This window comes from Morganella sp. GD04133, assembly GCF_029835375.1.
Classification (GTDB): domain Bacteria; phylum Pseudomonadota; class Gammaproteobacteria; order Enterobacterales; family Enterobacteriaceae; genus Morganella; species Morganella morganii_B.
The window spans coordinates 1-112,141 of record NZ_JAODZS010000014.1 but is presented as its reverse complement, the minus strand read 5'-3'; the positions used below and the strand labels follow the sequence as shown (position 1 = coordinate 112,141).

General features: G+C 51.7%; 111 protein-coding genes, 3 tRNA genes and 1 riboswitch. Of the genes, 41 read left to right on the top strand and 73 right to left on the bottom strand.

What is annotated here, in order from left to right; genetic code table 11:
• Positions 1 to 23: 23 nt before the first annotated feature.
• The 6 genes from N7387_RS08885 to apbC all read right to left on the bottom strand — a co-directional run bounded on the left by N7387_RS08885 (position 24) and on the right by apbC (position 6,557).
• Positions 24 to 302 (bottom strand): riboflavin synthase, encoded by a 279-nt coding sequence (locus tag N7387_RS08885; protein ID WP_262864310.1) that lies wholly within the window; start codon positions 300 to 302, stop codon positions 24 to 26.
• A 69-nt stretch (positions 303 to 371) separates the two neighbouring features.
• Positions 372 to 1,760, bottom strand: coding sequence for an anaerobic C4-dicarboxylate transporter DcuC (dcuC, locus tag N7387_RS08880; RefSeq protein ID WP_274369337.1), 1,389 nt, complete (start codon positions 1,758 to 1,760; stop codon positions 372 to 374).
• A 197-nt stretch (positions 1,761 to 1,957) separates the two neighbouring features.
• Positions 1,958 to 3,820 (bottom strand): outer membrane assembly protein AsmA, encoded by a 1,863-nt coding sequence (gene asmA / locus N7387_RS08875; protein ID WP_279798252.1) that lies wholly within the window; start codon positions 3,818 to 3,820, stop codon positions 1,958 to 1,960.
• A gap of 59 nt (positions 3,821 to 3,879) precedes the next feature.
• On the bottom strand, positions 3,880 to 4,461 hold the full coding sequence (gene dcd, locus N7387_RS08870) for a dCTP deaminase (RefSeq protein WP_279798250.1): 582 nt from the start codon (positions 4,459 to 4,461) through the stop codon (positions 3,880 to 3,882).
• Positions 4,462 to 4,529: 68 nt separating this feature from the next.
• A complete protein-coding gene (gene udk, locus N7387_RS08865; protein WP_025153374.1) occupies positions 4,530 to 5,174 on the bottom strand; it encodes a uridine kinase in 645 nt (214 codons plus the stop codon).
• A gap of 270 nt (positions 5,175 to 5,444) precedes the next feature.
• Complete coding sequence (gene apbC, locus N7387_RS08860) at positions 5,445 to 6,557, bottom strand: iron-sulfur cluster carrier protein ApbC (protein WP_262861024.1); 1,113 nt, start codon at positions 6,555 to 6,557, stop codon at positions 5,445 to 5,447.
• A 256-nt stretch (positions 6,558 to 6,813) separates the two neighbouring features.
• On the opposite strand from apbC, the gene metG reads away from it, so the two are divergent.
• From metG to sanA, 6 genes are all read left to right on the top strand, one after another.
• A complete protein-coding gene (metG, locus tag N7387_RS08855) occupies positions 6,814 to 8,847 on the top strand; it encodes a methionine--tRNA ligase (protein ID WP_279798247.1) in 2,034 nt (677 codons plus the stop codon).
• 124 nt (positions 8,848 to 8,971) lie between these two features.
• Positions 8,972 to 9,424: a CidA/LrgA family protein gene (locus N7387_RS08850; RefSeq protein WP_025153380.1), complete on the top strand. Its 453-nt coding sequence runs from the start codon at positions 8,972 to 8,974 to the stop codon at positions 9,422 to 9,424.
• On the top strand, positions 9,418 to 10,113 hold the full coding sequence (locus tag N7387_RS08845; RefSeq protein WP_025153381.1) for a CidB/LrgB family autolysis modulator: 696 nt from the start codon (positions 9,418 to 9,420) through the stop codon (positions 10,111 to 10,113). Before N7387_RS08850 ends, N7387_RS08845 begins: the two co-directional genes overlap by 7 nt.
• A gap of 131 nt (positions 10,114 to 10,244) precedes the next feature.
• Entirely contained in the window at positions 10,245 to 11,129 is an 885-nt protein-coding gene (gene cdd / locus N7387_RS08840; RefSeq protein ID WP_262882373.1) for a cytidine deaminase, read from the top strand.
• Between the two features lie 196 nt (positions 11,130 to 11,325).
• The gene (locus N7387_RS08835; protein WP_279798241.1) at positions 11,326 to 13,023 is read left to right on the top strand and encodes an NAD-dependent malic enzyme; all 1,698 of its coding nucleotides are present in this window, start codon (positions 11,326 to 11,328) and stop codon (positions 13,021 to 13,023) included.
• 135 nt (positions 13,024 to 13,158) lie between these two features.
• Positions 13,159 to 13,941, top strand: a complete 783-nt coding sequence (sanA, locus tag N7387_RS08830; RefSeq protein WP_080694355.1) for an outer membrane permeability protein SanA — start codon at positions 13,159 to 13,161, stop codon at positions 13,939 to 13,941.
• 7 nt (positions 13,942 to 13,948) lie between these two features.
• On the opposite strand, the gene yeiB is transcribed toward sanA, so the two are convergent.
• The 6 genes from yeiB to N7387_RS08800 all read right to left on the bottom strand — a co-directional run bounded on the left by yeiB (position 13,949) and on the right by N7387_RS08800 (position 18,353).
• A complete protein-coding gene (gene yeiB / locus N7387_RS08825; protein WP_279798239.1) occupies positions 13,949 to 15,100 on the bottom strand; it encodes a DUF418 domain-containing protein YeiB in 1,152 nt (383 codons plus the stop codon).
• A 2-nt stretch (positions 15,101 to 15,102) separates the two neighbouring features.
• Entirely contained in the window at positions 15,103 to 15,762 is a 660-nt protein-coding gene (gene folE / locus N7387_RS08820) for a GTP cyclohydrolase I FolE (protein ID WP_004235735.1), read from the bottom strand.
• A gap of 225 nt (positions 15,763 to 15,987) precedes the next feature.
• A complete protein-coding gene (locus N7387_RS08815) occupies positions 15,988 to 16,176 on the bottom strand; it encodes a hypothetical protein (RefSeq protein WP_072871081.1) in 189 nt (62 codons plus the stop codon).
• A 97-nt stretch (positions 16,177 to 16,273) separates the two neighbouring features.
• The gene (locus N7387_RS08810) at positions 16,274 to 16,564 is read right to left on the bottom strand and encodes a hypothetical protein (protein ID WP_139294251.1); all 291 of its coding nucleotides are present in this window, start codon (positions 16,562 to 16,564) and stop codon (positions 16,274 to 16,276) included.
• Positions 16,565 to 16,988: 424 nt separating this feature from the next.
• The gene (locus tag N7387_RS08805) at positions 16,989 to 18,149 is read right to left on the bottom strand and encodes a YbfB/YjiJ family MFS transporter (protein WP_279798237.1); all 1,161 of its coding nucleotides are present in this window, start codon (positions 18,147 to 18,149) and stop codon (positions 16,989 to 16,991) included.
• A 78-nt stretch (positions 18,150 to 18,227) separates the two neighbouring features.
• The gene (locus N7387_RS08800; RefSeq protein ID WP_262882370.1) at positions 18,228 to 18,353 is read right to left on the bottom strand and encodes a hypothetical protein; all 126 of its coding nucleotides are present in this window, start codon (positions 18,351 to 18,353) and stop codon (positions 18,228 to 18,230) included.
• On the opposite strand from N7387_RS08800, the gene moeA reads away from it, so the two are divergent.
• Entirely contained in the window at positions 18,352 to 19,602 is a 1,251-nt protein-coding gene (gene moeA / locus N7387_RS08795) for a molybdopterin molybdotransferase MoeA (protein ID WP_279798236.1), read from the top strand. The genes N7387_RS08800 and moeA overlap by 2 nt on opposite strands.
• Positions 19,602 to 20,375: a molybdopterin-synthase adenylyltransferase MoeB gene (moeB, locus tag N7387_RS08790; RefSeq protein WP_279798235.1), complete on the top strand. Its 774-nt coding sequence runs from the start codon at positions 19,602 to 19,604 to the stop codon at positions 20,373 to 20,375. The genes moeA and moeB overlap by 1 nt, the downstream gene beginning before the upstream one ends.
• On the opposite strand, the gene codA is transcribed toward moeB, so the two are convergent.
• Positions 20,332 to 21,636 carry a cytosine/isoguanine deaminase gene (codA, locus tag N7387_RS08785; protein ID WP_279798234.1) on the bottom strand — a complete coding sequence of 435 codons (1,305 nt, stop codon included), beginning with the start codon at positions 21,634 to 21,636 and terminating at the stop codon, positions 20,332 to 20,334. The two genes, moeB and codA, sit on opposite strands and share 44 nt — an antisense overlap.
• Complete coding sequence (gene codB, locus N7387_RS08780; RefSeq protein ID WP_004241678.1) at positions 21,629 to 22,876, bottom strand: cytosine permease; 1,248 nt, start codon at positions 22,874 to 22,876, stop codon at positions 21,629 to 21,631. The genes codA and codB overlap by 8 nt, the downstream gene beginning before the upstream one ends.
• Positions 22,877 to 23,568: 692 nt before the next feature.
• Here codB and N7387_RS08775 point away from each other — a divergent pair.
• Together N7387_RS08775 and N7387_RS08770 are read left to right on the top strand one after the other, a co-directional pair.
• Complete coding sequence (locus tag N7387_RS08775; RefSeq protein WP_279798232.1) at positions 23,569 to 24,921, top strand: APC family permease; 1,353 nt, start codon at positions 23,569 to 23,571, stop codon at positions 24,919 to 24,921.
• A 27-nt stretch (positions 24,922 to 24,948) separates the two neighbouring features.
• The gene (locus N7387_RS08770; protein WP_279798231.1) at positions 24,949 to 26,670 is read left to right on the top strand and encodes an amidohydrolase; all 1,722 of its coding nucleotides are present in this window, start codon (positions 24,949 to 24,951) and stop codon (positions 26,668 to 26,670) included.
• Positions 26,671 to 26,726: 56 nt separating this feature from the next.
• Here the strand turns inward: N7387_RS08770 and N7387_RS08765 are convergent, their stop codons facing one another.
• Entirely contained in the window at positions 26,727 to 27,188 is a 462-nt protein-coding gene (locus N7387_RS08765) for a GNAT family N-acetyltransferase (protein WP_279798229.1), read from the bottom strand.
• Positions 27,189 to 27,200: 12 nt separating this feature from the next.
• Positions 27,201 to 27,776: a TIGR00730 family Rossman fold protein gene (locus N7387_RS08760; protein WP_072871103.1), complete on the bottom strand. Its 576-nt coding sequence runs from the start codon at positions 27,774 to 27,776 to the stop codon at positions 27,201 to 27,203.
• A gap of 248 nt (positions 27,777 to 28,024) precedes the next feature.
• Here N7387_RS08760 and rhtA point away from each other — a divergent pair, with 248 nt between their 5' ends.
• The 3 genes from rhtA (at position 28,025) to N7387_RS08745 (ending at position 30,623) form a co-directional block, all read left to right on the top strand.
• Positions 28,025 to 28,924 (top strand): threonine/homoserine exporter RhtA, encoded by a 900-nt coding sequence (gene rhtA / locus N7387_RS08755; protein ID WP_279798228.1) that lies wholly within the window; start codon positions 28,025 to 28,027, stop codon positions 28,922 to 28,924.
• A 157-nt stretch (positions 28,925 to 29,081) separates the two neighbouring features.
• Positions 29,082 to 29,585, top strand: a complete 504-nt coding sequence (dps, locus tag N7387_RS08750; protein ID WP_262860831.1) for a DNA starvation/stationary phase protection protein Dps — start codon at positions 29,082 to 29,084, stop codon at positions 29,583 to 29,585.
• Between the two features lie 333 nt (positions 29,586 to 29,918).
• Complete coding sequence (locus tag N7387_RS08745; RefSeq protein WP_279798224.1) at positions 29,919 to 30,623, top strand: fimbria/pilus periplasmic chaperone; 705 nt, start codon at positions 29,919 to 29,921, stop codon at positions 30,621 to 30,623.
• Positions 30,624 to 30,639: 16 nt separating this feature from the next.
• Here the strand turns inward: N7387_RS08745 and dinG are convergent, their stop codons facing one another.
• Positions 30,640 to 32,748 carry an ATP-dependent DNA helicase DinG gene (gene dinG, locus N7387_RS08740; RefSeq protein WP_279798223.1) on the bottom strand — a complete coding sequence of 703 codons (2,109 nt, stop codon included), beginning with the start codon at positions 32,746 to 32,748 and terminating at the stop codon, positions 30,640 to 30,642.
• 187 nt (positions 32,749 to 32,935) lie between these two features.
• On the opposite strand from dinG, the gene N7387_RS08735 reads away from it, so the two are divergent.
• Positions 32,936 to 33,085, top strand: coding sequence for a hypothetical protein (locus N7387_RS08735; RefSeq protein ID WP_004235712.1), 150 nt, complete (start codon positions 32,936 to 32,938; stop codon positions 33,083 to 33,085).
• 32 nt (positions 33,086 to 33,117) lie between these two features.
• Complete coding sequence (gene sseA / locus N7387_RS08730) at positions 33,118 to 33,957, top strand: 3-mercaptopyruvate sulfurtransferase (RefSeq protein WP_279798220.1); 840 nt, start codon at positions 33,118 to 33,120, stop codon at positions 33,955 to 33,957.
• Between the two features lie 56 nt (positions 33,958 to 34,013).
• Here the strand turns inward: sseA and N7387_RS08725 are convergent, their stop codons facing one another.
• The 3 genes from N7387_RS08725 to rhlE all read right to left on the bottom strand — a co-directional run bounded on the left by N7387_RS08725 (position 34,014) and on the right by rhlE (position 36,650).
• Positions 34,014 to 34,262 carry a GlsB/YeaQ/YmgE family stress response membrane protein gene (locus tag N7387_RS08725; protein ID WP_045138128.1) on the bottom strand — a complete coding sequence of 83 codons (249 nt, stop codon included), beginning with the start codon at positions 34,260 to 34,262 and terminating at the stop codon, positions 34,014 to 34,016.
• Between the two features lie 84 nt (positions 34,263 to 34,346).
• Positions 34,347 to 35,291 carry a tRNA dihydrouridine(16) synthase DusC gene (gene dusC / locus N7387_RS08720; protein WP_279798218.1) on the bottom strand — a complete coding sequence of 315 codons (945 nt, stop codon included), beginning with the start codon at positions 35,289 to 35,291 and terminating at the stop codon, positions 34,347 to 34,349.
• Positions 35,292 to 35,303: 12 nt separating this feature from the next.
• Positions 35,304 to 36,650: an ATP-dependent RNA helicase RhlE gene (rhlE, locus tag N7387_RS08715; RefSeq protein ID WP_025153404.1), complete on the bottom strand. Its 1,347-nt coding sequence runs from the start codon at positions 36,648 to 36,650 to the stop codon at positions 35,304 to 35,306.
• Between the two features lie 214 nt (positions 36,651 to 36,864).
• Between rhlE and cecR the strand changes: the two genes are divergently transcribed.
• The 8 genes from cecR to N7387_RS08675 all read left to right on the top strand — a co-directional run bounded on the left by cecR (position 36,865) and on the right by N7387_RS08675 (position 45,672).
• On the top strand, positions 36,865 to 37,551 hold the full coding sequence (gene cecR / locus N7387_RS08710; protein WP_279798217.1) for a transcriptional regulator CecR: 687 nt from the start codon (positions 36,865 to 36,867) through the stop codon (positions 37,549 to 37,551).
• Positions 37,552 to 37,589: 38 nt separating this feature from the next.
• Positions 37,590 to 38,588, top strand: coding sequence for a secretion protein HlyD (gene hlyD / locus N7387_RS08705; protein WP_279798216.1), 999 nt, complete (start codon positions 37,590 to 37,592; stop codon positions 38,586 to 38,588).
• Positions 38,589 to 38,597: 9 nt separating this feature from the next.
• Positions 38,598 to 40,343, top strand: coding sequence for an ATP-binding cassette domain-containing protein (locus N7387_RS08700; RefSeq protein ID WP_279798215.1), 1,746 nt, complete (start codon positions 38,598 to 38,600; stop codon positions 40,341 to 40,343).
• Positions 40,340 to 41,476, top strand: a complete 1,137-nt coding sequence (locus N7387_RS08695; protein WP_279798214.1) for an ABC transporter permease — start codon at positions 40,340 to 40,342, stop codon at positions 41,474 to 41,476. The genes N7387_RS08700 and N7387_RS08695 overlap by 4 nt, the downstream gene beginning before the upstream one ends.
• Before the next feature lie 10 nt (positions 41,477 to 41,486).
• Positions 41,487 to 42,584 (top strand): ABC transporter permease, encoded by a 1,098-nt coding sequence (locus N7387_RS08690; protein WP_279798213.1) that lies wholly within the window; start codon positions 41,487 to 41,489, stop codon positions 42,582 to 42,584.
• A 233-nt stretch (positions 42,585 to 42,817) separates the two neighbouring features.
• Positions 42,818 to 43,978 carry a hypothetical protein gene (locus tag N7387_RS08685; protein ID WP_279798212.1) on the top strand — a complete coding sequence of 387 codons (1,161 nt, stop codon included), beginning with the start codon at positions 42,818 to 42,820 and terminating at the stop codon, positions 43,976 to 43,978.
• The gene (locus N7387_RS08680; RefSeq protein WP_279798211.1) at positions 43,944 to 44,711 is read left to right on the top strand and encodes a hypothetical protein; all 768 of its coding nucleotides are present in this window, start codon (positions 43,944 to 43,946) and stop codon (positions 44,709 to 44,711) included. Before N7387_RS08685 ends, N7387_RS08680 begins: the two co-directional genes overlap by 35 nt.
• Positions 44,712 to 44,796: 85 nt before the next feature.
• Complete coding sequence (locus N7387_RS08675) at positions 44,797 to 45,672, top strand: aminoglycoside phosphotransferase family protein (protein WP_279798210.1); 876 nt, start codon at positions 44,797 to 44,799, stop codon at positions 45,670 to 45,672.
• Between the two features lie 57 nt (positions 45,673 to 45,729).
• Here N7387_RS08675 and N7387_RS08670 read toward each other — a convergent pair whose 3' ends face one another.
• The 6 genes from N7387_RS08670 to N7387_RS08645 all read right to left on the bottom strand — a co-directional run bounded on the left by N7387_RS08670 (position 45,730) and on the right by N7387_RS08645 (position 49,811).
• A complete protein-coding gene (locus N7387_RS08670) occupies positions 45,730 to 46,440 on the bottom strand; it encodes a Bax inhibitor-1/YccA family protein (RefSeq protein ID WP_262860820.1) in 711 nt (236 codons plus the stop codon).
• Positions 46,441 to 46,640: 200 nt separating this feature from the next.
• The gene (moaE, locus tag N7387_RS08665; RefSeq protein ID WP_234597932.1) at positions 46,641 to 47,096 is read right to left on the bottom strand and encodes a molybdopterin synthase catalytic subunit MoaE; all 456 of its coding nucleotides are present in this window, start codon (positions 47,094 to 47,096) and stop codon (positions 46,641 to 46,643) included.
• Positions 47,097 to 47,099: 3 nt separating this feature from the next.
• Positions 47,100 to 47,345 (bottom strand): molybdopterin synthase sulfur carrier subunit, encoded by a 246-nt coding sequence (gene moaD / locus N7387_RS08660; protein WP_046893745.1) that lies wholly within the window; start codon positions 47,343 to 47,345, stop codon positions 47,100 to 47,102.
• Complete coding sequence (moaC, locus tag N7387_RS08655) at positions 47,342 to 47,821, bottom strand: cyclic pyranopterin monophosphate synthase MoaC (protein ID WP_279798207.1); 480 nt, start codon at positions 47,819 to 47,821, stop codon at positions 47,342 to 47,344. Before moaC ends, moaD begins: the two co-directional genes overlap by 4 nt.
• 25 nt (positions 47,822 to 47,846) lie before the next feature.
• Complete coding sequence (gene moaA / locus N7387_RS08650) at positions 47,847 to 48,830, bottom strand: GTP 3',8-cyclase MoaA (protein ID WP_279798206.1); 984 nt, start codon at positions 48,828 to 48,830, stop codon at positions 47,847 to 47,849.
• Positions 48,818 to 48,967: riboswitch (molybdenum cofactor riboswitch) on the bottom strand. (Overlaps the previous gene by 13 nt.)
• 301 nt (positions 48,968 to 49,268) lie before the next feature.
• A complete protein-coding gene (locus N7387_RS08645; protein ID WP_279798205.1) occupies positions 49,269 to 49,811 on the bottom strand; it encodes a GNAT family N-acetyltransferase in 543 nt (180 codons plus the stop codon).
• A 256-nt stretch (positions 49,812 to 50,067) separates the two neighbouring features.
• On the opposite strand from N7387_RS08645, the gene yvcK reads away from it, so the two are divergent.
• Positions 50,068 to 50,976: a uridine diphosphate-N-acetylglucosamine-binding protein YvcK gene (gene yvcK / locus N7387_RS08640; RefSeq protein ID WP_025153417.1), complete on the top strand. Its 909-nt coding sequence runs from the start codon at positions 50,068 to 50,070 to the stop codon at positions 50,974 to 50,976.
• A gap of 5 nt (positions 50,977 to 50,981) precedes the next feature.
• On the opposite strand, the gene uvrB is transcribed toward yvcK, so the two are convergent.
• Positions 50,982 to 52,994, bottom strand: coding sequence for an excinuclease ABC subunit UvrB (gene uvrB / locus N7387_RS08635; RefSeq protein WP_279798202.1), 2,013 nt, complete (start codon positions 52,992 to 52,994; stop codon positions 50,982 to 50,984).
• A gap of 27 nt (positions 52,995 to 53,021) precedes the next feature.
• Between uvrB and N7387_RS08630 the strand changes: the two genes are divergently transcribed.
• On the top strand, positions 53,022 to 53,174 hold the full coding sequence (locus tag N7387_RS08630; RefSeq protein ID WP_153641938.1) for a hypothetical protein: 153 nt from the start codon (positions 53,022 to 53,024) through the stop codon (positions 53,172 to 53,174).
• A 349-nt stretch (positions 53,175 to 53,523) separates the two neighbouring features.
• Here the strand turns inward: N7387_RS08630 and bioD are convergent, their stop codons facing one another.
• Genes bioD through bioB form a run of 4 tightly spaced genes read right to left on the bottom strand, consistent with a single transcriptional unit; the run spans position 53,524 to position 57,172 of the window.
• Positions 53,524 to 54,207 (bottom strand): dethiobiotin synthase, encoded by a 684-nt coding sequence (bioD, locus tag N7387_RS08625; RefSeq protein WP_279798199.1) that lies wholly within the window; start codon positions 54,205 to 54,207, stop codon positions 53,524 to 53,526.
• Positions 54,194 to 54,988, bottom strand: a complete 795-nt coding sequence (bioC, locus tag N7387_RS08620) for a malonyl-ACP O-methyltransferase BioC (RefSeq protein WP_279798198.1) — start codon at positions 54,986 to 54,988, stop codon at positions 54,194 to 54,196. The genes bioD and bioC overlap by 14 nt, the downstream gene beginning before the upstream one ends.
• Complete coding sequence (gene bioF, locus N7387_RS08615) at positions 54,954 to 56,126, bottom strand: 8-amino-7-oxononanoate synthase (protein WP_279798257.1); 1,173 nt, start codon at positions 56,124 to 56,126, stop codon at positions 54,954 to 54,956. Before bioF ends, bioC begins: the two co-directional genes overlap by 35 nt.
• An 8-nt stretch (positions 56,127 to 56,134) precedes the next feature.
• Positions 56,135 to 57,172, bottom strand: a complete 1,038-nt coding sequence (gene bioB, locus N7387_RS08610; protein WP_279798197.1) for a biotin synthase BioB — start codon at positions 57,170 to 57,172, stop codon at positions 56,135 to 56,137.
• Positions 57,173 to 57,258: 86 nt separating this feature from the next.
• Between bioB and bioA the strand changes: the two genes are divergently transcribed.
• A complete protein-coding gene (gene bioA / locus N7387_RS08605) occupies positions 57,259 to 58,563 on the top strand; it encodes an adenosylmethionine--8-amino-7-oxononanoate transaminase (RefSeq protein ID WP_279798196.1) in 1,305 nt (434 codons plus the stop codon).
• 178 nt (positions 58,564 to 58,741) lie between these two features.
• On the opposite strand, the gene pgl is transcribed toward bioA, so the two are convergent.
• Positions 58,742 to 59,731, bottom strand: a complete 990-nt coding sequence (gene pgl / locus N7387_RS08600; protein WP_279798195.1) for a 6-phosphogluconolactonase — start codon at positions 59,729 to 59,731, stop codon at positions 58,742 to 58,744.
• 222 nt (positions 59,732 to 59,953) lie between these two features.
• Here pgl and N7387_RS08595 point away from each other — a divergent pair, with 222 nt between their 5' ends.
• Positions 59,954 to 60,775 (top strand): pyridoxal phosphatase, encoded by an 822-nt coding sequence (locus N7387_RS08595; protein WP_279798194.1) that lies wholly within the window; start codon positions 59,954 to 59,956, stop codon positions 60,773 to 60,775.
• An 86-nt stretch (positions 60,776 to 60,861) separates the two neighbouring features.
• Here the strand turns inward: N7387_RS08595 and N7387_RS08590 are convergent, their stop codons facing one another.
• From N7387_RS08590 to N7387_RS08565, 6 genes are all read right to left on the bottom strand, one after another.
• Positions 60,862 to 61,218 carry a hypothetical protein gene (locus tag N7387_RS08590; RefSeq protein ID WP_108655106.1) on the bottom strand — a complete coding sequence of 119 codons (357 nt, stop codon included), beginning with the start codon at positions 61,216 to 61,218 and terminating at the stop codon, positions 60,862 to 60,864.
• Positions 61,219 to 61,416: 198 nt separating this feature from the next.
• The gene (modC, locus tag N7387_RS08585; protein ID WP_279798193.1) at positions 61,417 to 62,484 is read right to left on the bottom strand and encodes a molybdenum ABC transporter ATP-binding protein ModC; all 1,068 of its coding nucleotides are present in this window, start codon (positions 62,482 to 62,484) and stop codon (positions 61,417 to 61,419) included.
• On the bottom strand, positions 62,478 to 63,173 hold the full coding sequence (modB, locus tag N7387_RS08580; protein ID WP_025153428.1) for a molybdate ABC transporter permease subunit: 696 nt from the start codon (positions 63,171 to 63,173) through the stop codon (positions 62,478 to 62,480). Before modB ends, modC begins: the two co-directional genes overlap by 7 nt.
• Positions 63,174 to 63,196: 23 nt before the next feature.
• Positions 63,197 to 63,967, bottom strand: a complete 771-nt coding sequence (gene modA, locus N7387_RS08575; protein WP_262860809.1) for a molybdate ABC transporter substrate-binding protein — start codon at positions 63,965 to 63,967, stop codon at positions 63,197 to 63,199.
• 196 nt (positions 63,968 to 64,163) lie between these two features.
• Positions 64,164 to 64,304 carry an AcrZ family multidrug efflux pump-associated protein gene (locus N7387_RS08570; RefSeq protein ID WP_025153430.1) on the bottom strand — a complete coding sequence of 47 codons (141 nt, stop codon included), beginning with the start codon at positions 64,302 to 64,304 and terminating at the stop codon, positions 64,164 to 64,166.
• 114 nt (positions 64,305 to 64,418) lie between these two features.
• Positions 64,419 to 65,003 (bottom strand): hypothetical protein, encoded by a 585-nt coding sequence (locus tag N7387_RS08565; protein WP_279798191.1) that lies wholly within the window; start codon positions 65,001 to 65,003, stop codon positions 64,419 to 64,421.
• 200 nt (positions 65,004 to 65,203) lie between these two features.
• Here N7387_RS08565 and modE point away from each other — a divergent pair, with 200 nt between their 5' ends.
• The gene (gene modE, locus N7387_RS08560; protein ID WP_279798190.1) at positions 65,204 to 65,989 is read left to right on the top strand and encodes a molybdenum-dependent transcriptional regulator; all 786 of its coding nucleotides are present in this window, start codon (positions 65,204 to 65,206) and stop codon (positions 65,987 to 65,989) included.
• Positions 65,990 to 66,040: 51 nt separating this feature from the next.
• Here the strand turns inward: modE and N7387_RS08555 are convergent, their stop codons facing one another.
• Together N7387_RS08555 and N7387_RS08550 are read right to left on the bottom strand one after the other, a co-directional pair.
• Positions 66,041 to 67,990: a bifunctional 2',3'-cyclic-nucleotide 2'-phosphodiesterase/3'-nucleotidase gene (locus N7387_RS08555; protein ID WP_279798189.1), complete on the bottom strand. Its 1,950-nt coding sequence runs from the start codon at positions 67,988 to 67,990 to the stop codon at positions 66,041 to 66,043.
• A gap of 18 nt (positions 67,991 to 68,008) precedes the next feature.
• Positions 68,009 to 69,937, bottom strand: coding sequence for a WG repeat-containing protein (locus tag N7387_RS08550; RefSeq protein ID WP_279798188.1), 1,929 nt, complete (start codon positions 69,935 to 69,937; stop codon positions 68,009 to 68,011).
• A gap of 206 nt (positions 69,938 to 70,143) precedes the next feature.
• On the opposite strand from N7387_RS08550, the gene modF reads away from it, so the two are divergent.
• From modF to gpmA, 3 genes are all read left to right on the top strand, one after another.
• The gene (gene modF, locus N7387_RS08545; protein ID WP_279798187.1) at positions 70,144 to 71,595 is read left to right on the top strand and encodes a molybdate ABC transporter ATP-binding protein ModF; all 1,452 of its coding nucleotides are present in this window, start codon (positions 70,144 to 70,146) and stop codon (positions 71,593 to 71,595) included.
• Positions 71,596 to 71,781: 186 nt separating this feature from the next.
• Entirely contained in the window at positions 71,782 to 72,600 is an 819-nt protein-coding gene (locus N7387_RS08540; RefSeq protein WP_279798186.1) for a CPBP family intramembrane metalloprotease, read from the top strand.
• A gap of 238 nt (positions 72,601 to 72,838) precedes the next feature.
• Positions 72,839 to 73,591 (top strand): 2,3-diphosphoglycerate-dependent phosphoglycerate mutase, encoded by a 753-nt coding sequence (gpmA, locus tag N7387_RS08535; protein ID WP_004235668.1) that lies wholly within the window; start codon positions 72,839 to 72,841, stop codon positions 73,589 to 73,591.
• Between the two features lie 74 nt (positions 73,592 to 73,665).
• Here gpmA and aroG read toward each other — a convergent pair whose 3' ends face one another.
• The 3 genes from aroG to pnuC form a co-directional block, all read right to left on the bottom strand.
• Positions 73,666 to 74,718, bottom strand: a complete 1,053-nt coding sequence (gene aroG / locus N7387_RS08530) for a 3-deoxy-7-phosphoheptulonate synthase AroG (protein WP_262861689.1) — start codon at positions 74,716 to 74,718, stop codon at positions 73,666 to 73,668.
• 198 nt (positions 74,719 to 74,916) lie between these two features.
• On the bottom strand, positions 74,917 to 75,846 hold the full coding sequence (locus N7387_RS08525; protein ID WP_279798185.1) for a DUF808 domain-containing protein: 930 nt from the start codon (positions 75,844 to 75,846) through the stop codon (positions 74,917 to 74,919).
• Positions 75,847 to 75,934: 88 nt separating this feature from the next.
• Positions 75,935 to 76,636, bottom strand: a complete 702-nt coding sequence (pnuC, locus tag N7387_RS08520; protein ID WP_279798184.1) for a nicotinamide riboside transporter PnuC — start codon at positions 76,634 to 76,636, stop codon at positions 75,935 to 75,937.
• A 225-nt stretch (positions 76,637 to 76,861) separates the two neighbouring features.
• Between pnuC and N7387_RS08515 the strand changes: the two genes are divergently transcribed.
• Positions 76,862 to 77,740 (top strand): aminoglycoside 6-adenylyltransferase, encoded by an 879-nt coding sequence (locus tag N7387_RS08515; protein WP_279798183.1) that lies wholly within the window; start codon positions 76,862 to 76,864, stop codon positions 77,738 to 77,740.
• Positions 77,741 to 77,806: 66 nt separating this feature from the next.
• On the opposite strand, the gene N7387_RS08510 is transcribed toward N7387_RS08515, so the two are convergent.
• From N7387_RS08510 to ybgC, 10 genes are all read right to left on the bottom strand, one after another.
• A tRNA-Lys gene (locus N7387_RS08510) sits at positions 77,807 to 77,882 on the bottom strand.
• Positions 77,883 to 77,911: 29 nt separating this feature from the next.
• Positions 77,912 to 77,987 (bottom strand) — tRNA-Lys (locus N7387_RS08505).
• Positions 77,988 to 78,012: 25 nt separating this feature from the next.
• Positions 78,013 to 78,088 (bottom strand) — tRNA-Lys (locus N7387_RS08500).
• A 164-nt stretch (positions 78,089 to 78,252) separates the two neighbouring features.
• Positions 78,253 to 79,032, bottom strand: a complete 780-nt coding sequence (cpoB, locus tag N7387_RS08495; protein WP_025153441.1) for a cell division protein CpoB — start codon at positions 79,030 to 79,032, stop codon at positions 78,253 to 78,255.
• A 9-nt stretch (positions 79,033 to 79,041) separates the two neighbouring features.
• Positions 79,042 to 79,536, bottom strand: a complete 495-nt coding sequence (gene pal, locus N7387_RS08490) for a peptidoglycan-associated lipoprotein Pal (protein ID WP_025153442.1) — start codon at positions 79,534 to 79,536, stop codon at positions 79,042 to 79,044.
• Between the two features lie 43 nt (positions 79,537 to 79,579).
• Positions 79,580 to 80,872 carry a Tol-Pal system beta propeller repeat protein TolB gene (tolB, locus tag N7387_RS08485; protein WP_025153443.1) on the bottom strand — a complete coding sequence of 431 codons (1,293 nt, stop codon included), beginning with the start codon at positions 80,870 to 80,872 and terminating at the stop codon, positions 79,580 to 79,582.
• A 127-nt stretch (positions 80,873 to 80,999) separates the two neighbouring features.
• Entirely contained in the window at positions 81,000 to 82,085 is a 1,086-nt protein-coding gene (gene tolA / locus N7387_RS08480; protein WP_262861085.1) for a cell envelope integrity protein TolA, read from the bottom strand.
• 46 nt (positions 82,086 to 82,131) lie between these two features.
• Positions 82,132 to 82,557, bottom strand: coding sequence for a colicin uptake protein TolR (gene tolR / locus N7387_RS08475; RefSeq protein ID WP_025153445.1), 426 nt, complete (start codon positions 82,555 to 82,557; stop codon positions 82,132 to 82,134).
• Positions 82,558 to 82,571: 14 nt separating this feature from the next.
• Entirely contained in the window at positions 82,572 to 83,258 is a 687-nt protein-coding gene (gene tolQ, locus N7387_RS08470; protein WP_004241620.1) for a Tol-Pal system protein TolQ, read from the bottom strand.
• Complete coding sequence (ybgC, locus tag N7387_RS08465) at positions 83,255 to 83,647, bottom strand: tol-pal system-associated acyl-CoA thioesterase (RefSeq protein ID WP_045138323.1); 393 nt, start codon at positions 83,645 to 83,647, stop codon at positions 83,255 to 83,257. The genes tolQ and ybgC overlap by 4 nt, the downstream gene beginning before the upstream one ends.
• 165 nt (positions 83,648 to 83,812) lie before the next feature.
• On the opposite strand from ybgC, the gene N7387_RS08460 reads away from it, so the two are divergent.
• Positions 83,813 to 83,971, top strand: coding sequence for a hypothetical protein (locus N7387_RS08460; RefSeq protein ID WP_262861084.1), 159 nt, complete (start codon positions 83,813 to 83,815; stop codon positions 83,969 to 83,971).
• A 114-nt stretch (positions 83,972 to 84,085) separates the two neighbouring features.
• Here the strand turns inward: N7387_RS08460 and N7387_RS08455 are convergent, their stop codons facing one another.
• Complete coding sequence (locus N7387_RS08455) at positions 84,086 to 84,496, bottom strand: hypothetical protein (RefSeq protein WP_279798182.1); 411 nt, start codon at positions 84,494 to 84,496, stop codon at positions 84,086 to 84,088.
• Positions 84,489 to 85,862 carry an MFS transporter gene (locus N7387_RS08450; protein ID WP_279798181.1) on the bottom strand — a complete coding sequence of 458 codons (1,374 nt, stop codon included), beginning with the start codon at positions 85,860 to 85,862 and terminating at the stop codon, positions 84,489 to 84,491. Before N7387_RS08450 ends, N7387_RS08455 begins: the two co-directional genes overlap by 8 nt.
• Before the next feature lie 91 nt (positions 85,863 to 85,953).
• On the opposite strand from N7387_RS08450, the gene N7387_RS08445 reads away from it, so the two are divergent.
• Positions 85,954 to 86,847 carry a LysR family transcriptional regulator gene (locus tag N7387_RS08445; protein WP_279798180.1) on the top strand — a complete coding sequence of 298 codons (894 nt, stop codon included), beginning with the start codon at positions 85,954 to 85,956 and terminating at the stop codon, positions 86,845 to 86,847.
• Positions 86,848 to 86,914: 67 nt separating this feature from the next.
• Here N7387_RS08445 and ybgE read toward each other — a convergent pair whose 3' ends face one another.
• From ybgE to sdhC, 12 genes are all read right to left on the bottom strand, one after another.
• Positions 86,915 to 87,199 (bottom strand): cyd operon protein YbgE, encoded by a 285-nt coding sequence (gene ybgE / locus N7387_RS08440; protein WP_262861080.1) that lies wholly within the window; start codon positions 87,197 to 87,199, stop codon positions 86,915 to 86,917.
• Positions 87,200 to 87,204: 5 nt separating this feature from the next.
• Positions 87,205 to 87,312 carry a cytochrome bd-I oxidase subunit CydX gene (gene cydX / locus N7387_RS08435; RefSeq protein WP_262861079.1) on the bottom strand — a complete coding sequence of 36 codons (108 nt, stop codon included), beginning with the start codon at positions 87,310 to 87,312 and terminating at the stop codon, positions 87,205 to 87,207.
• A gap of 13 nt (positions 87,313 to 87,325) precedes the next feature.
• Positions 87,326 to 88,468, bottom strand: a complete 1,143-nt coding sequence (gene cydB, locus N7387_RS08430) for a cytochrome d ubiquinol oxidase subunit II (RefSeq protein ID WP_025153451.1) — start codon at positions 88,466 to 88,468, stop codon at positions 87,326 to 87,328.
• A gap of 14 nt (positions 88,469 to 88,482) precedes the next feature.
• Complete coding sequence (gene cydA, locus N7387_RS08425; protein ID WP_279798178.1) at positions 88,483 to 90,045, bottom strand: cytochrome ubiquinol oxidase subunit I; 1,563 nt, start codon at positions 90,043 to 90,045, stop codon at positions 88,483 to 88,485.
• Between the two features lie 802 nt (positions 90,046 to 90,847).
• Positions 90,848 to 91,720 (bottom strand): succinate--CoA ligase subunit alpha, encoded by an 873-nt coding sequence (sucD, locus tag N7387_RS08420; RefSeq protein WP_004235649.1) that lies wholly within the window; start codon positions 91,718 to 91,720, stop codon positions 90,848 to 90,850.
• Positions 91,720 to 92,886, bottom strand: a complete 1,167-nt coding sequence (gene sucC / locus N7387_RS08415; RefSeq protein ID WP_004235648.1) for an ADP-forming succinate--CoA ligase subunit beta — start codon at positions 92,884 to 92,886, stop codon at positions 91,720 to 91,722. Before sucC ends, sucD begins: the two co-directional genes overlap by 1 nt.
• Positions 92,887 to 93,034: 148 nt before the next feature.
• Entirely contained in the window at positions 93,035 to 94,246 is a 1,212-nt protein-coding gene (gene odhB / locus N7387_RS08410) for a 2-oxoglutarate dehydrogenase complex dihydrolipoyllysine-residue succinyltransferase (RefSeq protein ID WP_279798176.1), read from the bottom strand.
• Between the two features lie 14 nt (positions 94,247 to 94,260).
• Positions 94,261 to 97,065 (bottom strand): 2-oxoglutarate dehydrogenase E1 component, encoded by a 2,805-nt coding sequence (gene sucA, locus N7387_RS08405; RefSeq protein ID WP_025153454.1) that lies wholly within the window; start codon positions 97,063 to 97,065, stop codon positions 94,261 to 94,263.
• Positions 97,066 to 97,527: 462 nt separating this feature from the next.
• A complete protein-coding gene (locus tag N7387_RS08400) occupies positions 97,528 to 98,244 on the bottom strand; it encodes a succinate dehydrogenase iron-sulfur subunit (protein WP_004235644.1) in 717 nt (238 codons plus the stop codon).
• Positions 98,245 to 98,278: 34 nt separating this feature from the next.
• Positions 98,279 to 100,045 carry a succinate dehydrogenase flavoprotein subunit gene (sdhA, locus tag N7387_RS08395; protein WP_025153455.1) on the bottom strand — a complete coding sequence of 589 codons (1,767 nt, stop codon included), beginning with the start codon at positions 100,043 to 100,045 and terminating at the stop codon, positions 98,279 to 98,281.
• Entirely contained in the window at positions 100,046 to 100,405 is a 360-nt protein-coding gene (gene sdhD / locus N7387_RS08390) for a succinate dehydrogenase, hydrophobic membrane anchor protein (RefSeq protein WP_262861076.1), read from the bottom strand.
• Positions 100,399 to 100,788, bottom strand: a complete 390-nt coding sequence (gene sdhC / locus N7387_RS08385; RefSeq protein WP_015422545.1) for a succinate dehydrogenase cytochrome b556 subunit — start codon at positions 100,786 to 100,788, stop codon at positions 100,399 to 100,401. The genes sdhD and sdhC overlap by 7 nt, the downstream gene beginning before the upstream one ends.
• Before the next feature lie 588 nt (positions 100,789 to 101,376).
• On the opposite strand from sdhC, the gene N7387_RS08380 reads away from it, so the two are divergent.
• Complete coding sequence (locus N7387_RS08380; RefSeq protein ID WP_025153458.1) at positions 101,377 to 102,672, top strand: citrate synthase; 1,296 nt, start codon at positions 101,377 to 101,379, stop codon at positions 102,670 to 102,672.
• A gap of 69 nt (positions 102,673 to 102,741) precedes the next feature.
• Here N7387_RS08380 and N7387_RS08375 read toward each other — a convergent pair whose 3' ends face one another.
• The gene (locus N7387_RS08375) at positions 102,742 to 103,506 is read right to left on the bottom strand and encodes a helix-turn-helix transcriptional regulator (protein WP_279798172.1); all 765 of its coding nucleotides are present in this window, start codon (positions 103,504 to 103,506) and stop codon (positions 102,742 to 102,744) included.
• A 104-nt stretch (positions 103,507 to 103,610) separates the two neighbouring features.
• Here N7387_RS08375 and N7387_RS08370 point away from each other — a divergent pair, with 104 nt between their 5' ends.
• Complete coding sequence (locus N7387_RS08370) at positions 103,611 to 104,747, top strand: multidrug effflux MFS transporter (RefSeq protein ID WP_279798171.1); 1,137 nt, start codon at positions 103,611 to 103,613, stop codon at positions 104,745 to 104,747.
• A gap of 48 nt (positions 104,748 to 104,795) precedes the next feature.
• Here the strand turns inward: N7387_RS08370 and N7387_RS08365 are convergent, their stop codons facing one another.
• Both N7387_RS08365 and N7387_RS08360 read right to left on the bottom strand, forming a co-directional pair.
• On the bottom strand, positions 104,796 to 105,539 hold the full coding sequence (locus tag N7387_RS08365; RefSeq protein ID WP_279798169.1) for a type 2 GTP cyclohydrolase I: 744 nt from the start codon (positions 105,537 to 105,539) through the stop codon (positions 104,796 to 104,798).
• A 127-nt stretch (positions 105,540 to 105,666) separates the two neighbouring features.
• Positions 105,667 to 105,879 (bottom strand): YbfA family protein, encoded by a 213-nt coding sequence (locus tag N7387_RS08360; RefSeq protein WP_024474161.1) that lies wholly within the window; start codon positions 105,877 to 105,879, stop codon positions 105,667 to 105,669.
• Between the two features lie 274 nt (positions 105,880 to 106,153).
• Here N7387_RS08360 and N7387_RS08355 point away from each other — a divergent pair, with 274 nt between their 5' ends.
• On the top strand, positions 106,154 to 106,582 hold the full coding sequence (locus N7387_RS08355) for an EamA family transporter (RefSeq protein ID WP_279798168.1): 429 nt from the start codon (positions 106,154 to 106,156) through the stop codon (positions 106,580 to 106,582).
• Between the two features lie 60 nt (positions 106,583 to 106,642).
• Here the strand turns inward: N7387_RS08355 and pgm are convergent, their stop codons facing one another.
• Together pgm and seqA are read right to left on the bottom strand one after the other, a co-directional pair.
• Positions 106,643 to 108,283 carry a phosphoglucomutase (alpha-D-glucose-1,6-bisphosphate-dependent) gene (gene pgm / locus N7387_RS08350; protein WP_262861071.1) on the bottom strand — a complete coding sequence of 547 codons (1,641 nt, stop codon included), beginning with the start codon at positions 108,281 to 108,283 and terminating at the stop codon, positions 106,643 to 106,645.
• Between the two features lie 47 nt (positions 108,284 to 108,330).
• Positions 108,331 to 108,885 (bottom strand): replication initiation negative regulator SeqA, encoded by a 555-nt coding sequence (gene seqA, locus N7387_RS08345; protein WP_279798167.1) that lies wholly within the window; start codon positions 108,883 to 108,885, stop codon positions 108,331 to 108,333.
• A gap of 258 nt (positions 108,886 to 109,143) precedes the next feature.
• Here seqA and N7387_RS08340 point away from each other — a divergent pair, with 258 nt between their 5' ends.
• Positions 109,144 to 109,923, top strand: coding sequence for an alpha/beta fold hydrolase (locus N7387_RS08340; protein WP_279798166.1), 780 nt, complete (start codon positions 109,144 to 109,146; stop codon positions 109,921 to 109,923).
• 29 nt (positions 109,924 to 109,952) lie between these two features.
• Here the strand turns inward: N7387_RS08340 and N7387_RS08335 are convergent, their stop codons facing one another.
• Positions 109,953 to 110,207: a hypothetical protein gene (locus N7387_RS08335; RefSeq protein WP_279798165.1), complete on the bottom strand. Its 255-nt coding sequence runs from the start codon at positions 110,205 to 110,207 to the stop codon at positions 109,953 to 109,955.
• A 298-nt stretch (positions 110,208 to 110,505) separates the two neighbouring features.
• Between N7387_RS08335 and ybfE the strand changes: the two genes are divergently transcribed.
• From ybfE to fur, 3 genes are all read left to right on the top strand, one after another.
• Positions 110,506 to 110,799, top strand: coding sequence for a LexA regulated protein (ybfE, locus tag N7387_RS08330; RefSeq protein WP_004235627.1), 294 nt, complete (start codon positions 110,506 to 110,508; stop codon positions 110,797 to 110,799).
• Between the two features lie 146 nt (positions 110,800 to 110,945).
• Positions 110,946 to 111,476 (top strand): flavodoxin FldA, encoded by a 531-nt coding sequence (gene fldA, locus N7387_RS08325; protein ID WP_004235625.1) that lies wholly within the window; start codon positions 110,946 to 110,948, stop codon positions 111,474 to 111,476.
• Between the two features lie 178 nt (positions 111,477 to 111,654).
• Entirely contained in the window at positions 111,655 to 112,104 is a 450-nt protein-coding gene (gene fur, locus N7387_RS08320) for a ferric iron uptake transcriptional regulator (RefSeq protein WP_127377165.1), read from the top strand.
• Positions 112,105 to 112,141 lie beyond the last annotated feature (37 nt).

Genomic DNA, 112,141 nt, shown 5'->3' with positions numbered 1-112,141 from the left:
GAATACGGGGTTTTTTTATATCATCAGACCGCCACCCTTTCGATATTCACTTTATCACCCACTGCCAGCCGCCCGAGTGCGGTTTTCAGCAATGTATCGGTGAAAAGATAAAAACCGACATGGCTGTTATCAATCGCTGCGACAGTCAGGCAGCAGCCGTTATACGACACGGAATCACCAATCGCCAGCCCCGCTAATAATGCCTCCGGGAACTGCACAATATGAATCAGATGATCATTGTTTTCTTCAATTTTTAAAATCAGTGCCGTGCCCTGCACCACACCGGTAAAAATCTTATCCAAAGCCAACCTCACACTTTCCGTATTGATACAAAAAAGCCGCAGCGGATAACCGGTGCGGCTCATGTCATTTTACAGTGTTACCGGCACCAGGAACTCCGTGGCGACAATCACCACCAGCAGGCCGACAAGCACCGGAACCGATGTCCGTTTCACCACTTCAAACGGTGAAATTTTCGCCATACCGGCAACCGCCACCACCACACCGGAAACCGGTGACATGGTACGGCCGAGGTTGGATGCCTGTAACATCGGGATCACCAGGTACGCCGGGTTGATACCCATCTGCTGTGCCAGGCGCGGGATCAGCTCCACGAACGCATAGAATGGCGCATTACCGGAACCGGTGGTCATCGCCGCCAGCATAGTAATAATCACCAGAGCAATCATCATCACGATCGCACCTGAACCAAAAGACTGCGCCAGGCTGATCAGACCGGAGATAAAGCCGACGGTGCTCAGACCCTGAGCAAACACACCAGCCGCAACCAGCAGCATCACCACGGTGGCAAAGGCATCCGCCATACCACGGTAGCAGACATCCAGCCCGGCATAGACTTTTTTGCCGTCAAAGCCACGGAGGAATTCAATGATGGCAGACAGAATAATACAGCCGACAATAATCGTGATGATGTGTAATTCAGGCAGCACGATATGGCTCAGGAAACCGATGCTGAACGGCTTACCATCAAACAGCAGTACGCCGATGATCGGCATAAACGGCAGAATGGCATAGAATTTCGGCGCATTAGTGGTGATCTCTTTGACGTCCAGGATCTCCGATTTGATATCTTCTTTGCGATCGAGGAAACGCTGCCAGAAATAATGGGCAATCGCCATAGATACAATCGCCACGATAGAAATCGGCAGAGTCAGGCTGAACGCAAACTCTTTCAGCGGGATCTGAGAGGCTTCAGCCGCAATCACCACGTCACCGGAGGTCGGTGCCAGGATAATCGCTGCCGGAGAGGCACAGATAGCCGCCGCCGCACCACGGCTGATCCCTACGTTCACCATGACCGGGAACAGGGTTGCCATCAGTAACACACCAAGACCGGTGGCGGAGGAAACCGCCAGAGACATCAGACAGGCAATAAAGTAGGCCACAATCATCAGCAGGTACGGGGAGTTCACGACCTGTAACGGTTTGGAGACCATTTTGATGACCACGTCGTTGGCACCGATGTGAGTCATATAAGCCGCAAAGCCGCACAGTACCATGATCATCATACCGAGGTCGCCGCCGCGGTTCATCAGCAGGTACTTCACATACTCAATAATGTTTGTCGGTCCCCAGCCGGTGGAGGTGGCAGCGGACGGCAGGATGTTTTTCCCCATGATGACACTGATGATCAGAAGCAGTAAGCCCCCGACCATCAGCACCCCTGTGGCTGAATACCCTTTAATAATATAGCGCCCGACGCCGACAGCGACGACAGCACCAATAAGAAGATCTAACATTTCTGCTCCTGTCTGGTATTTTTATTTATAAAAATGATTAATGCACTCTGCCGAAAACCGGGAACAGATTAAATGATATACGTCAATGAACCAGGGTTATTACCCGTATCATTTAAGTATTCCGGCCTCCGGCATTAAAAAAGCAGTGACAATATAAATTATCGTCACTGCTCTGTTTGTATAAATCGTCCGCGAATTTATAACCGGTTAAGCAAGGATTCCACAGCGTTGAGGTCACCCCCGGTTTTTTCGTTCAGCAACTCTCCGGCTGCCTGTTTTACCCGCTGCTGTATCTGATTACGCAACAGGGTTTCCACTTCGAACTTATACTGAATATTATCCCAGTTGCCGAACAGCACCACCGGAATACGGATGGATTGCAACCAGGTCACCAGATCGTTGGTTTTCCCCCAGCCTTTTAAGATCTGAACCCCCAGGTTCACATCCAGATTCTGTTTTACCAGATTGGTCCGCCCGCTGCCGGTAATATTAAAGGCGTCGGATACCGCCAGAATTTTACTGATTTTCACTTCACTGTTATTCAGGGTACCGATAACTTCCAGTTTCTTCGCCTCGGTCATGGCATCCATCGATTGCGGCTGCGCCACTTTATCTGTCACCTGGGAAAGCGACTGCTGAATAAGATACGGAATATTCAGGCCGAGCAGCTTAACATCGGTGATAGTCAACGCCACATCACCACGCCAGTTATTTAATATCGCGTCCTGGTCATAACCGGTGCCGCGCAGATCGCCGTCAAAACTCAGGCGTCCGGTGAATTTTTCCGGCATTTTAAACGCCGCCAGCAAGGGTTTGACATCAATATTCTGCAACAGCGGTTTGATGCGCAACTGTGCCGGCACTTTTTCGGAATAAATCGTCATCGGCAGAGAGAAACGACCGCCGAACACGTTGCCGGTCATTTTTGATATTTCGGTGATTCTGCCCCGGTTTTCGGCTTTCACCGTCAGCTGACCGATTTCCATTCCCTGATAAATCAGGGAATCCACATTCAGTGCCAGGGTGGCATTAAAGTGGTTCATAAAGGTCAGATCATATTTATCCGCATTACTGCCGGTGGTGACCACAGCCGGTTTGGTGGCAACCGGGGGGGTCTCCCCGTTTTCTGAATGCACCGCGCGCTCATAACCGAGCAGGTTATCCAGATTCAGTTTTGAGGAGGCCAGCTGAATATCATAACGCGGGGTTTCACCGAGTGCTGCTTCCACTGTACCGCTGAGCTGACTTTCATTCGCGCTCAGTTTCAGGTTTTCCAGGATCAGGGACTGCGGTGCCTGACCGACCGCTTCATGCCAGGTATAGGTGGTTGTGCCGTTACCGTTGATACCGTTGGCATACAGACCGGCACCGGACAGGCGGTAATTCAGGCGGTTAATGTTACCGCTGATCTGCACCGGGTACTGGGAGAGATCAATATCCGAGCTCAGACTGAAAGAGAGTTCCTGCTGATTACGCAGAATATTACTGTTCAGCGCTATCACATAGCGTTCAGGGGTATTGCGCTCAAGGGAGAAGTTAATGTCGCGCATATTAATCTGCGAACCGTCTTCTGTCTGCCAGACCAGCAGACTATTGGCAATGCGGATGCGATCGACATCAAACGACCATTTGTTTTCCTGTTCGACCGGTACCGGCCGGGCTTTCTGGTTACCCGGTGCAACAGGGGCACTTTTCTTCTCTTTTGATTCGGTTTCAGGCAGGATTTTCAGCAGTGCGCCGTCAAGCATCACTTCACGGACCGATAACTGATGGGATAACAGCGGCCAAAGCTCGACATCAAGGCGCATATTCTCAGCGGTCACCACCGGTTCGGCGGCATCGGGGGCTGTCAGGGACATCTTACCGGTGATGATGCTCAGTTTCGGCCAGACATGCCAGCGCATATCATCTTTCATCACCAGTTCGTAACCGGTGTCTTCCTTCACCTTGTTAACGATATAATCGCGGAAATCATTCGGGTTCACCAGCAGGATTAAGGCCGCGAGGCCCGCCGCTATCACGACAAGCAGAATAATCAGCGTGGTGAAAAATCGTTTCATAATCCCTGTTCCTTACCCATTCTCTGTTGAACCCGCTGACGGACAGTGCTGTCCGCCGTTTAATCTTCGCTGATACGGCTGCCCACCGCTCCCTGCTGATTTTTGTATTTTGCATCACTGCGGCGGTTATACGGCCGGTCAGCAGAGCCGGATAACGGCTCAAAACTCAGGGCACCGATCACCATTCCCGGCCGCAGTGCCAAGGGTAACTTACCTGAGTTATAAAATTCCAGTACGATTTGCCCGTGCCAGCCGGGATCGATCCGGTGCGCAGTCACATGAACCATCAGCCCGAGGCGTGCCAGTGATGAACGCCCGTCCAGCCAGCCCACCAGGTTATCCGGCAGTGTGACCGATTCCAGGGTCACCGCCAGCGCCAGTTCTCCCGGATGCAGATAGAACACGTCATCTTCGCTCAGGGTGATTTCATCACTCATGACATTTTCCAGCGCCGCATTGACTTCTTCTTTCGGGCCGCTGAGATCAATATACGCTGCCGTATGGCCCCGGAAAACCCGGAACTGATGCCCGAGGCGGACATCCGCCGTCGCCCCGTTAATCCGCTCAATCGGCGGACGCGGGGAAATGGTCAGTCTGCCGTCATCAAGCCACTGAATAATGTCACGGTCACAAAGTCGCATGGTATCATCCTTATAAAACTCAGCGTTTATCACCGGCGGATAAACGCAGGTTAATTATTGTCGGCGGTTTACTCGCAGAACTGACTGATTTTGGCTTTCAGAATATCAATCGCCACACGGTTCTTACCGCCCCGCGGCACTATGATATCAGCATATTGTTTTGTTGGTTCAATAAATTGCAGGTACATCGGACGAACGGTTTTATTGTACTGTGCAATCACCGAATCCAGTGTGCGTCCGCGCTCATTCACATCACGGCGGATACGGCGCATCAGGCAGATATCCAGCGGGGTATCGACGAAAATAGAGAAGTCCATCTGCTCGCGCAGACGCTTGTCGGTCAGCAGCAGAATTCCTTCAAGAATAATCACCCGTTTCGGGCTGAACAGAACAGATTCCGGCTTGCGGGTATGTTCTGCATAATCATACTGCGGTAACTGAATAGACTTACCTGATTTCAGTGCTTTCAGATGCTGTAACAGCAGTTCGTGATCCATCGAGCCGGGATGGTCATAGTTGACCTTGATGCGCTCTTCCATCGGCACATCGCTCTGATCTTTGTAGTAGCAGTCTTCCGGAATCACACCGATATTGTGATCACCCACCTGAGCACGTAATTCGTGATAAAGCGTATTGGCAATCAGACTTTTTCCTGACGCGGATGCGCCGGTGATGCCGATGATAGTGCACTGCTGCTGTGCTGTGTCAGCCATAATTGAAATAACCTGGTTTGAAAATAGGAGAGAAAAAAACCGAAACGGTCTGCTGCGGCCTCTTTTAGTGCTTATCCGGCCGTGAGTAACAAAACGTGTCCGCCCGGCGCTGAATTATAGGGAGTAACGGCGTGAGATTCCAGCAGAATCGGGCATTCCGCCTCATTATTTCAGGGTAACCGCGCTTACGGCATCCTGAAAAAAGACCCGTACATCACTGCACAGGTCTTTTTGACTTTCCGGATACGCCGGAGCAGAAATAAATCCCGCTTATACCGCGCGGAAAGCGATCTCTGTCGGGATCTTATCCCCTTCCCAGAACATTTCGGCTGTCACATTCACCGCGATCTCACGGTAGATATCCGCAAATTCGCCATCCGGGTCACGCATCACGGTCGGCTGACCGCGATCGAGATCTTCACGCAGCGAAATATGCAGCGGCACCTGTCCCAGCAGTTTGGTGTGATAGCGCTCCGCCAGTTTTTCCGCCCCGCCGGTGCCGAAAATCGGCTCGACATGACCGCAGTTACTGCAGATGTGCGCACTCATGTTCTCCACAATCCCCAGAACCGGCACGTTCACTTTCTTGAACATGACGATACCTTTCATGGCATCCACCAGCGCAATATCCTGCGGTGTGGTTACCACCACCGCACCGGTGACAGGGATGTTCTGTGAGAGAGTCAGCTGAATATCACCGGTACCCGGCGGCATATCGATCACCAGATAGTCCAGATCCGGCCACAGGGTATCCTGTAACATCTGCATCAGGGCTTTGCTGGCCATCGGGCCGCGCCAGACCATGGCGTTATCATCGGTAACCAGATAACCGATAGAGTTGGAGGCCAGACCGTAAGCCATAATCGGGGCCATATGCTGCCCGTCCGGTGAGGTCGGACGCTCTTTGGTGGTGCCCAGCATGTTCGGGATGGACGGGCCGTAAATATCCGCATCGAGGATACCGACTTTCGCCCCTTCCGCCGCCAGTGCCAGCGCGAGGTTAACCGCCGTGCTGGATTTACCCACACCGCCTTTGCCGGAGCTGACCGCCAGAATATTGCGGACACCGTTAATACCCGGCAGATCATTGGCCCGGCGCAGTGTGGCGATATCATGGCGCAGTTTCCAGTCCACCGCCGCCGCACCGGTTACTTTGCGTAATTCTTTGGTTTTTGCTTCAATCAGTGCTTCAAACGGGCGCTTCCAGACAAACGGCATCACCAGCTCAACATGCAGCACATCATCCAGCATTGCGCAGTGATTCAGCGCTTTGATGGCAATCAGGTTGCGTTTGAGTGTCGGATGCTCAAATGTCGCCAGTACCTGCGCGACCTGGTCGTTCAGCAATTCAGGGTTCATCTCCCCGGGGGATTTCACATTCATCCCGGCTCCTTAAATTTATCGTTTTTATTGCCTGTAACTATCGGCTTCAATGATAGCAGAAGCCGACTGATTAATTTAGTCATTCCGCGCAAACCCGCACAAAACAAATCCCCTGCAATCAGCAGGGTTATCGCCGGATATTCACGGCAGAAAAAAGTCCGGAAAACCACACACAAAGCCGGATTACTGCTGGCAGGGGGGGACGGGATCGGTTAACATCAAAGACCCTTTATTATTTGAGGAAGTGAAATACTCTATGTCTCAGATCGCTAATAAAATTTTGGTAACCTGTGCGTTACCATATGCAAACGGTTCAATCCATCTCGGTCATATGCTGGAACATATCCAGGCTGATATTTGGGTCCGTTTTCAGCGAATGCGCGGCAAAGAGGTTCACTTCATCTGCGCCGACGATGCTCACGGCACCCCGATTATGCTCAAGGCACAGCAGCAGGGGATCTCCCCTGAAGAGATGATCGCCAACATGAGCGTTGAGCATCAGAAAGATTTTGCCGATTTCGCCATCAGCTTTGATAACTACCACTCCACGCACAGCGAGGAGAACCGGGTGTTATCCGAAAACATCTATCTGGCGCTGAAAAAGAACGGCCATATTGAAACCCGGACCATTTCCCAGTTGTACGATCCGGAAAAAGGCATGTTCCTGCCGGACCGCTTTGTGAAAGGCACCTGCCCGAAATGTAAAGCAGAAGACCAGTACGGCGACAACTGCGAAGTATGCAGCGCGACCTACAGCCCGACCGAGCTGATTAACCCGCGCTCCGTGGTCTCCGGTGCCACACCGGTGCTACGCGAAAGTGAACACTATTTCTTTGATCTGCCTGCTTTTGCGGACATGTTACAGGCATGGACCCGCAGCGGTGCGCTCCAGGAGCAGGTTGCCAACAAAATGCAGGAGTGGTTTGATTCCGGCCTGCAGCAGTGGGATATCAGCCGTGATGCGCCGTATTTCGGGTTTGAAATCCCGGGCGCACCGGGTAAATACTTCTATGTCTGGCTGGATGCGCCTATCGGCTACATGGGCTCATTTAAAAACCTGTGTGATAAACGCGGTAATCTCGATTTTAACGAGTTCTGGAAGAAAGATTCTGACGCGGATCTGTACCACTTTATCGGTAAAGATATTGTGTACTTCCACAGCCTGTTCTGGCCTGCCATGCTGGAAGGCAGCGGTTACCGCAAGCCGACCAATCTGTTTGTCCACGGCTATGTGACCGTTAACGGCGCGAAGATGTCCAAATCACGCGGCACCTTTATCCAGGCCCGCACCTATCTGAATCACCTGAATGCGGACAGCCTGCGTTATTACTACGCGGCGAAACTCTCTTCACGTATTGATGATATCGACCTCAACCTGGAAGACTTCGTTCAGCGTGTTAACAGTGACATCGTTAACAAAGTGGTCAACCTGGCCTCCCGTACCGCCGGGTTTATCAAAAAACGCTTTAACGGCCGCCTGAGCGCAACCCTAGCTGAACCTGAGTTATATCAGCAGTTTGTTGATGCTGAAAAGACCATCAGCGAAGAGTATACCGGCCGTGAATTCGGCAAAGCTATCCGCGAAATCATGGCGCTGGCCGATGTTGCCAACCGTTATATTGATGAGAAAGCACCGTGGGTGGTGGCGAAACAGGAAGGTAAAGATGATGAGCTGCACGCCATCTGCACTGTGGGTATCAACCTGTTCCGCGCGCTGATGACCTACCTGAAACCGGTGATGCCGGAACTGGCGGCCCGCAGTGAAGCGTTCCTGAACCAGGAACTGACACTGGACGGTATTGCCAAACCGCTGCTGGATCATCAGATCGCAGATTTCAAAGCGCTGTTCAGCCGTATTGAAATGGCGAAAGTGGAAGAGATGATTGAAGCTTCCAAAGAGGATATCAAAGCGATGTCCGCCAAACCGGTCAGCGGCCCGCTGGCAGATGACCCGATTGCGGATACCATCAGCTTTGATGATTTTGCCAAAGTGGATATGCGTATCGCACAGATAGTGTCTGCAGATTTCGTTGACGGCTCTGACAAACTGCTGAAACTGGTATTGGATCTCGGCGGCGAAACCCGTCAGGTCTTCTCCGGTATCCGTCAGGCGTATCCGGACCCGAAAGCGCTGGAAGGCCGTCTGACAGTGATGGTTGCCAACCTGGCACCGCGCAAAATGCGGTTCGGGATCTCTGAAGGTATGGTCATGGCCGCAGGTCCCGGCGGAAAAGATATTTTCCTGCTCAGCCCGGATTCCGGTGCACAGCCTGGCCAGCAGGTGAAGTAAGTTCTTCTCTGTACAATAAACTGAAAAAAACCTGCGCTCCGGTGCAGGTTTTTTTATGTGATCTATGGCACAAATAAAAAGTTAATTGTATGATGAATGAGTTCATCCAAGAAGGAACATTATCATGAAACCAAAACAGATAGCGGAAACCGGCTGGCGCTATCTACGGGCATTTCTGATCCTGTATCTGTGCCTGTTTGCCGGCAATATTATCGCGGTGTTACTGCCATTTTCCGTCCCGGGCAGCATTGTTGGCATGCTGCTGCTTTTTGTGCTGCTCGCACTGCAGATTATTCCGGCGCACTGGGTCCAGCCCGGCTGCACCTTATTAATGAAAAACATGACCATGTTATTTCTGCCGATCGGTATCGGTGTGATGAACTATTACGATACCCTCAGCGCCCAGCTGCTGCCAATCCTGGTCGCCTGTGTCGTCAGTACCTTTATCGCCATGTGTACCGTGGCCCTGAGTTCTGAATTTATTCACCGCCGCCATGTTCCGGTTCCAGAACAACAGGAAGCCGATGCCGTTGCCGCCGCAGAACACACTGAACAACAAGAGAAACGCAAATGTTAACGCATATCTGGTGGTCGCTCCCGCTTACCATCGGCGTCTATTTTCTCGCCAGAGCTATCTATATCAAATTTAAGCTGCCGGTATTAAACCCGCTGCTGATATCCATCGTGATTATCATTCCGTTGCTGGTATTCACCGGAACCTCATACAACCACTATTTTGAGGGCAGCCGCATCCTCAACGATCTGCTGCAACCTGCCGTGGTGGCGCTGGCATTCCCGCTGTATGAACAGCTGCATCAGATCCGCGCACAGTGGAAATCCATTATCACCATCTGCTTTGCCGGGAGTGTGATTGCGATGGTTACCGGCACTGCTGTTGCCTTTATGATGGGCGCAACACCTGAAATCGCGGCCTCTATCCTGCCTAAATCGGTGACCACTCCGATTGCTATCGCGGTGTCCAACTCCATCGGCGGTGTGGCGGCAATCAGCGCTGTGTGTGTGATTTTCGTCGGGATCCTCGGCGCGATTTTCGGTCATACCCTGTTCAGACGCCTGCGGGTCACCACCAAAGCCTCACGCGGCCTGGCAATGGGTACAGCCTCACACGCCCTCGGCACCGCCCGCTGCGCGGAAGAGGATTATGTGGAAGGGGCTTACAGCTCACTGGCATTAATGACCTGCGGGATTATTACGTCTCTGATGGCACCGTTTATCTTCCCGGTGCTGCTGACGCTATTCGGTTGACTTAAAAATTTGAGTCTCATCTCGCAAATACAACATTTGTTTCATTCGTTTCATAATGAACGTGATAAAAATCACGTTCATTATGTCTGACTACCCGCTAGAATGATCTCATTGATAATGGAGGTCATTTTATGCAAAACCGCTTTCATGCAGCCCTGAACACACTTCCTTCCCCGTTACAGACTCTGCTGACGGACATTGTTTGTGCTGATACATTCCCCGGATACTTATCCGCCAAACAGGTCAGCGTACTCTGCAACGCCGCAGGTACTGATGAGGATGCACTCGCGCTGACCATGCTGCCGCTGGCCGCAGCCTGTGCCGTGACCCCGGTGTCCCGGTTTAATGTCGGCGCGATTGCACACGGACTGAGTGGTAACCTCTATTTCGGCGCCAATATGGAATTCTGCCATGTGCCGTTACAACAAACAGTGCATGCGGAGCAAAGCGCAATTACTCACGCCTGGCTGCGCGGCGAGAACGGTTTACGCAAAGTCACCGTCAATTACACACCGTGCGGCCACTGCCGTCAGTTTATGAATGAACTGAACAGCGGCACAGACCTGCTGATTCAGTTACCGGAACTGGCTGCAATGCCGCTGAAAACGCTGCTGCCGCATGCTTTCGGGCCGGTGGATCTGGGGATTAAAACCCGGTTATTTGACCAGGTGCATCACGGTTATCATTTCCTCGCCACCAATGCGGTGGTCGGAAAAGCACTGGAAGCTGCCAACCGCAGCCATGCGCCGTATTCCCGTTCCCACAGCGGTGTCGCTCTTCAGGACAGCCGCGGACGCATCTACAGCGGTGCTTATATTGAAAATGCCGCCTTTAACCCGGGACTGCCGCCGTTACAGGCCGCACTGATCTTTATGAATATGGCGGGTGGTGACCTGCACGATATCCACCGCGCCGTGCTGGTGGAAGGCAGTAATGCCATGCTGTCACAGTGGGAAAGTACCTCTGCCACACTGAGCGCCCTGGGGTGTCAGGATATCGCGCTGTTCAGCTATTAATTCTGCTTTGCTGAGGCTGATACCCATCGGTTCCGGGTATCAGCCTTTACGTGATTACTCAATATAAATCTATCCCGCCTCTCACTTTCACACATCGGTATCACTAATTTCGTAACAATTACTGTACATATTTTTCAGATAACTTAGGATCGGTGCGTCCTGTCTTAAAATGTCAATTGGCAAAGAGTAGTCATACATGGAACTGGAATACGAAAGCAAACGTGCATTATATATCCCGTATGCGGGCCCTATCCTGTTAGAGTTCCCGCTGCTGAACAAGGGAAGCGCCTTCTCTGAAGAAGAGCGCAGTCATTTCAACCTCCACGGCCTGCTGCCTGAAGCAGTGGAGACTATCGAAGAGCAGACTGAACGCGCCTATCGTCAGTATTCTGATTTTAAAAACGATACGGATAAACATATTTATCTGCGTAACATTCAGGATACGAATGAAACGCTGTTCTACCGCCTGCTCAATGCTCACCTCAAAGAAATGATGCCTATCATTTACACCCCGACTGTCGGGGCGGCCTGTGAGCATTTCTCCGACAGTTACCGCCGCGCACGCGGGCTGTTTATCTCTTATCCGAACCGCGCTTACATTGATGACATGCTGCAGAATGCCACCAAGCAGAATGTAAAAGTCATCGTGGTAACCGATGGTGAACGCATCCTCGGTCTGGGTGACCAGGGGATCGGCGGGATGGGGATCCCGATTGGTAAACTTTCGCTGTATACCGCCTGCGGCGGTATCAGCCCGGCGTATACCCTGCCTATCGTGCTGGATGTCGGCACCAATAACCAGCAGCGTCTGAATGACCCGCTCTATATGGGCTGGCGTCACCCGCGCATTACCGGTGAAGAGTATGATGAATTTGTTGATGAATTTATCAATGCCGTTAAACGCCGCTGGCCGGATGTGCTGTTACAGTTTGAAGATTTCGCCCAGAAAAATGCCATGCCGCTGCTGGAACGCTATCGTGATCAGCTCTGCTGCTTCAATGATGATATCCAGGGTACCGCGTCAGTGACCCTCGGCAGCCTGATTGCCGCCAGCCGCGCTGCAGGCGGACAGCTGAAAGATCAGACTGTTACCTTCCTGGGTGCCGGTTCAGCCGGATGCGGTATCGCCGAACAAATTATCGCGCAGATGAAATCCGAAGGTCTGAGTGAAGAGCAGGCGCGTGCCCGTATCTTTATGGTGGACAGATTCGGTCTGCTGACCGATAAACTGCCGAATCTGCTGAACTTCCAGAGCAAACTGATCACCAAAAGTGACATCATTGCAGACTGGGATGTACAGAATGATGCCATTTCGCTGGAAGATGTGGTCCGCAACGCCAAACCAACCGTACTTATCGGGGTTTCCGGTCAGCCGGGGCTGTTTACGGAAGAGATTATCCGTGAAATGCACAAAAACTGTGCGCGCCCTGTGGTCATGCCGCTGTCCAACCCGACCTCCCGTGTGGAAGCCCGTCCGGAAGATATTATCGCCTGGACAGACGGCCATGCGCTGGTGGCGACCGGCAGTCCGTTCAATCCGGTGATTTATAAGGATAAAACTTATCCGATCTCCCAGTGCAACAACTCCTTTATTTTCCCGGGAATTGGTCTGGGTGTGCTGGCCGCCGGTGCCAGACGTGTGACTGACGGTATGATGATGGCAGCAAGCCGCGCGCTGGCGGAATGTTCACCGATGGTGATCAACGGCGAAGGTTCTCTGCTGCCGGATATCGAGGACATCAAAAAAGTCTCCCGTATCATCGCCAAACAGGTTGCCAAAGAAGCCCAGATCCAGGGAGTCGCTACCGTGACCTCTGACAGCGCACTCGATGAAGCCATCGAACGCAACTTCTGGCATCCGGAATATCGTGTTTACCGCCGGACATCTTTCTGACGAATAACCGTTGTTCTGCCGCTGAAAACCCGCCACCGTGCGGGTTTTATTCTTTTTTTCACCCTTGCCAGCCTTTCCGCGCTCAAGTAATCTTAGCCTTATGGTAATGATATAGTGATAAAGGCCTCAGTAATAATGGGAAAAGCGCGGATATGGAAACGGATCATTCTGTGGATGCTGGCAGGTATTATTCTGGCAGCAGCAGCGGCTATTGCGGCAGATCGCTGGATTAGCTGGAAAACCGCGCCTTATATCTATGAAAATATCAATGACCTGCCACCGAGTGAAGTCGGTATGGTACTCGGTACCGCTAAGTACTATAAAAACGGGACAATTAACCAATATTACCGGTATCGTATTCAGGGTGCCGTGAATGCATATAACAGCGGCAAGGTGAAATACCTGCTGCTGAGCGGCGACAACGCGCAGCACAGCTACAATGAGCCGAGCACGATGCGTAAGGATCTGGTGAATGCCGGGATCCCGGCCAGCAAAATAGTGCTCGATTTCGCCGGGTTCCGCACGCTGGATTCGGTGGTACGGACCCGAAAAGTCTTTGATACCAATGGCTTTACGATTATTACCCAGCGCTTCCATTGTGAACGGGCGCTGTATATCGCAATGGAAAAAGGCATTGAGGCGCGCTGTTACGCGGTTTCCTCCCCGAAGAATATGTTCACTGTCCGGGCCCGGGAAGTGATTGCCCGGCTGGGCGCACTGGCGGATTTATATATTCTCAACCGCGAACCGCGTTTCCTCGGCCCGCAGGAATCTATTCCGGCACCACAGACCTTACCGGAGAATGTGCCGTCATATCCGGCAGTGACACCGGAAGAACTGAATGCGCTTTATCCGGAGCCGCCTGAAACACCGGAAAAACCGGCCGACACCACACAACCGGTACCAGCCGCGCAATAATCCGGCTTCAGCGGGCTGCCAGCTTATTGGCGGCCTGCCGCCATAACCATTCCACCGGCCCCTGAGAAAAATAACGCAGCCACAGGGTTGAGAACAGGATGTTGATCAGCCACATCAGCGGCACAAACGCCAGCAGCGTCAGACGATCAAATCGGTTAAAATACCCCAGGTACTCAAACAGTATCACCCCGCACACCGATTGCAGCAGATAACTGCTCAGCGCTGTGCGTCCGACCCGCTGTAAACAGGCGGCAACCGGCTTCAGCTGTGGCCGTAAACCATAAAACAGCGCGATAAGCCCGGTGGTCTGCACCGGCTGCAAAATATCCGCCAGCGGATAACCGACAGTGCCCATCCAGAAGACACTCCAGCCGTTCAGGTATTCCAACCACATGACAACCGCCTGCAGCAGCAGTGACGGGAGCAGCAGCCACGCCGCCAGCCGCCGGTAATGAGACAGCGGAAATGCCCCTTTCAGCCAGCCGTTTTTCATCAGTGTTGCGCCCAGAAGCATCATTGCCAGTAACTGCCAGCCATACTGAACCACCATCATCATCAGCATACCGCTGATGGTGCTGATTCTGTCCAGCATACCGGCAATGCCACCGGTGTTGGCGATCAGCACTTCATAATCCAGCATTTCCTGCGACGGCTGCCAGTACAGCAGTTTCAGCTCACCGCCTTCCGATAACAGGAAAAACAATAAAAATAATCCGGTCAGGATCAGCACCGGTACCAGCTTCAGCCACCAGCGGGAGGAAACATTATGGATAATCCAGCAGGCGGCCACGCCGGTCAGGCTGTACATCAGCAGAATATCCCCGCTCCAGAGCAGAGCGGTATGCAGCAGCCCGATCACCCCAAGCACCAGCAACCGTGCCATATTCCAGGGCTGGCTGTAACGGCTGAGCATCATCAGCGTGGCACCAAACAGCAGTGCAAACATGCCGAGAAATTTCCCCTGAACCAGCACACTCAGTACCGCCCAGGTGGCGATATCTGTCGCGGATGCCGCCGGGGTGTACAGCGGGTTCAGATAGGCCGCAGACGGCAGCGCAAATCCGCCGATGTTCAGGATAAAAATACCGAGGATAGCCAGCCCCCGCACCATATCGAGGACATCAATACGGGCAGAGGCGGATGTGACAGATATATTCATCTTTAAATATGACGGGCCGCGCGCAGGAATTCCTGGCGGGTATTCTGGCTGGATTTAAATAACCCGCCCAGAGAGGTGGTGGTAGTGGTACTGGTCGCATCACGGATACCACGCGCTTTAACACAGTAATGCACCGCATCAATGGATACCGCCACATTGGTGGTGCCGAGCAATGTTTGCAGTGCCAGCAGAATTTGTTGTGTCAGTCGCTCCTGCACTTGCGGGCGCTGAGCAAAGAACTGCACAATCCGGTTAATCTTCGATAACCCGATAACCGTGTCTTTCGGGATATAGGCCACGGTGGCTTTACCGTCGATAGTGACAAAGTGGTGTTCACAGGTGCTGGTCAGCGTGATATCACGGACCGTCACCATCTCATCCACTTTCATTTTATTTTCAATCAGGGTGATTTTCGGGAAATTGTGATAATCCAGTCCTGAAAAAATTTCATCCACATACATCTTCGCGATACGTTTCGGGGTATCTGCCAGACTGTCGTCGCTCAGGTCGAGATTGAGCAGCTTCATAATTTCTGTCATATGCGCTTCAATCTGTACCTTACGGGTTTCCGGCGGCAGTGTCTGCTCCCGCAATGGTGTCTCCAGCCCGCGTGCGATGAGCGCGGCGTGGACAAGTTCTGCTTCCCGGCTTAATGATGACATACCTTCTCCGACTATTTTTCAGGTGACTCCCGGTGCTGTGTTGCACCCGTCGGCCGGTCAATACCCGCCGCCCTGCTATTTTAGAGCAATACGCCGTTTTGTTAATCCATTTTGTGGTTTTGGTGATGAAAAGTTTGCACCGGAAATCCCTGTTAATAATGAGGGTATCAGCCGGAACGAAGATCACTGACACCATGACCGGAAAAGAACCGGATAGCGGAAACGTTATATAATCTCGTAACGGGTGCGGGAGGCATCCCGGTGGTCAGCAAAAACAATCTCTTCGCGGCCACCGGTAATATCAGACATAATCACCGCAGTGATATCAAATGCAATACCGGCAAAAACGGTTCCGGCAGCGATAATCCCGGCGCCTGAAACAGATATTAATTGTTCCTGATTTAATTCCTTCATAATTAACCTCTCAATTATTAAAGTATAAAGTACAATATAATACATTGCCCTCATAAATATAAACCCCTCTCATATTGAAAATATAAATAACCTTATATTAATAATAATTGTAATCAGGATTAGGGCAGTACATATCATTAAAATCAATGTTTTCCGGCATCTGAGGCTCTGGTCGGTACGGACTGTTACTTCCAGATGACATAGCGTATCCTAAACCACCACCAACTGCACCAACGGCAACCCCCAACGGGCCCAATCCAAAGACAACAGCTCCTAATGTTCCTGCTATCATACCGATACCGGCATCATTAGCCTGTGTTTTATCAGGCATACGCTCCGTTCCGCCACCTGATATTTGAGCTATCTGTAAATTATTTAATTTAATCATAAATTCACCTATTATTTATTTAAAAAGAAGCGTTAATATTGTTTTGGTAAATGAAAAAATACCGATGTAAATAATAAATGCAAGAAATACATCACACATTGAATTATCAGGATAAACTATCCGCAGAGATGAATGAGATATCATTATCGGCGTCAGCATTAAACTACTCATCATCGCGATAAATTTAATCTCAAAAACCTTATGGAATTCTCTTTTAACATAATCAATTAATTCTTTCATTATATACTCGTTAGTATGGAAAGGAATATATTCTTACCATAGCAACGCATTTAAAAAAACATTATTTACGTGAAGCGTAAATACTAAAAAATAATAATGAATTCTATTTTATTATTACACGCAAATAAATCAGCGAAGAGAATAATCCTCTTGCTGATTTATTTATAATATATTATTCAAATTATTAACTACTGCGATCACGAAAAACCAGCAAACCAGCGATAATCAGTGCCGCACAGGCGACCCACAGTGCCGGTTCCAGCTTACCGGTAAAATACGCGGAGACAGAAGATACCAGCGGGCCGCCAAGCTGCCCGACCGCATACCAGGTGGTCAGCAATCCGGCCATATAACGACCGTGTTCCGGTGCCAGTTCATGCCCGCACTGGAACGCCAGCTGTACCGCAGCCATCAGGCCGCCGCCGACCAGAAAGGCACTGACTGCCAGGCCACTGATCCCGGGCATGACTTCCGCCGCCAGAATGCCCGCTGCCTGTGCCCAGAGGGTGATTGCCAACCGCCGCTGCGGCGTAAAAAAATGCCGCGCGGCAATGGCAGCCACGATACCGGCGACCGCCGCTATCCCGAATACCGGCCAGACAAACTGAGCAAACAGGCTGCCGGGGAAACGTGCTGCCGCCATTTGCGATAAAAACGTGGCAGGCAGAATATAGCCGAATCCGGCCAGTGCATAACTCCATAATAAACGGCGGATTTTCGGGGTCATCCGCGGTTTGCTGTGCGGGGGATTGCTGCTGCTCAGCTCCCCCGGACGCGGCAGATAGCGGCTGACATACAAACTGAATACCAGCGCTGCCGCGCCGTAGATCCACCAGCCCTGTGAGGCGGTCAGTGATAAGCCCTGAATACCGATGGCCGCCAGTCCGCACAGCAAAATCCCGGTGCCGGTGCCGCCGTAAACCGCGACACTCAGTGCCGGACGATTGAGTTTTGCCAGTGCGTCATTGGTCCAGGCAGCCGCTAACACCAGTGTCCAGCCGCTCGCCCAGCCGATAAAAAACCGTGCGATACTGTGCAGCACCGCGCCGGAAATCACCGCTGACAGCAGTGTGATAATCACCGCGCCCCATAACCCGGCCCACAGCCGCAGCTCAATACCGCGTTTTGCCCGCATGGCATCAAAGGACCCGGCAAGATAACCGAGGTAATTCCAGGCAGCTACAATACCGGCAGTTGTCAGGTCGAGCTGGTGCTCGTCAATCATCAGCGGCACCTGCGGGGTAAAAGCAAAGCGCCCTATTCCCATGGCGACCACCAGCGCAAGAAAACCACTGACGGCAATATGAAGCGCCGTTGTCTGACGGGCGGAGTGAGATGTCGTCATATGAAATGCAATATGTTAATAATTTGTAACTTTGTTATACCAAAAGAAGCCTTTAAAATGCAATAATGACTTCCGGAATCAGATCTGTCGCTCACGCTTTTGTGCCACATCATTCAACTTGTTCTGTAAGTCTGCCATAATGCCCTTCTCTTTATTATCCGTTTTATCTGCGCCCAGCAGGCGCCGGGAGTGAAACAGCATCATGGCTAATCCGACAGAAAGTTACACCTCTTCGTTAATCTCTTTACAGGAAGCACTGGATAAGCTGCTCGCGACCCCGACCGCGATCACCGGTACTGAAACGATCGCGCTGACCGATGCCGCCGGGCGGATCACTGCCTCCCCTGTTATTTCGCCTATCAATGTACCGCCATTTGATAATTCCGCAATGGATGGTTACGGGTTTCGCCTGTCCGATTGGGACGGAAAAACCCCGCTGCCGGTTGCCGGTCGCGCACTGGCGGGTGTGCCGTTTAAAGGTGAATTACCGGCCGGACAATGTGTCCGTATTATGACCGGTGCCCCGGTACCAACGGGTGTGGATACTGTGGTGATGCAGGAAGAAGCGGAAGTATCGGATGCGGGGATCACCTTTACCGCCCGGATTACCGCCGGGCAGAATATCCGCCGTGTTGGTGAGGATATCGCACAACACAGCGAAGTCTTACCGGCAGGCACCAAACTGGCTGCCGCCCAGCTTCCGCTGATCGCCTCACTGGGTCTGGCGGAACTGTCCGTGGTACGCAAACTGAAAGTGGCGGTGTTCTCCACCGGTGATGAGTTACAGGCTGTCGGTCAGCCGCTGGGTGACGGACAGATTTATGATACCAACCGCTTTGCGGTGCGTCTGATGCTGGAAAAGCTCGGCTGTGATGTGATTGATCTCGGCGTGATCCCGGATAATCCGGACATTCTGCGTGCCACCTTTGAGAAAGCCGATTCACAGGCGGATCTGGTGATCAGCAGCGGCGGCGTGTCTGTCGGCGAAGCGGATTACACCAAGCAGATTCTTGATGAGATCGGCAAAATTAATTTCTGGAAACTGGCGATCAAACCGGGCAAGCCATTTGCTTTCGGTAAGCTGAATAACGCCTGGTTCTGCGGTCTGCCGGGCAACCCGGTTTCCACCACCGTCACCTTTTATGAGCTGGTGCAGCCGCTGATCGCCCGCCTGTCCGGTTTCAGTCAGTGGCAGCCGCCGATGCGCTTTAAAGCCGTGACCACCACGCCGCTGAAAAAATCCGCCGGTCGTCTGGATTTTCAGCGCGGTATTGCCGGTGTGAATGAACAGGGTCAGATGGTGGTCAGAACCACCGGCGATCAGGGCTCACATATTTTCAGTTCATTCAGCCTCGCCAACTGCTTTATTGTACTGGAGCGTGAGCGCGGCCCGGTTGCCGCCGGTGAAACTGTTGAAATCGAATTTTTTAATCATTTACTGAAGAACGACTGATGGCGACTGAACCCGGACATATTGAGCTCAGTGATGAAGAAACACTGCGTTATAACCGTCAGATCGTGCTGCGCGGCTTTGATTTCGATGGTCAGGAAGCGCTGAAAGCCGGACGTGTGCTGATCACCGGCCTCGGCGGACTCGGGTGTGCAGCGGCACAGTATCTGGCAGCGGCGGGTGTCGGGCATCTCACCCTGCTGGATTTTGATACCGTGTCGCTCTCCAATTTGCAGCGTCAGATCCTGCATACCGATGCCCGTATCGGGATGGCAAAAACAGAATCCGCCGCGATAGCGCTGAAAGCGGTTAATCCGCACTGTCATACCGAAATGGTCACCAAACAGCTGGATGATGATGAGCTGACCGCGCTGATTCAGTCTCACCACGTGGTGCTGGACTGCACCGATAATGTCGCCGTCCGCGAACAGCTGAACCGCGCGTGTCATCAGCTGAAGATCCCGCTGGTGTCCGGTGCCGCTATTCGTATGGAAGGACAGATTTCTGTCTTTACCTGGCAGGAGGGCGAACCCTGTTACCGCTGTCTGAGCCGGTTATTCGGGGAGAACAGTCTGACCTGTGTGGAAGCGGGTGTGATGGCACCGCTGGTCGGCACCATTGGCACCCTGGAGGCGATGGAGTGCATCAAACTGCTCACCGGCTACGGGCAGGTGAGCAGCGGAAAAGTAGTGCTGTTTGATGCAATGCGCATGCAATTCCGCACCATTAATCTTAAGCCGGATCCTCAGTGCGAGGTGTGCGGCTGTAACGGATAGTCTCCGGTTTCTCCAGATGGATCTGTGTGACGGCAGGCTGTGTTTCTGCTATCACACGACCGTCACGGACAGAGTAACGCACCGGCACCTGACGGCGGACAGCATCAAACCCGTTTTCCGCCGGCAGGATCAGCAGGCTGGCGCGTTTGCCTTCAGCCACACCGTAATCCTGTAAATTCAGGGTGCGCGCACTGTATTCCGTGATCAGTTTCAGCCCGTCATTAATCTGACCGTACCCCATCAGCTGACAGACATGCAGCCCCATATGCAGCACCTGAAGCATATTGGCGGTGCCCAGCGGATACCACGGGTCAAACACGTCATCGTGACCAAAGCAGACATTAATGTCCGCCGCCAGCATCTCTTTGACACGGGTGATCCCGCGACGCTTCGGATACGTATCAAAACGCCCCTGTAAGTGAATGTTCACCAGCGGGTTCGCCACAAAGTTAATACCGGACATTTTCAGCAGACGGAACAGACGGGAGGTATAAGCCCCGTTATACGAGTGCATCGCCGTGGTGTGGCTGGCGGTAACACGTGCCCCCATTCCCTCGCAGTGTGCCAGCGCGGCAACCGTTTCCACGAAACGGGACTGTTCATCATCGATTTCATCACAGTGTATGTCGATCAGGCGGTCATATTTCTGTGCCAGCGCAAAGGTTTTGTGCAGGGATTCCACCCCGTATTCACGGGTAAATTCAAAATGCGGGATAGCCCCCGCCACATCCGCGCCCAGACGCAGCGCCTCTTCCAGCAGAGCCTCACCGTTTGGATAGGACATAATCCCTTCCTGCGGGAACGCAACAATCTGTAAATCCACCCACGGCGCAACTTCCTGCTTCACTTCCAGCATCGCTTTCAGTGCAGTCAGGGTGGCATCGGAGACATCAACGTGGGTGCGGACATGCTGGATACCGTTGGCAATCTGCCATTTCAGGGTCTGCCAGGCACGGGTTTTCACATCGTCGTGCGTCAGCATCGCTTTGCGTTCTGCCCAGCGTTCAATGCCTTCAAATAAGGTACCGGACTGGTTCCACGCCGGTTCCCCGGCGGTCTGGGTGGTATCGAGGTGAATATGCGGCTCGACAAACGGCGCGGTGACCAGGCCGCCTTCGGCGTCCAGGCTCTCCGGCAGTGCTTCACCCTCCGGCTGCGGCACAATCGCGGTAATTCGCTGATTATCGATATCGATACGCCACAGGCCAGCACGATCCGGCAGACGGGCATTAAAAATATGTTTTACGGTTTGATTAAGCACGGGTCATCTCCGGGTTGGTTGTACGACGACGGTTAAGTAACGGATTGAGGACAGCATAGCTTAATGCCCCGCCGAGAACTGCATTCACCGGCACAATCCCCGGCAGCCAGTGCCCGGCAATCACACCTGCCGCCACCGCCAGCAGTGCGCTGACATTCACATCACGCATTTTGCTGCGGTCAAAGGTTTCATAACGGTGACGGTACATCAGGTAATCGGCAATAATAATGCCCCCGATTGGCGGGATAGCAGCGGATAAGAAGGTCAGCCAGCCGACAAAATTATTGTAGAGCCACAGGGCGCACAGTGTGCCGATAAGCCCGTTGACGATAGATAAGGTTTTGCTGGAAAGCCCGGTAATATTGGCAAACCCCAGGCCGGAGGCATAAAGCGCGTTATCATTGGTGGTCCAGATATTCAGACCGAGAACGATAATTGCCGGTAATAACAGCCCCTGAGCAATCATCACATCAGAGATATCCGCCATACCGAGAGATGCCGCCCCGGCGGCACCGAAGATAAACATCAGTGAGTTACCGAGGAAGAACGCGATAATCGCCACCAGCACCGCAATTTTCGGTTTACGGCCGAAGCGGACAAAATCCGCTGTCAGCGTACCGGCACTGACAAACGAACCGACCACCATGGCAAGCGCCAGATTAAAATCAATCGGCTGTGCCGGGATCACATCACGCAGTGCGCTCATGCCGCCCATCCCGGTTACCGCGAGGTAAACCGAGTAACTGCCGAGAATAGCAATCGCCGGCACTGCAATCACCGACAGTACGGTCAGCGCAGAGATGCCGAAGAAAACGGTAATAGTCATCAGCACCCCGGAGATGCCGATCAGCCAGTTGATATCCCAGCCCGTTGCTTTGCCGACCGGAATGGCAAACATGGCCACGCCGACACCGAACCAGCCGACCTGTGTGCCGCCGAGTAAGAATGAAGGGAGCCAGGAGCCTTTAATACCGAAGGAGTAACGCGCGAGAAGATGGGTTGTTAAGCCGGTTTTGGAACCAATGAAACCAAGAAAAGCGGTGTAGACACCAAGAAGAAGATTACCGATAAGAACTGCGAGGAAGAAATCATTAAAACTGAGACCGGTACCGAGAGCACCTCCGGTCCACATACTGGCGGAAAAGAAGGTCAAACCCAGCATTACAAAGGTTAATGCCAGCCCGCCTTTCCGCGCGGATATGGGCACAGGCCCATGACTGTAATTTTTATCCCCGGACACAATTACCTCCTGTTGCTTTTCTCAGGCCAAAAAAATCTGACGAATTCTATAGCCGCCAAAAACAAAAGCAAACGATTTCGTTCACACTTTAAGAGAATTAACGCATCGTTAATATCCCGGTAAAAACGCATTTTGACCAAACGAACAGGACAAACATGCAGAGAAATCGTTCCTGATTGCTGTACCCGTTATTGTCAGACAGAGAGGCCACACCCGTTATCATGACAGGAACACAACGTGTGATTACTTTATCTTTATTTATCGGTTACCCGCCGTTTATTACGTTATGTCACGTAATGTATTGCCAATAACATTAATTTATTAAATGAAACAGATATTGCATTGAATTTATTGAAAAATATACCCGATACCGATGTTTTCGGTATCACTGATAACAGGCCGGAAAAGCACGACCGGTAAGGAGGGTTTATCCTTGTCATTATCCTGTTCAACTTTTATTGCCAAATACAGATAACTCATATATTGTACGCCGCCTGCATTTACCCCAGCGTGTGGTGATGGCCCGTTTATCACTGACGTTTCAGTAAAGTGCGCACGATGCAGACGCAAGGTGCGAGGTTTATTGAAAATAAATGCAGACTGACCGTCATCCGCTGACGGCCGGAAAATAAGTGCTGTGCTGGGACGCCATGTCCGCGGCATGTTTCAGGCTATTGGGAAGGGCTGTAAAAATGCAACAGAATACTGTGCAGATGAAACGCGTCTTAAATACCCCCGCGTTGGTTTTCTTCGGGCTCGCCTATATGGTGCCCCTTGGTATCTTCACGACTTACGGACAGGTTACCGTCCTCAGTGAAGGTCATTTACCGGTTGCTTATATTATTACTCTGACAGCCGTCCTGTTTACCGCACTCAGCTATTGTAAAATGACCAGCACACTGCCGCTGGCAGGCTCTGCGTATTCCTATGTCCAGAAAGTCTTCGGCGGGAATACCGGGTTTCTGGTCGGCTGGGCGCAATTGCTGGATTATCTGTTTCTGCCGATTATCAACTATATCGCCATCGGTATTTTTGTGCATGAAGCCCTGCCGTCGGTGCCGATGGAGCTGATTATCGTCTCCACCATTGTGATTGTCTCTGTGCTGAATATTCTCGGGATCAAGCTGGTCACCTCGATGAATATGCTGATCATTGTGATGCAGCTGATATTTATCGCGCTGTTCCTGTATCTCAGCTTCAGTTCCGCATTCACGCTGGATAAAGAGGCGCTGCTCGCCCCGCTGACGGTGATGTCCGATCAGGTGTCCGGGCTGTTTGCCGGTGCGGCGGTTCTGTGTCTCGCATTCCTCGGGTTTGATGCCATCTCCACCATGGCGGAAGAGACCAAAGACGCCAAACGGGCGCTGCCGAAAGCGATCCTCTATACCGTGTTTATTGCCGGTACGTTGTTTATCATTATCTCTTACGCCGCACATCTGAGCTATCCGGCGTGGCGTGATTTCCTGCCGAACACCGACATCGCCAGTATTCAGGTGATGGAAAAAGTCGGCGGCGCACTGATGGCGTCCTCCTTTATTACCGCCTATGTGATCGGCGTGTTTGCCTCCGCAATGACATCCCAGGCCAGTATTGTGCGGATTTTCTATGCCATGGGCCGTGAAGGAGTGCTGCCGCGCACGGTGTTTGCCCGTCTGCATGCCCGGTTCAACACGCCGGTACTGTCGATCCTGTTTGTTGCCCTCGCCTCACTGATGGCACTGGTGCTCTCCCTGAGCCTGGTGGCGTCCATGATAAGCTTCGGCGCACTGATTGCGTTTACCTTTGTAAATCTGTGTGTTATCAAACACTTTATTATTGACCGGAAAGAACCGCTGACGGCTGCCGTGATCCTGCGCTGTCTGGTGGTGCCGGCGATCGGGGTGCTGCTGACCCTGTGGCTGTGGACCAGCCTGGATGCTCAGGCACTGACTGTCGGCCTAATCTGGCTGGGGATCGGTGTGGTATACCTCGGTGTGATCACCCGCTTCTTTACCCGCCGTCCGCCGTCAATCACGGAAGAAGAAACTCACTTAATTATCAATTAACTCTGTTGATGAGGATTGGAGAGCATAATGAAAATGACTGCCGCTGATATTATTTATCACAACGGTTATATCTATACTGCGGATGCGGAAAACCGCGTCGCCGGGGCCATCGCCATTGCTGATGGTCGTATTCTTGCCTGTGGTGATAATGATGACATGGCAGCATTCCGTGGTGAGCATACGCAGTTTATCGATCTCGATGGCAAAATGATGATGCCGGGGATTATTGATGGTCATATGCACCCGTTCTGGGGCGGTATTCAGCTGTTCGGCTGCCATCTGAATTATGAATCCCTGACCATTGATGAGATCCTCGCCCGTGTGCAGGCGCATCTGGATAATGATCCGCGCACCGGCGAAAACGACTGGCTGAAAGTGACCGCCTGGCTGCGTCAGGGCATGTTACCGGCCGGTATTGATATGTACCGTGAAGATATGGACAAACTCAATACCCGCCGCCCTGTCGTGCTGTTCTCCAATGACTGCCATACACTGCTTGCCAACAGCCGCGCGCTGGAACTGTTCGGGATCACCAAAGAGACCCCGGCACCGAGTGACGGTAAAATCGGCAAACACGCCAATGGTGAACTGAACGGTATCCTTGAGGATGCCCCGGCCATGCGTGCGGCGGACAGTATTCCGTCCATTCAGGCCGACCGTGCGGTAGATGTTGCCCGTCTGGTACAGAAAGTCCTCAATGAACAGGGCGTCACCATGGTCATGGATGCCCGTGTGGCGGAATTACAGCTGGATGCGTTCCGTGCATTACAGGAACAGGGTGAACTGACACTGCGTGTGCAGGCTGCCCGTGAAATCACGCCGGATGATGCGCCGGATGTGGCATCCGTGCCGCAGGCCGTAAAAAACGCGGTTGCCTTTGCAGAGCGTTATCATCAGCCGGACTGGGGCCCGGAGCCGGGCATTGCGGTAAAAAACATCAAAATGTTTGTCGATGGTGTGCTTCAGTTCCCGACCATGACCGCTTCCCTGCTGAAACCATACCGCATCAATCACGGCACCCCGGCACAGCCGGACTGGCGTGAGACAGAAAATTACGGTGATCTCTATTTCACCTCAGAGGTGATCGATGCCCTGCTCGAACGCATTGCCGCAGCCGGGTACGATCCGCATCTGCACACTGTTGGTGAAGGTGCGATTGATATGGTACTCAACGGCATCGAAAAAATGCGGGCTGCGCATCCGGGCAAAGATATCCGTCCGGGACTGGCTCACAATGAGCTGGTGAATGCCAAAGATTACGCGCGTTTCGCCAGACTCGGCACCATCGCCTGTCTCTCTTTTCAGTGGGCGGCACCGACTGCGGAACTGGCAGAATTCACCCGCAATATGATCGGCGAAACCCGTTTTCAGCAACTGGAGCCTATCGGTAAGTTTATTGATGCCGGTGCGGTCGTTGCGTTCGGCAGTGACTGGCCGATTGATGATTTTGATGAATGGTATGATCTGAAAGTGGCCGCCACCCGCCGTGGTCATCCGGTTAACGGTCAGCCTGCACCGCGTCTGGACACTGACCGTGACCTGACTGTCACGGAAGTGCTGCGTGCCGCCACGATTGATTCGGCGTATGCCCAGCACCGGGAAGATATTCTCGGCTCCCTGGAACCAGGCAAACTGGCGGACATGATTGTGCTGGATCGCAATGTGTTTCAGATCCCTGCGGATGATATCGCCAATGTGAAAGTACTGCGCACCATTGTCGGCGGTAAAACCGTTCATCTGACCAACTGACGGTAATCCGCAGCCTGACAAACCAAAACCTCATCCTGCGATGAGGTTTTTTTATCTCAGTGCTTAATCGCCAGGGTGTGGAGCACCGGCTGATAACCTTCGCGTTCATATAAACGCATGGCACCGGTATTTTCCGGCAATACGGACAACTCCAGATGCGTATGGCCCTGTGCCTTTGACCAATCTTTAACGGCATCCAGTAATTTTTTCCCCGTGCCCTGCCCGCGTATCGCCGGATCAACCACAATATCAAAGATATAACCGAAACGGCGCGGCACCACACAGGTATAAGGTGAGGTATCCTGCGTCTGCGCAAAGGCGAACCCGGCGATATGCCCTTCCGTTTCCGCCACCCGCAGACAGAATTTTTCATCTGTCATGGCGTTTTCGATAAATCCGCGATCCTGCTCTGCCGGACGCCAGCGATCCGGCTGATATTCCGCCATCAGCAAAAATAGCTGCTGATAAAGTTCAGCAATACGGTCAGTGTCATTCAGTGTTGCAGGACGGATTATCATACTGTTCTCCGGTTAATCGTAAGTTTTGACCGCCGGTGCCTCATAGTCGCGGAAGCGGCGGATAAGTGCGTTACCGTCCGTTTCGACGATGGCCATATGACGGTATTTTTCCTGCATAAACTGTTCATCGGTCATTTTGCTGATCAGCGACAGCAGCGGGTCATAATAATTATTGATATTCATCAGCCCGACCGGCTTCTGATGCAGCCCGATCTGGCTCCAGGTAAAGACCTCGGCAAACTCTTCCAGGGTACCGAAGCCACCCGGCAGGGCGACAAAGCCGTCCGCCAGTTCAATCATTTTGCTTTTGCGTTCGTGCATGGTGCTGACGCGGTGAAGCTCCGTCAGGTTTTTATGGGCAATCTCCCGCCCTTCCAGCAATGCCGGGATCACGCCGATGGCCTTCCCGCCTTCGCGGAGTACGGTATCCGCCACCGTCCCCATGATCCCCACACTGGCACCGCCGTAAACCAGGGTAATTCCCTGCTCAACCAGAATCCGGGCAAATTTCACGGCCTCAAGGCGGTAAATCTCTGATGCACCCGCTGCTGATCCGCAATAGACCGCAATTCGTTTAATATCCCGCATATCTGCCCTGTCCTTATCGTGATGAAATGAAAAACCGGCAGTCAGTATACGCAAGCGGTCTGAAGATAGCACTCGTCAGATTTTGTTATGTTACCCGGCAATCGCTGTCCGCGGATTAATATCCTCTTAAATCAGTAATTGCTATCCGTCAGCCGCCCCGCTAAGATTGCATGACGAGTGCTGCCTTTTGCATGCAATTCAATATAACTAATTGTCTCACCGCATTTTTATTGCTCCCGAGGTTTTTCATGTCTGCGTCTCCCCGCCAGCAAAATGGTTCTCCGTGGTTACCGATCGGCTTATTGCTGCTGTCGATGATCTCTATTCAGAGCGGCGCCTCACTGGCGAAAACCCTGTTTCCGGTTATCGGTGCCCCGGGGGTGACCGCCCTGCGTTTACTGCTGGGGACGGCGATTCTGCTGGTGATTTTTAAACCCTGGCGGCTGCGTTTTACCCGGGAATCACTGCTGCCGATGCTGGGGTACGGCCTCTCGCTCGGGGTAATGAACTATCTGTTCTATCTGGCGCTGTCCACCATTCCGCTCGGGATTGCGGTCGCTCTTGAATTTACCGGGCCGCTGGCGGTTGCCATGTTCGGGGCACGGAAAATAACGGATTATCTCTGGATTATTCTGGTGATCGCCGGTCTGGCCTTTTTGCTGCCGCTCGGTGAGCAAATCGGGGATCTTGAGCAACTGGACCCGATCGGAATGCTGTATGCCCTGGGAGCCGGTGCGGGCTGGGCACTCTATATTATCTTCGGCCAGCGGGCCGGGCGGTTTTACGGCGCAGCCACCGTTTCGGTCGGCTCGCTTATCGCCGCGCTGATTTTTTTCCCTGTCGGGGCATATCACAGTGATCTCAGTGTGATGTTCAGCTGGGCGGTACTGCCGGTCGGGGTGGCGGTGGCAATCTTATCAACGGCCTTTCCGTATTCACTGGAAATGGTGGCACTGACCCGTCTGCCGACACGGACATTCGGCATCCTGATGAGCCTTGAGCCGGTGATTGGGGCAATGGTCGGGATTATTTTCCTGCATGAGCATCTGTCATTCGCTCAATGGCTGGCGCTGAGCTGCATTGTCATCGCCTCCATGGGCGCGGCACTGACTATCAAACCGAAGTCAAAAATCAAAGCTGTTGAGTAATCACCCGCCATACTGAAGCCGGCCTCGTGCCGGTTTGCCTATCGATTCTATAGTTTTAATCGAATTTAACTATTATCTGCGCTACCCTATAGTAACCCCATCGAAACAGAAATGTTTAACTGAATAATGTTTAACGGAATAAATAAGGGGAACAATAATGAGCACCGCAAAATTAGTGAAAACCACCGCTTCTCACTTAGTGTACACCCGTAACGATGTCACTGATGATATTAAGCAGGAAACCATTGATGAACTGAATCATCAGGTTCTGCAGTTTATCGACCTGTCACTGATGACCAAACAGGCACACTGGAATCTGCGCGGACGCAATTTCATTGCTGTACATGAAATGCTGGACGGCTTCCGCGACAGCCTTAACAGCCACCTGGATACTTTTGCCGAACGCGCTGTTCAGCTCGGCGGTGTGGCACTCGGTACCTCGCAGGCGATCAGTAAAGCCTCGGCTTTACCGGCTTATCCGACTGATATCCACACTGTGCAGGATCACCTGAAAACACTGGCCGACCGTTATGCTATCGTCGCCAACGATATCCGCCGTGCCGTCAGCCGCGTTGAGGATGAAAATACCGCAGATATGTTTACTGCCGCCTCCCGCGACCTCGACCAGTACCTGTGGTTTATTGAAGCCAATATCGAATAAATATCAGAAATACAGCACCGTAACCGGCAGGTTGCGGTCTGAAATTAACATCTCGTGTGTGAGTATGTGTCGCAGACAATAAAAACAGTAAGACTTAGTGAGTCAATCCTACCCTTTATACCGCCTCCGGGCGGTATTTTTTTGCTTATTACTTTTCGGTACTAACGGTATTTAATAATAAAAAAACCGGGAAAACATACGTATTTCAAAAATAAAAAAAACGCATAAAATCAAATGAAATAAAGGGAATACGTTAATACGTAATCATGGCAGGCGATTATCTCAGTAATAATACCTGTCCGTGTATTCCTTCGTGTGCAACGGGGAAATAGAATGAAATCATATCTGTTATTAATTGTGTATTTTATCAGTGCCTTTTCTTTTGCTGACGGTATCAGTGCGAACAGTACACGGTATATTTATCCGGAAGGTGCTCACGACATTACGGCACGGATAAATAATGAATCCGCCACTGCGGCATTTGTTCAGTACTGGCTTGACCCGGGAGATTCCGACGCTCTTCCCGCGAACCTGCCGGTCACGCCATTTGAACTGACTCCGCCGGTTTCACGTATTAATCCGGGAGCGATACAAAATTTACGTATTCGGCTGACAGATAAAAGCAGTATGCCGTCTGACAGAGAAAGTCTGTGGTGGCTGAATGTTCTGGATATTCCGCCGGTCAGTAAAACGGCTTCACCAGAGGCAAAAGATTCCATACAACTTGCCGTCCGTTCACGGTTTAAAGTCTTTTACCGCCCTGCCGGATTAAGTGACAGAAATGCCGCCACACAGCAGGTTACATTTCAGTCCGGCAGTCATTCAATACGGGTCAATAATAATTCGCCGTACCACATTACCATTACTGAAATAACGCTGTCGGATAAAAAACAAATACTGCATAAATCCTTTATGCTGACACCGAAAAGCCGTTCGGAAATTTCGGTAAAAAGAGCCGTTGCACGCGGTGACCATCTGACTGTCAGTAATATCAATGATTACGGCGGTAATGTGACCTTTACCGCCACGGCAGAATAACCGTTATCCGTTTATATTATTTTTCCGGTTCAATATCCGGACGCACAATCGGAAAGACCGGTAATGCATTAAGCAACCTGCTGCCGTACCGTTTGGTCAGCAGGCGCTGGTCATAAATCACGACATCCCCGTGACACTGATGGCTGCGGATCAGCCGCCCGACCTGCTGGATCAGCGTAAATGACGCGCCCGGCAGGCTCTGTATTTCAAACGGATAGCGGTTCAGGGATTTCAGCCAGTCGTTTTCCGTGATAATCACCGGGTTGGTGACCGGCGGAAACGCGATTTTATGGATATGCACCTGAGTCAGGTAATCCCCTTTCAGATCAAGCCCCTCGGCAAAAGAATGCAGGCCGATCAGCACACTGTTCTGCCCGTCCCGGATCCGCTGACAATGCGTTTCCACCAGCCGGTAACGGGGCTGATCCCCCTGCACCAGCAGTTGCAGACGCAAATCCGTCACATGAGTGAGAAACAGATCCATTGCCCGCTGGCTGTTAAACAATACCAGCATACCGCGGTGTTCACCGGACGCCAGCTGTGAACGGAAATAACGTGCCATTTCTCCGATATGTGCGGCTTCATCTGCCGGTGTCGGCTCATAATGCATTTTCGGGATCACCAGCCGCCCCTGACGGCAGTGATCAAACGGGGAATCGAGTGCCACAAAGCGGTCATCGGCCTTTTCACTCAGCCCGGTCATTTCCTGCAACCGGCTGAAACTGTTGAGTGAACGCAGGGTTGCCGAGGTCACCACAATATTCGGCACATTGCGCCATAACAGGTGACCCAGTTGTTCACTGACACGGATGCCCGCACAGTGGAACCAGAGGTGAGACTGATTTTTTTCGTAGCGGCGGCTGAGCCATTTCGAGACCGGCGCGTGTGAAATTTCCGACAGCGCCGCCAGACGCCACAGTTTGGCGCTGTTTTCCAGTGCGCCGAGGAATTTTCCGGCTGTGAGGATAGCCTTGTGCAGACGGACAATATCCTGTTTTGCCGTCTGTTCGTTCAGATCACTGAGTATCCCCTCCACCATGCTGTGCAGGGCATCCGTCTGTTTTGACAGCTGCTGAGCCGCCGCCGTCAGCAGCTCCGGCAGTTCCCCGAGCGGAAACAGATAATGCGGATCCGCCGCCTGCTCCGGCAGCAGCGCCTGTGTGTACATCGCAACATCGCGGTACACATCTGACATCGCATCCAGATGTTTCTGCAGACGGGCACTGTCCGCCAGTTTTGGTGGTTTTACCGGGCGGAACTGTTGCAGATACTGCGTGACAAAGCGGGAAAGGTTATCCAGCTGTGCCTGAAGTGACACCAGCGTGATATCGCCTTCCACTTCCAGAGAATCACGGGCCACATCAGCGATATGGTGACCTTCATCCAGCACCAGCAGCAGTTTTTTGCTTTCCGGCAGAACCGATTCATTTTCCATTGCCGCCATCACCAGCGCATGGTTGGCGACCACCACATCCACACTTTCAATTTCACGCCGCGCCAGGAAAAACGGGCAGCGCGAGTAATACTGGCAATTGCGCCCGAGGCAGCTGAGTTTGTCGGTGCTGATTTTGCGCCACAGACTGTCCGGAATGGAGGTTTTGTGGTGATCGCGCAGGCCGTCCCAGCCGAAAGAAGTAAAATCATTCTGCAGCTGGCGCACGGTATCACGTTCAGAGGCCGTTGCCACATCCGCTTTATCTTCGAGCAGCAGCATCAGGTCAATTTGTTCCCCTTCCGCTGCACCGATCACCGCCATATTGCGCGGACAGACATAGCGCCCGCGCCCGAATGCACCGGTAAAACGCAGATCAGGGATAATTTTTGCCAGCAGCGGCAGATCTTTGCTGTAAATCTGATCCTGCAACGCGACATTGGCGGTGCTGATCACCAGCAGCTTTTGCTGTTCCCGGGCCACTGCAATGCCCGGGATCAGATAAGAGAGGGTTTTTCCCACCCCGGTCGGGGCTTCAATCACCAGATGCCGCCCTTCATCACCCGCCATCGTCCGGGCTACTTCCGCAATCATTTCCCGCTGCGGGGCACGCGGAACAAAGCCGTCAATCTGCGCCGGCAGGGCTTTGTACCAGGCGCTGATTTGTTGTTTGACGGTGGCGGACAGGGGCATCTGAAAAACCTATGGATAAATAAACAGGGGGCTATTGTTTCACACTACAGAAAAAAAATCAGCATATCCGGGCCGTTAGCGCTCATTTTCTGCATACAGTTGCTTCAATAGTTTGTTACAATTAATCAACATGGCCCCCGGATTTGTCCGGCAGACGGGCTCCATCAGATAAGACCAGAATACATCTATGAAGAAATTATTGATTATTTTCATTTTTATTTTTGCCTTCGGCTCCCTCGGCGGCGTTTTTCTTGCCGGAATGAATATGTATAATCGTTCGGTTGCCCCTGAGACTCCATCCACGGCGCAGGAAACGACCACCGGTGAAACCCGGTAGCGCTCTGCGTCCTGCTAACGAGGTTAATTGCGATGTACCGAGACTATTTTGTGACCGCAGACTGGCTGCACACGCACCTGAATGACGACAATCTTGTTGTGCTCGATGTCAGCAAAGCGCCGCCCGGTCAGCCCGCCGATTGCCATCAGTTATGGCTTGAGCGCCATATTCCGGGCGCACACTATTTTGATCTGGACAAAGTCGCTGATCTCTCCTCGCCGCTGCCGCATATGCTGCCGTCACCGGAGGTGTTCGCACAGGCTGCCGGTGAATCCGGGATCGATAATAACACCATGGTGATTATTTATGATCAGGGTAACCTGTTCTCCGCCCCGCGTGCCTGGTGGACACTGAAAACCTTCGGTGTGAAAAATCTGCGTATTTTACAGGGCGGACTGAATGCGTGGGCCGGTGCCGGTTATACCACCGAAAGCGGCGATATCCCGCTGCCGCAGGCGAAAACCTTTGTGCCGGAGTTTCAGCGTCATAATGCGGTAAATAAAGATGATGTGCTGCTGGCGATTACAGACCCGGAAATTCAGATTGTTGATGCCCGTTCTGCCGACCGTTTTCAGGCACTGGCACCGGATCCGCGTCCCGGCGTACGTTCCGGTCATATTCCCGGCAGTTACAATGTGCCGTGGAATACCCTGGTGGAAAACGGGATCTTCAAATCCCCGACGCAGATTCAGCAGATATTCCGTGATGCAGGCGTGGATTTAAGTAAATACCTTGTGGTGTCCTGCGGCTCCGGTATGACAGCCGCCATACTGCTGCTGGCACTGACGCTCACCGGCCATCAGAATGTCCGTCTGTATGACGGTTCCTGGGCGGAATGGGGCGGTTCAGACACCCTGCCGATTGAACCATAAAAAAATGCCGGAGCGCGTCAGCTGCTCCGGCATTTTTTAAATCTGTTATGCGGCTGTCAGCCCGCAAACTTCCCGGCGAGAAACAGCACCACCATCGCACCGATCACAGCGACCACAAAGCTGCCGAAATTAAACCCGTCGACACGCCCCTTGCCGAAGAAAACACTGATATATCCCCCGACAACAGCACCGACAACACCCAGCACAATCGTCATGATAATGCCGATATTATAGGTTCCGGGCATGATCCATTTCGCCAGCACACCGGCGATCAGGCCAAAAATAATCCAGGACAGAAAATTCATCAGCACCTCCTGCTGTATTAACGGGTTAAGAAAAAATCCGGCTCACCTGTCAATTAAAGTGCGATATGGTAAAAAAAGCAAATTTTATACGCTCTGAGCCCGGGCAATAGCCTGTGCAATGGCGGCAGACTCTTTCAGCGGACGGATCACGGCAAAAAGTTCATCCGCTTCCTGCGGATAGGCTTTATGCAGATAGCTGAACCACTGTTTGATACGTGCCACATGGTAGAGCCCGGTATCTCCCTGCTTTTCCAGCTGTGTGTAGCGGTGCAGTAATGCCACCACGTCCGGCCACGGCATAAAGGGCGCATTGTGTTTGACCACCCGGCTCAGGTTCGGCACATTGAGTGCCCCGCGCCCGAGCATCACCGCATCACAGCCGGTCACAGTCAGACATTGCTGCGCACTCTGCCAGTCCCGGACTTCGCCGTTGGCAATCACCGGAATGGCGAGCCGCTGACGGATAGCCGCGATCGCAGGCCAGTCAATCAGATCCGCGCGATAGCCTGCTTCTTTGGTACGCCCGTGTACCGTGATCTCGGTTGCCCCGCCCTGTGCCACCGCATCGGCAATTTCAAACTGATGTGCATTACTGCTCCAGCCGAGCCGCACTTTCACCGATACCGGCAGGTGCGCCGGTATCGCCTCACGGATGGCTTTGGTACCCTGATAAATCAGTTCCGGGTCTTTAAGAAGCGTCGCCCCGCCGCCGCTGCCGTTCACTGTTTTGGACGGGCAGCCGCAGTTGAGATCCACCCCGTGCGAACCGAGTTCCGCCGCCCTCGCGGCATTTTCCGCCAGCCATTGCGGGAACTGTCCCAGCAGCTGGATCCGCACCGGCGTGCCGGATTCGGTCAGGCCGCCGTTTTCCAGCTCCGGACAGAGACGGAAAAACAGTTTCTCCGGCAGCAGCATATCCACCACACGGACAAATTCGGTGATACAGATATCATAGTCATTCACCGCCGTCAGCAGATGACGGACGAGGGGGTCAAGGACCCCCTGCATCGGTGCTAAAAGAACACGCATGAGCCGGTTCCGTTATTTACCCCGGTTACCCCACGGGCTGCCGGAGTCGCTGTTGCCGGAACGCGGTTTGTGCTGACGCGGACGTGACGGGCGTTTGTCGCCGCCACCGCTGTTACCGCGGCCTTCGGCGCTGCGCCCTTGTCCGCCCTGACGCCCGCCGCCGGAACGGCCGTTGCCGCCGCGACCCTGCTTCGCTTTCTGGATAGGCTCGGCTTTGATGGACGGATCCGGATCGTAACCCGGTTCAGCCATCCGCTCGATTTGCTTTTTCAGCAGTTTTTCAATGTCGCGTAATAAATCATGCTCATCGACACATACCAGTGATAATGCCAGGCCGGTAGCCTCCGCACGCCCAGTACGACCGATACGGTGGACATAATCTTCCGCCACATTCGGCAGTTCATAGTTCACCACATACGGCAGCTGCTCGATATCCAGACCGCGCGCCGCGATATCCGTCGCGACCAGTGCGCGGATAGCGCCGCTTTTGAAATCCGCCAGTGCGCGGGTACGTGCGCCCTGGGATTTGTTACCGTGGATAGCGGCAGCTTTGATGCCGCTGCCGTTAAGGAATTCCGCCAGACGGTTGGCACCGTGTTTGGTGCGGGTAAAAATCAGTACCTGCTCCCAGTTATCACGACCAATCAGGTGTGCCAGCAGTTCTGCTTTGCGTTTTTTATCCACCAGGTGAACAAACTGCGTGACCTGCTGTGAGGCACTGTTGCGCGGGGAGACTTCCACCGTCACCGGATTATTGAGAATAGTATTCGCCAGTGATTTGATCCCGTTGGAGAATGTCGCGGAAAACAGTAAATTCTGACGTTTCACCGGTAATTTTTTAATAACACGGCGGATATCATGGATAAAGCCCATATCCAGCATGCGGTCGGCTTCATCCAGCACCAGAATTTCGACTTTGGATAAATCCACGGCATTCTGATGTTCCAGATCCAGCAGACGGCCCGGGGTGGCAATCAGGATGTCCACGCCGCCGCGCAGTTTCATCATCTGCGGGTTGATACTCACCCCGCCGAAGACGACCAGCGAACGGGTGCGCAGATGGCGGCTGTACTCGCGGACGTTTTCGCCGATCTGAGCAGCCAGTTCGCGGGTCGGGGACAGGATCAGCGCGCGTACCGGGCGTCCGCCGCCTTTGCGCGGATTATCCTGTAAATATTGCAGGATAGGTAAGGTAAAACCGGCGGTTTTTCCCGTACCGGTTTGTGCGCTGGCTAATAAGTCATGTCCGGCAAGAACCTGCGGAATGGCCTGCATCTGAATCGGGGTTGGTTGTTCGTAGCCCATCTCTGCGACGGCCTTCTGAATTTCCGGGCATAATGGTAATGATGAAAAACTCATGAATTGTTAAGACTCCGCCCCGGTCTGTTGTCTGCGGGGCCTGCTGATAATTGAATGTCGAAAATTAATCCGTCACTCCGGAAGAAATATCGATAAAATACGTCTGTGATCAATCCGTTGCTTACTGCTCATTTACAACAGATACTGATGAGCATACAGTTAATCATATGATTGATCTCTCGTTTATGCCGACACACCTATAAGGATATACGCCATGTCAGTCAATACGACTAATACGCCGCGAGGCGAACAAGCCAAACTCGCTTTACTGGAAGCCGCTATTGAGATTTTCGGACTGAACGGCCCAAATAGTGCCACTACTCGCCAGATTGCACAACGTGCGGATCAAAATATCGCAGCTATTGCTTATTATTTCGGCTCAAAAGACGGGTTGTATCTGGCCGTTGCACAGCATATTGCCGACATTATCCGTGATGAATTCCGTCCTGTCATTGAAGAAATTGATCTGTTTCTGAAAAACGGGACTGACGAACAGGATGAAAACCGCTGTCTGCAACTGATTGAGCTGAGTTTTCTCGCCTATAATGAACTGGTACTGAAGAAAAGTAACATCAATATCAGCCGGATTATGTCACGCGAACAGTTAATTCCGACCAAAGCTTACACGCTTATCCATGAACAGGCGCTGTCCGCGATTTTTACCCGCCAGGCCAGATTAGTTGCCCGTTATACCGGGCTGCCGGACGGACATATCAATACCCTTATCCACACACACGCCCTGATGGGCGAAATATTGTCTTTCCGTCTGGCACGGGAAAATCTGCTGCGCCAGACCGGCTGGGATAATATCGGGCCGAAAGAGTATGACATGATCAACGAGGTGCTGCGGGAACATATCCGGCTGCTGCTCAGCGGATTACAGCAGCATTACCGGAACTGATACACCACTGTCTCTGATAACTCACCAGGAATCTATTCATGAAGCCAATGAAAAAAACCGGGATACTTATCATTATTCTGCTCCTGCTGGCCGGTGCCGGCAGCTGGTACTGGTGGGAGTCGCGCCCGTCGGGGCCTGCTCTGCTGTACGGTAATGTGGATATCCGGACGGTCAATCTTGGTTTTCGTGTCGGCGGTAAACTGCAATCCCTGAATGCGGATGAAGGGGCGGCGGTTCAGCCCGGTGAGCTGCTCGGTATGCTGGATGATACGCCGTACCGTCACGCCCTGCTGAAAGCGGAAGGGGTGCGGGACAGCGCGCAGGCCGCATTACTGATGATGGAAACCGGCTACCGGCCGGAAGAAATCGCGCAGGCAAAAGCCGATGTTGCCCGTAATACGGCAGCGACGGAATTTGCCCGTCAGTTTTATCAGCGCCAGGCCGGACTGATGAAAAGCCGTGCTATCTCTGCCAATGACCTGGAAAATGCCCGCAATCAGCGTAATCAGGCCGATGCGGCACTGAAAGCCTCACAGGACAAACTGAACCAGCTGGAAAACGGTTACCGCAAAGAAGAGATTGCCGAAGCGCGCGGGCAGCTGAAACAGGCCGAAGCCGCCGTGGAGCAGGCGCAGCTTGACCTGGCGGACACCCGGCTGACCGCACCGGCAGAAGGCACTATTCTGACCCGTGCCATCGAACCCGGCACGATTTTACCGGCAGGCAGTACCGTGTTCACCCTGACACTGACCAATCCGGTATGGGTGCGGGCGTATGTCAGTGAAAGTGAGCTGGGACAGGCACAGCCCGGCCGTAAAGTATTACTGGAAACCGACAGCCGCCCCGGCAAGCCGTATCACGGGCATGTCGGCTTTGTCTCCCCGACCGCCGAGTTTACCCCGAAATCCGTTGAAACCCCGGCACTGCGGACGGATCTGGTCTACCGTCTGCGCATTGTGGTGACGGATGCCGATCCGCTGCTGCGTCAGGGGATGCCGGTCACCGTCCGCTTTGATAATGAAGAACCGCAGCCGTAAGGAGAGACGATGTCAGACATCACTATCTCCCTCAGTGCCGTCGAAAAATGCTTTCCCGGCCTTGATAATCCGGCGGTTAACCGGCTGACCACCACAATTCAGGGCGGCGGTGTGACCGGGCTTGCCGGGCCGGACGGCGCAGGGAAAACTACCCTCATCCGCATGCTGGCCGGCTTACTGAAACCAGACAGCGGGGAAATCCGCGTCGCCGGGTTTGATCCGATTGAAGACAGTGTCGCTTTGCGCGCGCAGCTCGGTTATATGCCGCAGAAATTCGGGCTGTATGAAGATCTGTCCGTGATGGAAAACCTCCGTTTATATGCTGAACTGCGCGGCCTGCCGCACCATGAACAGCAGGCGTTTTTTGACCGCCTGCTGACCTTTACCGATCTGACCCGTTTTACCACCCGCATGGCAGGCAAACTCTCCGGTGGTATGAAACAGAAACTCGGACTGGCCTGTACGCTGCTCGGGCAGCCGCAGGTGCTGTTGCTCGATGAGCCGGGTGTGGGGGTCGATCCTATCGCCCGCCGCGAACTGTGGCGGATGGTACATTCTCTTGCCGATGACGGCATGCTGATCCTCTGGAGTACCTCTTATCTGGATGAAGCGGAGCAGTGCCGTGATGTACTGCTGCTCAATCAGGGAAAAGTGATTTATGAAGGCAAACCGGCACAGCTGACAGAAACCATGGAGGGCCGCTCTTTTCTGCTCTCCGCAGCACCCGGTGAACGCCGCCGCATCTTACAGGAAGCATTGATTCAGCCACAGGTATCTGACGGTGTTATTCAGGGACGTTATGTCCGGCTGATTGTGAAACCGCAGGCCGATACCCGCGCCCTGCTTAGCGCGCTGAAATATCCGGATACCGAACTGCTGCCCGCTAAACCCCGTTTTGAGGATGCATTTATTGATCTGCTCGGCGGCGGCCCTTCTCACCGCTCACAACTGGCGCAGATTATGCCGCAGATCCCGGCGGCACCCGATGAAACCGTGATTGAAGCCGTCAGCCTGACCAAAAAATTCGGCGATTTCGCCGCAACCGATCATGTGGATTTTCAGGTCAAACGCGGGGAAATTTTCGGTCTGCTCGGCCCGAACGGCGCGGGCAAATCCACCACCTTCAAAATGATGTGCGGCCTGATGATCCCCAGCAGCGGCCGTGCCCTGGTGCTGGGACTGGATCTGAAAACCAGCTCAGCCAAAGCCCGCAGCCGCCTGGGCTATATGGCGCAGAAGTTTTCCCTCTATGGCAATCTGACGGTCGCCCAGAACCTGACATTTTTCTCCGGCGTTTACGGGCTGCGCGGCAAAGCACAGCAGCAAAAAATCGATGATATGGTGAATGCCTTTAATTTCACCCCGATCCTGCGCCAGACCACCGAAGATTTGCCCCTCGGCTTCAAACAGCGGCTGGCTCTGGCCTGCGCCCTGATGCATGAGCCGGATATTCTCTTTCTCGACGAACCCACCTCCGGGGTTGACCCGCTCACCCGCCGTGAATTCTGGCTGCATATTAACGGCATGGTGGATAAAGGCGTAACCGTGATGGTAACCACTCACTTTATGGATGAGGCGGAATATTGTGACCGTATCGGGCTGGTTTATCACGGCAAAATCATTGCCGCCGGCACCCCCGATGAGCTGAAAGCCTCGGTGGCGGATGACACCCATCCGGATCCGTCAATGGAAGATGCCTTTATCGGGCTGGTCGAAGAGTATGACAAAAAAACCGCACAGGAGGCGGCATCATGAGCACACCTTCCGGTTTTTCATGGCGCCGTCTGCGGGCGCTGTGCATCAAAGAGAGCAAACAGATTGTCCGCGATCCGTCGAGTGCCCTGATCGCCATTGTGATCCCGCTGATTCTGTTATTTATTTTCGGTTATGGTATCAATCTGGATTCATCAAAACTGCGCCTCGGGATCCTGGTAAATCAACAGAGTGAACCGGCACGGGAGCTGATCTACGCCTTTACCGGCTCTCCGTTTATTGATGCCACCCTCAGTGATAACCGCCGTGAATTAATCGATAAACTCCAGGCGGGGCATATCCGCGGTATTGTGGTGATCCCGGCGGATTTTGACAAACATCTGGCCCGTCAGGGCGATATCGCACAGATTCAGGTGATTACGGATGGCAGCGAACCCAATACCGCCAATTTTGTGCAGGGTTACACTAATGGTATCTGGCAGATCTGGCAGCAGCAACGGGCACAGGACCGGGGGATCAGCAGTGAGCCGCCCATTGATGTCCGGCTGCGTTACTGGTTTAACCCTGCCGCTATCAGTCAGCATTTTATTATTCCGGGGGCTATCAGCATCATTATTACCGTGGTCGGCGCTATCCTGACCTCACTGGTGGTGGCGCGGGAATGGGAGCGCGGCACCATGGAAGCCCTGCTTTCCACACAGGTGACCAAAACGGAATTGTTGCTCTCCAAACTGCTGCCGTATCAGGTGCTCGGCAGTTTTGTCATGGTGTTGTGTATGGTGGTAACCGTGTATGTGCTGGATGTGCCGTATCACGGCTCGCTGTGGCTGCTGGCCCTGGTGACCTCCCTCTATCTCGCCACTGCGCTCGGTATGGGGCTGCTGATTTCCACCGTGACCCGCAATCAGTTTAATGCCGCAATGATCTCCCTGAATGCCGCATTTCTGCCCGCTATTATGCTGTCCGGCTTTGTGTTTGAAATCGACAGTATGCCGGTGGCGATACAGGTGGTGACCTATGTGATCCCGGCGCGTTACTTTGTGGAAAGCCTGCAGACACTGTTCCTGGCGGGTAATATTATGCCGGTGATTATCAGTAACCTGGTGTTGCTGATCCTGTCAGCGATTGTGTTTATCGGCCTGACCGCCCTGAAAACCCGCCGCCGGCTTGATTAAGGAGAAGCGCATGCTCCATCGGATATTCACCTTAATTATCAAAGAACTGCAATTACTTCTCCGTGAGCGGCAGACCCGGACGATTCTGATCGTACCGGTAATTTTTCAGATGATTTTGTTCCCGCTGGCGGCAACGCTGGAAGTCACCAATGCCACTATCGCTATTTATGATGAAGACAAGGGCCCCGCATCCATTGAGCTGACCCAGCAGTTTGCCAAAGCCAGTGCCTTCTCCGATGTGCTGCTGATCCAAAACCGGCATGACGTACAGGATGTGATTGATAACCGCAAAGCCCTGCTGCTGGTGCATTTTCCACAAAATTTCAGTGCGCAGCTCGCCGCACAGAAACCGGCACAGCTGCAAATCCTGCTCGACGGACGAAACTCCAACAGTGCGCAGATTGCCGCCAATTACGTTCAGCAAATCACCGCGCATTACCAGCAGGAGCGGATGCCGCAGGCGGTCACCAGTGAGCTGGTGGTGCGCAACTGGTATAACCCGAATCTGGATTATAAATGGTTTATCGTGCCGTCGCTGGTGGCGTTGATCACCACTATCGGCGTGATGATTGTCACCTCACTGTCGGTTGCCCGTGAACGGGAACAGGGTACGCTGGATCAACTGCTGGTTTCACCGCTGACCACCGGTGAAATCTTTGTCGGCAAGGCCGTTCCGGCACTGATTGTGGCCACGGTACAGGCCAGTATTGTGCTTATAATCGGGATTTTTGCTTACCGCATCCCCTTTTCCGGTTCACTGCTTCTGTTTTATTTCACCATGGTGATATACGGGCTGTCGCTGGTCGGATTCGGTCTGTTAATCTCCGCCCTTTCCGCCACTCAGCAGCAGGCCTTTATCGGCGTGTTTGTTTTTATGATGCCTGCCGTGCTGCTGTCCGGTTATATTGCCCCGGTGGAAAATATGCCGGTCTGGCTGCAACATATCACTTGGGTCAATCCTATCCGCCATTTCAATGAAATCACCAAACAGATTTACCTCAAAGATGCGGATTTCAGTGTTATCCGCCAAAGCCTCTGGCCATTACAGGTGATCGCCGTGACCACAGGAACCGCCGCCTATGCGTTATTCCGGCGAAAAATTGCGTAAATAATAATAAAACTTGAAATTAATATAATTGATTATTTTGACATCTTTATAAAAAAGGTCAATATTAGTCCGGCCAGATATAACAATTATTATAAAAAATAAAAACCATCCTTTTAAAATTAACATTTAAAATTCTTTAATTTACATTAATGATGGGTAAATTGAATTTAACCCCATTCAATAAACTTTAATGAAAAATAATTTAAATTAATATAATTAATTCAGGATGGAAAATGAAAAAAACCAAACACTATCAGGTCTACAAAACAGAAGATATGAACATTCACCGTGAGATACAAGAACCATTTAATTACAATGCAATAAGCCGACCTGAAATAACATTATTCGTCGCTCCTCAGGGCAGTGAAATCCATGATATTAATGGAGAATTTGTCAGCAACTCTGCATTTGGTCACACCTTCATTGGTATAAAGGGAATTAATCCCGTTACAAAACAGTATGATATTATCACCGTTGGTTTAAGTACCGGAGAAAGCCTCAAAACAGCCAGTGATAACTTATCATTTAATGATCACATTTATTATCGTAATGCGTCCACGCTATCTATAACGTCTGATAATTTTAAATTCCATAATGACTTCAATAAACTTTTTACTGTATTGCATAATTATAAGACAGGAAAAAGTAAACCGCCGAACTATAACTTAATCACTAATAACTGTAGTCAATTTGTAGATGACTTATTAACTGACAGTAATATAGATGGAATCAATGTTTCTTTTTTTCCTGATAACTTGTATGACAACCTGGAAAATGCGGCTGACAGTTACTGTACTCCACTCATTATTGATCTGGACAGAAATGGTGTTACAACACTAGCTGATAATACCGGAATATATTTCGATTTAAATGGTAATGGCGAATCTGTACAAACAGGCTGGGTTCATCCCGGTGATGGCTTACTGGTATTAGATCGTAATAATGATGGTATTATAAATAATGGTACCGAGTTATTTGGTGAATACACGAATTATATCAATAACAAAGATGGATTCTCATCGCTTTCCGTTTTAGATAGTAATAATGATCATCTGATAAATCAGGATGATATTGCATGGTCAGCATTGTTAGTCTGGCAGGATGTAAATTCAGATGGCATCAGTCAGTCAGATGAACTGCTTTCTCTTGAAAGTATAGGCATAGTATCTGTTGAATTAGCTACACGGCCTTCCTATTTTTATGATGACAGCGGTAATTTTCATAAATTAACCTCTGATATTAACTGGCATGACGGCGAAAAATCAGAGATTGCCGATGTTTTATTTCATATACACAACAGAGAAACAGCTCCGTTATCTGGCGATATTTATATTACAGCACTCACCTCTGATATATATCATGACACAACAATCACACCCTATTTATTCGGATAAAAAAATGCATAAAAAATTAATATTTCTGATGTTATTACCCGGTTTCAGTCTCTGTGCTTACTCAGAAAGTCAGTGGAATAACAACATTACTGCGTATGAATACAACCCAATTGAACTACGCTATGATCCGGGATTACCAGAATATGCCCCTTATCCAAAAAATCAAAATGAGCTGACCTTGCTGATTAATAGCGCAGAAAGGGGTAATTTAACAAGTCGTTATACGTTATTCTCCTTTTATTATAATAACTGCTACCACCTGCAGCAATTAAGTGGTAATACGGGCATTTCAGAACATTGTAATACCGCTGTTTACTATCTGGAAGCGTTACTCTCTTCAGATCCTGAAAACCCACTTGCTTTATTCCACTATGGTTTTATTTTATCCCATGGTTACGGGAAAGAAAAAGATATGAAGAACGCTATAACTTACTATGAAAAAGCGTGTCACATTGGCAGAAACAGATTGATTTCTGCCTGTGATTTTGTATTTTCAGCATTTTTAAATGGTGAGGAAAACATAGGTAAAGATATCGATAAAGCAAGAGAACATGTTGCCACCGTCGCTGGCTACGGAAATAAAAAATATCAGAAATATATTGATAATTGGGATTACATCCTATTCAGAATAAATACAGAAAAGGAAGTGAATAATTGTATAGAATCCGGGGGAAATACCGCTGAGTGCATAAAGTCAGGAAATAATAAGATGAAAAGCTATTATATAAAATAAGGACGACAAAAAATAATCATCTCTGCATAGGCTACTGGCTTTGCTATAATATTCCTTATTATAATCTTACAGGAAAGCGATTTCTTTGAATATTGATACACACCTTGCCGCTGCGCTGATAGCGGAACAATTCCCGCAGTGGGCACATCTGCCGGTGATACCGGTCGCGACCAGCGGCTGGGATAACCGGACATTTCACCTGGGTGAAGAAATGCTGATCCGTCTGCCCTCCTCGCCTGATTATGCCGGTCAGGTACTGAAAGAACAGCTGTGGTTACCGCGTCTGGCAACAGGACTGAGCGTTCAGATCCCCGCCCCGCTCGGTACGGGTAAACCATCAGAGAGATTTCCGCTGCCGTGGTCTGTGTACCGCTGGATCCCGGGAGAAACGGTTGCGACACACCCGCCGTCAGATAAAACGGTTTTTGCCCGTGATCTCGCAGATTTTCTGACGGCGTTTCAGCGTATCGATGCCACCGGCGGCCCGGCCGCCGGTGCGCAGAATTTTCACCGAGGCGGTAATTTAGCAGTTTATGACAGTGAAACCTGTCAGGCGCTGGCGAATCTGAAAGATAAAACCTGTGTCCCGCTGTTTCTGCGGATATGGGAAAACGCCCTGCACGCCCGGCGGACAGCTGAGCCGGTCTGGGTTCACGGTGATATCAGTGCGGGCAATCTGCTCACCACGAACGGTCGTCTGACCGCTGTGATTGACTTCGGGCAACTCGGTACCGGAGATCCGGCCTGTGACCTGGTAATTGCCTGGACCTTCTTTGACAAGGAAAGCCGTGACGTTTTCTTTGAACGACTGCGGTGTGACGCCGGAACCCGCGCAAGGGCAATGGGCTGGGCGCTGTGGAAGGCTCTGATTGTCAGTGCTGCCCCGCAGAATACCAATGTGACGGAAGCCGGGCAAGCCGCCCGGACACTGGAACAGATTATTACAGATTCAGAACAGTAAACGTAAAAAGGCCGGTTTTCACCGGCCTTTCATTGTTACATCCTGTTCTGTCTGTGATTAGCGGCGGTCGCCCATCAGGCGCAGCAGCATCAGGAACAGGTTGATGAAGTCCAGGTACAGCGACAGCGCACCCACGATCGCATAGCGGCGCATGGTGTCTTTATTGTTGCTGTCAATCTGCTCACCCAGTTCACGCAGTTTTTGGGTGTCATACGCGGTCAGGCCGGCAAACACAATCACACCGATATAGGTGATGATCAGAGTCATACCTTCGCTTTTCAGCCAGATATTGACCAGCGATGCGATGACAATACCAATCAGTCCCATAAACAGGAAGTTCCCCATCCCGGACAGGCTGCGTTTGGTGGTGTAGCCGTAGATACTCAGCGCACCGAACATCCCTGCCGTGATAAAGAAGGTACTGACGATAGACGCGTCTGTATACACGATAAAGATACTGGAGAGCGTCAGCCCTGTCAGTGCGGAATAGAGCATAAACAGCCCGGTCGCCATGGACGCACTCAGGCGCTCAACCATGCCGGAGATAACCCAGACCAGTGCCAGCTGAGCAATAATCAGGCCGAAGAAGGTGATTTTGCTGGAGAAAACAAAGCTCATAATCGCCATTGAGTTAGACGAATACCAGGCGACGAAGGCCGTCAGCAGCAGGCCGCATGCCATCCAGCCGTAAACCTGGGCCATATAAGCCTGAATACCGGAGCCCGCCTGTGAAACTATCGAGCCGTTAGAACGAGGAAATCGGTCCATGATGGATAACCCTTTCATCTGTATCAAATTGTTTATCGGATGATAAACGACCAAGGCCTATAGATTATCACATAAAAAGGGTGTTGCCAGCAGGCAAACTGTCAGGAATTCCCCCCTTTTCTTTACAAACAGTAAATATTTTTAACCTGATGTACCGCCGCCGGAAAAAATTCGGCGATACAGACGTGATTGGCGGTAAATTACCAGCGATCTGCGGCTTTCTGGTCGCTTTCTCTGGCATCCACCCAACGGGTGCCGCCTTCCGGTAATGTCTCTTTTTTCCAGAACGGCGCGCGGGTTTTTAAGTAATCCATCAGAAATTCCGCCGCTTCAAATGCCATACCGCGATGGGCAGCGCTGACACCGACAAACACAATTTCATCATTCGGGTATAAACTGCCAACCCGGTGGATCAGTGTCACCCGCTGCAATTCCCAGCGCTCACGCGCCTGTGCGACAATATCCGCCAGCGCCTTTTCGGTCATGCCCGGATAATGTTCCAGCGTCAGAGCCGCCACATTATCACCGAGGTTATGATTGCGGACTTTGCCGGTAAAGGTGACCACCGCGCCGTCATCCGCACAACCGGCCAGCCACTGGTATTCCTCACCAACACTGAAATTGTCAGTCTGAACAGCAATCCGGGTATTATTCATGATTCAGCCTCCGGTGACCGGCGGAAAGAACGCGACCTCGTCGCCGTCAGTCAGCGGCTGCGACAGCGGTACAAAAGACTGATTCACCGCACACAGCAGTTTGCCGGATTCCAGCGCCAGCGCCCAGCGCTCACCGCGCTCACATAACGCAGCCCGTAAATCTTCTGCTGTGGCGTAATCACACGGCAGAGAAAGCTCATCGGTATTCACCAGCTCGCGCACCTGCGCGAAAAACAGTACCTTAATCATGCGTCCGCCTTAAAATATCCTGATTTCCCGCCGCTTTTTTCCAGTAAACGCACCGGGCCGATAACCATATCCTTCTGCACCGCTTTGCACATATCATAGATCGTCAGTGCAGCCACAGAAGCCGCAGTCAGGGCTTCCATTTCCACCCCGGTTTTACCGGTCAGGCGGCAGCAGGATTCAATACGCACACGGGACGTGTCCGGCTCCGCGCTCAGCTGAACCTCCACTTTGCTCAGCATCAGCGGATGACACAGCGGGATCAGATCCCAGGTCCGTTTGGCGGCCTGAATACCGGCGATACGGGCTGTCGCAAAGACATCCCCTTTGTGATGGTTGCCGTCAATAATCATCTGTAAGGTTTTGGCATCCATGGTGATAAAGGCTTCGGCGCGCGCTTCGCGGACCGTTTCCTGTTTTCCGGACACATCCACCATGTTGGCTTCGCCCGCCGCATTAATATGGGTGAGTTGAGACATGTAAACTCCTGATATGACCGGCGGATCAGCCGCCGATAACGGATAAATTCGGGGTAATACCGCTGTTCCCCTGATGGAGGAAATGGGTTTCGCGTTTGTGCTGCAATGCGCGCTGAAGCCGAGCTTTCAGCTCGTCGTCGTGTCCGTCTTCCGCCAGCAGGTCACGCAGCGTGATCCCCTGCTCGCCGAACAGGCACAGATGCAGATTACCGACCGCCGACACCCGCAGACGGTTACAGCTCTGACAGAAGTCTTTTTCATACGGCATGATCAGGCCGATTTCGCCCTGATAATCCGGATGACTGAACACCTGCGCCGGGCCGTCACTGCGGGCACGCGCCACCTGCTGCCAGCCGGCCTGTAACAGACGGGCGCGGATAACATTGCCGGAGATATGGAAACGGCGGAACACATCACTGCCGTCACCGGTTTCCATCAGTTCGATAAAACGCAGCTGGATCGGGCGGTCTTTGATCCAGTTCAGAAATGCAGGCAGATGGATGTCATTGACATTCTTCATCAGCACCACATTCACTTTCACCTTCTCAAAACCGGCGTCAAACGCGGCATCGATACCACTCATCACCTGCATGAATTTATCCTGCCCGGTGATAGCGTGAAACTGGCGCGGGTCGAGACTGTCAACGCTGACATTCACCGCGCTCAGCCCGGCGGCGCGCCAGTCGCGGATATCCCGCGCCATGCGGTAACCGTTGGTGGTCACAGCAATAGTGCGGATATTCTCATTTTCGCGGATAGCGGCAACAATATCGGTAAAATCGCGGCGCATGGTCGGCTCGCCGCCGGTCAGACGGATTTTTTCCGTGCCCAGCTGAGCAAACGCGCGGGTCACCCGGCGGATTTCGCCGAGGGAAAGAAAGGATTTGTGTCCGTTTGGTTTATAACCATCAGGCAGACAATAGTTGCAACGGAAATTGCAAACGTCTGTCACGGAGAGGCGCAGATAATAAAATTTGCGCGCAAAGGGATCTGTCAGTTGTTCAGTCATAACACCTTTCCAAATACGGGAGATGCGGACATTTCTATCCTGCACCCTGGTGGCACTCGTGAGTGTCACGGCCAGCTCACCCTATTTCCGGTTCTGACCTGAAACGTAGGTGTGAAGGCTAGGAGTTAATCGTTGTCATTAATGCTGTTAATAACCACGCTAAGTGAATTGATTCTAGCGTTGCCCTGCGGGAATTACCATGATAAATACGCTATATACCTTATTATACAACGTGTTACCGTGCCTCCGGAAAAAGGAACGGATACACCGGATAACGAAAATTTCACACAGTTTTTCAATTAATTAGCAAATCAATTATAGGCCGATGAATAAATAATAAACAGCAAACTGCCGAAAATACGGCGATCCGGCAGGAAAATTATTTACCGCTTTTTTGATCTGACACCGGTTGAGCTGACACAGATATAGCAGGCCCGGTCAGTCCAGTGTAACGTGATAGAAAATAACGGATTTATAATTCATTCTCAGTGTCTCCTGCGGACGGAATCCGTAACGCTCTGCCAGCCGGGCAGAGCGTTTATTCTCAGGAGCAATAATACACACGCATTCATTAATACCGCGCACCTCTTTCAGCCAGTTCAGTATGGCTCCCAATGCTTCACCGGCATAGCCCTTACCGTGTGCCCGCTTTGCAAACACCCAACCTGCTTCCGGATAGTGGCTGATGTCTTTTTCCATTTCACGGTAAAAATCCGCAAAACCGATATCCCCGATATACTCTCCGGTGCTTTTCTCCCTGACCGCCCAGTAACCATAGCCCAGCAGCGGCCACAATCCGAGATACGCCAGTATCCGCATCCAGCTGTCGCGCGGTGTGGAAATCTGTCCTGCCATAATATGATGTGTCACTGCGGTATCCGACCACATGTCAGCCACTGCTGCATGGTCTTCTCTGCGGTGGGCACTCAGGATCAGACGTTCGGTTTCCAGTACCGGAATGGTACACGTCAGGTCATTCATGATGTTCTTCCTGTCACTTATTGATTTTTGTTATTCATGTTTATTTATGATGCTTTCAGTCACCGCATTCACTCATAGCATGACTTCCCCGCCGTTGCCATCTCTGAATCACACGTAAAAGTACGCAGCAAAAAGATAATTCACCTTTATGATTGACCGGAGTTTGATAAATCTCAGTATCGTGACGCGAAAAATTGGTTTTTATGATAGATTACCGCGCAAATAAATATGAAAACTCAGGGAATGCATAAACACTATGGGGAACCGCACACTCACGTCGCTGGAACATGTTGTTGCTTTAGGCGGAGGCCACGGGCTGGGACGGGTGATGTCCTGCCTGAACGGTCTGGGATCGCGGCTGACCGGCGTGGTCACCACCACGGATAACGGCGGCTCCACCGGCCGGATCCGCCGGGCGGAGGGTGGCATTGCCTGGGGGGATATGCGCAACTGTCTCAATCAGATGATCACGGAGCCGTCGATTGCCTCCACTATGTTTGAATACCGTTTCAGCGGTAACGGCGAACTGGCGGGACATAACCTCGGCAACCTGATGCTCAAGGCACTGGATCATATGAGTGTGCGCCCGCTGGATGCCATCAATCTGATCCGCAATATGCTGAAAGTCAAAGCCAAATTGATCCCGATGTCAGAAACGCCGGTCGATCTGATGGCTATCGACAGTGAAGGTCATGAAGTGTACGGCGAAGTGAATGTCGATCAGCTGACCTGCCCGCCGCAGGAGTTACAGCTCTCCCCGCCGGTGAAAACCACCAAAGAGGCACTGGATGCCATCTGCCGCGCAGAGCTGATTATTATCGGGCCGGGCAGTTTCTTTACCAGCCTGATGCCGCTGATGCTGCTGCCCGATTTCACCAAAGCGATTAATTTTAATCAGGCGCCGATGATCTATATTGAAAATCTCGGCAAAGAACTGAGCCCGGCTGCGGCGTCCCTCAGCCTGAGTGAAAAAATCGCCGTGATTGAAAAACGCATCGGCCGCAAACGGATAGATGCGGTGGTGTGCGCACCGCATATCAATACCGGTGACCTCGGCGACCGCCTGATTGTCAGAGAGATCCTCGAGGCACAGGATGTCCCGTACCGCCATGACCGCAGCCTGCTGCTGAATGCGCTGGATAAAACCATCGGCCTGCTGCCCTGACCCCGTCAGGAGTTGGCAATAAACTGCTCACGCAGGCCCTGTAATTCATCCCGTACCGCTGCTGCCTGTTCAAATTCCAGATCCTGAGCGTGGCGGTACATCTGCGCTTCCAGTTCCTGAATTCTAACTTCCAGCTCTTTCGGCGACATACGCTGATAATCGCTGCTTTTCGCGGCTGCTTTTCCTTTGCCTTTATTTTTCGCCCCGGCTGACGGCTGGCCGATTTTCAGGATATCGCCAATCTTTTTATTCAGCCCTTTCGGCACAATACCGTGTGCTTCGTTAAACGCCATCTGCTTCTCTCTGCGGCGTTCAGTTTCCTCAATAGCCCTTGCCATCGAGTCCGTGATTTTATCGCCGTAGAGAATCGCTTTGCCGTGCAGGTTACGGGCAGCACGGCCAATGGTCTGGATCAGGGAACGTTCGGAACGCAGGAAGCCTTCTTTATCCGCATCCAGAATCGCCACCAGTGACACTTCCGGCATGTCCAGCCCCTCACGCAGCAGGTTGATACCCACCAGCACATCAAACTCCCCGAGGCGCAGGTCGCGGATAATTTCCACCCGCTCCACGGTATCAATATCCGAGTGCAGATAACGCACCCGCTCGCCGTGCTCTTCCAGATATTCAGTAAGATCTTCCGCCATCCGTTTGGTCAGTGTGGTGACCAGCACGCGCTCATTTTTCTGTGCGCGGATGCGGATTTCAGACAGCAGATCATCCACCTGGGTGGTCACCGGACGCACTTCCACTTCCGGATCAAGCAGCCCGGTCGGACGCACAACCTGTTCAACCACATCAGAGCCGGATTTTTCCATTTCATATTTGCCCGGCGTGGCGGACACATAAATACTCTGCGGTGCGAGAGATTCAAACTCCTCAAAGCGCAGCGGACGGTTATCCAGCGCGGACGGCAGACGGAAACCATATTCCACCAGCGTTTCTTTGCGCGAACGGTCGCCTTTGTACATCCCGCCGATTTGCGGAATAGTGACGTGGGATTCGTCGATCACCAGCAGGCCGTCCGCCGGCAGGTAATCAAACAGGGTTGGCGGGGATTCGCCGGATTTGCGTCCGGAGAGATAGCGCGAATAGTTTTCGATACCCGAGCAATAACCCAGCTCATTCATCATTTCCAGATCAAACTGAGTGCGCTGGGCAAGACGCTGCTCTTCCACCAGTTTGTTGTTGTCGATCAGGAATTTTCGCCGTTCCGCCAGCTCGGTTTTGATCCCTTCCATCGCCTCAAGAATACGCTCACGCGGTGTCACATAGTGGGTTTTCGGGTAAACAGTAAAACGCGGTACCTGATAATGGATATGGCCGGTCAGCGGATCAAACAGCGACAGGCGCTCCACCTCATCATCAAACAGTTCCACGCGCAGTGCGTAATCATCCGATTCCGCCGGGAAAATATCCACCACTTCACCGCGCACGCGGAATGTACCGCGCTGAAAGGCCTGGTCGTTACGGGTGTACTGGAGATCAGAAAGCCGGTGCAGGATCGAGCGCTGATCGATGATCATTCCTTCGGTAAGGTGCAGCATCATTTTCAGATAGCTGTCCGGATCACCCAACCCGTAGATAGCGGAAACGGAGGCCACCACCACCACATCCCGCCGTTCGAGCAGGGCTTTGGTGGCTGAGAGCCGCATCTGCTCAATATGTTCGTTTACTGAGGCATCTTTTTCGATAAAGGTGTCAGAGCTCGGCACATAGGCTTCCGGCTGATAATAGTCGTAGTAGGAGACAAAATATTCCACCGCGTTTTCCGGGAAGAAATCTTTAATCTCACTGTAAAGCTGGGCGGCAAGGGTTTTATTGGGCGCCATGATCATGGTCGGACGGTTCAGCGTGGCGATAACATTGGCAATGGTGAACGTTTTCCCTGAGCCGGTTACCCCCAGCAGCGTCTGATGCGCCAGCCCGTCTTCCAGGCCCTCAACCAGTTTTGCAATGGCCTGCGGCTGGTCACCGGCCGGTTTAAAGTCAGAATGCAGTTTAAATAGTTTGCTCATGAGCCCCCCTGCGCGAATAGGGTCACTATGATACTGGATAAAAAACCAGCTTCAACCCCCGGCAGAAAAAATCCGTTATTTTGTGATTTTTTGCTTGCAAAACCAGGGAAAATTTTATTGGCTTTCCACAGTTATCCCCAAAAAAAAGCACTTGCAATTTTAAATTATGCTGAAATCTGACGCCCCTCTGACCAATTGCTATTTTTCACGCAGGAGGACTCTTGATTTTATTTATCTATTTGTTATTTATGTAAAAATCATAAAAGCCCGATTTTACAACAATGTCAGCGAAAGCCCCGTTCCTGCAAGGATGGCGTGAGTTTTCTAAAGTTAATGCACAGGGTTATCCACAGGAATGGTGGATAACTTAATAAAGTCGTTTGCCGGTGCATGGTTGCGTGACATTGTGCAGTCATAAAATTGTCACTTTCAGCACAAAGAGAAAAAATAATTCAGGATTTTTTCCTGATAAAAAACACCCGGCCGGAAGATTTGCCGTGATCCCGGAACGATCCGGCCGGATACAGAATCAGTGCGCGGAAACCGGCAGTGAAAGATAGCCGGATAAGTCCTGATTCAACGGATCCGGCAGATGCGGTAACACACCCAGACACGGCGCCGGGATCAGGTTGTTCAGTGTCGCCAGGTACGCCTGCTGATGCAGACCCGGCGGTGTGACCTCATTAGCCACCCATCCGGCCAGGCTCAGCCCGGCCTGCTGTATCGCCATCACGGTCAGTAACGCATGATTAATGCAGCCGAGTTTTACCCCGACCACGAGGATCACCGGCATCCGCATGTGTGCCGCCCAGTCCGCATAAGTCTGCGTGGCTGACAGCGGGGTAAACCATCCGCCCGCCCCTTCGGTCAGCACCCAGTCGGCCTGCTGATTTAACGCATGCAGCCCGTCAGTCATCACCGTAAATTCCAGCGGAGTTTGTGTCAGTTCGCTGACAATGTGCGGCGATGTCGGCTCGGCAAAGGTATAGGGGTTAATCTGCGCGTAACTGACCGGCGGCACGGTATGGTGCCACAATGCCAGTGCATCACTGTTGCGCAGCCCCTCCGCCGTCATCTCACTGCCGGAGGCCACCGGTTTATACCCCGCGCAGCGGAACCCGGCGTTGCGGGCAGCCTGCAACAGGGCGCAACTGACCACGGTTTTACCGGCATCCGTATCGGTGCCGGTTAAAAACCAGTTATTTTTCAACATGTATGACTCCGTACTGAATAAGATAGCTGAGCGGAAATACGCCGTCTTCGGCGGGATAATGATTCGCCAGCCGAATGAGTTTATTGCGTGTCATCAGCCCGGCAGCACGTCCCTGATGGACATGGGTGGCTCCAATCCCCTTGAGGGAGTGCAGCAGCGCGGGCAGAGAATCAAAGGAGAGCCGGTAACAAACGTCTGACAAGGTATGCCGGTAAGGCTGACAGGCAGCGGAAACCGCCTCACGGCTGAGAAAGCCGTTGGCGTGACGGTTGCTGTCCACCCGGGCAAACGCCTGATTCAGTTCATCCAGCGACCCGCTGAGCAGCGTGGAAAACGCCACCACCCCGCCGGGCCGGGTCACCCGTACCAGACCGGCCAGCGCCTCTGCCAGCGAATCACACCACTGCACCGCCAGATTGCTGAAACAGAAATCAAACTGCTTATCCGCAAAAGGCAGCTGTTCGATATCCCCCTGTACATAACGGGTCGCCCGCTGCTGCTGCCGGGCGTGCGCCAGCATCTCAGGGGAAAGATCAAACGCGGTTACACTGCGGCAATCAATTTTCCACTGTTCACTGAAAAACCCGGTACCGCAGCCGGCATCCAGCCCGTGCAGTTCAGATAATAACGGCGCGGAAAGTGCCTGTGTGGTCAGTTGCCGCAAGTGGTGTCCGGTTTTCTGCTGGAGGTGCGCCACGGTGTCATAGTGTCCGGCTGCGCGCCCGAAAGCGGCGGCAACGGCGGCTTTATTCACCGGGGCGGTAGTGACAACAGAATGCATCCAGCGCCTCCGTAAGCTGTGTGATATCGTCGCGGTGATGGGCGCTGGTCAGCGTGATGCGCAGCCGGGCGGTATTCGGCGGCACGGTTGGCGGGCGGATCGCTTTCACCCACAGGCCGCGTTCCTGTAAATAGTGCGACAGCGCCAGGGCAGCTCGGTTATCCCCCACAATCAGCGGCTGGATAGCCGATGCGGACGGCAGTAATTGCAGCGGCAGAGGCGCCACCCGCTCACGGAAGAAGCGGATGTTTTCCGCCAGTGTGTCCCGTAGCCCGTCGCCGTGACGGATTTCCTGCACCGCCGTCTGAATGGCACACGCCTGTGCCGCCGGGAAGGTGGTGCTGTAGATAAGATGACGGGCATATTGCGTCAGATAATCTGCGGTCTGTGCATCACACAGCACCGCTGCACCGCTGACCCCGACCGCTTTGCCGAAGGTGACAATCTGAATATCCGGGCGTATTCCCGCCGCATCACAACTGCCCCGCCCTTCACGACCGCAGACACCGATACCGTGCGCATCATCCGCCATCAGCCGGGCGTTATGCTGCCGGGTGAGTGGTAGGATCGCCGCCAGCGGCGCGGCATCTCCGTCCATACTGAAGATCCCTTCCGTGACCACCAGGGTTTTGCCGGTACTGTTTTCAGTCCGGCTCAAACGATTGCTCAGATGGGCGGTATCATTATGACGAAAACGACTGAATTCAGCGGGTGAATGCATAGCCGCTTCCATAATGGAAGCATGAGCAAGTTTGTCGCAGATAAGGTGGTCGCCGCGCTGCATCAGTGCGGTGATCACCGCCTGATTAGCACTGAAACCGGAGACAAACAGGATCGCCCGATCAAACCCGAGCCACTCCGCCAGCATCTGTTCCAGATCCCGGTGTGCCGCCGTATAGCCGGTGACATGACCGGATCCGCCGCTGCCCACGCCGTATTGCCGGGTGCCGTCACACCAGGCGCGGATCACCGCCGGGTGGCGGCTGAGGCCGAGATAATCATTGCCGGAGAAATTCACGGCGCGTCTGCCGTTAATCAGGAGGGTACGCCCGTCCGCGCCGTCATTAGCGTCACGACGGCGTACCGCATCCTGTTCCTGCGCCTGTTGCAGGCGCTCAGAAAGAAAAGTCTGCCACATGGTACGGCTCACAGGGCTGCGTTATAGAATTTTTCGTCATCATTGTGGCTGATGGCATCCAGTAAAGAATCCGTCTCCTCATTGTCACCCCGGGTAACATGAATGGCCTCACGTTTGATCCCCAGTTTTTTAAACAGGGCGATATCGGTATTTTCTTCCGGGTTGGTGGTGGTGAGCAGTTTACAGCCGTAAAAAATAGAGTTCGCACCCGCCATAAAGCAAAGTGCCTGGGTCTGTTCATTCATCATTTCACGACCGGCGGAGAGGCGCACATGAGACGTTGGCATCATAATGCGGGCCACCGCAATGGTGCGGACGAAATCAAACGGATCGACTTCCTCATTATCTTCAAACGGTGTGCCTTTGATTTTCGCCAGCATGTTGATCGGCACACTTTCCGGGGCTTTCGGCAGATTCGCCAGCTGCACCAGCATTGCCGCACGGTCACGCACCGCTTCACCCAGTCCTAAAATTCCGCCGGAGCACACTTTGATCCCCGCATCCCGCACATTGTCGAGGGTATCGAGTCTGTCCTGATAGGTCCGGGTGGTGACAATCGAGCCGTAAAATTCCGGCGAGGTGTCAAGGTTATGGTTGTAGTAATCCAGACCGGCTTTGGCAAGACGCTCCGCCTGTGAGCTGTTCAGCATACCAAGTGTCATACAGGTTTCCATACCCAGCGCCCGTACTTCTTTCACCATGGTTTCCAGATACGGCATATCGCGCTCATGGGGATTCTTCCACGCCGCGCCCATGCAGAACCGGGTCGAACCGGCTGCCCGCGCCTTACGCGCCGTTTCCACCACCTGCTGTACTTCCATCAGCCGCTCTTTTTCCAGCCCGGTCTTGTATCGCGCACTCTGCGCACAGTATTTACAATCTTCCGGACACGCCCCGGTTTTGATGGAAAGCAGTGTGCTGATCTGCACCTGCTGCGGGTCAAAATGCTGGCGATGCAGGGTCTGAGCCTCATACAACAGTTCAAAAAAAGGTTTTTCAAACAATGCATTGGCTTCTTTTAATGTCCACTGACGACCTTGACTCATAACTGTAACTCCCGATAAAAAAGTGTTGCCAGTTTAAATATCAGCATTATCATGTCAACTTTATTTGCATTGAAATGGTTTACATAATGGCTTTTTCAGGGAATATTTCAGGTCACGACTTTTCGGCTGATGATGCGGATTTTGACCGCCGCCACATCTGGCACCCTTATACATCAATGACTCAGCCGCTGCCGGTCTATCCGGTGGTATCGGCACACGGTGCGGTGCTGACACTCGCAGACGGCCGCGAACTGGTTGACGGTATGTCCTCGTGGTGGGCAGCTATCCATGGCTATAATCACCCGGTACTGAATGCGGCGGTGACTGAACAGCTGTCACAAATGTCACATGTAATGTTCGGCGGGATCACCCATCCGGCTGCCGTTGCACTGTGCCGCCGCCTGGTGGCTATCACGCCGGAACCGCTGGAATGCGTGTTTCCTGCTGACTCCGGCTCGGTGGCAGTAGAAGTGGCGCTGAAAATGGCGCTGCAGTACTGGCAGGCACGCGGGGAAAAGCGTCACCGGATAATCACCCCGCGTCACGGCTACCACGGTGATACATTCGGTGCGATGTCAGTGTGTGATCCGCAAAACTCCATGCACTCACTCTGGCAGGGCTATCTGCCGGATCACCTGTTTGCCGATGCGCCGCAGTGCGGATTCGATGAGGAATGGCAGCCGGCGGATCTTCACTCCGTGGAAAGCCTGCTGGCACAGTATCATCATAAGGTCGCGGCGGTGATCCTGGAGCCGGTTGTCCAGGGTGCGGGCGGAATGCGTTTCTACCATCCGGAATATCTGAAAGGCGTAAGATCGCTGTGCGATCACTACAATGTCCTGCTGATTTGTGACGAGATCGCGACCGGATTCGGACGCACCGGAAAGCTGTTTGCCTGCGAACACGCCGGTATATCACCGGATATTATGTGTCTCGGCAAAGCGATTACCGGTGGTTATATGACGCTCTCCGCCACCCTCACCACCCGCCATATTGCGGACACCATCAGTCAGGGGGACGCAGGCTGCTTTATGCACGGCCCGACCTTTATGGGTAATCCGCTGGCCTGCGCCACGGCAGTAGCGAGTATTGATCTGTTGTTGTCCGGAGACTGGGCGGCGCGTGTGAAGGATATCGAAACACAACTGAAAAGTGCCCTGCTGCCGCTGAAATCCCGCAGCGGCGTCCGTGATGCGCGGGTGCTCGGCACCATTGGTGTGATTGAAACGGAAGAGCCGGTCAATATGGCAGAATTGCAGCGCCGTTTTGTTGATGCCGGGGTGTGGATCCGCCCGTTCGGGCGGCTGATTTATATTATGCCGCCATACATTATTACGGCGACACAACTGGAAAAGCTGACGCAGGCGATAGATAAGGTGACGGCAGGATAAAAAAACAGGCGGCTGATCTCCGCGCCGGAGAAGCGCTGATAACGGGCAAAAACGAAAAGTCGCTGTGAATACCTCCCTGTAAGCTCAGGCGCGTCATCCATGACGCGCATGCTTTTCGTTTCGCCTGCCCGTTATCGCTTATTACCTGACCAGCAAACTCTGTATTGAAAAAAACACATTACTTCAGCGTCAGCACTGTCACCCACATCGGACCTTTTCCGGCCGGATAGCGGTTGATAAAGTGCAGTTCGCCGGTAATCTCATCAATCCGGGAAACCGCCACATGGTGAGAAAGTTGCCCGGTTGAGATCAGGAAACGCCCGCTGTTATCCACCGCAAAACCGCGCGGCTGAGTTTCTGTCGGATAACGCCCCGCCAGTTGCAGATGACCGCCGTCATCCGACACCCGGTAGTGATTAATCACACTTGATGCCCGCTCACAGGCATAGAGATGACGCCCGTCCGGCGTGACATGAATATCAGCAGCCCAGCGGCGTCCTGAATAATCATCCGCCATCATATCGACAGACTGAATTTCACGGACTTTCACCCATTCGCGGTAAACATTAATGGTCGCATTTAATTCATTCAGACAATACGCCACATGTTTTGCCGGATGAAACGCCATATGGCGCGGCCCGGCACCGGCAGCAACCGTCAGCATATCGGCGTGACGTTCAGTTAAGCGTCCGTCTTCCTCAATCGTGTAAGCGCGGATATGATCTTCCCCGAGGCACGGCACAAACAGTGTGCAGCCATCCTGCGCAATATTAGCGGAATGCGGATTTTTTAACCCCTCAATCACCTGGACTGCACGGGCGGGAAGACCATTATCGCGGATCGGCAGTACCGCCAGATTTCCCTGATGATAAGACGCGGCATACAGTGTGCGCCCCGCTTTATCAAGCGTGATATAGGCGGCAGTGCCCGGGAGCGGCGTCAGGCCGGTTTGTGTGAGTTTACCGTCTTCTGCGATTTTATACGTCACTACCGCATTACCCGGTTTTACCGCAGCATAAAGATGACCACCATCCGGCGCGGTGATCAGCGGCTGCACCTGATCCGGCGTTGATACTGTCTGTAACAGTGACATTTCACCGTGTTCATTCATCTGCCAGACATGAATCTGATGACTTTCCGTACTGGCAACATAAACCACCTGCTTCATTCGCGCTCCTTAATATCATCACTTACCCGTTTGATTTTTAACAGGTAATGTAAGCATTTCTGTATAATAATACCGCACTTAGCGTTTATCGCGAAACAATTAACATGCTATATTATCAGTTATCTCCGCCCGGAATCAGCCAGGATGCCGTCAGGGTGCAATAATATTCCCTGATGCCCGCCGTTATTCCGGTTCTGACACTCATACAAGGGGCTCCCTGTTATGTCTTACCGCGTCCTCGCATTTGATCTCGATGGTACACTTCTCGATCCGGATAAACATATATTACAGGAGTCGCTGGATGCTATCCGCGAAGCCCGCCGTGCCGGGGTGCAGGTGCTGATTGTCACCGGTCGTCATCACGTTGCTATCCATCCGTTTTATCAGACATTGCAGCTGGATACACCGGCTATCTGCTGTAACGGTACTTATCTGTACGATTATCCGGGGAAAAAAGTGCTTTCCGCCGATCCGATGAGTGTCAGTGAATCCCGTCAGCTGCTCGAACGTCTGGCACAGACCGATATCGAGCATCTGATGTATATCTCCGATGCCATGCTTTATCACACTGACAGCAGCACCATCGAGCGGACACTGAACTGGTCAGCTTCTCTGCCGGAACACCAGCGTCCGGTGATGCGCAAAGTGGACAACTTCCTTGATGAGGTTGATCGCGCTGACACTATCTGGAAATTCGCCACCTGCTCAGATGATCTGAACAAACTGCGCGAATTCACCGATGCCGTTGAAGCGGATATGGGGCTGTCCTGCGAGTGGTCGTGGATAAACCAGGTGGATATCGCCCGCAAAGGTAACAGCAAAGGCCGCCGTTTACAGGAATGGGTGGAATCTCAGGGAATGACGATGAAAGATGTGATGGCATTTGGTGATAACCATAATGATATCAGCATGCTTTCTGCCGCCGGTCTCGGTGTGGCAATGGGCAATGCAGCAGACGAAGTCAAAGCACACGCTGATCTGATTATCCGGGATAATACACAGCCGGGTATTGCGCAGGCGATCCGCCGTCATATTCTCAGCTGATCAATACCGTGTTCTGAACTATAAAAAATGCCTTTTAATAAAGGCATTTTTTTAATTATTTCCCGCTGACCCGCAAATAAATTTAGTTATTTATACTTATCAAAATTCCAGTTATTTTTGGGTTTTTCTGCCGGATTCTGATTCGGGAATTTTGCATTTTCGACGATCAGCAGTAATTTGGATCCGTCATAGGTATAGCCCCCCTCAGAATACTGATACGGGAAGCTTTCCGTTGCCACCACGTTATATCCCATACTGAGCAGCTCCGGGATACGCATTCCGCCCTGCGAGCCGTCGGTGGTGCCGATACACCAGACTTTTAAGTTTTCGATTTCAACGTCTTTGACTTTTTTCAGATAGGTGTAACACATCACCTGATTTGCCGCCAGCGCCTGACCGCCGGAGAAAATACCCAGTAATAAAAAGAGTAATGCTTTTTTCATTTTATCCCTCTGACTCAGTGGTTTTTTATGCAATAACGCACGTCTTACACTTGTTTCCGTGTGCGGAGAATATTCTGTGATAATTCGGCAGGATCAGTGATGCACCGGCGTTAATATATATCGCCGGTGTGTCAGATGGGCAATCGGAATAATATGAATGCCCGCTTTATTAATGAAAAATACGTATATTCAGGCAGGTTATAATTCGCGGCTCAGTGACACACTTTTTACCTGTGCATACACCCACAGTCCGGGTTTCAGCTGCAAATCATCCCGCGCCCAGCCGGTAATCCGTGCCCAGAGGAAATGATTGCCGACCGCCAGCCGTACATCTGTCTGACCGTTGTCGTCATCATACATTTCCGTGATTTTTGCCCGTAATATATTGCGGATACTGCTGCTTTTCGGTTTTTCCAGTACGATTGACACATCATCCGCGCTGACACGCACACGCACCGGTGTATCAGACTCACCGGTAATACGCGGTATCCACAGCACCTGATCACTGATAGCGGCGGCAGTCATGGCATAGCGGTCGTGATGCTTAAGCACCGTGACATTTAATACGCTTGAGAGGCTTTCCTGTGTCAGCCACGGCCGCAGTGCTGCACTTGCCCACACCTCTTCCAGCGGCCCTTGTGCCAGAATGCGGCCTTTTTCCAGAATCACCACATCTTCCGCCAGCCGCAGGATTTCATCCAGGCTGTGACTGACATACAGGATCGGAATACTGATATCCTGCGCCATCTTTTCCAGATACGGCAGCAGTTCGCGTTTACGCGGCAGATCCAGCGAGGCCAGCGGTTCATCCATCAGCAGGATATCCGGTGCGGTCAGCAATGCGCGGCCAATCGCCACCCGCTGCTTCTCCCCGCCGGAAAGCATCATCGGCAGCCGGTTCAGCAGATGTCCGATACCCAGCAGTTCCACAATACTGTCAAACTGATCTTCCATTTCCCGCGCCATACCGTAGCGCAGATTGCCTCTTATCCGGTAATGGGGAAACAGGCGTGCATCCTGGAAGACATAGCCGATTTTGCGTTTTTCCGGTGGCAGACAGATGCGTTTTTCAATATCCACAAGTGTGTGCCCGTTAAGCTCAATCCGCCCCTTCTGTGGTTTTGTCAGCCCGCCGATCACATTAATAAAGGAGGTTTTCCCTGCCCCGGAGAGCCCGAAGACAGCGGTAATACGGTCACTGGCCAGTTCGGTGTTGATCACCATCGATAAATCACCGAGCTGCTGTTCAAAATCAAGCACTAACATGCGGCAACCCCCAGGCGTTTACGTCCCCAGCGGGTCAGCCATTCCGAAGCCAGCAGTGACGCCAGTGCCAGAACAATAGCGATAATACAGAGCCGTGCTGCATCCATTTCGGCACCCGGTGTTTCAAGCAGGGAGTACATCGCCAGCGGGATAGTCCGGGTTTCCCCGGGGATATTGGAAACAAAGGTGATTGTCGCGCCGAATTCCCCCAGCGAACGGGCAAAGGCCAGCACTGTGCCGACAATAATACCCGGCAGCGACAACGGCAGTGTGATAGTAAAAAAGACCCGCAGCGGTGAGGCACCGAGTGTCCGTGCCGCCTGCTCCAGACGCATATCCACCGCTTCCAGCGCCAGGCGGATAGCCCGTACCATCAGCGGAAAGGCCACCACTGCCGCAGCCAGCGCGGCACCGCGCCAGCTGAAGGTAAAACTGAAACCGAACCAGTTATAGAGCCATTCACCGATAAAACCTTTGCGGCCCATACTGATCAGAAGAAGATAACCCACTACCACCGGCGGTAATACCAGTGGTAAGTGGATAAGACTGTCCAGCAGCGACTTGCCCGGAAAACGGCAGCGCACCAGTACCCATGCCATCAGTATGCCGAACGGCAGACTGGCTGCCACGGCGACTGTTGATACTTTCAGGCTGAGGATAACCGCCTGCCATTCATACTCATTCAACATCGCTGTCTGTTAGTCCTTATTTATTACATAGGGCTGAAACCGTAACGTTTGAAGATCGCTTTTGCTTCCGGTGTCTGCAGATAATCGTAGAAACCTTTCACATCGGCATTATTGTGATCTTTCAGGATCGCAATCGGATATTCAACCGGTTTATGCGTATCAGCCGGGAAAATACCGACGACTTTTACTTTATCACTGGCAACCGCATCAGAACCGTATACGATACCCAGCGGCGCTTCGCCGCGCTCCACCAGCGCCATGCCACTGCGCACATTATTGGTACGGGCCAGCATCGGGTCAACCACTTTCCAGGCACCCAGATTTTCCAGTGCTTCCTGCGCATAAATACCGACCGGCACATGATCAGGATCACCGACAGCCAGACGACCGCCATCCAGTAATTTAACCCAATCAGTCTGCTTATTAATATCTATTTTATCAATCTTACTGTCTTTCGCGGCAATCAGCACCAGCTCATTACCCAACAAGGTTTTACGGGTGTCATTAACGATCAGGTTTTTCTCCTGAGCGTAGTCCATCCATTTCTGGTCAGCAGAAATAAAGATATCTGCCGGAGCACCATTTTCAATCTGACGGGCCAGCGTGGAAGAGGACGCATAAGACGCGACCACGTCACCTTTTTTCTCCTGCTTATATTTTGCCGAGATTTCATCAACCGCATTTGTCAGTGATGCCGCCGCAAACACGGTCACTTTTTCAGCGGCCCACGCCTGACCCATGACAGCCGCAGAGATAACAACGCCGGCCAATAACGTACTGAACTGTTTTTTCATTTTTTCCACCAGGATAGATTAGGATTAACCCGTTGTATATAACAAGATACAGCGTAAAATGAAAGGAGGTTTATCCCACTATCGTCAGTTAAGCGGAAAATACGATAAAATGAGGGAAATTACATCGGGAGTGAGCGGGAAAACAGAAGCAAACACGGATTACCCGCGAACGCAGGTAATCCTGAATACGTCAACATCAGTGCTGCTTTTCGTGGTGCTCGCCTTTAGAAATCAGGTTGAAAATTTCACCTAATCCCCAGATCAGAGCCGCCAGGCCTGTCATCACAACAGGCACCATTAACAGTGCGAAACCTAAACTTTTAACTAACTCAAACATAGCACTTAATCTCTTTATATCAGGCGAAAAGGATATTCAGCGTGACTATCATAACGTCATATTACCCGCCATTCTATATAAATCACGCAGCCGAAAGCATAGCGATTCGTGCGGTCAGGTCTGCATAAAATAAACAACAGCCACAATCACTGCCGCCAGGATGAGAAAACCGACCACCTTTCCGGCACTGCCGGGTGTTTCGACAATACTGTTACCGCTTTCTGTTCTGATACCCGCAGAATCCGCAACCGGAGTTACGGTCTCTTCATCAGTGTCTTCACTATCTTCGTTGTAAAGTATCTGAAGATACGTCAGCAGCGTTTTCAGGGCATCACTGTCCAGCAGTATTGTTTCGTCATCCTCCGCAACGATGCACAACGTGTAATTTAGTTGCGCGACCATCGTCAGCAAAAAAGCGCCCGGCAATTCCGCATAATCACGTTCAGCGGCGTTCATGTGTTCCGCCACTTCCGGTGGTGGCTCATTACTGCCGTCATCACGCATGTAAGCAAGCAGCACAGGCTCTTTATCATCCTCTCCCTGACAAAATGCCAGCCCCACTTTGCCGCTGCCGGCTTGTCCCTGCGATTCAACCCAGAATGACTGTACTGCCAGTGTACGGGTAAAATCCTCCGTTTCAGAACCGTTGTCCGGATCATCTCTGACAGTCCGGTAAAGACTGAATAAGGTATTCCCCATGATATAATTCCCTGTTTAATAAATCATCGCTATACCATACCTGTTTTTATCCCTCTCACAAATTATTCAGTAAAATTTAATCACCATATTCCCGGATGAAAAAAAAACGCAGTTTGCTACACTAACCGGAAAGCCAAGCCGCACCGGGCGGAGAAACTGCACCGGTGATTCTGTCTGATTACTATACGGGGTATTTTCCGTTGGATATTTTATTAACACTAAAATCAGAAGGTCATTTATTTGCCGATCCACGGCGGATTTCCTTACTCAAGCAGGTCAGAGCCACCGGCTCCATCAGTCAGGGGGCAAAGCTGGCCGGTATCAGTTACAAAAGTGCCTGGGATGCCATCAATGAGATGAACCAGCTTGCCGAGGAAACGATTGTTGACCGGGCCACCGGCGGCAAAGGCGGCGGCGGTGCGACACTCACGCGCTATGGTGAGCGCTTACTTCAGCTTTATGATCTGCTGGCACAAATCCAGCAGAAAGCCTTTGATGTCCTCAAAGAGGATTCACTGCCGCTCGACAGCCTGCTGGCGGCCATCTCCCGCTTCTCCCTGCAAACCAGCGCCCGCAACCAGTTCTTCGGCACGATTATGTCGCGCGACCATACCCATGTGCAGCAGCATGTGAATGTCCTGCTGGCGGATAAAAAAACCGAACTTGCCGTTGCCCTGACGGAGCAAAGCGCCAACCGGCTGGGGTTATCTGTCGGTAAAGAAGTACTCACTCTGATTAAAGCGCCGTGGGTGAAAATCAGTAAATCCGCCGGAAACAGCACCGGTTATGATAATCACCTGAGCGGGCATATCTGTTCCGTTGCCAGAGGTACGGAAAACAGTGAAGTGATGGTGACACTGACCGGCGGCGCACAGTTATGCGCTACCGTGGATAATCAGGATGCTGACAGGCAGCAGCTGAAAGAAGGTGATGATGTCACCGCGCTGTTTAACGCCGACCAGGTGATTATTGCCACATTGTGCTGATAAAAATGATGATAAAAGCCGCCGCTGACGGCGGCTTTCGTGAGTAATTGCTTACTTCGCTGTTAAATCAACCTGATAAACCGCAAATCCCACATCATCCGTACCCACCCGGGTCATCGGGTAATGCGCGTTCTCTTTAATAAACTGCGTGGCTTTATCACCCGGTGAGGTTTCAAAGCGGATATCTAATTTCTTATCCGTTTTCACCGGCACAAACGTCCAGTTTTGCTCAGCCAGTGCCGATACCGCACCTTTTGCTTTGGTTTCCGCTGCAATATAACCTGCCAGCACACTGCGGTTTTCATCCGGTGACGCAAACGCGATATGTTTGTCACCGGTACCGGCAAATTTTCCGCCGTAAGCGCGGTAATTATTGGTAGCCACCAGGAAAACGGCTTTCGGATCAATCGGTTTACCCTGATAAGTCACATTTTTGATGCGGTTGGCCTGCGGATTGACCGTCTGACAGTCCACATCATATTTTGCCGGTTGGGTCAGGTCTATCTGATAATTGATCCCGGAAATGGTATCGAAATTATAGGTTCTGAAACCATCCCAGTTGACCAGGCTTTGCGGTGCCTCTGACTGCGGGTTAATCTGATTGAACATCCCGGCGGAACATTCCAGCCATTCGGTCACTTCCGCCCCGGTCGCTTTCACCACCACCAGCGTATTCGGGTAGAGATAGAGATCCGCCGCGTTGCGGAATGTCATATCCCCTTTTTCCACCTCGACAAAATCCGCCGGGGCATTTTTCCGTCCGCCTCCTTTAAACGGCGCGGCGGCTGACAAGACCGGTAAATCCGCCAGATCCGGATCACCCTGAATAAAGCGGCGGGTATAATCCGTCTGTGCATTATTCACAATCTGAACAGTCGGGTCGCTCTGCAACAGCGCGAGGTAGCTGTACATATTATCCGGTGATTTGCCAATCAGCTTGCCGACAAAGGTCCGGGTCGCATTGTGCTGTTCATCAATCACAGAAGCCAGTTTGTCATCCCGCGCCACCAGCGGCTTTTTATTCACCTTGTCATAAATCGGACGTGCCTGTGCTTTGGCGTCCGCCACTTTCCATGTACCCTCATCATTATTCAGCACCAGATCCACCACGCCGAGATGATCTCCCCACTGTCCGGGCATCACAGCCGGAATACCGTTAACGGTTCCCTGCTCAATATTAACGCCTTTGATATCCGCAAAATCGTTGCCCGGAAATACGCAGTGCGAATGACCGAACATAATGGCATTAATACCCGGTACTTCACTGAGATAATAAACCGAGTTCTCTGCCATGGCTTTATACGGCTCCTGAGAAAAACCGGAGTGCGGAATAGCGACAATTAAATCCGCACCTTCTGCTTTCATTTGCGGCACAAACTTTTTCGCGGTTTCCGTAATATCATTGACGCGGACTTTTCCTTCCAGATTGGCTTTATCCCAGATAAGGATCTGCGGTGGTACAAAACCGATATAACCGATTTTAATCACATGCGCTTTGCCGTCACGATCTTTCACCGGAGTATCGACAATAATATAAGGCGTAAACAGATTCTTACCGGTTTTTTCATCAATAATATTGGCATTCACGTACGGAAAATCCGCACCGGCAATGGCTTTTTTCAGATAATCCAGGCCAAAGTTAAATTCATGGTTACCGAAATTTCCGACGGTATAGCCCATGGTATTCATCAGCTTATGTGCCGGATGAGCTTCACCGTCATTTAACCCTTTGCTGACCATATAATCCGCCAGCGGACTGCCCTGAATTAAGTCTCCGTTATCCACTAATACCGCATTGGTGGCTTCATCTTTTGCCGCTTTGATTAAACCGGCGGTACGGACCAAACCAAACTGCTCTGTCGGTTTGTCTTTGAAATAATCAAAATCAATTAAATTACTGTGAATATCCGAGGTTTCCATCACCCGCAGATCCACTGTTGCGGCATTGACCGTTCCGCTGACCAGTAATGCCAGCACTGAATATTGTAATCCTGTTCTCACTCTGACCCCCTCTTCCGGTTAATGTTCTGCTGCTGTTATTTTGTCTGTTTTCACACCGTTTGCGTCCAGTAATTCCTGCATGGTGTAATGCTTATCATCAATACGGTAAGATATCAGTCCGTTCATGGATGACATGGCATTATGACGGCTGTATTTAAACGGAATAACCACACCGCCCTGTTTATTAATCACACCCCAGTGATCATTTTTTCTCACCAGCGCATAACCGTTATCAAAATCACGGGCTTCCTGATAATCCGGAGCGACCATTTCATTTCCTTTTACGTCAGCAAACCCGTATAAATTGTCCTTTTTTACCTGTACCATACCGTCAGTAATTTTACCGGCGTTGTCATAACCTGTTAACGTCAGACGCACTGTTCCGTCAGTGTGAATAAAATAGACCTCATTATCCTTTATTTTTGTATTATCTGTCAGGATGCTATTTCTGACTTTAACGGTATTATCCCCGCCATCCTCCAGCCGGTAATCGGATACAGGCAGAATATATTCACCTTTATCATTCAGGATATGCATCCCCCGGCTATCGTCATAATAGAAAAACTCAAAGTGTCCGTCATTTTTGTTAAAAACATCCGCATACAGATTGTTACCGGGGATGATTACCGGTTCCGGATAATGCGTATTAAATATCTGAATGCCGTTATTCTCAGAGATAACAACAGCATCATCTGATAAACTGTATACTCTGCTTGCTTTTGTTATATAATTCAGTTTCTTATTCACCGTATCCAGTTTATAGATATGATAATATAATGATTCATACTCTTCGCCATCATCCTCATTTTTTTTATTTTCTGTATGGCGGGTATAAAAATAACCTAATCCTGCACTGTCTATCGCTTTCTTTCCATGATTAATAATCTCATTACCGTTTTGATCGAAGATATAAAACGTCTGTGTCTTCTCATCTTCAATCACTGGATACAAACTGGTATAAAGCGGGAACAGCGTTATTCTTTTTTCTTCACGCTCCTGCTTATTTGCAGTATAAACGGTAACGGATTCCGGCGTACCGTGGTAGGTACATTCGACAAGGTACGTTGCCGGTTCGTCGGTTTCCTGTTCAAAGCGTTCATAATAACCGGCAATTCTTTTTATGAGTTGCTCTTTATTTTTCCCGTATTTATCAGCAACTTTAGCTGATCCATTAATATAACGTTCCAGTTTATCAACGTAACCGATACTGCCTCTGGCACAGTCTGACGATGATAATATTTTGCCCTTTTTGTCAGTAACGTCTTCACCGATAATATTCAGTTCACCTTCCAGTGTGTATTTCAGATAGTTTTTATCCTTTTCTGCCAGCGTTAATCTATAGTCACTTTGTAAAATGTCGGGCTTATCCGGTGTGAGATGATAACTACTGAGATCGCTGATATACCTGTATGTGATAGTAATATCGATATTTTTAACCGTTTTCCGTGTATTTAATCTGAACGTATCGTCTGTCTCTCTGTCCTTTATTTCTTCACTGCCATCCATGTAAGTAATTTTTTTAACGCTTATCGCGAGCTGATTGTCTGCCGGCATCACCGGAATGATGAAATGAAGAACAGAATGGCCATATTTAATATGCTGAATAAAGGCAATTTGATTAACGGCTTCATTAAATTTGTTTTTATATTCTTCCGGTGTAAGAACAGAAAATGCATTTTTATATTCTTCATCTTCAGATAAAACTGTCTTCCTCTGACGATAGAGATCCTCTTTTCCTCTTATCCCGAGATAGAAGTCAAAGTTATATTTTTGCATCTGTACTTTTTCTGCTGCTTCTTCGGGAGTCAGGCCGTTAAATTCTTTTGTTATATAATCCAGTGTTTTCTGTGATGGTTCCGGTAAGGTCTCTTCATCCCCGAAAGATCCGTATATCATTCCCGCAGCAATAACCAAAAGCGCGGGGATTGCGATAACCTTTTTTTTCATCAGTATATCCCTTCCGTATGATTTCCATGATGCCGTCATAGCTGTAACAAAAAGTATAACAAAAACAGCAGACTGAATAATGGCGTTTCTGTGAAGCAGATCTTCTTTTCATGATACGAAATGTAACACCGTGACCCTATCTTGACATCCCCGGCGGTTCCGCTTATTTCTGGGGAATAATTAAACTAATAATAAGGCTGTTTACTATGGCACATCTGCACATCACACAAGGGATTTTCCGGTCAGGCGCGGATAAAACACTTTCTGTTCCGTCATTACAGCTGGAAAGCGGCCAGCATCATGCTTTTATCGGCACCAACGGCAGCGGGAAATCCACCCTTGCCCGGGCGCTGATACAGGAACTTCCGCTGCTTTCCGGGGAGATAAATACCACTTTCCGCCGTCCCGTTCTGGTCGCGTTTGAAAAATTGCAGGCGCTGATTGATGAAGAATGGAACCGCAATAATACCGATCTGATGGACGGGGATGACACCGACAACGGGCGTACCACTGCCGACATTATTCAGGCAGAACACCGTGATAATGAACGCTGCCTGCAGCTGGCGGCACAGTTCGGGATTTCTGATCGCCTGTCACGCCGTTTTAAATATCTTTCCACCGGTGAAACCCGCAAAGCGCTGCTGTGTCAGGCACTGATGGCAGAGCCGGATTTGCTGGTGCTGGATGAACCTTATGACGGCCTGGATACCGATTCCCGCCGTATGCTCAGTGACATGCTGGCAGAACTTGCGGCAGACGGACTGACGGTTATTCTGATCCTCAACCGTTTCAGTGATATTCCGGACTTTATCACCCGCGCCGGGCTGCTGACAGACTGTGTGCTGGCACCGGCGGATACCTTATCTGCACTGTTACAGGCGCAACTTGCCCGCAGTGAGCAGACAGAGCATCTGACGCTGCCGGAGCGGGATGACCCGTCCGCAGAGCGCCCTGCGCCGGACATTCCGCGGGTGATCCTCAATCACGGCTGCGTCAGCTATAATGACAAGCCCATCCTCAATAATCTGACCTGGCAGGTGCTGCCCGGTGAGCACTGGCAAATCACCGGCGAAAACGGCGCGGGCAAGTCCACACTGCTCAGCCTGATCACCGGTGATCACCCGCAGGGCTACAGCAACGATCTGACGCTGTTCGGCCGCCGCCGTGGCAGCGGCGAAACGGTGTGGGATATCAAACGCCATATCGGGTATGTCAGTAACAGCATCCACCTCAGTTACCGTGTCAATATAAGTGTGCGTAACACGCTGATTTCCGGTTATTTCGATTCTGTCGGGCTCTATCAGAAACCGTCAGACCGGCAGATAAAACTGGCGGATGAGTGGCTGGCGCTGCTCGGTCTGAAGGCGTACCGTGACGCCCCGTTCCACAGCCTGTCGTGGGGGCAGCAGCGGCTGATACTGATTGCCAGAGCGCTGGTGAAACATCCGGCTCTGCTGATCCTCGATGAGCCGTTACAGGGGCTGGATACACTCAACCGTCTGCTGGTGCTGCGTTTTATTGATATTATGATAAGCCGTGGTGATACCCAGCTGCTGTTTGTCAGCCATCACAGCGAAGATACCCCCGCCTGTATCAACCGGCGGCTGGCATTTATTCCTGATAACGGCAGTTATCGTTACGAAATCAATACGTTGTGATTTTTTTATTAAACGGCTGTTTTACTTTTTTACTGCACCGGAAACAGCCGTTATTTTCTGAATATATTCAGCCTGTTATTAAGAATAATCCGATTAAGAATTATTATCAGTCCGCTTTTTTGCTGGCACATCACTGATTTCTCTTTTACCCTGCGTACTCCTTTTCTGATTTTCTGACACAATTCCATGACCTGGCTTTTACTTGCATTATCTCTGCTGTTATTACAATTTCACCGGACGCTGTCACTGACAGCACTTCTGGCTGCCACCCTCAGTGCCCTGTTCAGTGGTGTGATGGACTGGCATGCGCTGATCACATTGTGGTTTGCTGTCCTGCTGGCTGTTGCACGGCCTTATACTGCACCGCGCTCATGGCAGCGCGTGCTGCTGACACTGCTGGTGATCACCGTCGTGCTGGGTCTGGCTTTTCATCTGCTGCCGGGATTCCACAACCTGCGCTGGATGCCGCCTGAGGCCGCCGGGCCGCACAGTCCGCCCTATTCATTCTGGTTTAATGCCGATAAAGCACTGCTTCCGTTTGTGCTGATCATCATTATTCCGCAACTGTTTGTCACAGCGCCGCTGCGCCGTGCCACTCGTCTGCACTGGCTGTTACTGGCTTTTTCCGTACCTGCGCTGTTGTTACTGGCAACCGCTCTTGGTGGTCTTGGGTTTGAACCGCATCTGCCGCGCTGGCTGCCGGCGTTTATGCTGGCGAATCTGTTTTTTGTCTCCCTTGCGGAGGAAGCGCTGTTCCGGGGGGCTATTCAGCAGATGCTTTCCCGGTATCTGCCGCCGTATGCCGCGTTGTTTATTGCTGCCGCAGTCTTCGGCCTGGCACATATTGCCGGTGGGCCGCTGCTGGTTGTCTTTGCCGGTCTGGCAGGGGTTATCTACGGGCTGGCCTGGATGTGGAGCGGACGGTTATGGGTGGCGACAGGATTTCACTTCGCGCTGAACCTCTGCCATTTGCTGTTTTTTACCTGGCCGTTTAAGGTGGCGTAAAAAAACCGTTTTTTCCTGTGTATCACACTTTGCGTAAACATTTATAGCGGAATCGATTCAGTTTTGGTATACACTATCCGGTAAACAGGACGGAATTGATCGCTTCCGCACAGACCCCGGCGGAAATACCTGCGCGGAAAGTTTGCCGAAAGGCGCCGGTGACCAATATAATGGGCAATGTGCCGGGTCTGTTTCAATTCTGAAACCCCCTATCTGAAACACAACAGGAGTTTACGCTATGGCAGTAACTAAACTGGTGCTTGTACGTCACGGTGAAAGTGAGTGGAACAAAGAGAACCGCTTTACCGGCTGGACTGATGTTGAGTTATCTGAAAAAGGCCGTGCTGAAGCACAAGAGGCTGGTCAGTTACTCAAAAAAGAAGGCTTCTCTTTTGATTTCGCCTATACCTCGGTACTGAAACGCGCTATTCACACACTGTGGAATATCCTGGATCAGGTAAACCAGCAGTGGCTGCCGGTGGAGAAAAGCTGGAAACTGAACGAACGTCATTACGGCGCACTCCAGGGTCTGGATAAAGCGGAAACCGCGGCAAAATACGGTGACGAGCAGGTCAAACTGTGGCGTCGCGGTTTTGCTATCACCCCGCCGGCACTGGAAAAAAGTGATGAGCGCTTCCCGGGCCACGATCCGCGTTATGCGAAACTGGCAGAAAGCGAACTGCCTGCCACTGAAAGCCTGGCGATCACTATCGACCGCGTTGTGCCTTACTGGACTGATGTTATCAAACCACGCGTCGCGTCCGGTGAGAAAGTGATCATCGCTGCACACGGTAACTCCCTGCGTGCGCTGGTGAAATACCTGGATAACATGAGCGAAGATGAGATCCTCGAGCTGAACATCCCGACCGCTGTGCCGCTGGTGTATGAGTTTGATGAAAACATGAAGCCGCTGCGCCGCTATTACCTGGGCGACCAGGATGCGATTGCTGCCAAAGCCGCTGCTGTTGCTAACCAGGGTAAAGCAAAGTAATCCGCTTTCTTTGGTGAAAAAAACCCTGACACTGTCAGGGTTTTTATTTTGTGTGGTCAAAGTTTCCGGCATTATCAGCCGCGGCGGGCTTTTACCGCACCGGAGAGCTGACGCAGCAGAGTTTCAGTATCTTCCCAGCCGATGCAGGCATCTGTCACGCTTTTGCCGTACACGAGCGGTGCATCACCTTCCAGGTTCTGATTCCCTTCCTCAAGGTGGCTTTCCACCATCACGCCCATAATGGCTTTCTCACCACCAGCGACCTGCTGTGCCACATCGGTGCTCACATCCATCTGACGCTTATACTGTTTGCTGCTGTTAGCGTGGCTGAAATCGATCATAATACGCGGTGCCAGCCCGGCCTGTGCCAGCCCTTCTTTTACCGCACTGACATCTTCCGCGCTGTAGTTTGGTTTTTTACCGCCGCGCAGAATAATGTGGCAGTCACCGTTACCGGTGGTGTTCACGATGGCTGAATGTCCCCACTTGGTCACGGACAGAAAACAGTGCGGCGACCCGGCGGCGTTAATGGCATCAATGGCGACTTTGATGGTGCCGTCTGTGCCGTTTTTAAACCCGACCGGGCAGGACAACCCGGAGGCCAGCTCACGGTGCACCTGGGATTCCGTGGTGCGGGCGCCGATAGCCCCCCAGCTCATCAGATCCGCCAGATACTGCGGAGTGATCATATCCAGGAATTCACCGGCTGCCGGTAAGCCTTTGTCATTGATATCCAGCAGCAGTTTGCGGGCAATACGCAGACCATCATTGATGGCAAAAGAGTGGTCGAGGTGCGGATCGTTGATCAGCCCTTTCCAGCCGACCGTGGTACGCGGTTTTTCAAAATAAACGCGCATAACGATTTCCAGCTCACCTTTCAGTTCATTGCGCAATGTCAGCAGGCGATCCGCATATTCAACTGCGGCTTTCGGGTCGTGAATTGAGCATGGCCCGATAACGACCAGCAGGCGATCATCCCGGCCTTCCAGGATTTCGTGGATTGCATGACGGGTGCGGCGAACGGTGTCTGCGGCAGTCTCAGTCGCGGGAAATGACTCTAATAACGCCACTGGCGGTAATAATTCCCGAATTTCTTTTATTTTTACATCATCGTTCTGATAATTCATAACCCGTCTCTTCCGGTGTCCTGTTTCATTATTGTCGTTATTTTAATCTAACTGCTTGTCAACACGCTGTAAACAATTAGCTGCCGCCGGAATTGAAATTAATTTTTCACCCCGAAAATATTCAGATCAACAGAACAAATTATTATGAATCAGAAGGAAAACAGCGGCTTCATCAGCCGCTGCCCGTGAGAAGGGTATTTATGCCGCTAATCCCGTTTTAATACGCTTAACAGCGGTAATCAGCGCAACAATCACCAGACCGGAGACGAGCCCGAACAATAAATTGGCAACCGGCGGAGTGATAAAGTGCATCACGCTGCCGAATGCCGGAAGCTGTGCGCCCTGCTGAGCCAGATTTTCAATCAGGTTATAAATAAACGGAATACCGTGAGTCAGAATACCGCCGCCGACCATAAACATGGCCGCAGTCCCGACGACTGACAAGGTTTTCATTAAATACGGCGTCGCGTGGATCAGCCCGTCTCCCAGTTTTTTCAGCAACGCTGCTGATTTCTTCTGCAGGTAAAATCCCAGATCATCGAGTTTGACAATTCCTGCCACCAGACCGTATACCCCGATAGTCATAATGACCGCAATTACTGATAACACCACGAGCTGATTAATAAAAGGAGAGGTGGCAACAATACCGAGGGTGATGGCAATAATCTCCGCCGATAATACAAAATCGGTGCGGATAGCGCCTTTGACTTTGCGTTTTTCGAATGCCGCCAACGCTTCCGGTGTCTGAATATCGTCTGCCGGTGCCGTTTCTCCGGGCTCATCACCGGCTTTATGCAGAAACTTATGCGCCAGTTTTTCCGCTCCCTCAAAACAGAGAAATGCCCCGCCGACCATCAGGAGCGGTGTGACCGCCCAGGGGGCAAAGGCGTTGATCAGCAGTGCGAGCGGCACCAGAATCAGTTTATTGAGAAAAGAGCCCTTCGCCACCGCCCAGACCACCGGGATCTCCCGCTCAGCGCGGACACCGGCCACCTGCTGAGCATTCAGCGCCAGGTCATCCCCCAGGACACCGGATGTCTTTTTGGCGGCCATTTTGGTCATCACAGAGACATCATCCAATACGGTTGCGATATCATCGAGTAGTGCGAGTAAGCTGCCACCGGCCACAGGAATTTCCTTTTGTTGCTGATTAATGAGAATCTGATTGTTATCAGACCCTCATTATAATCACCGGATTATTGTGCGGAAAATAGTTTTACGGCTGTTTCGCTGCTTTTATCCACATGCGCGAGCCGTTGAGTGCCACACCCAGCAGAATGATATATTCCAGTGACAATGCGTATACCCCCTGAAGGGCATAAATCACAATACTGATGATATTGATAACCACCCACAGCAGCCAGTTTTCCACCAGCTTACGGGTCATCAGGATCATCGCCACCACGGACAACACAGTTATAGCCGCATCCCAGAACGGGAAGGCATCCGGCAGCAATACCGGCATCGCCAGATCAGCCCCTGCGACATTCAGTATACTGACCATACTCTGTGCCAGCCACGTAAAGACCGGGTCGATAAAACGCGCCAGCAGCAAAATCGCCGCCAGAGAAACCGCCGCAATCACAGCCGTCTGCCGCAGCGGCATCCAGTGGATTTTCAGCTCCGCTTCTGCTTTCTCATTTTGTCTGCTCCAGGCATACCAGCCATAAATATTGGCAGCGAAAAAGAAAATCTGCAGCAGCAGATTGGCATAGAGCTGGATCTGAAAGAAAATCACCGCAAACAGCGTGACGTTAATCAGGCCAAACAGATAATTGATTGTTTTTTCCAGACTTGCCAGCCAGATACACAGCAACCCGGCGGTTGCCCCCACCGCTTCAATCCAGGACAGCGAATAAGACCCTTCTTCCCAATAGGGGATCACCACGAGAATATTATGAATATCAAAAAATTCCATTCCGTCACCTGTACTAAGTCTGTTTCCTGTCGTCGGTGGTCAGCCACTGAGACCAGGTTTAGTTAACTGTATCCTGCCCTGCTGTTTCCGGTAAAATCATCCCATGGTAACAGCATTTGTTTAATATGCTAAACATCATAACGTTTTTTTAACCTGAACTCTCCCGCTATTTTTGATTATGACGTACTATCAACCCAGCGATTAATTATATGAATGAGATGTAAGATGGAATCAATTGAGCAAATTATAAACACTATAATTTCTTTTGCCCTATTAGATCCCCGTATCGATGCGGTTATTATCACCGGCTCTGTGGCACGCCAGAACCAGGCAGACCGTTTTTCGGATATTAATGCCGAACTGATCGGCAGCAGTCATGATGATTTATTTCAGGACAGCCGCTGGCTGAGCCGGTTTGGTGTGCCGCTGATTATCCGCAAAGAGGCTTCACGTGATGACGACAGCCTCTGCTGGCCGTCTTGTCAGGTTCTGTATGAAAAAGGCCGTAAAGTTGATTTTGTGCTGGCCGGGCGCGAACGTATCACACATATGGCTGCACACGGACTGGACAGCATCTATCAGCGCGGTTATGCCGTTCTGCTGGATAAAACCAGTCTCACTGCCGGGTTGCCTGAGTATGCTGATCCGGCTGCCGTGCTCACTCCGCCGGATCAGCAGACCTTCCTGTCAAACTGGCAGAATTTCTGGCTGGAAGCCTCACAGGCACCGGTTTATTATCTGCGCAATGAACTCTGGACTGCCCGGCTGAAAGATACCGCTATGAAACAGTGGCTGATCACCCTGCTGGAGTGGCATGTGCTGCTGCGCAGTGACGGTACACAGGATGTCTGGTATGTGGGTCGTCATCTGAGCACCTGGTTGCCTCCGGGCCTGTACGGGCGTTTTATGGCAACACTGGACAACCGTGATCGTGTCCGTGCCGCACGGGCGCATATGGCGATGCTGACACTCTACCGCGATGTGGCACTCCGCGTGATTGAAGCACAGAAATTTGATATCGATATCACGCTGGCAGATAAAATTATTGCACTGGTCACTGACCGGCTGAATGCCGATGATTTACTCGCGCCGGAGAATGAATAATAACAAACAAGTGATCGCCGGTGTGATACCGGTGAAAACAAAAAATCAGAGGGAAAATAGTGACGATGGTGGGTCGTACAGGATTCGAACCTGTGACCAATTGATTAAAAGTCAACTGCTCTACCAACTGAGCTAACGACCCATCGTAATACTGCTGAGGGAAGTCTGAAATGGTGGGTCGTACAGGATTCGAACCTGTGACCAATTGATTAAAAGTCAACTGCTCTACCAACTGAGCTAACGACCCGTTTCAGATTTCGGGCAAAAGAGAATGGTGGGTCGTACAGGATTCGAACCTGTGACCAATTGATTAAAAGTCAACTGCTCTACCAACTGAGCTAACGACCCGTACTCTCTTGCCAACGGCACGATATAATACTGATTTATCCGGCCGGTGCAACGATTTTTTCAAATTAACTTATTCAAACGCTTATAATTCACTCACTTAGCCCCGGTTGAGCAAAAAACTCTCCGGTCGGGGCTATACTCTGAGCAAAAAAACAAACCGGCGGTTATAAACCAGCCAGTTTTTTCTCAGCCAGCTTCGCACCGGCAGAGCCCGGGTATTGTGCGACAACCTGCTGATAAATCGCTTTCGCTTTCGCTTTATCCCCTTTCTCCTGCATGATCAGCCCGACTTTATAGAAGGACTCCCCTGCTTTCTGGGATTTCGGCCAGTTTTTTACCACAGAAGCAAAATACGCCGCAGCATCATCTTTTTTGCCTTTGTTGTAGTTCATCTGACCTAACCAGTAATTGGCATTAGGAAGATAACCGGATTTCGGATAGCTTTGGATAAAACGCTGAAATGCGCTGATTGCACCATCGTAATCTTTGGTGTTCATCGCCATGTTTACCGCGGCGTTATAGTCATCTTTCTCATTGCCCTTACTTGCAGCAGCAGGAGCGGAGGTTGCGGCAGTATCCGCAGAACCCGTATTACCGGATGCCGCGGATGTATTATCTGTTGATGCACTGCCGCCACCGGTGAGGGAATCCACCTGTGAGAAAAGTTCGCGTTGGCGTTCTGTCAACTGATTCAGCTGGTACTGACTTTCCTGGATTTGCCCGCGCAGCATATCGATATCGCGCTGGTTGTCCATGACTTGTTGCTGAAGTTGGGTTAATAGCTGACCATGAGCGTTAGAAATACGCTCGAGCTGCGTGAGGCGGTCATCAGTGGAGCCTGAGCCGATATTGATGATGGGTGCCTGAGCAATAGCGGCCCAGGGGGCCGCTACACCTATCAATAACGACAGACTCACCATCAGGCGTCTGAAGTTACTTTTCATGTATATCTCTTAGTATACGATGACTGCACGACGGTTTTTAGCGTAGTCAGCTTCGGTGTGACCCAGAACTGCCGGCTTCTCTTTACCGTAAGAAACGATAGAGATTTGTTCGCCGTTAACGCCTTTACCCTGCAGGTACATTTTCGCTGCGTTAGCACGACGCTCGCCCAGTGCGATGTTGTACTCCGGAGTACCACGTTCGTCAGCATGACCTTCTACAGTCACTTTGTAAGACGGGTTGTTACGCAGGAATGCAGCGTGTGCATCCAGCATTTGCTGGAATTCAGGAGAGATATCGTATTTGTCGAAACCGAAGTATACGATATTGTTGTTCTGAAGTTCCTGCAGCTGCTGGCGTGCCAGTTCTTCCGCAGACATACCAGCGTTTGCGCCATTATCGACAGTGCCCGCATCAGTCTGGTCGTTTTTGTTAGAACTACATGCAGCAACAGCCAGAACAGGTAAAGCTAACATCAGCCCTTTAAGCACTTTGTTAAGTTGCATCTCTTTGATCCTTTTATAATTTGCCATACATATTTTTAATGCATCACAGATACGGCGACCAGGCAGGGAATTTTACCTGTCCGTCAGTCGCCGGAAGACGCGCTTTGAAACGCCCATCGGTCGAAACCAGCTGCAATATAGTTCCCATACCTTGCGAGGAGCTATAAATAACCATAGTGCCGTTAGGTGCGATACTTGGCGTTTCATCTAGGAACGTATCCGTTAAAATCTGGAAATTGTTCGCTACTAGATCTTGTTTGGCGATATGCTGTTTCCCGCCGCCTGAACTGACCATTACCAGGAAACTGCCGTCAGCACTGACGTCACCATTCTGGTTCTGAGTCCCATCCCACGTCAGGCGCTCAGGCGCACCGCCATTAATCCCAACCTTATAGATCTGCGGACGACCAGCCTGATCAGACGTGAACGCTAACGTCTGGCTGTCCGGGAACCATGAAGGTTCGGTGTTATTACTGCGACCATCTGTTACCTGACGCATCTGGCCTGAGCCGAGATCCATCACATACAGATTCAGACTACCGGTTTTTGATAACGCAAATGCCAGTTTGGTTCCGTCCGGTGAAAATGCCGGGGCACCGTTGTGACGCGGGAATGAGGCAACCTGGCGCACCTGTCCGCTGGACAGATTCTGAATAACCAGGGCTGAACTTCCGCTCTCAAAGGTAACATACGCCAGTTTCTCGCCATCCGGTGACCATGCCGGTGACATCAGCGGCTCCGGTGAACGGTGAACGGTGAACTGGTTGTAGCCGTCATAATCAGACACGCGCAGCTCGTGACGATAGTCACCGCTGTTTTTAACCACCACATACGCGATCCGGGTACGGAATGCACCACGAATACCGGTTAATTTCTCAAATACTTCATCACTGGCAGTATGTGCCGCATAACGCAGCCACTGTTTGGTGACTTTAAACTGGTTCTGTGCAAGTACGCTGCCCGGAGCACCGGAGGTGTCCACCAGCTGATAGCTCACCAGATAGTTGCCGTCAGCGCCCGGCTGAACCTGGCCGACAACAACAGCATCAATGCCTAACGCCGTCCAGGACTCAGGAACCACTTCAGATGCGGTACCCGGTAACTGCGGCATACGATTAGGGTCGATCGGGTTAAATTTCCCGCTGTTACGCAGATCCGCGGCAATGATCGCGCCGATGTCTTCCGGAACAGCGCCACCGCCGGCGACCTGGAAAGGTACGATGCCGATAGGACGTGCTGAATCAACACCCTGAGTAATCTCGATACGAACTTCAGCCTGAGCAACTGCCGCCCACAGCATCAGAAAACCGAGCATGTATTTCACTGCCTGCTTCATTCTCTCTCCCTCGTTGTGCCAATGCCCGCATCAAACTCATATTTTAACAAACGTTCCTAACCAAAACCAGATACCGCAATAAAAACTAACAACCGGATATATTTGGTTAGTCACACTGTATTACAGCTTATTCCGGCTTAAAGTCCAGTTTAGTATTCTTAAACTGCTGCCAGACCGATTTGCTCGGCGGAGCAGGAATACGGGCCTGCTTCGCCGCCGCGAGTGCAGCCTGACATAAACCGTCATCACCACCAACCGCATTCACACTGATAAGTGTTCCCTTATCTGTGATATTAATTTCCAGCGTACAGGTCTTACCGCGGTACAGATCCGCATTGTAGAACTTCGCCTGGATCGCTAACCGGACCTGTGCGATATAACCGTTCATATCACCATCCGAGTTTGTTCCGCTCTTCTTGCCACCGCCCTGACCGGCTGCGGATGCACCGCCGCTTTCTGTGCCCGGGGCGTTGGATGCCAGTCCGCCGAGGAGGTCATCCACTTCGCTGGCCTGTTTTTTCGCGGCAGCTTTGGCGGCTTTTTCTTTAGCCGCTTTGTCTTTGGCTGCTTTTTCAGCTTTGGCGGCTTCTGCTTTGGCTGCTTCTGCTTTAGCGGCTTCAGCCTTGGCGGCTTTTTCCTGAGCCGCTTTTTCGGCTTTGGCTTTTTCTTCTTCAGCCGCTTTCTGTGCGGCGGCTTTCTCGTCAGCCTGTTTCTTCGCCAGTGCCTGTTCTTTAATTACGTTTTCTTTTTCAGCCTGCGCTTTGGCTGCGGCTTCTTCCGCCAGCTTCTGCTCTTCTTTGGCTTTCTTCACGGCTTCCTGAGCTTGTTTTTGCTGCTCTTCAGCCTGTTTTTTCTGATCTTCCACTTTTTGTTCGGTCTTCAGGCGCTCTTCTTCAATCGCTTTTAAGCGCTCCTGCTCACGCAGTTCTTTCTGACGTAATTCTTCTTCCTGCTGCTTCGCTTTTTTCTCGCGCTGCGCCTGAGCCTGTTTTGCGTTGGCCTGCTGCTGTTGCTGCTGGTTGAAGTTTTCCACCATCGCGTTCGGATCAACCATAATGGCGTCGATCACCTGACCGCCTTCACCGCCGCCGGTCAGTCCTGATTTGGTGACAAATGATCCCCAGATCACAAGCGCAATCAGCAAAAGATGCAACACCACAGAGGTGATGACAGAACGATTTAATTTATCTTTACGCTCTTTCAGCTTTCCCACGCTTAATTCCCTAACCTTCTGAGTGAAAACATCTGCATAACAAACCTTACATCGGCTTCGTCATCAGGCCCACAGATTTCACTCCGGCCTGTTTCAGAATATTCAGGCCGTTAATAATCTCTTCGTAAGGCACATCTTTAGCGCCGCCGACCAGGAAGACAGTCTTCGGATCTTCAGCCAGATACTGTTTTGCCGCTGCAATGATCTGCTCTTCCGGTAACAGTTCCAGACGATCCTGCTTCACCACCAGGGTGTAGCGGCCGACACCGGAGACTTCCAGGATCACCGGCGGATTATCATTAGTGGAAACGGCCTGAGAATCGGAGGCATCCGGCAGATCCACTTCCACACTCTGACTGATGATCGGCGCTGTTGCCATGAAGATCAGCAGCAACACGAGTAACACGTCCAGTAAAGGAACAATGTTAATTTCGGATTTCAGCTCCCGCCGGCGTCCGCGATGACGTGCCATGATAATCTCCTGCCTTATTTCTTATCAGCAGTAGCAAAGGCCTGACGGTGTAAAATCGCCAGAAATTCTTCGCTGAAGTTGTCGTAGTTCTGTTCTAATTTATTCACGCGCTGATTAAGACGGTTGTATGCCATAACCGCAGGAATTGCGGCAAACAGACCGATTGCGGTTGCAATCAGGGCTTCCGCGATACCCGGCGCCACCATCTGTAATGTTGCCTGTTTTACCGCACCGAGGGCGATAAAGGCGTGCATGATCCCCCAGACTGTCCCGAACAGGCCGATATACGGGCTGATAGAACCGACAGTACCAAGGAACGGGATGTGGTTTTCCAGATTTTCCATCTCACGGTTCATGGAGATGCGCATTGCACGCGCTGCACCGGTTTCCACCGCCTGCGGAGAGTGCACATTCGCCTGATGCAGGCGGGCAAATTCTTTAAAACCGGAGTAGAAGATCTGCTCAGTCCCGCTCAGTTCATCACGGCGGGCCTGGCTTTCTTTATACAGACGGGACAGTTCGATTCCTGACCAGAATTTGTCTTCAAACGCTTCTGCTTCACGGGTGGCCGCATTCAGGACTTTGGTGCGCTGAATAATAATGGCCCACGAGGCAACAGAAAAGCCCAGCAATACCAGCATGATAAATTGCACGAGGTAACTTGCTTTCAGGAATAAATCCCAGATATTCATGTCAGTCACTGCTTAAACTCCGCGACAATAGACTCAGGAAGCGCTACCGGCTTCATTAAAGAAATATTCACGCAGGCGACCAGTACCTCTGCGCGACATAAAAGAGTTCCGTTTTTATGCATAAGTGTCTGCGTAAATGTCAGAGACGCACGACGGATATCGGTGATCTCACTGCGTACCTCTAACAGATCGTCTAACCTTGCCGGATGGTGGTAATCGATAGTTAATTTGCGGACCACAAAGCCGAGCTGCTCTTCCAGCAGACGCTGCTGGTGAAAGCCCCGTTCCCGTAACATTTCGGTTCTGGCACGCTCAAGAAATGCCAGATACTGCCCGTGGTATACCACACCACCAGCATCGGTATCTTCGTAATAAACCCGTATCGGCCAACTGAACATTGAATATCCCGCAACTTACTTTTATCAGACAACATGCCTTGCAAACTATACGTGAAGAGCAAACGTATTGAAAATGCTTAGTTCGTAAAGATAAGAAAAGCCCGTTTGTCCGCGCGCTAATCATACTCGCCTTTATCCAACACGCAAGCCCCCGGAAGGGTTGAGATGAAAAAATATTTTGTTACGTATTACAATGCCTTAGCGGCATTATTTTTTGCTCAGAAAGCTATCATTAAACACTTATTAAAAGACATTTTTCCTCACGAACACGCAAAAATCCGGAATTATCCGGATTTTTCTGCTACCGATTTATTTACAGGATAATCTAACTTATTGTAATTTCATAAATTAAATCACCTTGTTTTTATTTTGTGAAAACAGGATTTATGACCCCTGTTTACCGGCTGAAAAACCGGCCGTCAACCCGCCGGTGTTGTTTTATGCAGACAGCGGCGTTTCATGTAAATAATGCCACCGCCACTTTCCGGTATCCTCCCGGCGTAGAATAACCAGCGAGCGCCGTACGGTGGTGCTTCCGGCAAAATGCTGTGTCTCCAGATAACGTACTGACAAGGTGTTTTCTGTCAGGCTGACACAGTGATATTCCGACGTTTCAATCGGTGCTCCCTGCCTCTTACCCTGTATACGGGTGAACATCTCCGTCACCGCCGCAAGGTCAATAACAGCCCCGCTGATACCGGTCATGGAAAACTCAGATGTGAAGTGGGTCAGCAATTCAGACAGTGCTGCCTGCCCTTCTGCTCCCGAAACCGTAAAGGTTTTAAAAATCAGGTTATGAACATGATGAATTTCATCACACGCCTGCTGAAACAACATCGTATTACTCACGGATAATCTCCTCTGCGGGTTTTAATGAAGTACGAAACTGCGGGCGGATCAGGAAAATCAGCGGGATAAGCCCGGCCAGTGCGCCCCCCAGAAATGTCAGCGCAAATGCCTGTCCCGGGGCAACCGTATTCAGGGTCTGATACAGCGTCATCATGACGGCGGCACCAATACTGAACACCACCTGACGGTTAATATTCCAGATCACACTGGCTTTGTTCAGCTGTGCGCCGTGAAAATCATACAATGCAGTAGTTTGTGCGCAGTTGGCAGCGATACCGCCGCCGGTGCCGGTCAGCAGGTAAATCAGACCGATGAAATACAACGGCGTGTGGCTGTCTGTCAGGGCAAACAGCGCGATACCGCCGCTGTGCAGCAGCAGACTGATAATAAACAGACGCCCGGCACCGGTCCGGTTATACACTGCGCCGCTGATCAGCATCGCCACCATCGCCCCCGCCGCATACAGCAGCATAAATGCACCGGTGACGGCGGTACTCAGACCGGGAACCGTGGTCAGATAAAAGATAGCGAGGATGTTCGCCCCGGTAAACACCCCCGGTACTGCGTAATACACCGCCACCGACAGCCACAGCCGGGTATTTTTCAGCAGCGATAAATCAATAATCGCCTGCGGGGTCTGCCGGTAATGGCGGTAATAAAGCCCGGCACTGCACAGCATCAGCCCGCCGAGCGCCAGTGCGCCGGTGATATTGTGATATTCCCCGTATAAAGAGAGGGCAATCAGCAGGGATGCCAGCGTCAGGCTGACCAGCAGCAGCCCTTTGAGATCCGGTGCTTCTCCGGCAGCGGTTTTCGGTTCACGGATCCAGCACCAGGCCAGCAATGCTGTAAAGAGTGCCACCGGCGCATTGACATAAAAGACAGGCCGCCAGCCGGCCAGATCAACAATGATCCCCCCGGCCATCGGGGAAAGTGCAGGCGCAATCAGCGCGATCATCATAATAATGGTGGATATTTTGCTTCGCTCACGCCCCTGAAAATACTGAAAAGTCAGTGACTGCCCGGCGGGGATCAGTAATCCGCCTGCCACGCCCTGTAAAAAACGCCAGAAAATCAGCGAAGCAAAGGATCCTGCACTGCCTGCCAGCACAGCCGCTGCGGCAAACAGCAGCATGGAAGCCGTCATCAATTCGCGGATCCCGAAACGGGCCGCCAGCCGGGGACTGAGCGGAATAATCAGTGTCAGCCCGAGAATATAGCTGTTTGCCACCCAGGTCACCGACAGGGATGACACCTGCATGACCTTCGCAATAGCAGGCAATGTGATGGCCGACATAAAGATATTGATGCAATCAATAAAAAAGCCCAGCAAAAAAATCAGGGCGATACGGTAACGATAAGTCATGGTTTCCTCCGGTCAGCAGTGTAAAAGCAGTTGACCACAGCCGTCTATGCATCAAAATAGACAATACTGTTTGAGAAAACGAAACAATCTGATGCTGACATCCGTTGAGAAGATCAATACCTTTATTTATGTTGTGGACACCGGTTCCTTTACCCGGGCCGCTGCACGCCTGAATCTGAGCAAATCGGTGGTCAGCCTGCATATCAAAGCCCTGGAATCCGAGCTCAGTACCACACTGCTGCACCGGACCACGCGGCAGTTTACCCTGACGGAATCCGGCCAGGCGCTGTATCAGCAATTCAAACCGCTGTTACAGCAGTTTGACAGTGCGCTGGATGCCGTCAGAACGGGAACCGCTCAGCCACAGGGGCCGCTGAGTTTCAGTGCCGCCGCCGAATTCGGCGGTCAGTTTCTGCTGCCGCAACTGCCCGCCTTTACACAACGCTATCCGCTGATCAGGGCGGATTACCGTGTCGATCACAGCCTGAGTGATTTGATTGCCCTGAAACTGGATGTGGTGTTCCGGCTGGGCACGCTGAGTGACAGCGGTCTGCGGTTCCGCAAACTGGCTGATTTTCCGGTCTGCTATGTGGCAACGCCTGAATTTATCCGGCAGTACCGGATAACGGAAAACAGTGATCCTGCCGCCCTGCCCTTTATCGCCAACAGTAATCTCACCGCCCGTTTCAGCCGTCGTCAGCATCTGCCCGCGCCGGACAACCGGGTGTTTATCTCTAACGCGATTCAGGCGATCCGCACCATGACACTGGCACATCAGGGTTACAGCCTGCTGCCGGTCTGGTATATCCGGGAACAATTAGCTGAGGAGAAGCTGGTTCCGGTGTTCACCCGTCAGCCGGTGCCGGATCAGAGTATCAATATGGTATTTCCGCCCGCTGCGCATTTGCCGCAGAAGGTCCGGGTGTTTATTGATTATTTTGCCCGGTTTTTTGCCGGTAATGCTGCATTGCTGCACTATCCGTGAACCGGAGCGGAGGCAGAAAAGAAAAAAGCCGTTCATATGAACGACTTTTTAGTCATAAACGTTTGTATCAGCTGAACAAATGATAAAGGCCGTAACCCAGAATCACCACCGCCGGAAGCGGATGGAACAGAATCTTCCAGATTGTGCGCTTCGGCCGGAATGCCAGACCGAAAATGGCACCGTTACATACCGCCCAGATCATCAGCAGTCCCTGCCAGATCTGTAATGAGCTGGTGTTTGCCGCAAAACGCGACGGATCCCAGATCACACTCAATGCCAGCCCCAACGCCATCAGCAGGACAAGGACCCGGATGGGGCCCTTATCCAGTAGTTGGTAAGACTTATCCAGCATCCGTCTTACTCGCCTGAAGCGGCTTTATCTTCCTGGTGCTCAATAGCCAGTGCTGCAATAACAGCAATACTGCAGGCCAGGAGCGTTCCGAGGATCCATGCAAAATACCACATATTCGTCTGCTCCTTAGTACAGTGAATGTTTGTTCTCTTCGATGAAGGACTTATCAAGACGCCCTGCCATCTTCACGTAACACCAGATGGTGTACAGGAGAACAATCGGCACAAAGATAATCGCAACAACCGTCATCACCTGGAGAGTAAACAGACTGGAGGTTGCATCCCACATGGTCAGGCTGACGTTCGGGTCGATGCTTGAAGGCATAACGAACGGGAACATCGCTGTACCGCAGGTCAGGATCACACCGGCAATGGTCAGTGAGGTGAACAGGAATGCCCATGCACCTTTATCCATGGCAGTGAACATCACAACCAGCAGCGGTGATACCAGACCAATAGCAGGCAGGATCCACAGGATTGGATACGCATTGAAGTTTGCCATCCATGCGCCGGCTTCCTGTACCACTTCTTTATTGACCGGGTTAGACGCACCGAAATGGTCGATGTCAGAGACAACACGGAAACCTTCGATACCGCCCCACATCAGCCATGCACCCGCCGCCGCAAACAGAACAAATGTCAGCAGCGCTGTGATCGTGGTGGCTTTACGCACACGCACATGCAGATCACCGGTGGTACGCATCTGCAGGTAAGTCCCGCCGTGCGCCACGATCATCATCAGGCTGATTAAACCGGCTAACAGACCGTACGGGTTCAGCAGACCGAAGAAGCTCCCTGCATAAGACACCTGCAGCTGGGAGTTAACTTCTACCGGTACACCCTGTAACAGGTTACCGAAGGCCACACCGATCACTAATGACGGTACGAAACTGCCGATAAAGATACCCCAGTCCCACATACCGCGCCATTTTGGTGATTCCAGTTTTGAGCGATAGTCAAAACCGACCGGACGGAAGAATAATGCCGCCAGGACCAGAATCATTGCGATATAGAAACCGGAGAATGCTGCCGCATAGACCATCGGCCATGCTGCGAACAGTGCACCACCTGCGGTGATAAGCCATACCTGGTTACCGTCCCAGTGCGGTGCGATCGCGTTAATCATGATACGGCGTTCAGTGTCATTTCTGCCGATAACACGCAGCAGAACACCCACGCCCATATCAAAGCCATCAGTTACAGTGAAGCCAATCAGCAGTACGCCAATCAGGATCCACCATACAAACCGTAATATTTCATAATCAAACATAAGTGGGCTCCTGTTTACTTAGCGTCTTGTGCCGGGGACGTTTCGAAATGATAACGGCCGGTTTTTAAGCTGCTTGGACCAAGACGTGCAAATTTGAACATCAGGAACATTTCAGCAATCAGGAATAAAGTATACAGACCGCAAATCAGCGCCATAGAGAACAGAATGTCTCCGGCTGCCAGATGTGACGTTGCATATGCTGTCGGTAATACTTCACCAACTGCCCATGGCTGACGGCCATATTCTGCAACGAACCAGCCCGCTTCAACACCAATCCACGGTAACGGCAGGCTGAGGAAAGCAGCACGCAGCAGCCATTTTGATTTGCCGACACGGTTACGCAGTACACTCAGGAATGACAGACCGAGAACGATCAGCATCAGAGCACCGGCTGCCACCATCAGGCGGAATGCCCAGAACAGCGGTGCAACGCGCGGAATGGAGTCTTTGGTTGCTGCCTGAATCTGCTCTTCCGTTGCCTGACCGACGTTGTCGGTATAGCGTTTCAGCAGTAAGCCGTAACCAAGGTCTTTTTTGCTCTGATTAAAGGCATCACGGACTGCCGGGTCGGTATTACCACCGCGCAGCTGCTGTAACAGATCATACGCCACCATACCGTTACGGATACGCGCTTCGTGCTGCACCATCAGGTCACGCAGACCGAGAACCGGCGTATCAATGGAACGGGTGGTGATAAGACCCATCAGGTACGGAATCTCAATCGCAAAACTGTTTTCCATTTTTTCCTGATTCGGGAATGCGATCACGTTAAATGATGCAGGCGCAGGCTGGGTATGCCATTCACCTTCAATCGCGGCGAGTTTGGTTTTCTGCACGTCACCCATTTCATAACCGGATTCATCACCCAGCACGATAACGGATAACACGGCGGCGATACCAAAGCTTGCTGCAATCGCAAAAGAGCGTTTTGCAAACGCGATATCACGGCCTTTCATCAGATACCACGCACTGATAGACAGTACGAAGATCGCACCGGTACAGTAGCCGGCAGCCACTGTGTGCACAAATTTAACCTGTGCAACCGGGTTGAGAACCAGTTCGGAGAAGCTCAGCATCTCCATACGCATGGTTTCAAAGTTGAAGTCAGCAGCAATCGGGTTCTGCATCCAGCCGTTTGCCACCAGGATCCACAGTGCAGAGAAGTTGGAACCGAGTGCAACGAACCAGGTCACCATCAGGTGCTGTTTCTTGCTGAGGCGATCCCAGCCGAAGAAGAACAGACCCACAAAGGTGGATTCGAGGAAGAATGCCATCAGACCTTCGATTGCCAGAGGCGCACCGAAGATATCACCGACATAGTGAGAGTAGTATGACCAGTTTGTCCCGAACTGGAACTCCATGGTCAGACCGGTAGCAACACCCAGAGCAAAGTTAATACCAAATAACTTACCCCAGAACTTCGTCATATCTTTATAGATTTGTTTACCGGACAGGACGTAGACCGTTTCCATGATCGCTAACATGAAGGACATCCCTAATGTTAGCGGTACAAATAAGAAATGGTACATCGCTGTTAAGGCAAACTGTAATCGCGACAGTTCGACAATATCAAACATCTTGACTCCTTGCTCCTAGCAGGAAGACACCGACATGCGGCAACCCAAGCTTTCCTGAAGAAAGAAAGCAACATAACTACCAGCAATAAATGCCTCTAAATGCAATAACAAATTAGCAACAAAAAAACACCTAAATAGACACCCTAATAATAGTACGCTTATATTTGCACACAATAAACCGCTTTTGCGTGATTCAGATTGGAATTCTGAGGATATATCAAATAATGCGCAGCGTAGTCATTTTCGGCTATTTTGATCTGCCACAATTTAAACAAACTACCGAAATAATGCCAGTGCAATATATTGATTTACGTCAATTTTCCCGTTACGTGTTAATTAAAATCGCAGATATGGTCATTGCGTTATTTTATTGTTAATGTGATGTACACACAAATACAACCAAACAGAAAAATACCAATAATATATGCGCTTTTTATTAACCTTTTATTTTCATCAGCAATCCTGGTTAATTTTATGAGCCGGATAATTCAATTATAAATAAATTATCACTAAAACTGTTATTGTCTGTTTGTATTAACGCATGACAATAATCATTTTCGGCGCAAAAATTAAGTATAAATCAAGATGATAAAAAACGCCCTTTTATACCTGAGACTTTTTGCTGTGTAAACGATACAGCAAGCGTTTCAGAACAATTCAGAAAATTGATTAAAACAACAGCAATAACAGAAGGCAGCGCGTAAACGCGTGTAATCAGGCAGAAATGGCGGAATTGTGTTCAGATCAAAAAACAGCCGGAAGCGGCATGAAACCAGCCCCGGCTGTATAATACTGGCAGAAATTATTTATTCAGAATCGCTTTTACCGCATCACCGATATCGGCCAGGCTGCGGACCGTCTTCACACCGGCAGCTTCAAGGGCCGCAAATTTCTCATCTGCGGTGCCTTTTCCGCCTGCGATAATCGCCCCCGCATGGCCCATACGTTTGCCTTTCGGTGCAGTCACACCCGCAATGTACGCCACAACCGGTTTGGTGACATGGTCTTTGATAAAGGCAGCCGCTTCTTCTTCCGCACTGCCCCCGATTTCACCGATCATCACAATCGCTTCTGTCTGCGGGTCATTCTGGAACATACGCAGGATATCAATAAAGTTAGAGCCCGGAATCGGGTCACCACCGATACCCACACAAGTGGATTGTCCCAGACCGGCATCCGTCGTCTGTTTCACCGCTTCATAAGTCAGCGTACCGGAACGGGAAACGATCCCCACTTTACCCGGCAGATGGATATGTCCCGGCATGATCCCGATTTTGCACTCACCCGGGGTGATAACACCCGGACAGTTCGGGCCGATCATCCGTACACCGGCTTCATCCAGCTTCACTTTGACGGTCAGCATATCCAGAGTCGGGATACCTTCCGTGATGGTGATAATCAGCTTGATCCCTGCATCAATCGCTTCCAGAATGGAATCTTTACAGAACGGTGCCGGAACATAAATAACAGAAGCGGTCGCACCGGTGGCTTCCACCGCGTCACGCACCGTGTTAAAGACCGGTAAACCTAAATGTGTTGTACCGCCTTTGCCCGGCGTCACACCGCCGACCATTTTGGTGCCGTACGCAATTGCCTGTTCAGAGTGGAAAGTCCCCTGGCTACCTGTGAATCCCTGACAGATAACTTTGGTGTTCTTATCGATTAAAATAGACATTATTTCGCTCCCACTGCTGCAACAACACGTTTCGCAGCATCCGTCAGGCTGGTTGCCGCAATAATATTCAGACCACTTTTCGCCAGTTTTTCCGCACCCAGTTCCGCGTTGTTCCCTTCCAGGCGCACAACCACCGGCACGCTGACACCGACTTCCTCAACGGCACCGATGATCCCGTCCGCAATCAGGTCACAACGGACAATCCCGCCGAAGATATTGACGAAGACTGCTTTGACGTTTTCGTCAGACAGAATGATTTTAAAGGCTTCCGTCACACGTTCTTTGGTTGCGCCGCCGCCGACATCCAGGAAGTTTGCCGGTTCACCGCCGTGCAGTTTGACGATATCCATGGTGCCCATTGCCAGACCGGCGCCGTTCACCATACAGCCGATATTGCCGTCCAGTGCCACATAGTTCAGTTCCCACTGTGCAGCCTGTGCTTCGCGGGCATCTTCCTGTGACGGATCATGCATTTCACGCAGTTCCGGCTGGCGGTACAGGGCGTTACCGTCAATACCTAATTTGCCGTCGAGGCAGATAAGTTCGTCCTGTGTGGTGATCACCAGCGGGTTGATTTCCGCCATGGCCAGGTCACGCTCCAGGAACATGGTTGCCAGTCCCATAAAAATTTTGGTGAACTGGCTGACTAACTTACCGGTCAGACCCAGTTTAAAGGCCAGTTCGCGCCCCTGATACGGCATCGGGCCGGTCAGCGGGTCAATCACCGCTTTGTGGATCAGTTCCGGTGTTTCATGTGCCACTTTCTCAATTTCGACACCACCTTCAGTGGAGGCCATAAAGACCACACGGCGTGAACCGCGATCCACCACGGCACCCAGATAAAGCTCTTTGGCGATATCTGTTGCGCCTTCCACCAGCACCTGATGCACAGGCTGACCCAGTGCATCTGTCTGATAGGTTACCAGACGTTTGCCTAACCACTGTTCGGCAAACGCACGAATTTCATCTTTGCTTTTAACCAGTTTCACACCGCCCGCTTTCCCGCGGCCCCCGGCATGAACCTGGCATTTCACGACCCACGGGCCGCTGCCGATTTTGGATGCTGCTTCTTCCGCTTCACGGGGTGTGGAGCAGGCATAGCCTGCCGGTGCAGGTAAACCATACCGGGTGAAGAGTTGTTTTGCCTGATACTCGTGTAAATTCATGATGTTCTATCCATAATTTGTCTGATGAGAGCGGACTCTCTTATTGTTGTTGCCTGGATAGCGCCGGTTTCCCGGCGCAGGGACACAGATTCACTGTCGCGAGTTCAGCCGGGCGGTTTTAGCGCGATGCCGCCCGGATGAGGGTTGACTACACGTCGAGCAGTAAACGTGCCGGATCTTCTAACATCTCTTTAATGGTCACGAGGAATCCGACAGATTCACGGCCATCAATCAGACGGTGGTCATAAGAGAGTGCCAGGTACATCATCGGCAGGATCACCACCTGACCATTTACCGCCATCGGACGATCCTTAATCGCATGCATTCCCAGAATCGCACTCTGCGGCGGGTTAATGATAGGTGTGGACATCAGTGAGCCGAATACCCCGCCGTTGGTAATGGTAAAGTTACCGCCGGTCAGATCTTCCACGGTCAGTTTGCCTTCCTGACCTTTGACAGCCAGCTCTTTAATGCGTTTTTCGATTTCCGCCATGCTCAGCGCATCTGCATCACGCAGGACCGGGGTCACCAGACCGCGCGGTGTGGAGACCGCAATACTGATATCGAAATAGTTGTGATACACCACATCTGTACCGTCGATAGAGGCGTTCACTTCCGGATAACGTTTCAGTGCCTCAACCACCGCTTTCACATAGAAAGACATGAAACCGAGGCGCACACCGTGGCGTTTTTCAAACGATTCGCCGTACTGTTTGCGCATATCCATCACCGGCTTCATGCTCACCTCGTTAAAGGTGGTCAGCATTGCGGTGTTGTTTTTCGCTTCCAGCAGACGCTCTGCCACACGCTTGCGCAGACGGGTCATCGGTACACGTTTTTCACTGCGGTGCGGTAAACCGGCCTGAGAAACCGGCTCAGAGGCGGCTTTTGTCGGCGCTTTCGGCTGCTGTGCCAGGTGTTTCTCAACATCTTCACGGGTCAGACGACCACCGACACCACTGCCGGTAATATCTGACGCTTTCAGGCCGTGCTCTGCGAGCAGGCGGCGCACCGCCGGGCTTACCGCATCATTGGTTTCTTCATCCAGACCGGCGTTCTGACGCTGTGCCGGTGTGGACTGTACTTTTTCTTTTATTTCTGCAGGCAGACCGGTGCTGTCGCCCAGACGGATGCGTCCGAGCAGTTGTTTAGAGAGAACCGTCGCCCCTTCTTCTTCCAGCACCGCTTCCAGAACACCGGAATCACTGGCAGGGACTTCCAGCACGACTTTGTCTGTTTCAATTTCCACCAGCACTTCATCACGTTCGACGCTGTCACCCGGTTTTTTGTGCCAGGTTGCCACCGTGGCATCGGCAACAGACTCAGGGAGATCAGGAACCAGAATTTCTATGCTACTCATTGCTTTTCCTTAATTTATTCAACGTTCAGTGCATCATTAACCAGCTCTTGTTGTTGCTGCTGGTGAACAGACGTATAACCCACGGCCGGAGAGGCGGATGCCGGACGACCCGCATAACGCAGTGCCGCACCTGCCGGAACCGCATCACGGAAATTATGCTGACAGCAGTACCACGCGCCCTGGTTGAGCGGCTCTTCCTGACACCAGACAAAATCTTTCACATGGCTGAATGGTGCGAGAATCGCATGGATATCTTCATGCGGGAACGGATAGAGCTGTTCAATACGGATAATCGCCACATCCGTCTGATTATTCTTACGGCGCTGCTCCAGTAAATCGTAGTAAACCTTACCGGAACACAGCACAACGCGCTTCACATCTGCCGGATTCAGCTCATCAATTTCACCGATAACCGCTTCAAAGCGGCCTTCGGCCAGTTCTTCCAGAGAAGAGACCGCCAGCGGATGACGCAGCAGTGACTTCGGTGACATGACAATCAGCGGACGGCGCATACCGCGCAGTGCCTGACGGCGCAGCATATGGTAAACCTGAGCCGGGGTTGACGGAACACAGACCTGCATATTCTGTTCGGCGCAAAGCTGGAGATAACGTTCCAGACGGGCGCTGGAGTGTTCCGGCCCCTGACCTTCATAGCCGTGCGGCAGTAACATCACCAGTCCGCACATCCGGCCCCATTTCTGTTCGCCGGAGCTGATGAACTGGTCAATCACGACCTGCGCCACGTTGGCAAAGTCACCGAACTGCGCTTCCCAGATAGTCAGACCGCGCGGATCCGTGGTTGCATAGCCGTATTCAAAGGCCAGTACCGCTTCCTCAGACAGGACAGAGTCCCACACATTGAAGCGCCCCTGGGCGTTATGGACATTCATCAGCGGCACATAACAGGAGCCGTTGCTCTGGTTATGGATAACCGCATGACGGTGGAAGAAGGTACCGCGACCCGCATCCTCACCGGACAGACGCACCGGAACACCTTCATCCACCAGTGTTGCGTAAGCCAGATTCTCCGCCGCCCCCCAGTCGAGCAGTTTGTTACCTTCCGCCATTTCCGCGCGGTCGGTATAGATTTTTTCGACACGCGGGTGCATATGCACTTCTTCCGGCACGGTACTGATACGGCGCGCCAGATCACTGAGGCGTTTCAGTTCCACTTTATTGGCGTAGCCGTCATTCCAGTTGTGATTCAGGTACGGTTCCCAGGTGAGCGCGGCTTTACCGATTTCACGCCACTCTTCCACCACACAGTCACCGCGATCCATGGCGTCCCGGTACATATTGACCATTTCAGTCACATCACCGGCAGCCACCACACCTTCCGCAATCAGTTTATCGCCGTAGATTTTGCGCGGTGTCGGATGCTGTTTGATTTTCTGGTACATCATCGGCTGGGTTGCACTCGGCTCATCCGCCTCGTTATGGCCGTGACGGCGGTAGCAGACCAGATCGATCATCACATCGCGGTTAAAGGTATTACGGAAATCCAGTGCCAGACGGGTCACAAAGGCCACTGCTTCCGGATCATCCGCATTCACGTGGAAAATCGGTGCCTGTACCATCTTCATAATGTCAGTACAGTATTCTGTTGACCGGGTATCTTTCGGGTTGGAGGTGGTGAAACCAATCTGGTTATTGATAACAATACGGACAGTCCCGCCCACTTCATAGCCCCGTGCCTGTGACATGTTCAGGGTTTCCTGAACAATCCCCTGGCCGGTTACTGCGGAGTCACCGTGGATGGTGATCGGCAGAACCATTTTGCTCAGATTTTGCGGCAGACGGTCACGGCGGGCACGGACAGACCCAATCACTACCGGGCTGACAATCTCAAGGTGAGACGGGTTAAAGGCCAGCGCCAGATGCACCTGAGCCCCTTCTGTCACAAAATCGGACGAGAAGCCCTGGTGGTATTTCACGTCACCGGTACCCAGATGATCTTTGTGTTTACCGGCAAATTCATCGAACAGATCCGCCGGTTTTTTACCGAACAGGTTGACCAGGACGTTCAGACGACCACGGTGCGCCATACCCAGCACCACTTCGCGGGTGTCCTGTTTACCGGCATGACGGATAAGATCTTTCAGCATCGGAATAAGGGAGTCGCCCCCTTCCAGTGAGAAGCGTTTTGCCCCCGGGAATTTCGCCCCGAGATAGCGCTCCAGCCCTTCAGCCGCAGTCAGATCGGCCAGGAAACGCCGTTTTTCATCAGCACTGAACAGTTTACTGACGTCAACGGATTCCAGACGTTGCTGGAGCCAGCGTTTCTCTTCGGTATTGGTGATGTGCATGTACTCGGCACCGATGGAGCCGCAGTAAATGCGCTTTAATGCATCAAACAGTTCACCCAGCGGCATGGTTTCACGGCCGATGGCAAAAGAACCGACGTTAAAGGTTTCATCAAAATCGGCTTTGGTCAGGTTGTGGAACGCCGGGTCCAGATCCGGAACCGGTTCCTGTTTCCACAGGCCGAGCGGGTCAAGATTGGCATTCTGATGACCGCGGAAGCGGAATGCGTTGATAAGCTGCAGGACTTTAACCTGCTTGGAATCCGTTGCCGGATCGCTGACCGAGGTGTGGTAGCGGGTTGAATCTTTGGCCAGACGACGAAAGTAGTCGCGCGTCTGTGAATGAGGTTGTTCTGTGATGTCCGCTTTCGGCAGTGAGTCGAAAATCTCCCGCCAACTTCCATCGACGGAGGACGGATCGTTCAGATAATCTTCATAGATATCTTCTATGTAGGCCTGGTTTTCTCCAGCCAGAAAGCTGGAATCCAGCCAGTCCTTCAGTGCGCCGTTCTGCATTATGATCCCTTAAGCTTAGAGCTTCATTCCCGTTGTCTTTCCGGCTGCGGTGTACCGGCTGCGTGTCTGTCCGGAAAACAGAGTGACTCTGTTCTGCGGATTACCCCGTCTGCCGCTGCCCTGCAACCTGAATGAGGCCGGGTTTAGTTTTCGCCGTGATAGCTAATACCGCGATACATTGCGGTGCGTAAAGGATTCCCGGGTGGTGCTTATGCATCTTATGTTCTGTGTATCCCTGAGGAACCTTTAGCAACGGAATAACCGTTGCTGAAGATCCCTGTGCTGTCTATAACCATACTTACATTTAAGCCAAAAAACTCACATCTTAATCACAATTAACTACATTTATTGCCGCTTCTAACACTTACTACGATAGATTATGCCTATTGTTACGGGTTAGTAAAAGATGCCTGCCGGGCAGGCATCTTATTATTATCAATCGTTTAAGCAGAATAAAGTCAATTATGCACTACGTTTCAGTAACATTGATTTAATATGACCAATTGCTTTTGTCGGATTCAGCCCTTTCGGACAGACACTGACGCAGTTCATGATGCCGTGACAGCGGAATACGCTGAACGCATCACTGATATCGTCAAGACGGGATTCTGTCTCAGTATCACGGCTGTCCGTCAGGAAGCGGTATGCGGCTAATAAACCGGCCGGGCCGATAAACTTGTCCGGGTTCCACCAGAAGGACGGGCAGGATGTCGAGCAGCAGGCACACAGGATACATTCGTACAGACCATCGAGCTTTTCGCGCTGCGCCGGTGACTGCAAATGCTCACGTGCCGGCGGGTTTTTGTTGTCGTTGATCAGATACGGGCGGATCTTTTCATACTGCGCGTAGAACTGCCCCATATCCACCACCAGATCCCGCACCACCGGTAAGCCCGGCAGCGGACGGATCACCACTTTTTTGCCGCCTTTCATCAGTGCCGACAACGGTGTGATACAAGCCAGACCGTTTTTGCCGTTCATATTGATGCCGTCAGAACCGCACACCCCTTCACGACAGGAGCGGCGGAATGACAGGCTCGGATCCTGCTCTTTCAGCAGAATAAGTGCATCCAGCACCATCATGTCCCGGCCTTCTTCCACATCCAGCTGATAGTTCTGCATGTGTGGTGCGTTATCCACATCCGGGTTATAGCGATAAACTGAAAATTCAACTTTCATAGTATTCTCTCCGCAAATGCCTCATCACCACACATCAGTAAGTACGAATCTTCGGCGGGAAGGGATCACGCAGCTTCGGCTGCATGTTCACCGCACGACGTGTCATGGTTTCAGATTGCGGCAGGTACAGGGAATGACACAGCCAGTTCGCATCATCACGATCCGGATAGTCAAAACGGCTGTGCGCACCACGGCTTTCAGTACGGAAGTTAGCGGCCATTGCAGTGGAATACGCCGTTTCCATCAGGTTATCCAGCTCCAGACACTCAATGCGCTGGGTGTTGAATTCTGATGAGGTGTCATCCAGACGCGCGTACTGCAGGCGCTCTTTAATGGCTTTCAGCTCTTCCAGTCCCTTGGCCATTGCATCCCCTTCGCGGAATACCGAGAAGTTGTGCTGCATGCAGGATTGCAGGGCCTTGCGGATAGCAACCGGATCCTCACCGCTGCGGGTGTTGTTCCAGCGGTTCAGACGCGCCAGCGCCGCATCAACATCCGATTCACCGGCATCACGCATTGCGCCCTGCTCCAGAATGGATTCTTTCAGATGCAGACCGGCTGAACGGCCGAAGACCACCAGGTCAAGCAGTGAGTTACCGCCGAGGCGGTTTGCGCCGTGAACAGAAACACAGGCAATTTCACCGACCGCGAACAGACCCGGCACCAGCACATCCTCACCCTGCTCATTCATGGTCACAACCTGACCGGTGACTTTGGTCGGGATGCCGCCCATCATATAGTGGCAGGTCGGGATAACCGGAATCGGTTCTTTGACCGGATCGACGTGGGCGAATGTCCGTGACAGTTCCAGAATACCCGGCAGACGGGATTCCAGCACCTCTTTGCCCAGATGGTCGAGTTTCAGTTTGGCATGCGGTCCCCACGGACCGTCACAACCCCGCCCTTCGCGGATTTCGATCATAATGGAACGGGCAACCACGTCACGCCCGGCAAGATCTTTGGCGTTCGGTGCATAGCGCTCCATAAAGCGCTCACCGTCTTTATTGAGCAGATAACCGCCCTCACCACGGCAGCCTTCAGTGACCAGCACCCCGGCACCGGCAATCCCGGTCGGGTGGAACTGCCACATTTCCATATCCTGCAGCGGAATACCGGCACGGACCGCCATACCGACACCATCACCGGTGTTGATATGGGCGTTGGTGGTGGACTGATAGATACGCCCTGCACCACCGGTCGCCAGAATCGTGGCTTTGGCTTTGAAATAGACCACTTCACCGGTTTCGATACAGATAGCGGTGGTCCCCATAATGGCGCCGTCCTGGTTTTTCACCAGATCGAGGGCATACCATTCGGAGAAAATCGTGGTGTGATTTTTCAGGTTCTGCTGATACAGCGTATGCAGCAGTGCGTGACCGGTACGGTCAGCCGCAGCGGCAGTACGGGCTGCCTGCTCGCCCCCGAAATCTTTGGATTGTCCGCCGAACGGACGCTGATAAATACTGCCGTCGTCCAGACGGGAGAACGGTAACCCCATGTGCTCCAGTTCCAGCACCGCTTCCGGGCCGGTTTTACACATGTATTCGATAGCGTCCTGGTCACCGATGTAATCCGACCCTTTTACGGTGTCGTACATGTGCCATTCCCAGTTATCCGGATGGGTATTCCCCAGCGCCACCGTGATACCGCCCTGGGCGGATACGGTATGAGAGCGGGTCGGGAATACTTTGGATAACAGGGCGCAGGACAGGCCGGACTGAGAAATCTGAAGTGCCGCGCGCATACCTGCGCCGCCTGCACCGATAACAACTGCATCAAACTCTCTGACAGGTAAGCTCATTTAGACACCCCACACAATGATTGAACCGTAAATGACATAAGCCGCCAGTACAATAATGACAATAAATTGCAGCAGCAGGCGCAGGCTCAGGCACTTGACGTAATCCGTCAGTACCTGCCATAACCCGACCCAGGCATGGGCGAGAACGGCGATCAGTGTCAGGGTGGTGAACACCTGAGTGAATGATGCGGTAAAGAAGCGGTACCAGACGTCATAAGTGATGTCGGAGGTAAAAGCTACAAAACCGATGAGGTAGAGTACATAAAGTGTAATCACAATGGCGCTGGCACGCAGAATTAACCAATCCTGTATCCCGTTACGGCCGAGCGTGGTCGCACTGATTTTTGAATTTTTCACCATACCAGAACCCCCGCCAACACGGCTAAAATCACAGTCAGAACCATGGAAATCTTCGCGGATGAAATACCGGCAGCCAGCGTTTCATCAACAAACCCGAAATCCATTAACATGTGACGAATACCACCGCAGATGTGGTAAGCCAATGCAGTGAGGATGCCCCAGAGGATAAACTTCGCGAAGAAACCGCTCATGATATCAGCAGCCTGCGCAAACCCTTCCGGCGAGGACAGCGACAACCCTAACAGCCACAGCAGAATCGCTACAGCAATAAAGGTAATGACGCCTGAGACACGGTGTAAAATTGAAGCGATTGCAGGGATCGGAAAGTGGATCGTCTGCAAGTCTAAATTGACAGGTCGTTGTTTTTTCACAATTTTGCCCACACAGCTCTTTATTATTTTTCCTTCCTCCGGACCCGGGCGGAAATCAGACAGCGCTGGGGTAATAAGAACAATCCTTAAGTAAAATCCACATCCGTATTGTTTTACAAAAGTAATGATTCAGTTACGCTGGGTGCTCCTGCTTCAGGGAATTCCGGAGACCTTGGGGCAGTATATGGACTTCACAATATGATTACAATTCCCATACAAAATGTTTGGTCAGATTTAGCCAGAACAGTGAATAAGATCACGGTTCACACAATAAAAACGCCCATTATTATTACTTGTGACATTTTTACAACATTTGGGTCACAAAGTATGGTTAAATACAAAAATTAAAACGACAATTACCGGCAAGAAAGACTTCCCGTAAGTGCAAACTTATGCAAAAGTGTAACTTGCAAAAAATGCACAATATCTTGCTGTACAACATAACTTTTATCGCAACACAAAGTTTCATTAACAATCTGATAACCCATCATGCGCCGTACCGGATAACGTAATACCAGGTACGGTATCCATTCAGGTAACGCATCAGTGGTTATCACAAAAGATTGCAAAACAAATAATAAATGCGCTAAGGAGACCTACATGTCTAATACAAAGGCGGAGCTGACACTAAACGGCGTCAGGGTTACTGATCTGGATATCCTGAGCCCGACTCTCGGCCAGCCCGTGGTTGATGTCCGGACGCTCGGCGGGAAAGGCTACTATACCTTTGACCCCGGCTTCACCTCCACTGCGTCCTGTGAATCAAAAATCACGTATATCGACGGTGATCAAGGTATCCTGTTACATCGCGGCTTCCCGATAGAAGAGCTGGCGATGAAATCTGATTATCTGGAAGTGTGCTATATCCTGCTGTACGGCGAAGCACCTGACCAGAAAGAGTATGACGAATTTAAAGAAACCGTTAAACGCCACACCATGATCCACGAGCAGATCACCCGCTTATTCAACGGGTTCCGCCGTGATTCTCACCCAATGGCCGTGCTCTGCGGCGTAACCGGCGCGCTGGCGGCGTTCTACCATGATTCGCTGGATGTGAATAATCCGCGCCACCGCGAAATTGCGGCCTACCGTCTGCTCTCCAAAATGCCGACTGTCGCGGCAATGTGTTACAAATATTCTGTCGGGCAGCCGTTTGTCTATCCGAAGAACAATCTTTCCTACGCCGCTAACTTCCTGCGTATGATGTTTGCCACCCCGTGTGAAGAGTATGTGGTCAATCCGGTGCTGGAACGTGCCATGGACAGAATCCTGATCCTGCACGCAGACCACGAACAAAATGCCTCTACTTCCACTGTCCGGACCGCCGGTTCTTCCGGTGCCAACCCGTTCGCCTGTATCGCAGCCGGTATTGCCTCCCTGTGGGGACCTGCTCACGGCGGCGCGAACGAAGCCTGCCTGCGTATGCTGGAAGAGATCCAGACCGTCGATCACATCCCGGCCTTTATTGAACGTGCGAAAGATAAAAACGACTCTTTCCGCCTGATGGGATTTGGTCACCGCGTGTACAAAAACCATGACCCGCGTGCCAAAGTGATGCGTGAAACCTGTCACGAAGTGCTCAACGAACTGGGTCTGAATGACAGCCTGCTGGAAGTGGCGATGGAGCTGGAGCGTATCGCGCTGAACGACCCATACTTTATCGAGAAGAAACTCTACCCGAACGTGGATTTCTACTCCGGTATCATCCTGAAAGCACTGGGTATTCCGTCAAATATGTTTACGGTGATCTTTGCTATCGGCCGCACTATCGGCTGGATCGCCCACTGGAGCGAAATGCACGACGACGGCCTCAAAATTGCCCGTCCGCGTCAGCTTTATACCGGTTACACTGAGCGCCCGTTTGAAACCAAAGTCACCAAACGCTGTTCATCGTAACAATACCGTATCAATCCTTATAAAACCCTCTGCCGAGGGTTTTTTTATGCATTTTTAACTCCCGGCTATTCATTTACCCATATATTCACCGGGTGTTTTTCCGGTCATCTTACGGAAGAAAGAGACAAACGCGCTGTCACTGGCAAATCCGAGCGCCTGTGCAATATCGCTGTTGCGGTATTTTTTCGCCAAAAGTTCAACAGATTTTATTAATCGCCACTGCTGCCGCCACTGCTGATAGCTCATCCCAGTTTCCCGCCGGAAAATCCGGGTGATCGTCTTCTCCCCGGCACCACAGCAGGACGCCAGTTCATTGAGCGGCGGCGGCAATATCCGCGTATCCAGGTTTTTCAGCCGCCGGTCAGACGGCAGCGGTAATTGCATATTTTCCCGTCCGGCCAGCGCCAGCTCATCCAGAAACACCGGCAGCAGATGCTGTAAGCGGGGTTGTGTCCAGTCACTGTCAAACGGCAGTCCGGCAAAGAGAAACAAGATCCCGCGCAGCAGCGGTGATACGCCGAAAATTTCACAGGTTGGCGGCAGACGGGCGCTGAGCCGGGCATCCGGATACAGCGAGCGGTAGCCGACAGCCTCAAACATCTGCGCGCGGTGCAGCATCTGCGGCGGGATCCACGCCACCCGTGTCGGCGGCAGAACGGAGAGAGTGTCCGTCAGGGTGATCTGAATCGCCCCCCGCTCGGTAAACAGCAATTGTCCGCGCTGATGGCGGTGAAAACCGGAATCATGCTGTGCCGCCATATCTGCGGCAATGCCAATCAGTGGTGCGGAATAGCTGTCCGCATCAAATGCATCACTTTGCTTCAGCCACGCCATATTGTCCCTTTTGATAAACAGAATGTCCCTATTATTATAATAAGACATCCCGCCTTTTGCTAATCTGCGTCCCGTTCATTTCAGTTACAAAAAAGGGGGACAAAATGACAATACAAAAACCCGCATTAACACTTGCCGTTGCCCTGATGATGTTCCCGCAGATAGCGGAAACCATCTACAGCCCGGCGCTGACGGATATCGCGCAGGGATTCAGCGTCAGTGCGGCACAGGCAGGGCAGACACTGTCCCTGTACTTTTTCGCCTTCGCACTCGGTGTGGTCACCTGGGGACGTTTATGTGATATTGCCGGACGCAGACGCACCATGCTGAGCGGTCTGATACTTTACGCTGCCGCCTCCTGTGGTGCGGTTATCACGCAGGATTTCAGTGTGTTACTGATCCTGCGGATGCTGTCTGCTTTCGGGGCGGCGGTCGGCTCAGTCGGCACGCAAACCATCATGCGCGACTGTTACCGTGGTGATGAGCTGGCAAAAGTGTTTTCTGTCATGGGAATAGCACTGGCTGTCAGTCCGGCACTGGGGATGTTCAGCGGCGCGGTACTGACCGCTTTTGCCGGTTATCAGGGCGTCTTTACCGGACTTGCCGTACTGGCGGTGACGCTGCTGGCATGGACAGCACTCCGGTTACCGGAAACACGTCCGGCACATATCGCGTCCGTTTCACTGCCGGAAACAGCCGGTCGTATGCTGTGTGACCGCTTTATTCTGCGCAACGTGCTGCTGATTGCCTTTCTGAATATCAGCCTGTTCAGTTACTACCAGTTAGCACCGTTTTATTTCAGCAGGCTGGGTTTCACACAACAGGAATTCGGTTACAGCGGATTACTGCTCGCACTTGGTGTGGCCGCCGGCTCTGTGATCAACCGTGCCCTGCTTAAACGCGGATGGCACAACCATTCACTGATCCGCCTTGCTGCCATCATCGGTATGGTCAGCGCTGCTGCGGTCTGGCTGTTGTCCGGATCGATTTTGTTTGTGCTGCCGGTGACAGGTATCGTGATTTGTTACGGGCTCGCCATTCCGAATATTCTTGCCGGTGTGTTACAGGATTACCGTGACCGCCTCGGCACTGCCGGTGCGCTGCTCGGTCTGATGTATTACCTGCTGATTGGCGGCGGACTGGCACTGGCCGGGCTGAGTCAGAATCTCGGTATGTCACTGTGTATCTGTGCTGCGGGGACACTGCTCTGCACACCGCGCAAGGCTGTACAACGTACATAAACAACGCAATAAAAAGCCGGTCTTCTGACCGGCTTTTTATGTTACTGATTATGCAGGATTCGGGATATCCACAAAAATGACATCCAGTCCGTGTGTTTTCTGCAACCATTCACCCAGAGCACGGATCCCGCCGCGCTCGGTGGCATGGTGACCGGCAGCAAAGAAGTGCATCCCGCATTCACGGGCGATATGAATTGTCTGCTCTGACACCTCGCCGGTCACAAAACCATCAAGCCCCGCATCTGCGGCGGCCTGAATAAAACTCTGGCCGCCGCCGGTACACCAGCCCAGCTTTTTAATCTGAGCAGGCGCATTATCCCCGCAATGCAGAATTTCCCGATCCAGCCCCTGCTGTAAACGCTGCGCCAGTTCCTCACCGCTGACCGGCTGCGCGAACTCGCCGTACGGAAGCAGCGAATCAACCTGCCCGGTGACCGTGACCCCCATCAGTTGCGCCAGTTTCGCGTTATTACCCAGCTCCGGATGCGCATCCAGCGGCAGGTGATAACCGTATAAATTCATATCGTTACACAGCAGTGTTTTGATTCGGCGCTGCTTCATGCCCCGGATACTGACCGGCTCGTTTTTCCAGAAATAGCCGTGATGTACCAGAACTGCATCGGCATTCAGTCTCACCGCTTCATCCAGCAATGCCTGACAGGCGGTCACGCCGGTCACCACGCGCTGAACCTGTTTACGCCCTTCAACTTGTAAACCGTTCGGGGCATAATCCTGAAATTCCTGTACTGCCAGCTTTTCATTAATAATCTGTTCTAATTCAATATGATTCATACATTTTTCCTGTCCGTGCGGATAGATTTACCATACCTTCCCTGCCCGCCAATAGCAATTTGCAGGCATAAAAAAACGCCCCGCGATAACATCGCCGGGCGTCTCTTTTGCTTTCCGGATGCCGGTATCAGTGCTGCTGAGTGCTGCTTACCGCATTTTCTGAACGTGCCAGCCAGACCGGTTTGTCACTTGTCTTGGACCACACGCGGTACAGATAGCTCCAGAAGCGGGCGCGATCCCGGTAGAACAGCATAAACGGGAACGCCAGGATACCTAAAGATACTGCACCGGTACGGCGCAAGAGAACCTTATGCAACGGATATGCCTGAAATGTTGACATTGAGACCCTCCTTAATAACGGATTATCGCAAAATGGCAATAATCACCGAATGTATTTCGCTTTCATATTAGCCCGTTTGGTGAAACTTTACCACTCATCTGACCACTTATCCCCGGTATGATACGCACGAAATGCCTCTTTCCCGTAATTAAATTACAAAATTGTTATTTTTTATCATTTTGATAACATTTTTATAGTTTAAAATTAGGCTAATACAGTAATGAAAATGCCTTATGATATTCACACCACTAATTGATAATGGGAATTATTTATTATGAGTGCCTGGCTGGTTTATGCCCTGCTGTCTGCTATCAGTGCCGCCATGGTTGCAGTCTTCGGGAAAATGGGGTTACAGCATCTGGATGCCAATACCGCAACCGCAATCCGCGCCGTCATTATGGCGTTATTTTTAGTCGGCGTTGTTATCGTTCAGGGAAAACTGAATTTAATCAGTGAGATAATCGAAAACCGCAAAGCGTTGTTCTTTATTGCTCTGAGCGGAATTGCCGGTGCGCTTTCCTGGCTGTTCTATTTTATGGCGATAAAAAACGGGCAGGTTTCACAGGTTGCCCCGATTGATAAACTGAGTGTGGTCTTTGCCGTCATTTTGGCTGTGATCCTGTTCGGTGAAAAAATATCTCTGATTGCCGCAGGCGGCGTTGCACTGATCACGCTCGGTGCGCTAATGGTTGCACTGGGATAAAGCAGGCAAAAAAACGCGGAGGGAAAGATCCGCTCCGCGCTGCTTTTCCGGGGGAATGCGTCAGTCCGCAATCACCTGGTTAACTATTTCAATCGCTTCTTTTTCTATCTGTGCCAGATGTTCCGGACCCCGGAAACTTTCACAATAGATTTTATAGGCATCTTCCGTACCGGAAGGACGCGCGGCAAACCACCCCTGCTCACTCATGATTTTCAGGCCGCCGATCGACGCGCCGTTACCCGGCGCGGCTGTCAGGCGGGCGGTGATCGGATCACCGGCCAGGGTATCAGCGGTCACCATTTCCGGAGACAGCTTCGACAACCGGGACTTTTCCGCGTGACTGGCTGCTGCCTGGATCCGGCTGTAGCACGGCGAACCGAATTTTTCCGCCAGATCATCATAATGCTGCTGCGGGTTTTTGCCGGTCACAGCGGTCAGCTCGGCGGCCAGCAGGCAAAGGATAATACCGTCTTTATCGGTTGACCACGGTGTACCGTCAAAGCGCAGGAAAGAAGCCCCCGCGCTCTCTTCACCGCCGAAGCCCAGCGTACCGTTATACAGCCCGTCCACAAACCACTTGAACCCGACCGGCACTTCCACCAGATCACGCTGTAAATCAGCGACCACGCGGTCAATCATTGCGCTGGACACCAGGGTTTTGCCGACACCGACAGAAGCCGGCCACTCCGGACGGTGCTGAAATAAATAGTTAATCGCCACCGCCAGATAATGGTTCGGATTCATCAGCCCTTTCGGCGTCACAATCCCGTGACGGTCGTAATCCGGGTCATTGGCGAAGGCCAGTGAGAAGCGATCACGCATGCTGAGCAGCCCTGCCATGGCCCATTTTGAGGAGCAATCCATACGGATAACCCCGTCGTGATCCAGCGGCATAAAGCGGAATGTCTGATCCACCTGCTCATTGACCAGCTCAATATCCAGATCATAAAAATCACGGATGCGTTTCCAGTACTCAATCCCGGCACCGCCCAGCGGATCCACACCGATTTTGAGTTTCGCGTTACGGATAGCATCCATGTTGATCACCTCACTGAGCGAGCTGACATACGGCTCAATCAGGTTCACCGCAGTAACCAGCGGGCTGCACAGGGCATCACACACCGGCATCTGTTTCACCTGCGCCATATTACCGGCCAGCAGCACATTGGCACGCTTTTCGATCACAGAGGTGAGGTCAGTATCTGCCGGGCCGCCGGTCGGCGGATTATATTTGATGCCGCCATCTTCCGGCGGGTTGTGCGACGGGGTGATAACAATGCCGTCCGCTTTATCAGTATGGTCGCGGTTGTAAGTCAGAATGGCATGAGACACCGCCGGTGTCGGGGTGAAGCCATTGTTTTCCTGAATAATAACGCGGACACCATTTGCTGCCAGTACGGATAACACCGTCTGAAACGCCGCTTCAGACAGTGCGTGAGTATCTTTGCCCACATAGCACGGCCCGGTAATGCCCTGCTGCTGACGGATTTCAGCGATTGCCTGAGTGACCGCCAGAATATGTGCTTCATTGAAACTGCCGCGCGCCGCACTGCCGCGGTGGCCGGAAGTCCCGAATCTGACCTGCTGTGCCGGATCCGCCGCATCAGGTGCAAGGGTATAATACTGAGAGGTTAGCTGCGCCACATTGATTAAATCGGATTGTTGCGCAGGCTGGCCAGCCCGCGGGTGCGTATGAGCCACTGTGTCATTCTCCCCTGATTACGCCGTCACCGGCAGATAAATACCCCTTACAGGGTATTGCAGACTTTCTCGACAGTGTTTGCCGGGAAGCCCATTCCCTGCATAATCTGTTCTACCATGCTCTGCTTGCGCTGAGTATTGGTGTTGGTGATAACCCAGAACGGCGTGCCCGGAATGTGGCGCGGCTTGCAGGTCTTACCGCTGGCCAGCAGCGTGTGCTCATCACCGGCAAAATAGACGCGGGTGCGGCCATGGAGCTCATCAGTGCTTTTGCTGAACCCTTGCGGATCAATATTATACAGTGCGGATAACACCAGCATAAAACGGTCGATGGTTTTCTTTTTCTCTGCATAACTGTCAGATAACAGCAGTTCGCGCATGACCCTGACCGGATCCTGAGAAACGGTTTTTACCGGGCGCGGGGTGACCGGCGGGGTTTTATTCTCAGCGCGGTCAGTTGCAGCAGGCGCGCAGGTGGCACCCGGCGTCTGTGGCCCTAAATTCAGCATACGGCGTAAAATTACCGATGCGCTTTCACCAATGTGCTGTGTGTGGCTGGCAATATAACTGTAAAGTTCTTCATCTACATCGATTGTTTTCATTTCTACCCGGTTCTTTTATTCGTTAACGCGGAACACCTTATTATAAGATAGAAAATCGCAAAACAAAACAAGTAAAATTTCAATAACTTAAACTAAAAATCACCGCAGTTTTCCCCATCCGGCATTTAAAAAACAAATCAGTAAGTTATCGTTTCCGGACACACAATCAGTCAAAGAAACATTTACTTAACATGTTGGTTTCCGGAGGCTGCCGTGTCATCATAACCACCTGTTTTGCTCTGCGGATCGGTTATTACTATGAAATTACCTGCATTACTTCATCATGAAATATTCACGCCTGAAATATCACATCACACCACACCCATTGTTCTGATCCACGGTTTGTTCGGGGATCTGCATAATCTCGGGGTGCTCGGCCGTGAACTGCGGAAAACGCATACCGTGGTACAGATTGATGTCCGTAACCACGGCGATTCACCACGCGCACAAACCATGACGTACCGGGAAATGGCGCAGGATGTGCTCGACCTTATCCGCTCCCTGCATTTCGGGAAAGTCATTGTGATTGGCCACTCTATGGGCGGAAAAATCGCCATGGCGCTGGCTGCACTGGCCCCGGACGTGACTGAAAAACTGGTTGTTATTGATATGGCACCGGTCGCTTACGGTGTGCGCCGTCATGATGAGATTATCGCGGCACTGGAAGACGTTACCGCCGCCGGTGTCTCTACCCGCACGGAAGCCACCACAATCATGGCTCAGCGTATCCGTGAGGACGGTGTCATTCCGTTTTTGCTGAAATCCTTTAAGCAGGGAGAATGGAAATTCAACCTGCCGGTTATCAAAGCACAGTATGAGTCCATCATCGGCTGGGAAACCCTGCCGCCACAACAGGTTCCGCTGCTGCTTATCCCGGGGGGGAATTCATCGTATGTGAAACCGGAATACCGCGACACGATTATGGCGCAGTTCCCGCAGGCAACCGCGCATGTGATAGCCGGATGCGGTCACTGGGTACACGCTGAAAAACCGGAGGCCGTTTTACGCGCCATCAGCCGCTTCCTGGATAAAGCCTGACAGCAGTGCCGCCGTCACGGTGGCATCATTTACTGACGAAAGCTCAGTATCCGGTTGTCAGTGTCACTCTCCTGCCACCAGGCCACGACCGCACGAACCTGGTGTCTGACATCCTGCCCCGGCAAATCAAAACAGATATCCAGCAGGCAGCAACCGGATAAAATCAGACACAGATACTGAAGCTGACGAATAAGTACCACCAGTATCTGCTTTATTTTACTGCCGGTATCGTGCTTTCTGTGCGACATCTGCGATAACACCGCCGGTTTTGAGATACGATCCATGTGCGCGTCCTCTGTTGTTCCCTTGCTGAAAATACATACTACGGAATACCTGCCCTCAAAAATACTCTGTTATCCTGATATGAAACCTCTCTTTTTTCTAATATATTCATAATGATAATTACAAAAGAGAAAGCATCAATCCGACTTGTAATCCGCAGTAACACTGCCGCCGTGCGGTGCGATGTTAATCAATCGTCACAAAATCCGCAGCAACAGACCGTGAAGCGGTGGCGGTAAGCGGGATGGCGGTGTATCATTGCGCGTTTATCATTGTAATCCGCCTTTTCGTAGTAAAATTATGGCCAAAGAACAAACGGATCGTACCACGCTGGATTTGTTCGCTGACGAACGCCGGCCCGGACGCCCGAAAACAAACCCGCTCTCCCGTGATGAGCAGTTGCGGATTAACAAACGCAATCAGCTGCGGCGTGACAAAGTTAACGGATTACGCCGCGTTGAGCTCAAACTGAATGCGGATATTGTCGATGCCCTGAATCAGCTGGCATACGAAGAAAACGTGAACCGGGGCGAACTTATCGAGCAAATTCTGCTTGATTACCTTCAGCGTTCAGATTTATGCACCAAATTGTGAGACGACACACCACACAAATTTGACAGACTTCAAATACTGTTTTCGTCAGAATAGTATTTATGAAGATGAAATAGTTATAATTTCTGCTTGTTGTCGCTGCGGCGTCCTTTTGCAGGCACAGAGATTTTCGGTTGAGAGGCTTATTTATGGCAATCGCAGGTATATTTTTCGGTAGTGACACCGGTAACACAGAAAATATCGCTAAAATGATTCAGAAATTACTCGGCGATGACGTGGCTGAGGTCCGGGATGTTGCCAAGTGCAGCAAAGAGGACATCGAAGGGTTTGATTTCTTACTGCTGGGTATCCCGACCTGGTATTACGGCGAAGCACAGTGTGACTGGGATGATTTCTTCCCGACGCTGGAAGAAATTGATTTTAACGGTAAAATTGTGGCTATCTTCGGTTGTGGTGACCAGGAGGATTACGCGGAGTATTTCTGTGACGCCATGGGCACCATCCGTGACATCATTGAACCGCGCGGTGCAACCATTGTGGGTCACTGGCCGACGGAAGGCTACCACTTTGAAGAATCAAAAGGCCTGGCGGATGACAGTCACTTTATTGGTCTGGCCATTGATGAAGATCGCCAGCCGGAGCTGACTAACGAGCGCGTGGCAAAATGGGTTGAGCAGATCCGCGAAGAAATGAGTCTCGATGAGATTCTGGCAATTTAAGGTTTTCCCTTAAATTGCGAATGATAATTCTGCTTATTTATGTAATGATATTATTATCCGGTCCGGTATCGGTCAGGCGAATCGCACCTGACACTTTTTGATAGCCGGGCATTGTGTTCAGCCGTTGAGCGTTTTCCTTAGCATATGCTCACCAGCGACAATATAGGACTAAATCCGCATGACCGATAACAATAAAGCATTGAAAAATGCAGGACTGAAAGTCACACTTCCCCGCCTGAAGATTCTGGAAGTGTTGCAGGATCCGGAGTGCCACCACGTCAGTGCGGAAGATCTCTACAAAAAACTGATCGATATCGGTGAAGAGATTGGGCTTGCCACTGTCTACCGCGTTCTGAACCAGTTTGATGACGCCGGTATTGTCACCCGTCATAACTTTGAAGGCGGCAAATCCGTTTTTGAACTGACCCAGCAGCAGCACCACGATCACCTGATCTGCCTGGATTGCGGTAAAGTGATTGAGTTCAGTGATGAATCCATTGAATCACGTCAGAAAAATATCGCGGAACGCCACGGTATCAAACTCACCAACCACAGCCTGTACCTGTACGGCCATTGTGCGGATGGTGACTGCCGTTCTGATGAAGGTATCCACGACGAGAAAAAATAATTCTCGCCGCTGATCGTTTTATAAAAAAGGCGCTATT

Bases quoted from the DNA above. Each gene is read 5' to 3' on its own strand.
- yvcK (WP_025153417.1), top strand. From the start codon at position 50,068: ATGGGGAACCGCACACTCACGTCGCTGGAACATGTTGTTGCTTTAGGC.
- N7387_RS08700 (WP_279798215.1), top strand. From the start codon at position 38,598: ATGTCAGACATCACTATCTCCCTCAGTGCCGTCGAAAAATGCTTTCCC.
- moaE (WP_234597932.1), bottom strand. From the start codon at position 47,096: ATGAATAATACCCGGATTGCTGTTCAGACTGACAATTTCAGTGTTGGT.
- modC (WP_279798193.1), bottom strand. From the start codon at position 62,484: ATGTTAGTGCTTGATTTTGAACAGCAGCTCGGTGATTTATCGATGGTG.
- rhtA (WP_279798228.1), top strand. From the start codon at position 28,025: ATGTCTGCGTCTCCCCGCCAGCAAAATGGTTCTCCGTGGTTACCGATC.
- pgl (WP_279798195.1), bottom strand. From the start codon at position 59,731: ATGAAGCAGGTGGTTTATGTTGCCAGTACGGAAAGTCATCAGATTCAT.
- N7387_RS08815 (WP_072871081.1), bottom strand. From the start codon at position 16,176: ATGAAGGAATTAAATCAGGAACAATTAATATCTGTTTCAGGCGCCGGG.
- cdd (WP_262882373.1), top strand. From the start codon at position 10,245: ATGCAAAACCGCTTTCATGCAGCCCTGAACACACTTCCTTCCCCGTTA.
- metG (WP_279798247.1), top strand. From the start codon at position 6,814: ATGTCTCAGATCGCTAATAAAATTTTGGTAACCTGTGCGTTACCATAT.
- bioB (WP_279798197.1), bottom strand. From the start codon at position 57,172: ATGAGTCAAGGTCGTCAGTGGACATTAAAAGAAGCCAATGCATTGTTT.
- cpoB (WP_025153441.1), bottom strand. From the start codon at position 79,032: ATGAAAAGTAACTTCAGACGCCTGATGGTGAGTCTGTCGTTATTGATA.
- moeB (WP_279798235.1), top strand. From the start codon at position 19,602: ATGGCGACTGAACCCGGACATATTGAGCTCAGTGATGAAGAAACACTG.
- N7387_RS08590 (WP_108655106.1), bottom strand. From the start codon at position 61,218: ATGAAAAAAGCATTACTCTTTTTATTACTGGGTATTTTCTCCGGCGGT.
- folE (WP_004235735.1), bottom strand. From the start codon at position 15,762: ATGTCATCATTAAGCCGGGAAGCAGAACTTGTCCACGCCGCGCTCATC.
- ybfE (WP_004235627.1), top strand. From the start codon at position 110,506: ATGGCCAAAGAACAAACGGATCGTACCACGCTGGATTTGTTCGCTGAC.
- cydX (WP_262861079.1), bottom strand. From the start codon at position 87,312: ATGTGGTATTTTGCATGGATCCTCGGAACGCTCCTGGCCTGCAGTATT.
- aroG (WP_262861689.1), bottom strand. From the start codon at position 74,718: ATGAATTATCAGAACGATGATGTAAAAATAAAAGAAATTCGGGAATTA.
- N7387_RS08770 (WP_279798231.1), top strand. From the start codon at position 24,949: ATGAAAATGACTGCCGCTGATATTATTTATCACAACGGTTATATCTAT.
- N7387_RS08460 (WP_262861084.1), top strand. From the start codon at position 83,813: ATGAAAAAATATTTTGTTACGTATTACAATGCCTTAGCGGCATTATTT.
- bioC (WP_279798198.1), bottom strand. From the start codon at position 54,988: ATGCATTCTGTTGTCACTACCGCCCCGGTGAATAAAGCCGCCGTTGCC.
- modF (WP_279798187.1), top strand. From the start codon at position 70,144: ATGGCACATCTGCACATCACACAAGGGATTTTCCGGTCAGGCGCGGAT.
- N7387_RS08355 (WP_279798168.1), top strand. From the start codon at position 106,154: ATGAGTGCCTGGCTGGTTTATGCCCTGCTGTCTGCTATCAGTGCCGCC.
- sdhD (WP_262861076.1), bottom strand. From the start codon at position 100,405: ATGGTGAAAAATTCAAAAATCAGTGCGACCACGCTCGGCCGTAACGGG.
- N7387_RS08340 (WP_279798166.1), top strand. From the start codon at position 109,144: ATGAAATTACCTGCATTACTTCATCATGAAATATTCACGCCTGAAATA.
- dusC (WP_279798218.1), bottom strand. From the start codon at position 35,291: ATGCGTGTTCTTTTAGCACCGATGCAGGGGGTCCTTGACCCCCTCGTC.
- N7387_RS08595 (WP_279798194.1), top strand. From the start codon at position 59,954: ATGTCTTACCGCGTCCTCGCATTTGATCTCGATGGTACACTTCTCGAT.
- N7387_RS08515 (WP_279798183.1), top strand. From the start codon at position 76,862: ATGGAATCAATTGAGCAAATTATAAACACTATAATTTCTTTTGCCCTA.
- sucD (WP_004235649.1), bottom strand. From the start codon at position 91,720: ATGTCTATTTTAATCGATAAGAACACCAAAGTTATCTGTCAGGGATTC.
- odhB (WP_279798176.1), bottom strand. From the start codon at position 94,246: ATGAGTAGCATAGAAATTCTGGTTCCTGATCTCCCTGAGTCTGTTGCC.
- N7387_RS08370 (WP_279798171.1), top strand. From the start codon at position 103,611: ATGACAATACAAAAACCCGCATTAACACTTGCCGTTGCCCTGATGATG.
- N7387_RS08690 (WP_279798213.1), top strand. From the start codon at position 41,487: ATGCTCCATCGGATATTCACCTTAATTATCAAAGAACTGCAATTACTT.
- bioA (WP_279798196.1), top strand. From the start codon at position 57,259: ATGGCTTTTTCAGGGAATATTTCAGGTCACGACTTTTCGGCTGATGAT.
- sucA (WP_025153454.1), bottom strand. From the start codon at position 97,065: ATGCAGAACGGCGCACTGAAGGACTGGCTGGATTCCAGCTTTCTGGCT.
- N7387_RS08630 (WP_153641938.1), top strand. From the start codon at position 53,022: ATGATACTGGATAAAAAACCAGCTTCAACCCCCGGCAGAAAAAATCCG.
- N7387_RS08765 (WP_279798229.1), bottom strand. From the start codon at position 27,188: ATGATAATCCGTCCTGCAACACTGAATGACACTGACCGTATTGCTGAA.
- N7387_RS08550 (WP_279798188.1), bottom strand. From the start codon at position 69,937: ATGAAAAAAAAGGTTATCGCAATCCCCGCGCTTTTGGTTATTGCTGCG.
- apbC (WP_262861024.1), bottom strand. From the start codon at position 6,557: ATGAATGTGAAATCCCCCGGGGAGATGAACCCTGAATTGCTGAACGAC.
- bioF (WP_279798257.1), bottom strand. From the start codon at position 56,126: ATGTGGCAGACTTTTCTTTCTGAGCGCCTGCAACAGGCGCAGGAACAG.
- N7387_RS08445 (WP_279798180.1), top strand. From the start codon at position 85,954: ATGCTGACATCCGTTGAGAAGATCAATACCTTTATTTATGTTGTGGAC.
- uvrB (WP_279798202.1), bottom strand. From the start codon at position 52,994: ATGAGCAAACTATTTAAACTGCATTCTGACTTTAAACCGGCCGGTGAC.
- dps (WP_262860831.1), top strand. From the start codon at position 29,082: ATGAGCACCGCAAAATTAGTGAAAACCACCGCTTCTCACTTAGTGTAC.
- N7387_RS08365 (WP_279798169.1), bottom strand. From the start codon at position 105,539: ATGAATCATATTGAATTAGAACAGATTATTAATGAAAAGCTGGCAGTA.
- ybgC (WP_045138323.1), bottom strand. From the start codon at position 83,647: ATGTTCAGTTGGCCGATACGGGTTTATTACGAAGATACCGATGCTGGT.
- modB (WP_025153428.1), bottom strand. From the start codon at position 63,173: ATGTTGAATGAGTATGAATGGCAGGCGGTTATCCTCAGCCTGAAAGTA.
- sucC (WP_004235648.1), bottom strand. From the start codon at position 92,886: ATGAATTTACACGAGTATCAGGCAAAACAACTCTTCACCCGGTATGGT.
- yeiB (WP_279798239.1), bottom strand. From the start codon at position 15,100: ATGAATATATCTGTCACATCCGCCTCTGCCCGTATTGATGTCCTCGAT.
- rhlE (WP_025153404.1), bottom strand. From the start codon at position 36,650: ATGAGTTTTTCATCATTACCATTATGCCCGGAAATTCAGAAGGCCGTC.
- tolB (WP_025153443.1), bottom strand. From the start codon at position 80,872: ATGAAGCAGGCAGTGAAATACATGCTCGGTTTTCTGATGCTGTGGGCG.
- N7387_RS08680 (WP_279798211.1), top strand. From the start codon at position 43,944: ATGACACAACAATCACACCCTATTTATTCGGATAAAAAAATGCATAAA.
- cydB (WP_025153451.1), bottom strand. From the start codon at position 88,468: ATGTTTGATTATGAAATATTACGGTTTGTATGGTGGATCCTGATTGGC.
- sdhA (WP_025153455.1), bottom strand. From the start codon at position 100,045: ATGAGCTTACCTGTCAGAGAGTTTGATGCAGTTGTTATCGGTGCAGGC.
- asmA (WP_279798252.1), bottom strand. From the start codon at position 3,820: ATGAAACGATTTTTCACCACGCTGATTATTCTGCTTGTCGTGATAGCG.
- N7387_RS08565 (WP_279798191.1), bottom strand. From the start codon at position 65,003: ATGGGGAATACCTTATTCAGTCTTTACCGGACTGTCAGAGATGATCCG.
- moaD (WP_046893745.1), bottom strand. From the start codon at position 47,345: ATGATTAAGGTACTGTTTTTCGCGCAGGTGCGCGAGCTGGTGAATACC.
- N7387_RS08800 (WP_262882370.1), bottom strand. From the start codon at position 18,353: ATGATGCTGTTTCACTCCCGGCGCCTGCTGGGCGCAGATAAAACGGAT.
- fur (WP_127377165.1), top strand. From the start codon at position 111,655: ATGACCGATAACAATAAAGCATTGAAAAATGCAGGACTGAAAGTCACA.
- N7387_RS08335 (WP_279798165.1), bottom strand. From the start codon at position 110,207: ATGGATCGTATCTCAAAACCGGCGGTGTTATCGCAGATGTCGCACAGA.
- moaA (WP_279798206.1), bottom strand. From the start codon at position 48,830: ATGACTGAACAACTGACAGATCCCTTTGCGCGCAAATTTTATTATCTG.
- pnuC (WP_279798184.1), bottom strand. From the start codon at position 76,636: ATGGAATTTTTTGATATTCATAATATTCTCGTGGTGATCCCCTATTGG.
- cecR (WP_279798217.1), top strand. From the start codon at position 36,865: ATGTCAGTCAATACGACTAATACGCCGCGAGGCGAACAAGCCAAACTC.
- N7387_RS08380 (WP_025153458.1), top strand. From the start codon at position 101,377: ATGTCTAATACAAAGGCGGAGCTGACACTAAACGGCGTCAGGGTTACT.
- N7387_RS08735 (WP_004235712.1), top strand. From the start codon at position 32,936: ATGAAGAAATTATTGATTATTTTCATTTTTATTTTTGCCTTCGGCTCC.
- moeA (WP_279798236.1), top strand. From the start codon at position 18,352: ATGGCTAATCCGACAGAAAGTTACACCTCTTCGTTAATCTCTTTACAG.
- N7387_RS08570 (WP_025153430.1), bottom strand. From the start codon at position 64,304: ATGTTTGAGTTAGTTAAAAGTTTAGGTTTCGCACTGTTAATGGTGCCT.
- N7387_RS08540 (WP_279798186.1), top strand. From the start codon at position 71,782: ATGACCTGGCTTTTACTTGCATTATCTCTGCTGTTATTACAATTTCAC.
- N7387_RS08685 (WP_279798212.1), top strand. From the start codon at position 42,818: ATGAAAAAAACCAAACACTATCAGGTCTACAAAACAGAAGATATGAAC.
- seqA (WP_279798167.1), bottom strand. From the start codon at position 108,885: ATGAAAACAATCGATGTAGATGAAGAACTTTACAGTTATATTGCCAGC.
- dcd (WP_279798250.1), bottom strand. From the start codon at position 4,461: ATGCGACTTTGTGACCGTGACATTATTCAGTGGCTTGATGACGGCAGA.
- N7387_RS08695 (WP_279798214.1), top strand. From the start codon at position 40,340: ATGAGCACACCTTCCGGTTTTTCATGGCGCCGTCTGCGGGCGCTGTGC.
- dinG (WP_279798223.1), bottom strand. From the start codon at position 32,748: ATGCCCCTGTCCGCCACCGTCAAACAACAAATCAGCGCCTGGTACAAA.
- moaC (WP_279798207.1), bottom strand. From the start codon at position 47,821: ATGTCTCAACTCACCCATATTAATGCGGCGGGCGAAGCCAACATGGTG.
- fldA (WP_004235625.1), top strand. From the start codon at position 110,946: ATGGCAATCGCAGGTATATTTTTCGGTAGTGACACCGGTAACACAGAA.
- N7387_RS08835 (WP_279798241.1), top strand. From the start codon at position 11,326: ATGGAACTGGAATACGAAAGCAAACGTGCATTATATATCCCGTATGCG.
- gpmA (WP_004235668.1), top strand. From the start codon at position 72,839: ATGGCAGTAACTAAACTGGTGCTTGTACGTCACGGTGAAAGTGAGTGG.
- N7387_RS08375 (WP_279798172.1), bottom strand. From the start codon at position 103,506: ATGGCGTGGCTGAAGCAAAGTGATGCATTTGATGCGGACAGCTATTCC.
- N7387_RS08670 (WP_262860820.1), bottom strand. From the start codon at position 46,440: ATGGACCGATTTCCTCGTTCTAACGGCTCGATAGTTTCACAGGCGGGC.
- N7387_RS08745 (WP_279798224.1), top strand. From the start codon at position 29,919: ATGAAATCATATCTGTTATTAATTGTGTATTTTATCAGTGCCTTTTCT.
- pal (WP_025153442.1), bottom strand. From the start codon at position 79,536: ATGCAACTTAACAAAGTGCTTAAAGGGCTGATGTTAGCTTTACCTGTT.
- modA (WP_262860809.1), bottom strand. From the start codon at position 63,967: ATGAAAAAACAGTTCAGTACGTTATTGGCCGGCGTTGTTATCTCTGCG.
- dcuC (WP_274369337.1), bottom strand. From the start codon at position 1,760: ATGTTAGATCTTCTTATTGGTGCTGTCGTCGCTGTCGGCGTCGGGCGC.
- N7387_RS08775 (WP_279798232.1), top strand. From the start codon at position 23,569: ATGCAACAGAATACTGTGCAGATGAAACGCGTCTTAAATACCCCCGCG.
- tolR (WP_025153445.1), bottom strand. From the start codon at position 82,557: ATGGCACGTCATCGCGGACGCCGGCGGGAGCTGAAATCCGAAATTAAC.
- N7387_RS08760 (WP_072871103.1), bottom strand. From the start codon at position 27,776: ATGCGGGATATTAAACGAATTGCGGTCTATTGCGGATCAGCAGCGGGT.
- N7387_RS08805 (WP_279798237.1), bottom strand. From the start codon at position 18,149: ATGACGACATCTCACTCCGCCCGTCAGACAACGGCGCTTCATATTGCC.
- N7387_RS08645 (WP_279798205.1), bottom strand. From the start codon at position 49,811: ATGAATGACCTGACGTGTACCATTCCGGTACTGGAAACCGAACGTCTG.
- hlyD (WP_279798216.1), top strand. From the start codon at position 37,590: ATGAAGCCAATGAAAAAAACCGGGATACTTATCATTATTCTGCTCCTG.
- N7387_RS08845 (WP_025153381.1), top strand. From the start codon at position 9,418: ATGTTAACGCATATCTGGTGGTCGCTCCCGCTTACCATCGGCGTCTAT.
- ybgE (WP_262861080.1), bottom strand. From the start codon at position 87,199: ATGCTGGATAAGTCTTACCAACTACTGGATAAGGGCCCCATCCGGGTC.
- sseA (WP_279798220.1), top strand. From the start codon at position 33,118: ATGTACCGAGACTATTTTGTGACCGCAGACTGGCTGCACACGCACCTG.
- udk (WP_025153374.1), bottom strand. From the start codon at position 5,174: ATGGCTGACACAGCACAGCAGCAGTGCACTATCATCGGCATCACCGGC.
- sanA (WP_080694355.1), top strand. From the start codon at position 13,159: ATGGGAAAAGCGCGGATATGGAAACGGATCATTCTGTGGATGCTGGCA.
- cydA (WP_279798178.1), bottom strand. From the start codon at position 90,045: ATGTTTGATATTGTCGAACTGTCGCGATTACAGTTTGCCTTAACAGCG.
- N7387_RS08450 (WP_279798181.1), bottom strand. From the start codon at position 85,862: ATGACTTATCGTTACCGTATCGCCCTGATTTTTTTGCTGGGCTTTTTT.
- N7387_RS08810 (WP_139294251.1), bottom strand. From the start codon at position 16,564: ATGATTAAATTAAATAATTTACAGATAGCTCAAATATCAGGTGGCGGA.
- N7387_RS08400 (WP_004235644.1), bottom strand. From the start codon at position 98,244: ATGAAAGTTGAATTTTCAGTTTATCGCTATAACCCGGATGTGGATAAC.
- N7387_RS08725 (WP_045138128.1), bottom strand. From the start codon at position 34,262: ATGAATTTTCTGTCCTGGATTATTTTTGGCCTGATCGCCGGTGTGCTG.
- bioD (WP_279798199.1), bottom strand. From the start codon at position 54,207: ATGTTGAAAAATAACTGGTTTTTAACCGGCACCGATACGGATGCCGGT.
- N7387_RS08850 (WP_025153380.1), top strand. From the start codon at position 8,972: ATGAAACCAAAACAGATAGCGGAAACCGGCTGGCGCTATCTACGGGCA.
- N7387_RS08360 (WP_024474161.1), bottom strand. From the start codon at position 105,879: ATGTCAACATTTCAGGCATATCCGTTGCATAAGGTTCTCTTGCGCCGT.